The organism is Vibrio hepatarius, from assembly GCF_011806575.1.
Lineage (GTDB): Bacteria > Pseudomonadota > Gammaproteobacteria > Enterobacterales > Vibrionaceae > Vibrio > Vibrio hepatarius_A.
Map to the genome: position 1 here is coordinate 115,344 of NZ_JAATOO010000002.1, position 115,343 is coordinate 230,686.

The 115,343-nt window shown below is 46.1% G+C and carries 107 protein-coding genes, 1 tRNA gene and 2 pseudogenes (2 of these 110 cut by a window edge); 54 read left to right on the top strand and 56 right to left on the bottom strand.

The annotated features are described in order from the left end of the window. A protein-coding gene (locus tag HCZ42_RS01980) for a GntP family permease (RefSeq protein ID WP_167419109.1) crosses the window boundary here: on the top strand, window positions 1-1,039 show its 3' portion. Its footprint begins 317 nt before the window's first position; 1,039 of the gene's 1,356 nt are visible here — the last part of the coding sequence; its start codon lies beyond the left edge, outside the window; it ends in the stop codon at window positions 1,037-1,039. 10 nt (window positions 1,040-1,049) lie between these two features. Continuing rightward, window positions 1,050-2,180: a glycerate kinase gene (locus tag HCZ42_RS01985; protein WP_167419110.1), complete on the top strand. Its 1,131-nt coding sequence runs from the start codon at window positions 1,050-1,052 to the stop codon at window positions 2,178-2,180. Between the two features lie 195 nt (window positions 2,181-2,375). Here HCZ42_RS01985 and acnB read toward each other — a convergent pair whose 3' ends face one another. The 4 genes from acnB to hrpB form a co-directional block, all read right to left on the bottom strand. Next, window positions 2,376-4,973: a bifunctional aconitate hydratase 2/2-methylisocitrate dehydratase gene (gene acnB / locus HCZ42_RS01990; protein ID WP_167419111.1), complete on the bottom strand. Its 2,598-nt coding sequence runs from the start codon at window positions 4,971-4,973 to the stop codon at window positions 2,376-2,378. A gap of 298 nt (window positions 4,974-5,271) precedes the next feature. After that, window positions 5,272-7,566 (bottom strand): patatin-like phospholipase family protein, encoded by a 2,295-nt coding sequence (locus HCZ42_RS01995; protein ID WP_167419112.1) that lies wholly within the window; start codon window positions 7,564-7,566, stop codon window positions 5,272-5,274. A gap of 72 nt (window positions 7,567-7,638) precedes the next feature. Next, window positions 7,639-10,014, bottom strand: a complete 2,376-nt coding sequence (gene mrcB, locus HCZ42_RS02000) for a penicillin-binding protein 1B (RefSeq protein WP_167419113.1) — start codon at window positions 10,012-10,014, stop codon at window positions 7,639-7,641. Beyond that, entirely contained in the window at window positions 10,011-12,503 is a 2,493-nt protein-coding gene (gene hrpB / locus HCZ42_RS02005) for an ATP-dependent helicase HrpB (RefSeq protein ID WP_254868872.1), read from the bottom strand. Before hrpB ends, mrcB begins: the two co-directional genes overlap by 4 nt. Before the next feature lie 21 nt (window positions 12,504-12,524). Between hrpB and sfsA the strand changes: the two genes are divergently transcribed. The 7 genes from sfsA to panC all read left to right on the top strand — a co-directional run bounded on the left by sfsA (window position 12,525) and on the right by panC (window position 18,456). Continuing rightward, window positions 12,525-13,238 carry a DNA/RNA nuclease SfsA gene (gene sfsA / locus HCZ42_RS02010; RefSeq protein ID WP_167419114.1) on the top strand — a complete coding sequence of 238 codons (714 nt, stop codon included), beginning with the start codon at window positions 12,525-12,527 and terminating at the stop codon, window positions 13,236-13,238. 139 nt (window positions 13,239-13,377) lie between these two features. Continuing rightward, window positions 13,378-13,824: an RNA polymerase-binding protein DksA gene (gene dksA, locus HCZ42_RS02015; RefSeq protein WP_053408698.1), complete on the top strand. Its 447-nt coding sequence runs from the start codon at window positions 13,378-13,380 to the stop codon at window positions 13,822-13,824. A 72-nt stretch (window positions 13,825-13,896) separates the two neighbouring features. Beyond that, complete coding sequence (gene gluQRS, locus HCZ42_RS02020; protein ID WP_167419115.1) at window positions 13,897-14,787, top strand: tRNA glutamyl-Q(34) synthetase GluQRS; 891 nt, start codon at window positions 13,897-13,899, stop codon at window positions 14,785-14,787. An 85-nt stretch (window positions 14,788-14,872) separates the two neighbouring features. Continuing rightward, a complete protein-coding gene (gene pcnB, locus HCZ42_RS02025) occupies window positions 14,873-16,240 on the top strand; it encodes a polynucleotide adenylyltransferase PcnB (protein ID WP_167419116.1) in 1,368 nt (455 codons plus the stop codon). Further along, window positions 16,237-16,722 (top strand): 2-amino-4-hydroxy-6-hydroxymethyldihydropteridine diphosphokinase, encoded by a 486-nt coding sequence (gene folK, locus HCZ42_RS02030; RefSeq protein ID WP_167419117.1) that lies wholly within the window; start codon window positions 16,237-16,239, stop codon window positions 16,720-16,722. The genes pcnB and folK (HCZ42_RS02030) overlap by 4 nt, the downstream gene beginning before the upstream one ends. Before the next feature lie 23 nt (window positions 16,723-16,745). Further along, window positions 16,746-17,540: a 3-methyl-2-oxobutanoate hydroxymethyltransferase gene (gene panB, locus HCZ42_RS02035; RefSeq protein ID WP_167419118.1), complete on the top strand. Its 795-nt coding sequence runs from the start codon at window positions 16,746-16,748 to the stop codon at window positions 17,538-17,540. A gap of 13 nt (window positions 17,541-17,553) precedes the next feature. Beyond that, a complete protein-coding gene (panC, locus tag HCZ42_RS02040; RefSeq protein WP_167419119.1) occupies window positions 17,554-18,456 on the top strand; it encodes a pantoate--beta-alanine ligase in 903 nt (300 codons plus the stop codon). A gap of 55 nt (window positions 18,457-18,511) precedes the next feature. On the opposite strand, the gene HCZ42_RS02045 is transcribed toward panC, so the two are convergent. The 3 genes from HCZ42_RS02045 to HCZ42_RS02055 all read right to left on the bottom strand — a co-directional run bounded on the left by HCZ42_RS02045 (window position 18,512) and on the right by HCZ42_RS02055 (window position 22,061). After that, entirely contained in the window at window positions 18,512-19,282 is a 771-nt protein-coding gene (locus HCZ42_RS02045; RefSeq protein WP_053408704.1) for an ABC transporter permease, read from the bottom strand. Continuing rightward, window positions 19,283-20,197 (bottom strand): ABC transporter ATP-binding protein, encoded by a 915-nt coding sequence (locus HCZ42_RS02050; protein ID WP_167419120.1) that lies wholly within the window; start codon window positions 20,195-20,197, stop codon window positions 19,283-19,285. A 193-nt stretch (window positions 20,198-20,390) separates the two neighbouring features. Next, the gene (locus tag HCZ42_RS02055; protein ID WP_167419121.1) at window positions 20,391-22,061 is read right to left on the bottom strand and encodes a SulP family inorganic anion transporter; all 1,671 of its coding nucleotides are present in this window, start codon (window positions 22,059-22,061) and stop codon (window positions 20,391-20,393) included. 282 nt (window positions 22,062-22,343) lie between these two features. Here HCZ42_RS02055 and can point away from each other — a divergent pair, with 282 nt between their 5' ends. After that, window positions 22,344-23,012, top strand: coding sequence for a carbonate dehydratase (gene can / locus HCZ42_RS02060; protein WP_167419122.1), 669 nt, complete (start codon window positions 22,344-22,346; stop codon window positions 23,010-23,012). Window positions 23,013-23,061: 49 nt separating this feature from the next. Here can and hpt read toward each other — a convergent pair whose 3' ends face one another. Further along, window positions 23,062-23,592 (bottom strand): hypoxanthine phosphoribosyltransferase, encoded by a 531-nt coding sequence (gene hpt, locus HCZ42_RS02065; protein ID WP_167419123.1) that lies wholly within the window; start codon window positions 23,590-23,592, stop codon window positions 23,062-23,064. 297 nt (window positions 23,593-23,889) lie between these two features. Here hpt and HCZ42_RS02070 point away from each other — a divergent pair, with 297 nt between their 5' ends. Beyond that, entirely contained in the window at window positions 23,890-24,504 is a 615-nt protein-coding gene (locus HCZ42_RS02070; protein ID WP_167419124.1) for a LuxR/HapR/OpaR family quorum-sensing transcriptional regulator, read from the top strand. A gap of 143 nt (window positions 24,505-24,647) precedes the next feature. Here HCZ42_RS02070 and lpdA read toward each other — a convergent pair whose 3' ends face one another. The 7 genes from lpdA to xerD all read right to left on the bottom strand — a co-directional run bounded on the left by lpdA (window position 24,648) and on the right by xerD (window position 35,604). Next, a complete protein-coding gene (gene lpdA, locus HCZ42_RS02075; RefSeq protein ID WP_167419125.1) occupies window positions 24,648-26,078 on the bottom strand; it encodes a dihydrolipoyl dehydrogenase in 1,431 nt (476 codons plus the stop codon). A gap of 268 nt (window positions 26,079-26,346) precedes the next feature. Continuing rightward, the gene (aceF, locus tag HCZ42_RS02080; protein WP_167419126.1) at window positions 26,347-28,233 is read right to left on the bottom strand and encodes a pyruvate dehydrogenase complex dihydrolipoyllysine-residue acetyltransferase; all 1,887 of its coding nucleotides are present in this window, start codon (window positions 28,231-28,233) and stop codon (window positions 26,347-26,349) included. A gap of 19 nt (window positions 28,234-28,252) precedes the next feature. Beyond that, window positions 28,253-30,913, bottom strand: a complete 2,661-nt coding sequence (aceE, locus tag HCZ42_RS02085; protein ID WP_167419127.1) for a pyruvate dehydrogenase (acetyl-transferring), homodimeric type — start codon at window positions 30,911-30,913, stop codon at window positions 28,253-28,255. A 49-nt stretch (window positions 30,914-30,962) separates the two neighbouring features. Continuing rightward, window positions 30,963-31,730: a pyruvate dehydrogenase complex transcriptional repressor PdhR gene (gene pdhR / locus HCZ42_RS02090; RefSeq protein WP_167419128.1), complete on the bottom strand. Its 768-nt coding sequence runs from the start codon at window positions 31,728-31,730 to the stop codon at window positions 30,963-30,965. 426 nt (window positions 31,731-32,156) lie between these two features. Next, on the bottom strand, window positions 32,157-33,896 hold the full coding sequence (recJ, locus tag HCZ42_RS02095) for a single-stranded-DNA-specific exonuclease RecJ (protein WP_167419129.1): 1,740 nt from the start codon (window positions 33,894-33,896) through the stop codon (window positions 32,157-32,159). A gap of 39 nt (window positions 33,897-33,935) precedes the next feature. After that, on the bottom strand, window positions 33,936-34,679 hold the full coding sequence (locus HCZ42_RS02100) for a thioredoxin fold domain-containing protein (RefSeq protein ID WP_167419130.1): 744 nt from the start codon (window positions 34,677-34,679) through the stop codon (window positions 33,936-33,938). Window positions 34,680-34,707: 28 nt separating this feature from the next. Next, window positions 34,708-35,604: a site-specific tyrosine recombinase XerD gene (gene xerD / locus HCZ42_RS02105; RefSeq protein ID WP_167419226.1), complete on the bottom strand. Its 897-nt coding sequence runs from the start codon at window positions 35,602-35,604 to the stop codon at window positions 34,708-34,710. Window positions 35,605-35,766: 162 nt separating this feature from the next. Between xerD and fldB the strand changes: the two genes are divergently transcribed. Further along, window positions 35,767-36,288 carry a flavodoxin FldB gene (gene fldB, locus HCZ42_RS02110; RefSeq protein ID WP_167419131.1) on the top strand — a complete coding sequence of 174 codons (522 nt, stop codon included), beginning with the start codon at window positions 35,767-35,769 and terminating at the stop codon, window positions 36,286-36,288. Between the two features lie 80 nt (window positions 36,289-36,368). Here the strand turns inward: fldB and ampD are convergent, their stop codons facing one another. Further along, a complete protein-coding gene (gene ampD / locus HCZ42_RS02115) occupies window positions 36,369-36,914 on the bottom strand; it encodes a 1,6-anhydro-N-acetylmuramyl-L-alanine amidase AmpD (protein ID WP_167419132.1) in 546 nt (181 codons plus the stop codon). 133 nt (window positions 36,915-37,047) lie between these two features. Between ampD and nadC the strand changes: the two genes are divergently transcribed. The 8 genes from nadC to yacG all read left to right on the top strand — a co-directional run bounded on the left by nadC (window position 37,048) and on the right by yacG (window position 44,137). Beyond that, the gene (nadC, locus tag HCZ42_RS02120; protein ID WP_167419133.1) at window positions 37,048-37,950 is read left to right on the top strand and encodes a carboxylating nicotinate-nucleotide diphosphorylase; all 903 of its coding nucleotides are present in this window, start codon (window positions 37,048-37,050) and stop codon (window positions 37,948-37,950) included. 276 nt (window positions 37,951-38,226) lie between these two features. After that, window positions 38,227-38,631: a pilin gene (locus HCZ42_RS02125; protein ID WP_167419134.1), complete on the top strand. Its 405-nt coding sequence runs from the start codon at window positions 38,227-38,229 to the stop codon at window positions 38,629-38,631. Further along, a complete protein-coding gene (gene pilB, locus HCZ42_RS02130; RefSeq protein ID WP_167419135.1) occupies window positions 38,631-40,319 on the top strand; it encodes a type IV-A pilus assembly ATPase PilB in 1,689 nt (562 codons plus the stop codon). The genes HCZ42_RS02125 and pilB overlap by 1 nt, the downstream gene beginning before the upstream one ends. Window positions 40,320-40,333: 14 nt before the next feature. Beyond that, window positions 40,334-41,560 (top strand): type II secretion system F family protein, encoded by a 1,227-nt coding sequence (locus HCZ42_RS02135; protein WP_167419136.1) that lies wholly within the window; start codon window positions 40,334-40,336, stop codon window positions 41,558-41,560. A 67-nt stretch (window positions 41,561-41,627) separates the two neighbouring features. Continuing rightward, window positions 41,628-42,497 carry a prepilin peptidase gene (locus tag HCZ42_RS02140; protein WP_167419137.1) on the top strand — a complete coding sequence of 290 codons (870 nt, stop codon included), beginning with the start codon at window positions 41,628-41,630 and terminating at the stop codon, window positions 42,495-42,497. A 1-nt stretch (window position 42,498) separates the two neighbouring features. After that, entirely contained in the window at window positions 42,499-43,107 is a 609-nt protein-coding gene (coaE, locus tag HCZ42_RS02145; RefSeq protein WP_167419138.1) for a dephospho-CoA kinase, read from the top strand. A 34-nt stretch (window positions 43,108-43,141) separates the two neighbouring features. Further along, on the top strand, window positions 43,142-43,882 hold the full coding sequence (gene zapD, locus HCZ42_RS02150) for a cell division protein ZapD (protein WP_167419139.1): 741 nt from the start codon (window positions 43,142-43,144) through the stop codon (window positions 43,880-43,882). A 60-nt stretch (window positions 43,883-43,942) separates the two neighbouring features. After that, entirely contained in the window at window positions 43,943-44,137 is a 195-nt protein-coding gene (yacG, locus tag HCZ42_RS02155; protein WP_053408725.1) for a DNA gyrase inhibitor YacG, read from the top strand. Window positions 44,138-44,489: 352 nt separating this feature from the next. Here yacG and rplS read toward each other — a convergent pair whose 3' ends face one another. From rplS to ffh, 5 genes are all read right to left on the bottom strand, one after another. Next, entirely contained in the window at window positions 44,490-44,843 is a 354-nt protein-coding gene (rplS, locus tag HCZ42_RS02160; RefSeq protein WP_053408726.1) for a 50S ribosomal protein L19, read from the bottom strand. Window positions 44,844-44,884: 41 nt separating this feature from the next. Continuing rightward, entirely contained in the window at window positions 44,885-45,628 is a 744-nt protein-coding gene (gene trmD / locus HCZ42_RS02165) for a tRNA (guanosine(37)-N1)-methyltransferase TrmD (RefSeq protein ID WP_167419140.1), read from the bottom strand. A 25-nt stretch (window positions 45,629-45,653) separates the two neighbouring features. Next, complete coding sequence (gene rimM, locus HCZ42_RS02170) at window positions 45,654-46,202, bottom strand: ribosome maturation factor RimM (RefSeq protein WP_167419141.1); 549 nt, start codon at window positions 46,200-46,202, stop codon at window positions 45,654-45,656. Between the two features lie 29 nt (window positions 46,203-46,231). After that, a complete protein-coding gene (gene rpsP, locus HCZ42_RS02175) occupies window positions 46,232-46,480 on the bottom strand; it encodes a 30S ribosomal protein S16 (RefSeq protein WP_005379962.1) in 249 nt (82 codons plus the stop codon). A 208-nt stretch (window positions 46,481-46,688) separates the two neighbouring features. Beyond that, window positions 46,689-48,074, bottom strand: a complete 1,386-nt coding sequence (gene ffh, locus HCZ42_RS02180; protein WP_167419142.1) for a signal recognition particle protein — start codon at window positions 48,072-48,074, stop codon at window positions 46,689-46,691. 206 nt (window positions 48,075-48,280) lie between these two features. On the opposite strand from ffh, the gene HCZ42_RS02185 reads away from it, so the two are divergent. Together HCZ42_RS02185 and HCZ42_RS02190 are read left to right on the top strand one after the other, a co-directional pair. After that, window positions 48,281-49,075, top strand: coding sequence for a cytochrome C assembly family protein (locus HCZ42_RS02185; protein WP_053408730.1), 795 nt, complete (start codon window positions 48,281-48,283; stop codon window positions 49,073-49,075). A 120-nt stretch (window positions 49,076-49,195) separates the two neighbouring features. Further along, window positions 49,196-50,479 (top strand): HlyC/CorC family transporter, encoded by a 1,284-nt coding sequence (locus HCZ42_RS02190; RefSeq protein ID WP_053408731.1) that lies wholly within the window; start codon window positions 49,196-49,198, stop codon window positions 50,477-50,479. 58 nt (window positions 50,480-50,537) lie between these two features. On the opposite strand, the gene rpoS is transcribed toward HCZ42_RS02190, so the two are convergent. The 11 genes from rpoS to folB form a co-directional block, all read right to left on the bottom strand. Beyond that, the gene (gene rpoS / locus HCZ42_RS02195; protein ID WP_167419143.1) at window positions 50,538-51,518 is read right to left on the bottom strand and encodes an RNA polymerase sigma factor RpoS; all 981 of its coding nucleotides are present in this window, start codon (window positions 51,516-51,518) and stop codon (window positions 50,538-50,540) included. A gap of 78 nt (window positions 51,519-51,596) precedes the next feature. Further along, on the bottom strand, window positions 51,597-52,505 hold the full coding sequence (locus HCZ42_RS02200) for a peptidoglycan DD-metalloendopeptidase family protein (protein WP_167419144.1): 909 nt from the start codon (window positions 52,503-52,505) through the stop codon (window positions 51,597-51,599). Window positions 52,506-52,507: 2 nt separating this feature from the next. Then, a complete protein-coding gene (locus HCZ42_RS02205; RefSeq protein WP_167419145.1) occupies window positions 52,508-53,134 on the bottom strand; it encodes a protein-L-isoaspartate(D-aspartate) O-methyltransferase in 627 nt (208 codons plus the stop codon). A gap of 2 nt (window positions 53,135-53,136) precedes the next feature. Continuing rightward, entirely contained in the window at window positions 53,137-53,895 is a 759-nt protein-coding gene (gene surE, locus HCZ42_RS02210; protein WP_167419146.1) for a 5'/3'-nucleotidase SurE, read from the bottom strand. Beyond that, window positions 53,895-54,938, bottom strand: coding sequence for a tRNA pseudouridine(13) synthase TruD (gene truD, locus HCZ42_RS02215; protein ID WP_167419147.1), 1,044 nt, complete (start codon window positions 54,936-54,938; stop codon window positions 53,895-53,897). Before truD ends, surE begins: the two co-directional genes overlap by 1 nt. 54 nt (window positions 54,939-54,992) lie before the next feature. Next, the gene (gene ispF, locus HCZ42_RS02220) at window positions 54,993-55,469 is read right to left on the bottom strand and encodes a 2-C-methyl-D-erythritol 2,4-cyclodiphosphate synthase (protein WP_167419148.1); all 477 of its coding nucleotides are present in this window, start codon (window positions 55,467-55,469) and stop codon (window positions 54,993-54,995) included. Between the two features lie 3 nt (window positions 55,470-55,472). Then, on the bottom strand, window positions 55,473-56,177 hold the full coding sequence (ispD, locus tag HCZ42_RS02225) for a 2-C-methyl-D-erythritol 4-phosphate cytidylyltransferase (RefSeq protein WP_167419149.1): 705 nt from the start codon (window positions 56,175-56,177) through the stop codon (window positions 55,473-55,475). Beyond that, on the bottom strand, window positions 56,177-56,455 hold the full coding sequence (ftsB, locus tag HCZ42_RS02230; RefSeq protein ID WP_053408739.1) for a cell division protein FtsB: 279 nt from the start codon (window positions 56,453-56,455) through the stop codon (window positions 56,177-56,179). Before ftsB ends, ispD begins: the two co-directional genes overlap by 1 nt. Window positions 56,456-56,567: 112 nt before the next feature. Further along, window positions 56,568-57,371 (bottom strand): undecaprenyl-diphosphate phosphatase, encoded by an 804-nt coding sequence (locus HCZ42_RS02235; RefSeq protein WP_167419150.1) that lies wholly within the window; start codon window positions 57,369-57,371, stop codon window positions 56,568-56,570. A 13-nt stretch (window positions 57,372-57,384) separates the two neighbouring features. Continuing rightward, entirely contained in the window at window positions 57,385-57,879 is a 495-nt protein-coding gene (gene folK / locus HCZ42_RS02240; protein WP_167419151.1) for a 2-amino-4-hydroxy-6-hydroxymethyldihydropteridine diphosphokinase, read from the bottom strand. Continuing rightward, complete coding sequence (gene folB / locus HCZ42_RS02245) at window positions 57,876-58,229, bottom strand: bifunctional dihydroneopterin aldolase/7,8-dihydroneopterin epimerase (RefSeq protein WP_167419152.1); 354 nt, start codon at window positions 58,227-58,229, stop codon at window positions 57,876-57,878. Before folB ends, folK (HCZ42_RS02240) begins: the two co-directional genes overlap by 4 nt. A gap of 158 nt (window positions 58,230-58,387) precedes the next feature. On the opposite strand from folB, the gene plsY reads away from it, so the two are divergent. Beyond that, window positions 58,388-58,999, top strand: coding sequence for a glycerol-3-phosphate 1-O-acyltransferase PlsY (gene plsY, locus HCZ42_RS02250; RefSeq protein WP_167419153.1), 612 nt, complete (start codon window positions 58,388-58,390; stop codon window positions 58,997-58,999). Window positions 59,000-59,031: 32 nt separating this feature from the next. Here the strand turns inward: plsY and HCZ42_RS02255 are convergent, their stop codons facing one another. Continuing rightward, window positions 59,032-59,859 carry an alpha/beta fold hydrolase gene (locus HCZ42_RS02255; RefSeq protein WP_167419154.1) on the bottom strand — a complete coding sequence of 276 codons (828 nt, stop codon included), beginning with the start codon at window positions 59,857-59,859 and terminating at the stop codon, window positions 59,032-59,034. Between the two features lie 121 nt (window positions 59,860-59,980). Continuing rightward, on the bottom strand, window positions 59,981-60,997 hold the full coding sequence (gene tsaD, locus HCZ42_RS02260) for a tRNA (adenosine(37)-N6)-threonylcarbamoyltransferase complex transferase subunit TsaD (protein ID WP_167419155.1): 1,017 nt from the start codon (window positions 60,995-60,997) through the stop codon (window positions 59,981-59,983). 229 nt (window positions 60,998-61,226) lie between these two features. Between tsaD and rpsU the strand changes: the two genes are divergently transcribed. The 5 genes from rpsU to HCZ42_RS02285 all read left to right on the top strand — a co-directional run bounded on the left by rpsU (window position 61,227) and on the right by HCZ42_RS02285 (window position 65,951). Next, entirely contained in the window at window positions 61,227-61,442 is a 216-nt protein-coding gene (gene rpsU / locus HCZ42_RS02265) for a 30S ribosomal protein S21 (protein WP_001145625.1), read from the top strand. Window positions 61,443-61,468: 26 nt separating this feature from the next. Continuing rightward, complete coding sequence (locus HCZ42_RS02270; RefSeq protein ID WP_167419156.1) at window positions 61,469-61,912, top strand: GatB/YqeY domain-containing protein; 444 nt, start codon at window positions 61,469-61,471, stop codon at window positions 61,910-61,912. A 93-nt stretch (window positions 61,913-62,005) separates the two neighbouring features. After that, window positions 62,006-63,763, top strand: coding sequence for a DNA primase (gene dnaG / locus HCZ42_RS02275; RefSeq protein WP_167419157.1), 1,758 nt, complete (start codon window positions 62,006-62,008; stop codon window positions 63,761-63,763). 98 nt (window positions 63,764-63,861) lie between these two features. Beyond that, complete coding sequence (rpoD, locus tag HCZ42_RS02280; RefSeq protein ID WP_167419158.1) at window positions 63,862-65,718, top strand: RNA polymerase sigma factor RpoD; 1,857 nt, start codon at window positions 63,862-63,864, stop codon at window positions 65,716-65,718. A 157-nt stretch (window positions 65,719-65,875) separates the two neighbouring features. After that, window positions 65,876-65,951 (top strand) — tRNA-Ile (locus HCZ42_RS02285). Between the two features lie 468 nt (window positions 65,952-66,419). Here the strand turns inward: HCZ42_RS02285 and HCZ42_RS02290 are convergent. Together HCZ42_RS02290 and djlA are read right to left on the bottom strand one after the other, a co-directional pair. Further along, the gene (locus tag HCZ42_RS02290) at window positions 66,420-66,992 is read right to left on the bottom strand and encodes a YceI family protein (RefSeq protein WP_167419159.1); all 573 of its coding nucleotides are present in this window, start codon (window positions 66,990-66,992) and stop codon (window positions 66,420-66,422) included. 166 nt (window positions 66,993-67,158) lie between these two features. Further along, the gene (djlA, locus tag HCZ42_RS02295; protein WP_167419160.1) at window positions 67,159-68,010 is read right to left on the bottom strand and encodes a co-chaperone DjlA; all 852 of its coding nucleotides are present in this window, start codon (window positions 68,008-68,010) and stop codon (window positions 67,159-67,161) included. Between the two features lie 187 nt (window positions 68,011-68,197). Here djlA and lptD point away from each other — a divergent pair, with 187 nt between their 5' ends. From lptD to apaH, 6 genes are all read left to right on the top strand, one after another. After that, window positions 68,198-70,510, top strand: coding sequence for an LPS assembly protein LptD (gene lptD / locus HCZ42_RS02300; protein ID WP_167419161.1), 2,313 nt, complete (start codon window positions 68,198-68,200; stop codon window positions 70,508-70,510). Between the two features lie 49 nt (window positions 70,511-70,559). Then, window positions 70,560-71,855 carry a peptidylprolyl isomerase SurA gene (gene surA, locus HCZ42_RS02305; RefSeq protein WP_167419162.1) on the top strand — a complete coding sequence of 432 codons (1,296 nt, stop codon included), beginning with the start codon at window positions 70,560-70,562 and terminating at the stop codon, window positions 71,853-71,855. Next, a complete protein-coding gene (pdxA, locus tag HCZ42_RS02310; protein ID WP_167419163.1) occupies window positions 71,845-72,837 on the top strand; it encodes a 4-hydroxythreonine-4-phosphate dehydrogenase PdxA in 993 nt (330 codons plus the stop codon). The genes surA and pdxA overlap by 11 nt, the downstream gene beginning before the upstream one ends. A 12-nt stretch (window positions 72,838-72,849) precedes the next feature. Further along, window positions 72,850-73,656 (top strand): 16S rRNA (adenine(1518)-N(6)/adenine(1519)-N(6))-dimethyltransferase RsmA, encoded by an 807-nt coding sequence (gene rsmA, locus HCZ42_RS02315; protein ID WP_167419164.1) that lies wholly within the window; start codon window positions 72,850-72,852, stop codon window positions 73,654-73,656. 69 nt (window positions 73,657-73,725) lie between these two features. Continuing rightward, window positions 73,726-74,103, top strand: coding sequence for a Co2+/Mg2+ efflux protein ApaG (gene apaG / locus HCZ42_RS02320; protein ID WP_167419165.1), 378 nt, complete (start codon window positions 73,726-73,728; stop codon window positions 74,101-74,103). Between the two features lie 20 nt (window positions 74,104-74,123). Beyond that, window positions 74,124-74,927: a bis(5'-nucleosyl)-tetraphosphatase (symmetrical) ApaH gene (gene apaH / locus HCZ42_RS02325; RefSeq protein WP_167419166.1), complete on the top strand. Its 804-nt coding sequence runs from the start codon at window positions 74,124-74,126 to the stop codon at window positions 74,925-74,927. 72 nt (window positions 74,928-74,999) lie between these two features. On the opposite strand, the gene folA is transcribed toward apaH, so the two are convergent. The 6 genes from folA to rplU form a co-directional block, all read right to left on the bottom strand. Further along, window positions 75,000-75,479 carry a type 3 dihydrofolate reductase gene (gene folA / locus HCZ42_RS02330; protein WP_167419167.1) on the bottom strand — a complete coding sequence of 160 codons (480 nt, stop codon included), beginning with the start codon at window positions 75,477-75,479 and terminating at the stop codon, window positions 75,000-75,002. A gap of 24 nt (window positions 75,480-75,503) precedes the next feature. Continuing rightward, a complete protein-coding gene (locus HCZ42_RS02335; RefSeq protein ID WP_167419168.1) occupies window positions 75,504-75,977 on the bottom strand; it encodes a threonine/serine exporter family protein in 474 nt (157 codons plus the stop codon). Further along, complete coding sequence (locus HCZ42_RS02340) at window positions 75,974-76,741, bottom strand: threonine/serine exporter family protein (protein ID WP_167419169.1); 768 nt, start codon at window positions 76,739-76,741, stop codon at window positions 75,974-75,976. Before HCZ42_RS02340 ends, HCZ42_RS02335 begins: the two co-directional genes overlap by 4 nt. 155 nt (window positions 76,742-76,896) lie before the next feature. Then, window positions 76,897-78,075: an Obg family GTPase CgtA gene (cgtA, locus tag HCZ42_RS02345; RefSeq protein WP_053408762.1), complete on the bottom strand. Its 1,179-nt coding sequence runs from the start codon at window positions 78,073-78,075 to the stop codon at window positions 76,897-76,899. Between the two features lie 293 nt (window positions 78,076-78,368). Further along, complete coding sequence (gene rpmA, locus HCZ42_RS02350) at window positions 78,369-78,626, bottom strand: 50S ribosomal protein L27 (protein WP_053408763.1); 258 nt, start codon at window positions 78,624-78,626, stop codon at window positions 78,369-78,371. A 20-nt stretch (window positions 78,627-78,646) separates the two neighbouring features. Then, window positions 78,647-78,958 carry a 50S ribosomal protein L21 gene (gene rplU / locus HCZ42_RS02355; RefSeq protein WP_000271393.1) on the bottom strand — a complete coding sequence of 104 codons (312 nt, stop codon included), beginning with the start codon at window positions 78,956-78,958 and terminating at the stop codon, window positions 78,647-78,649. Window positions 78,959-79,230: 272 nt separating this feature from the next. On the opposite strand from rplU, the gene ispB reads away from it, so the two are divergent. The 6 genes from ispB to HCZ42_RS02385 all read left to right on the top strand — a co-directional run bounded on the left by ispB (window position 79,231) and on the right by HCZ42_RS02385 (window position 88,031). Beyond that, on the top strand, window positions 79,231-80,202 hold the full coding sequence (gene ispB / locus HCZ42_RS02360) for an octaprenyl diphosphate synthase (RefSeq protein WP_167419170.1): 972 nt from the start codon (window positions 79,231-79,233) through the stop codon (window positions 80,200-80,202). Between the two features lie 450 nt (window positions 80,203-80,652). Then, on the top strand, window positions 80,653-82,413 hold the full coding sequence (locus tag HCZ42_RS02365; protein ID WP_167419171.1) for a lysophospholipid acyltransferase family protein: 1,761 nt from the start codon (window positions 80,653-80,655) through the stop codon (window positions 82,411-82,413). Window positions 82,414-82,670: 257 nt separating this feature from the next. Next, the gene (locus HCZ42_RS02370) at window positions 82,671-83,750 is read left to right on the top strand and encodes a TRAP transporter substrate-binding protein (protein ID WP_167419172.1); all 1,080 of its coding nucleotides are present in this window, start codon (window positions 82,671-82,673) and stop codon (window positions 83,748-83,750) included. Between the two features lie 480 nt (window positions 83,751-84,230). Next, on the top strand, window positions 84,231-86,183 hold the full coding sequence (locus tag HCZ42_RS02375) for a PTS mannitol transporter subunit IICBA (RefSeq protein ID WP_167419173.1): 1,953 nt from the start codon (window positions 84,231-84,233) through the stop codon (window positions 86,181-86,183). 112 nt (window positions 86,184-86,295) lie between these two features. Continuing rightward, window positions 86,296-87,444 (top strand): mannitol-1-phosphate 5-dehydrogenase, encoded by a 1,149-nt coding sequence (locus HCZ42_RS02380; protein ID WP_167419174.1) that lies wholly within the window; start codon window positions 86,296-86,298, stop codon window positions 87,442-87,444. Window positions 87,445-87,500: 56 nt separating this feature from the next. Continuing rightward, a complete protein-coding gene (locus HCZ42_RS02385) occupies window positions 87,501-88,031 on the top strand; it encodes an MltR family transcriptional regulator (protein ID WP_167419175.1) in 531 nt (176 codons plus the stop codon). A gap of 36 nt (window positions 88,032-88,067) precedes the next feature. Here the strand turns inward: HCZ42_RS02385 and HCZ42_RS02390 are convergent, their stop codons facing one another. The 3 genes from HCZ42_RS02390 to HCZ42_RS02400 all read right to left on the bottom strand — a co-directional run bounded on the left by HCZ42_RS02390 (window position 88,068) and on the right by HCZ42_RS02400 (window position 90,604). After that, on the bottom strand, window positions 88,068-89,438 hold the full coding sequence (locus HCZ42_RS02390) for a heavy metal sensor histidine kinase (RefSeq protein WP_439848980.1): 1,371 nt from the start codon (window positions 89,436-89,438) through the stop codon (window positions 88,068-88,070). Next, on the bottom strand, window positions 89,431-90,123 hold the full coding sequence (locus HCZ42_RS02395; RefSeq protein WP_167419177.1) for a heavy metal response regulator transcription factor: 693 nt from the start codon (window positions 90,121-90,123) through the stop codon (window positions 89,431-89,433). Before HCZ42_RS02395 ends, HCZ42_RS02390 begins: the two co-directional genes overlap by 8 nt. A gap of 103 nt (window positions 90,124-90,226) precedes the next feature. Next, entirely contained in the window at window positions 90,227-90,604 is a 378-nt protein-coding gene (locus HCZ42_RS02400; protein ID WP_167419178.1) for a DUF3316 domain-containing protein, read from the bottom strand. Window positions 90,605-90,943: 339 nt separating this feature from the next. Between HCZ42_RS02400 and murQ the strand changes: the two genes are divergently transcribed. The 6 genes and pseudogenes from murQ (at window position 90,944) to HCZ42_RS02430 (ending at window position 95,665) form a co-directional block, all read left to right on the top strand. Beyond that, the gene (murQ, locus tag HCZ42_RS02405) at window positions 90,944-91,846 is read left to right on the top strand and encodes an N-acetylmuramic acid 6-phosphate etherase (protein WP_167419179.1); all 903 of its coding nucleotides are present in this window, start codon (window positions 90,944-90,946) and stop codon (window positions 91,844-91,846) included. Window position 91,847: 1 nt separating this feature from the next. After that, the gene (locus HCZ42_RS02410) at window positions 91,848-93,224 is read left to right on the top strand and encodes a PTS transporter subunit EIIC (protein ID WP_167419180.1); all 1,377 of its coding nucleotides are present in this window, start codon (window positions 91,848-91,850) and stop codon (window positions 93,222-93,224) included. Between the two features lie 55 nt (window positions 93,225-93,279). Next, on the top strand, window positions 93,280-94,125 hold the full coding sequence (locus HCZ42_RS02415) for a MurR/RpiR family transcriptional regulator (protein ID WP_167419181.1): 846 nt from the start codon (window positions 93,280-93,282) through the stop codon (window positions 94,123-94,125). A gap of 13 nt (window positions 94,126-94,138) precedes the next feature. Further along, complete coding sequence (locus HCZ42_RS02420; RefSeq protein WP_167419182.1) at window positions 94,139-94,474, top strand: YidH family protein; 336 nt, start codon at window positions 94,139-94,141, stop codon at window positions 94,472-94,474. Beyond that, entirely contained in the window at window positions 94,471-94,770 is a 300-nt protein-coding gene (locus HCZ42_RS02425) for a DUF202 domain-containing protein (protein WP_167419183.1), read from the top strand. The genes HCZ42_RS02420 and HCZ42_RS02425 overlap by 4 nt, the downstream gene beginning before the upstream one ends. Window positions 94,771-94,880: 110 nt before the next feature. Further along, window positions 94,881-95,665: pseudogene (locus HCZ42_RS02430) on the top strand (IS5 family transposase). A gap of 149 nt (window positions 95,666-95,814) precedes the next feature. On the opposite strand, the gene HCZ42_RS02435 reads toward HCZ42_RS02430, so the two are convergent. Together HCZ42_RS02435 and yhfZ are read right to left on the bottom strand one after the other, a co-directional pair. Further along, complete coding sequence (locus HCZ42_RS02435) at window positions 95,815-96,129, bottom strand: carbohydrate-binding protein (RefSeq protein WP_167419184.1); 315 nt, start codon at window positions 96,127-96,129, stop codon at window positions 95,815-95,817. Between the two features lie 983 nt (window positions 96,130-97,112). Continuing rightward, entirely contained in the window at window positions 97,113-98,009 is an 897-nt protein-coding gene (gene yhfZ, locus HCZ42_RS02440; protein WP_167419185.1) for a GntR family transcriptional regulator YhfZ, read from the bottom strand. Window positions 98,010-98,299: 290 nt separating this feature from the next. On the opposite strand from yhfZ, the gene HCZ42_RS02445 reads away from it, so the two are divergent. The 5 genes and pseudogenes from HCZ42_RS02445 to HCZ42_RS02465 form a co-directional block, all read left to right on the top strand. Next, window positions 98,300-98,611, top strand: coding sequence for a PTS sugar transporter subunit IIB (locus HCZ42_RS02445; protein WP_175579365.1), 312 nt, complete (start codon window positions 98,300-98,302; stop codon window positions 98,609-98,611). A gap of 14 nt (window positions 98,612-98,625) precedes the next feature. Continuing rightward, window positions 98,626-99,966: a PTS sugar transporter subunit IIC gene (locus HCZ42_RS02450; RefSeq protein WP_167419187.1), complete on the top strand. Its 1,341-nt coding sequence runs from the start codon at window positions 98,626-98,628 to the stop codon at window positions 99,964-99,966. 12 nt (window positions 99,967-99,978) lie between these two features. After that, entirely contained in the window at window positions 99,979-100,311 is a 333-nt protein-coding gene (locus HCZ42_RS02455) for a PTS lactose/cellobiose transporter subunit IIA (protein WP_254868873.1), read from the top strand. A 1-nt stretch (window position 100,312) separates the two neighbouring features. Then, a complete protein-coding gene (locus HCZ42_RS02460; RefSeq protein WP_167419188.1) occupies window positions 100,313-101,203 on the top strand; it encodes a DUF7916 family protein in 891 nt (296 codons plus the stop codon). Between the two features lie 196 nt (window positions 101,204-101,399). After that, window positions 101,400-101,531: pseudogene (locus HCZ42_RS02465) on the top strand (IS982 family transposase); the annotation flags it as partial. 373 nt (window positions 101,532-101,904) lie between these two features. On the opposite strand, the gene glmS reads toward HCZ42_RS02465, so the two are convergent. Beyond that, complete coding sequence (glmS, locus tag HCZ42_RS02470) at window positions 101,905-103,737, bottom strand: glutamine--fructose-6-phosphate transaminase (isomerizing) (RefSeq protein ID WP_167419189.1); 1,833 nt, start codon at window positions 103,735-103,737, stop codon at window positions 101,905-101,907. 69 nt (window positions 103,738-103,806) lie between these two features. Further along, complete coding sequence (locus HCZ42_RS02475; RefSeq protein WP_167419190.1) at window positions 103,807-104,568, bottom strand: DeoR/GlpR family DNA-binding transcription regulator; 762 nt, start codon at window positions 104,566-104,568, stop codon at window positions 103,807-103,809. Between the two features lie 432 nt (window positions 104,569-105,000). Here HCZ42_RS02475 and pykF point away from each other — a divergent pair, with 432 nt between their 5' ends. After that, window positions 105,001-106,413 (top strand): pyruvate kinase PykF, encoded by a 1,413-nt coding sequence (pykF, locus tag HCZ42_RS02480; RefSeq protein ID WP_167419191.1) that lies wholly within the window; start codon window positions 105,001-105,003, stop codon window positions 106,411-106,413. A gap of 62 nt (window positions 106,414-106,475) precedes the next feature. On the opposite strand, the gene HCZ42_RS02485 is transcribed toward pykF, so the two are convergent. Together HCZ42_RS02485 and HCZ42_RS02490 are read right to left on the bottom strand one after the other, a co-directional pair. Next, window positions 106,476-107,171, bottom strand: coding sequence for an oxidative stress defense protein (locus HCZ42_RS02485; RefSeq protein ID WP_167419192.1), 696 nt, complete (start codon window positions 107,169-107,171; stop codon window positions 106,476-106,478). Between the two features lie 103 nt (window positions 107,172-107,274). Continuing rightward, window positions 107,275-108,171, bottom strand: a complete 897-nt coding sequence (locus HCZ42_RS02490; RefSeq protein ID WP_167419193.1) for a LysR family transcriptional regulator ArgP — start codon at window positions 108,169-108,171, stop codon at window positions 107,275-107,277. A 144-nt stretch (window positions 108,172-108,315) separates the two neighbouring features. Here HCZ42_RS02490 and HCZ42_RS02495 point away from each other — a divergent pair, with 144 nt between their 5' ends. Further along, window positions 108,316-108,945, top strand: a complete 630-nt coding sequence (locus HCZ42_RS02495; protein ID WP_167419194.1) for a LysE/ArgO family amino acid transporter — start codon at window positions 108,316-108,318, stop codon at window positions 108,943-108,945. Between the two features lie 6 nt (window positions 108,946-108,951). Continuing rightward, window positions 108,952-109,434: a YbaK/EbsC family protein gene (locus tag HCZ42_RS02500; protein WP_167419195.1), complete on the top strand. Its 483-nt coding sequence runs from the start codon at window positions 108,952-108,954 to the stop codon at window positions 109,432-109,434. 42 nt (window positions 109,435-109,476) lie between these two features. On the opposite strand, the gene mscS is transcribed toward HCZ42_RS02500, so the two are convergent. The 5 genes from mscS to HCZ42_RS02525 form a co-directional block, all read right to left on the bottom strand. After that, window positions 109,477-110,343: a small-conductance mechanosensitive channel MscS gene (gene mscS, locus HCZ42_RS02505; protein ID WP_167419196.1), complete on the bottom strand. Its 867-nt coding sequence runs from the start codon at window positions 110,341-110,343 to the stop codon at window positions 109,477-109,479. Window positions 110,344-110,804: 461 nt separating this feature from the next. Next, window positions 110,805-111,881: a class II fructose-bisphosphate aldolase gene (gene fbaA, locus HCZ42_RS02510; RefSeq protein ID WP_167419197.1), complete on the bottom strand. Its 1,077-nt coding sequence runs from the start codon at window positions 111,879-111,881 to the stop codon at window positions 110,805-110,807. A 154-nt stretch (window positions 111,882-112,035) separates the two neighbouring features. Continuing rightward, a complete protein-coding gene (locus HCZ42_RS02515) occupies window positions 112,036-113,196 on the bottom strand; it encodes a phosphoglycerate kinase (RefSeq protein WP_167419198.1) in 1,161 nt (386 codons plus the stop codon). Between the two features lie 152 nt (window positions 113,197-113,348). Further along, window positions 113,349-114,374, bottom strand: a complete 1,026-nt coding sequence (gene epd, locus HCZ42_RS02520) for an erythrose-4-phosphate dehydrogenase (protein ID WP_167419199.1) — start codon at window positions 114,372-114,374, stop codon at window positions 113,349-113,351. A gap of 135 nt (window positions 114,375-114,509) precedes the next feature. After that, on the bottom strand, window positions 114,510-115,343 hold the 3' end of the coding sequence (locus HCZ42_RS02525) for a ligand-gated channel protein (RefSeq protein WP_167419200.1). It continues 1,125 nt past the right edge of the window; only the last 834 of its 1,959 coding nucleotides appear in the window; the start codon falls outside the window, past its right edge; the stop codon is at window positions 114,510-114,512.

Genomic DNA, 115,343 nt, shown 5'->3' on the forward strand with positions numbered 1-115,343 from the left:
CTACATCGTTTCTGTCCCTGTTTTCTGCGATTCTGGCTTTGTCATCTTAAACTCACTAAAAGAGTCACTAGCTAAGCGTCTACGCACGTCAAGCGTTGCAATGAGTGTTGCACTGGCGACAGGTTTGTATGCGACGCACACATTCGTACCACCAACACCAGGCCCAATTGCTGCAGCGGGTAACCTTGGTTTGGAATCAAACCTTGGCCTAGTGATTGGCGTTGGTATTTTCGTTGCGGCAACGGCGGCACTCGCGGGTATGCTGTGGGCAAACCGTTTTAAAAACGTGGAACCTGACAATATCGATGAAGAGCATCAAGAGTTGAGCCAAGACTGGCAAGCACTGAAAGAGTCATACGGCAAGCTACCAACAGCGGGTCAGGCGTTCTCTCCGATCTTTGTGCCAATTCTATTTATCTGTTTAGGTTCAATTGCGAAATTCCCTTCTTACCCTCTTGGTCAAGGTGTGGTTTTCGACGTATTGGCTTTCTTAGGTCAACCACTGGTCGCACTATTTATCGGCTTGCTGCTATCGATTCGTCTACTTAAATCAGACAACAAAGCAGAAGAGTTTGGTCAACGTATCAGCCAAGGCATCACGTCTGCGGCGCCTATCCTACTAATCACTGGTGCTGGTGGCGCGTTTGGTGCGGTGTTGAAAGCAACCGAACTCGGCACTTACTTAGGTGAGACATTGTCTGCCTTTGGCGTTGGTATCTTTATGCCATTCATCGTTGCTGCGGCACTGAAAACAGCGCAAGGTTCTTCAACCGTTGCTCTGGTTACTACGTCGGCACTAGTTGCACCTATGTTGGCTCAACTAGGCTTAGATACAGAAATGGGTCGCGTATTAACGGTAATGGCGATCGGTGCGGGTGCCATGACAGTATCGCACGCCAACGATAGTTTCTTCTGGGTGGTATCTCAGTTTAGCCGCATGAGCGTAGGTCTTGCATACCGTGCACAAACCGCCGCGACATTCGTTCAAGGTGTAACCGCAATGACGCTGGTTTACATCCTGAGCCTAGTTTTACTGTAAGAGAGATTTCATGAAGATAGTTATTGCACCTGATTCTTTTAAAGAAAGTCTGTCCGCAATGGAAGTGGCGACATGTATCGAAAAAGGATTTAAACAAGTCTTTCCTCACGCAGACTATGTCAAAGTTCCGATGGCAGACGGCGGTGAAGGTACGGTGCAATCCCTAGTGGATGCAACGGGTGGCCGAATTGTCACTTGCCAAGTAACAGGTCCACTAGGGCAGCCTGTTGAAGGGTTTTATGGTCTACTCGGTGACGGCGATACCGCCGTCATCGAAATGGCCGCAGCTTCGGGTCTGCATTTGGTACCACCAGCCAACAGAAACCCGTTAATCACTACCTCATTCGGTACAGGGGAATTGATTCAAGCTGCATTAGAGCAAAACGTAAAACGTATCATTGTAGGGTTAGGTGGCAGTGCCACTAACGATGCGGGTCTGGGCATGTTGCAAGCATTGGGGGCTCAATGCTCAGACGCACAAGGTTTTGCTTTACCTGCTGGCGGGGCTGCGCTCAACAGCCTTGCGGCAATCGACCTTTCAACGCTGGACGATCGTCTTCAACACGTCGAACTCTTGGTTGCGTGTGACGTGGATAACCCGCTTTGTGGCGCTCACGGCGCCTCAGCGATCTTTGGTCCGCAGAAAGGCGCTACACCAGAAATGGTTGAGACCCTCGATAACGCGCTGAGCCAGTTTGCTAACGTAGTAAAGAGTGATCTCAATAAAGATATTCTTCAGTTATCTGGCGGTGGCGCTGCAGGTGGTATGGGCGCGGCTTTAGTTGGCGTGCTAAACGCTGAACTTCAGCCGGGTGTGGATATCGTTATCGAGGCGCTCAAACTCGATAGCTTAGTGCAAGACGCCGATCTGGTGATCACTGGTGAAGGTCGCATCGACAGCCAGACGATTCACGGAAAAACACCGATCGGCGTCGCTCGTACCGCCAAACGTTACGATAAGAAAGTTATCGCGATTGCGGGCTGCTTTACCCCCGATTATAGCGTGGTCCATGAACACGGTTTGGATGCTGTCTTTGCTATCGTTAACCGCTCGGTTGATCTCGCGACGGCACTGCAAGAAGCCGAGCTCAATCTACAGCAAACGTCACGCAATATCGCCACCTTGCTTAAACTCGCATAACCAAGCGTACAGTCAACCAATACAACAAAAGCCACTGAGTTCAGTGGTTTTTTTCTTGCCTCAATTCACCTATATAAGCTTTGCTCAACCACCGTTTAAATGGCTACTAACTTCTACTCGACCTATCGATAAACAATAAAAAAACCGCCGATTTTCATCGGCGGCTTTAACGATTACGAGTTATCTATCCTGAGCTTAAGCTGGCTCTTGGAAGATCACCGTGTCCGCTTTCTTGGTGTACTGATCCATCTTGTGGAAGTTCAAGTAACGGTAAGTATCTGCTGCTGTCGCGTTGATCTTCGCCGCAAACTCTAGGTACTCTTCCTTAGTTGGAATACGACCTAGGATTGCACCTACTGCCGCTAGCTCTGCAGAAGATAGGTAAACATTCGCACCTGTACCCAGACGGTTCGGGAAGTTACGCGTTGAGGTCGACATTACTGTCGCTTTGTCTGCTACGCGAGCTTGGTTACCCATACATAGTGAACATCCTGGCGTTTCGATACGAACACCAGCACGGCCGTAGATACCGTAGTAACCTTCTTCCGTTAGCTGATCGCGGTCCATCTTAGTTGGCGGAGCCACCCATAGGCGCGTATCCAGTGAACCACCCCATTGCTCAAGCAGTTTACCTGCTGCGCGGAAGTGACCGATGTTGGTCATACATGAACCGATGAAGACTTCATCGATTTGTGTACCTTGAACTTCTGAAAGTAGACGTGCGTCATCTGGGTCATTTGGCGCACATAGGATTGGCTCGTTGATTTCCGCTAGGTCAATCTCGATCACGTGCGCGTATTCTGCGTCTGCGTCCGCTTCCATTAGCTCTGGATTATCCAACCACTCTTGCATCGCAGTGATACGACGCTCGATAGTACGACGGTCACCGTAACCTTCAGAGATCATCCACTTAAGCATAGTGATGTTCGAGTTTAGGTACTCTTCGATCGACTCTTGAGACAGCTTAACCGTACAACCTGCTGCTGAACGCTCTGCTGACGCATCTGAAAGCTCAAACGCTTGCTCAACGGTTAGGTGTTCAACACCTTCGATCTCTAGCACACGGCCTGAGAATTCGTTGATCTTACCCGCTTTCTCAACCGTTAGTAGACCTTGCTTGATACCGTAGTAAGGGATTGCATGTACGAGGTCACGTAGCGTGATACCCGGCTGCATTTCACCTTTAAAGCGAACCAAGATTGACTCTGGCATATCTAGCGGCATAACACCTGTCGCGGCAGCGAAGGCAACCAGACCAGAACCTGCTGGGAATGAGATACCTAGTGGGAAACGAGTATGCGAGTCACCACCTGTACCTACAGTATCAGGCAGAAGCATACGGTTTAGCCACGAGTGGATAACACCGTCACCCGGACGTAGAGATACACCGCCACGGTTCATGATGAAGTCAGGCAATGTGTGGTGAGTGTTCACGTCAACTGGTTTCGGGTAAGCCGATGTGTGACAGAAAGACTGCATCACTAGGTCTGCTGAGAAGCCAAGACACGCAAGGTCTTTAAGCTCATCACGCGTCATAGGACCCGTGGTATCCTGAGAACCAACCGTAGTCATCTTAGGCTCACAGTAAGTACCTGGACGAACACCTTCTACACCACACGCTTTACCCACCATCTTCTGAGCAAGCGAGTAACCTTTGCCTGTATCAGCAACGTCACCTGGTTTACGGAAGATATCAGTAGGCTCTAGACCTAGAGACTGGCGAGCTTTGTCTGTCAGACCACGACCAATGATCAGTGGGATGCGACCACCAGCACGTACTTCGTCGATCAGTACGTCTGTTTTGAGTTTGAACGTAGCCAGTACTTCACCTGTTTCGTGGTTACATACTTTGCCTTCAAATGGGTAAACGTCAATCACTTCGCCCATATTCAACTTAGATACGTCAACTTCGATTGGTAGTGCGCCCGCATCTTCCATGGTGTTAAAGAAGATAGGTGCAATCTTGCCACCCAGTACGTAACCGCCTGCGCGTTTGTTTGGTACGTTAGGGATATCATCACCCATGAACCAAAGCACTGAGTTAGTTGCAGATTTACGAGAAGAACCAGTACCAACTACGTCACCAACGTACACCAATTGATGGCCTTTCGCTTGTAGCTCTTCGATCTGTTTGATTGGACCGATGCTACCAGGCTGGTCTGGGTTGATACCGTCACGCTCGTTCTTAAGCATCGCAAGTGCGTGAACTGGGATATCAGGACGAGACCATGCGTCTGGTGCTGGAGACAAGTCATCGGTGTTAGTCTCACCCGTTACCTTGAACACGGTCAAAGTGATCTTTTCTTGTAGCTCAGGCTTAGATAGGAACCATTCCGCATCAGCCCAAGATTGTAGAACTTGTTGTGCAAACGCATTGCCTGCTTTCGCTTTCTCTTCAACATCGTAGAAAGCATCGAACATAAGCAGAGTATGAGATAGCGCTTTTGCAGCGATTGGAGCTAGTGCATCGTCATCCAATAGATCAACCAGTGGTGCGATGTTGTAGCCACCTTGCATTGTACCTAGAAGTTGTGCTGCTTTTTCACGGCTAACTAACGGAGAAGAGACTTCACCTTTTGCAACTGCGGTCAGGAAACCTGCTTTAACATACGCAGCTTCATCTACACCAGGTGGAATACGGTTCTCTAGAAGATCAAGAAGAAACTCTTCTTCACCTTGAGGGGGATTTTTAAGAAGTTCCACAAGGCCTGCAACTTGCTCGGCATCTAGTGGTTTAGGAACAACTCCTTCAGCAGCACGCTCTTCGACGTGTTTACGGTAGGCTTCAAGCACGACTTTTTCCTCTCATTGCGGCTCCTCCCCTTTATTGCTATTTATTCAAAGAATAAGGGAGTGAGCATCCTTGGAAACTTGGCTCTCCTTGCCATATTTTTCATTCAATTTGAGTGAGAAACAGCGCCAGAGAGGCCAAACTGTGGGCAGTAGAATAGCAAATTTAACCTATAATTAAAATCTCATCATTTTGACCAACATAGCAACTTAAGACTAAAGTTTTATGATTTTCACTCACTTATCATGGCGATTCCCGCTAGGTAAGAATAACAACCCAGTAACGAGAATCGCGTCTTAATTACTTAAATGTGGTACCGATGATCAAGTAAATCGAATCGTAGCGTTGTTCGGTACGACCATAACCAAACATGATTGGCCCAATTGGTGAGTCAATCCCCGTAAAGACCGAACCCGCAGCGTATAGCGGCGCTTCATTCAACGCAATATCCGTATCGGACCAGACACCACCATACTCAATCGAACCGCCTAAATAGAATGGCGAAGTAAACAAACCAAAGTCGTTATCGAACCATTTATAGCGATAAATTAAGCTGCCAAAGACTTTGTTACTTCCGATTAGACTGTTTCTTGGAATACCGGACAGGTGAAGAAAGCCACCAATCGAGTGCGGATCAATAGGCACCGACGACTCTTCGTTCTCCACCATACCCACGTCCATATTTGCGACCAAAGTATGGCGAGAAAAGCTGCGCGCCGCTTTCAACTTTGCGTGTAACTCGTGGGAGATGTCATCGCTACTCTCGTCTTCGATATCTCCCGAACTGCTGCTTCGGTCGCGCGACATAAGATAACCGAGATTAAAATAGACGCCCTTAGTAGGCAGCATATAGTTATCCAAGGTATCGATACGATAGTTGATAAAGGCGCCGAGTCTGTCGTAATTAACATCACCCAAAGTCGGCAACGTCGAAAACGCACCTCGACCATCGGTGTATCGCATCCCGACTTTTAGCTCTTCCCATAAGGTTCGCTGATAACCAAACGCTAACTCAGTTTCCCACTCGGTATAGGAGACGGGTAAGAAATCTTTTGAGGCGCTAAGACTGGTGTCATCAAATCCTGACACAGGAGCATTACGGCTATTATCGCTATAAGAAAGTCCCAGTGTCATGAAGGTTTTCTGCCCTGAGAAAAACGGGCTGTACAACTCGCCTTCAATCAACTTATCGGTACCCATTTCTAGGTTGGTACGGAATTCAGCACCGTGGCGATTCAGGTCGGTAAAGTTGGTCGAGATGCCTATCGAATATTGGCTATCGGTATTGAAGTCATCCTCTAAGAAGAATCGAAAATTAACGTAATTCGGTCCCCAAGACTTCTCATTGACATCCACAATCAGTGTGTCTTGCCCGTCAACTTCCGCATAGCGGTAGGTGATCAACTCAAAACGGTCCAACGCGTACAAGTCTAGTACGCTCTTTTCCGCTTCTGCTGCGGTGTAGATATTGCCAGCTTCTAGGTTAAGGCGGTTTTCTAACAAGGTGTCGGTATAGTGGGTATTGTTGTTGATGATGACTTTGTCGACTTCGATCTCATCACCGTAGCGCAGCTTACGGCGAGCGTCTTCTTTATCGTCGATGTACTGCTGATATTCAGCGCTCGACAAACTGTAGCGTTGCAAAAGTGCTCGGTTCTGCATCGCGATCTGATAACCTTTTTTAAAGGCTTCCGGCATGCGGTCAAACTCAGTTGTCTCCATATCCGCCACATTCGGGCGCAAGAATACATCGGCGTCTGTCAGCGTTTCGGCCTGACGCGACGTACTACTACGGACAAGATAATTAGAGAGCTGGTCCGCGACGGTAAACAAGGTGGTAAAGTCTTCTTCACCTTTGTATGCGGTACTAATATCTACGGCGACAACAACGTCGGCTCCCAATTCACGAGCGACATCCACTGGCATGTTATTGGTCACACCGCCATCCACCAGCATACGTCCGTCAAGGCGGTAGGGTGGCAAAGCGCCCGGCACCGACATGCTGGCCATCATCGCATCCACGAGATAGCCGTCGCCGATAACCACAGGCTCTAACTCGACAATGTCGGTTGCGACAGAGCGATAAGGGATAGCGAGTTCGTCAAATGAAGCAAAAGGTGGCAAGTTACCCGTCGTTTCACGCAGGATACGCAGCATACCTTGACCTTGTACGATACCTTTGGAGCCACGGACTTCACCCCAACGTAAACCCAAATCTGTCGTTAATTGGTAACGGTCTTCGTATTCTTTGTCGCGAACACGGCGGTCACTGCGGTTCACTCTATCGCGGTAACCGCTGTTCCAATCCACGGTATCGACAAAACTTTCGATTTCATCCGCGCTCAGGCCTGTCGCGTACATCCCACCGACATACGCGCCCATACTGGTACCAGTGATGTAGTCGACCGGGACTCGCAATTCTTCCAGCGCCTTTAGCACGCCGATGTGCGCTGCACCTTTTGCGCCACCGCCAGCCAATACCACGGCGACTTTTTTACGTGGAGGCTGCTCTGGTGATTCTTGTTGTTCGCTGGCTGACACTTTGTGGGTGACCAATGTGGTACACGCTAACATCAGCCCAAGCAATTTATACATCCCAGAATTCCTTTCTTATTATATTGGTGTCGATACACACCAGTTTCACGCGCTGATTCTTTTTGACTCGCTTTACCAAGTAAACAGTTTCTTTATCCACTCAACGGGTTGATTCTCGCAGTGCTGCTTAAACTCCCCATTGATATCCCAAACTGGCAACTTAAATGAGCTATGACAACTCAAGGCTAATTCCCCTTGGCTTGATTGCTTAAAGCCCACCGTACTGATCCCTTTTGGCCAAGGTAGCGTTAGTTTTTCTGGGATTCGATGCTTAAGGTAGTCGGCATAGACTCTCAGCGCACCGCTCGCACCGGTCAACTTGGTCGACTTATTGTCATCACGCCCCAACCAAATCGTCGTCACCTCACGACCATCCACACCAACGAACCAGCTATCACGGGTATCGTTACTGGTGCCGTTTTTCCCCGCCAGTGCTGCCCAACCAAATTGTTGATTGAGGTAACGTCCAGTGCCCTCAAGTACGCCGCGTTTCATCGCATACGTCGTGAGCCACGCCGCTTGTTGATCGACGCTTTGATGAACTTTAGGTAACGATTGATACAGGACGTTGCCTTCTAGGTCAACGACTGAACGTAGCGCCGACAACTCGGCTTTGCGTCCTGAGTTGGTGATGGTTTGATACATCTGCGCGACTTGGAACGGTGTTAGGGTAAAAGATCCCAGCAACATTGATGGTACTGGTTTGATCTCACTGCGATCCACGCCTAGTTTTTCCAAGGTATTCATCACGTTTGGGATGCCGAGCTGCACACCTAATTGAACCGTCGGTACGTTGTAGGATTTCGCTAACGCCAGATACAGCGGCACATCACCTCGGTATTTACGGTCGTAGTTGCGCGGAGACCAGACCGACCCTTGACTGCCTTTCAAACTGATCGGCTTGTCTTGTAATGTCGTCGCTAGATTGTATTTCTCTGGCTGCTCCAACGCCGTCAGATAGACAGCAGGCTTGACGAGCGATCCAATTTGACGGCTGGCATTTAACGCACGGTTGAAACCATCGTAGCCCGTGCGCTTACCACCGACCATCGCACGAATTTCACCCGAGTGTCGATCGACAGCAATCGCCGCACCTTCCAACGATTTACCCGCGACTTTGCTCAGTTCAGGGATTTTCTTCGCGATGGCATTTTCCAGCTCTTGTTGCGATACCGGGTCGAGCGAGGTGAAGACTCTCAGTCCTTTTTCAGCCTGAAATGCTTCGCCCACTTTCTCTTTCAGTTCGATCTGCAACTGTTGGAAATAGGCTGGCTGCCTGCTGGCTATTTGTGGATTGTCTTGAATATCCAGAGGACGGCTCGCGGCCATGTCATACTCACTTGCGGTCAGCAAGTTTTGCTGCATCATCAGGCGCAGCACTAAATCACGACGCTCCCTCGCACGCTCTGGGTAACGCACTGGGTTGTAATAAGAGGGTCCCTTCACCATCCCGACCAGCAACGCAAGTTGGTCGATGCGCAGCTCTTGCACTGGCTGACCAAAGTACAAACGCGATGCCAAACCAAAGCCATGAATCGCTTCGCCGCGACTTTGGCCTAAGTACACTTCGTTTAGGTAAGCTTCGAGAATGCGGTCTTTGCTGTATCGATAATCCAAAATAAGCGCAATGTATGCTTCGCGGATCTTACGCCACAAGGTCCGGTCGCTGGATAAGAACAGGTTTTTAGCCAACTGCTGGGTTAAAGTACTGCCGCCTTGTACGGTACGTCCAGCCTTGACGTTTGCCACCATCGCGCGAGCAATCGCAAACGGCGACACGCCATCGTGCTGATAAAAATCGCGGTCTTCGGTCACCAGCAAAGCATCAACCATCACTTCTGGGAATTGGTCACGGCGCAGGAACAGACGCTGCTCGTCCTGATTCTTTTCCAACATGCCCAGCATCTTAGGCTCAATTCGCAAATAGCCTAAGTCACCTTTCTTATCCAAAGACTGGATACGTTGCAGACCACTTTGGTCAAAGTGCAGCATGATACGACGGTCAGGTTCAGGTCCATCGGTAAACTCAAACGGACGACGGATAAGCTCGATCTTGCTTGACGATGAAGAGTATTCACCAGCGTAGCGAGGCTGACGCACCTTGCGGTAGTTCAGTACATCAAGCTCATTGCGCACTTCCTGAATAGAAATCGAGTCGCCCGGCGCAAGGTTTAGAATCCTCGCGTACACCACGGTTGGCAATGAGAACAGTTGCCCATCGAAGCGCTGGCGTACAACGCTGTCTAGGTAGATACCGACAAACAACAAAATCGCGAAGCCAGCCAATCCGACTTTCCAGCCGATACTCCAAAGCTTCTTCAACCACACGCGTTGGTTAGATTTGTTTGGTGAACGTTTTGGCGATTTGGTCTTACGTTTACGAGCGGGCTTCTTAGCGGTGGTCGCCTTCTTAGTCTTATTGCCCGTTGTGGTCGTTTTTTTGGTCATGAATTCAACTGTCGCTTAGTCTTGTTAGTAGCCACATGGCTAGAAGGATCGTCTGGCCAAACATGCTTGGGATAGCGGCCTTTCATCTCTTTTTGCACTTCCTTGTAAGCGCCGCTCCAGAAACTGGCAAGGTCACGAGTCACCTGCAACGGTCTTTGCGCCGGAGACAACAGCTCCAACACCAATGTTTTTCTTCCTTGTGCAATCGTCGGAGAGCTCTGCTCACCAAAGACCTCTTGCATCCGGACAGATAAAATGGGTTCCTGTCCTTGTTGGTAACGGATCTTTTTGTTCGATCCGGTTGGCACCTGATAATGCGTCGGCAGCCATTGGTCAATGTCTTGGTTGAGCGGCCAACCAATGTACGCCATTAAAGCTTGGCTAAGGTCGACCTTGCTCAGGCCTTTCACGGAGTTGATACCGTTTAAATAAGGCTCAAGCCATAGGGTTAAATTGTCTAACAGCGCGTCGTCATCCAGCCTCGGCCAGTCATGCTCAGGTAACCAGTCTTTCGCGCAACGCAGGCGTTCGAGCGTTTCAAGGCTATTCGTTGTCCAATTTAATACCGAAAGCCCTTTGCGGCGAACGAAATTGAGTAAAGCTTCGGTCATTTTTTCGCTAGACGGTTCAGGCAGCGACTGCTTTGAGACCACTAGGCGACCAACACTCAACTGGCGCTCGGCAACTAATCTGCCTTTCGCCTCATCCCAGTCCACCACCTCTTGCTCGATAAATAAATGTGAACAATGGTTCTGTAAAACAGCGATATCAAGTTCAGCCGCCTGATAAATCATTGATGAATCTGACTTACTGCGCACTAGGTCGATCGCAACCAGATAATCACTCGCGGCGAGTTTTTCTTCTGCAGCGATTTCCGCACCATGGCCGTTAGCCAGTAGGAAACGGCCTTGCTGATGACCGCGTCGCTGCGCGATACGATCAGGAAAGCCCGTCGCCAGCAGCACAGGAACTAACGCTTCATCAACTCCACTAAGGGAAAACGATGAAGCGAGCTTTCTACTCAGTACCTGCGCGCGTTGTTGTACCACTTTCTGTTTGCTGTGCTTTGAGTGGATTGCGCGGTGGACACTATGGGTAAAATCGACGACCTGTCGCTCAGGCTCTTCGAGCAGTGCGACGACCAATGCCGCCGTACTAATACAAACGCCACTTTTCGCCCCTGTCAGTATCGCCGCACTGCGCGGGTCGACACCCAATTCGGCGGCAAGCTTACCCGCTGAGGTCAATTGAAGTTGGTTATCCATCAGATTAAGCGCAATCAGCAATGAACGAGCTTGATTGAGTGCGCTGCTTGGTGGGGTATCTAACCACTTCAGCTCACTAACATCTTGCGCGCCCCACTGAGCGAGTTCCAACGCCAAACTTGCCAAATCCGAATGAAGAATTTCTGCCTCGGGCACTTCCACTTGTTGTTTGAGTTGGCTTTCACTGAAAAGACGCAAACAAATGCCCGGCTCGATACGTCCCGCTCGACCAGCTCTTTGCTCGGCAGAAGATTGTGCGATACGCACCTGTTCTAAACGCGTTACACCACTTTTTAGGTCAAACTTCGCCACTCGCTCTAAACCAGAATCGACTACCAAGCGAATCCCTTCGATGGTCAAGGAAGTCTCGGCAATGTTGGTCGCGAGCACCACTTTTCTTTTGCCCGCTGGCGCAGGTTGGATAGCCGCTTGTTGCTCAGAAAAGCTCAACTGTCCGTATAAAGGGCACACCTGAATATTCTCGGGCAGATGAGTAAGTCGCTCTTGAACGCGCTTAATCGCTGCAACACCAGGCAGAAATGCCAATAAAGAGCCGCTTTCTTTCGCCATCAAACTCTCGATCTGACGGCTCATACTCTCTTCAAACCGTTCGTTGGTTTTCAACGGCTGGTAACGAAACTCAACGGGGAAACTACGCCCGTGCGATTCAATATATTGCGCCTGAGGTAGTAACTGACACAGTGCATGCTGGTCTAAAGTGGCAGACATCACCACCAACTTTAAATCGTCACGTAAGGCGTCTTGGATCTCGAGACAAAACGCTAACGCGGTGTCAGCGTGGATGCTACGCTCATGGAATTCATCAAAAATAACCAGCTCTACACCCTGTAATTCAGGGTCAGATTGCAGCATTCGAGTGAGAATTCCTTCAGTCACAATTTCCAGCCTAGTCTTAGCACTGACTTTCGTTTCCCCACGAACTCGGTAACCGACTCGCTCACCGACAGACTCGCCCAACTGCTGCGCTAGATAACGGGCAATATTGCGCGCGGCCAAACGCCTTGGCTCAAGCATGATGATTTTGCCGCTGACGATGCTTTGTTCGACGAGCTTTAGCGGGAAGTGGGTAGATTTACCGGCGCCGGGCGCGGCTTTGAGCACAACCTGGCTAGCGGAGCGGACAGCAGAAAGCAGCTCTGGCATCACGCCTTCAATCGGCAATTGTGACAATGTAAAAACCTTGTGGTGTAATGATGCAAACATTGTACATAAATCCAGTATTAAATGAAGTTTGAACCTAGATTAGAAACCGCTACGCTTGTTAAACGCTATAAACGCTTTTTGGCTGACATTATTTTGCCAGACGGTAGTGAACGCACCATTCACTGCGCTAATACCGGGGCGATGACTGGGTGTGCCGACGCGGGGAATACCGTGTGGTACTCCACCTCAGACAATCCAAAGCGAAAGTATCCAAACAGCTGGGAACTGAGTGAAACCGCTGCTGGTCATAAAATCTGCGTAAATACCGCACGAGCGAACCAACTTGCGGTTGAAGCGATAGAGTCAGGCGTGATTACAGAGTTGCAAGGATATGATCAACTTCAAACAGAAGTTAAATATGGCAGTGAAAATAGTCGGATTGATATCTTGCTCAACTCAAAAAGCCGACCAAACTGTTATATAGAAGTTAAAAGCGTCACCCTTTTGGATGATCACGTCGAGGGACAGGGATATTTCCCCGACGCTGTGACGACTCGTGGACAAAAGCACCTACGGGAACTCTCAGAAGTGAGACAAAATGGTGACAGAGCCGTACTTTTATTCACTGTTTTACACTCGGGCATTGAAAAAGTATCTGCCGCGCACCATATAGACGCGAAATATTCACAATTATTGAAAACGGCACAGGAACAAGGGGTGGAAGTGCTCTGCTACAAAGCAGAACTTTCCAACACTGAAATGAGGCTGGTGAACGCGATAGAATTTATCGGTTAACGATAAAAGTGATGTCGTCTTCACATTGACAACAAGTTTACAATTCAGAGTTTGCCTCGATTAGTTCTTTTTGCTATAGATACCCGCCTTAAAATTAACTGCTGAGTGCAGTTGACTAGGTGTTAGTAGGAGATGCTGCATGCCAGAATCAAAGAAAAAAGCGCTAGGCATCCTAGCCATTGCAGGGGTTGAGCCATATCAGGAAAAACCAGGTGAAGAGTACATGTCACCTGAGCAAATGGCTCATTTTACAAAAATTTTGACAGCTTGGCGTAACCAGCTCAGGGAAGAAGTCGAACGTACTGTTCACCACATGCAGGACGAAGCAGCAAATTTCCCAGATCCAGTTGACCGTGCTTCGCAGGAAGAAGAATTTAGCCTTGAACTTCGTAACCGTGACCGTGAACGTCGCCTAATCAAGAAGATCGAGAAAACCCTAGATAAAATCGAAGACGACGATTTCGGCTTCTGTGAATCTTGTGGTATCGAAATTGGTATTCGCCGTCTAGAGGCGCGTCCTACTGCTGACCTTTGTATCGACTGTAAAACGCTTGCAGAGATCAAAGAGAAACAGATGCAAGGTTAATCACCAGGTTGACTGTATTGAGAAAGGGAGCTTTGGCTCCCTTTTTGGTTTAAAGAAAAACACGAAATTGTTATGAGTTACATTGGTCGCTTTGCCCCATCTCCTTCAGGTCCGCTTCATTTTGGCTCTTTAGTCGCCGCGCTAGGCAGCTACTTTCAAGCCAAAGCGAACAACGGCAAGTGGTTGGTACGCATTGAAGACTTAGACCCGCCACGCGAGATGCCAGGCGCGTCATCCTTGATCCTTGACACTTTGGAAGCGTATCAACTGCATTGGGATGGCGAAGTGGTCTACCAAAGCCAGCGTCACGACTTGTACCAAGGGCAGATTGACGCGTGGTTGGCATCCGGTCAGGCGTATTACTGTCAATGTACTCGTAAGCAGATTAAAGCCAGCGGTGGCTTCTATACCGGCACCTGTCGTGATTTAGGTCTGAACGACAGTGAACATTGTGCGATTCGATTGAAGATGACTCACCCGGTGTATCACTTTGATGACTGCAAACATGGCCAACTCAGCATTCCCAAAGCGCTGGCAGATGAAGATTTCATTATAAAACGCAGAGATGGGTTATATGCGTACAACCTTGCGGTAGTATTGGACGATATCGACCAAGGCATCACCGAAGTAGTGCGTGGCGCAGACCTTATTGAGCCAACAGGCCGTCAGATAAGCTTATATAACATGCTCGGGCAAACGCCTGTCAGCTATCTGCACTTGCCACTGGCACTCGATAACAACGGACACAAGTTGTCCAAACAGAATCACGCCCCGGCGATCGATAACTCGAATCCAAAACCTGCATTACTGGACGCGATGCGCTTCCTTGGTTTTGAAATTAGTACCGATATCGAGCAATCAGATATTTCAGAAATCATCGCTTGGGGAGTAAAAACATGGCAGATAAAGCAACTATCAGACTCGATCGAAATCACACCGCGATTCTCAAACAGCTCTCTGTAAGCTATTATTAGCCGCAAATTCGCCCTAATAGGCACAAATTAGCCTGAAGCAAGGTTGGTTTTCACCATATTATTGCCAGAAGCACATGAATAAAAACGACTATACACCAAGCGAAACAAACAGTTATCCAGAGCTCGCTCTGAATGTCATAACTCGCCAAGAGCATAATATCTCTCGCAAGCAAATCAGCGATAATGCATTGAAGGTGCTATACAGACTTCATGGTGCAGGCTTTGACGCATACCTCGTCGGCGGCGGGGTACGTGACCTGCTCCTTGGTCAGCAGCCGAAAGACTTCGATATTGCGACCAATGCCACCCCAGAGCAAATTCGTCAGCTGTTTAAAAACTGCCGCCTGATCGGCCGCCGTTTCCGTCTCGCTCACATCATGTTTGGCCGCGACATTATCGAAGTGGCGACCTTCCGTGGTCACCACCAAGAGCCGAGCAAAAACGTCGCTCAGCAATCCAAAGAAGGCATGCTGCTACGCGACAATGTTTACGGCAGTATCGATGAAGATGCCGAGCGTCGTGACTTCACTGTCAACTCGATGTACTACAGCATTGCTGACTACTCCATCCACGACTACGCGCGCGGCATGGAAGACCTAGACGACAAATTGGTACGTTTAATTGGTGACCCAGAAACACGTTACCGCGAAGACCCAGTGCGTATGTTGCGTGCGATTCGTTTTGCGGTGAAACTCGACTTCGATATCGAAGAAGACACCGCCGCGCCAATCGAAGAGATGGCGACGTTGCTGCGAGATATTCCACCAGCGCGTCTCTACGAAGAGTCTTTGAAAATGCTGCAATCAGGTCACGGCCTAGAAACCTACCACCTGATGCGCGAATACAACTTGTTCCAGCAGTTGTTCCCGACTATCTCTGAGTTCTTTACCGAAGATTACTCGTCGCCCACCGAACAGATGTTAGATCTGGTGCTGGATGCGACCGACCAGCGTATTGAAGAAGGCAAGCGCATCAACCCCGCGTTTATGTTTGCGGCGATGCTTTGGTACCCACTGCAAGCGAAAGCCGAGTGGTTGATGGAAAAACGCGACCTGTCGTACTACGACGCGATTATGGAAGCGAGTAACCACGTACTAGATGAACAAGTCCGTACTATCGCGATTCCGCGTCGTCACACCGCGACAATTCGTGAAATCTGGCAGCTGCAGCTGCGTATGCCTCGTCGTAATGGCAAACGTGCGTTCCGCTTAATGGAGCTCAACAAGTTCCGTGCGGGCTATGATTTCCTCGAAATGCGCGGCGAAATCGAAGGTGGCGAGACAGCCGCACTTGCGAAATGGTGGAACACATTCCAATCAGCAGGGCGCAACATGCGTCAAGCGATGGTAGCGGATGTTGATGGCGGCTCTCCGAGCTCCGGTGCACCGAAAAAACGTCGTCGTAAGAACTTCCGTAAAAATAAACCTAAGGCGACATCATGATCACGGTATTTATTGCGGTAGGGAGTAACCTTGCCGATCCCGTTGGTCAGGCGCAAAATGCGATCCAAGCACTGAGCAAACTGCCGAAATCGGAATTAGTAAAGAGCTCGAGCCTTTACAGCAGCACGCCAATGGGACCGCAAGACCAACCGGATTACATTAACGCCGTGGTCGAAATCAAAACAGAATTAACGCCACTTGAACTGCTCGACTGCACCCAAGCGATCGAGTTAGAGCAAGGGCGCGTCCGTAAAGAAGAACGCTGGGGCCCAAGAACCTTAGATCTCGATATCATTCTTTACGGCAATGAGGTGATCGATTCCGAGCGTCTTATCGTTCCCCACTATGGAATGAAAGAGCGTGAATTTGTGCTCTACCCGCTCGCGGAAATCGCACCAAATTTAACCCTCCCATGCGGGAGCAGGCTAGAAGACTTGTTAACCGTCGTAGATAAGAATGGCCTGAATATTTGGCAATCATAGCCAACTCCTTAAAAGGAAAAATCATGAAAAAAATTACCATAAACGACCTAATGAAATGGAAGCAGGAAGGTCGTAAATTTGCTACTTCTACCGCTTATGATGCGAGTTTTGCCCAGCTGTTTGAGAGCCAGGAAATGCCGGTTCTTTTAGTCGGAGACTCTTTAGGCATGGTTCTACAAGGAACCCGTGACACATTACCTGTCACTGTAGAAGACATTGCTTACCATACACGCTGTGTTCGAGCAGGTAGCCCAAACTGTTTGCTAATGGCTGACATGCCATTTATGAGCTATGCGACTCCAGAGCAAGCTTGTGAAAACGCCGCTCAGCTTATGCGTGCTGGCGCAAACATGGTAAAAATTGAAGGTGGCGACTGGTTAGTCGACACAGTAAAAATGCTGACAGAGCGCGCAGTCCCTGTTTGTGCTCACCTAGGCCTAACACCGCAATCGGTAAACATTTTCGGCGGCTTCAAAGTTCAAGGCCGCGAGCAAGATAAAGCAGACCGTATGGTTCGTGACGCTCTGGCACTACAAGAAGCTGGCGCGCAAATCGTTTTGCTGGAGTGTGTTCCGCAAGAACTCGCGGCGCGCATTACCGAAGTGTGTGACGTACCGGTCATCGGAATCGGCGCAGGCAACGTCACCGACGGTCAAATTCTCGTGATGCACGATATGTTCGGCATCTCAGCTAACTATATGCCTAAGTTCTCAAAAGATTTCCTAGCGGAAACTGGTGATATGCGCAAAGCTGTTGCTAAGTATAAAGCGGATGTCGAAAGCGGCGCTTTCCCAGACGAATCCCATACTATTGCCTGAGGAGCTAGTTATCATGCAGACTTTTGCTGACATTGCCGCGCTTCGCGAGCAAATAAAACAGTACAAGCGTGATGGTCGTAAGATCGCTTTTGTACCGACGATGGGGAACCTACACGAAGGTCACCTGACGCTGGTACGTAAAGCACGCGAGCACGCCGATATCGTTGTGGTAAGCATCTTTGTGAACCCAATGCAGTTTGACCGCGCTGACGATCTCAATAACTACCCACGCACGTTGGAAGATGATCTGGCGAAGTTAAGCGGCGAAGCGGTTGAGCTCGTGTTTACCCCGACACCAGAAATCATGTATCCGGAAGGTTTGGACAAACAGACTTACGTTGAAGTGCCAGTGCTATCAAGTATCTTGGAAGGCGCGTCTCGTCCAGGTCACTTCCGTGGTGTCTCTACGATTGTCACTAAGCTGTTTAACATCGTTCAACCAGACGTGGCTTGCTTCGGTGAGAAAGACTTCCAACAGCTGGCGATTATTCGCAAGATGACAGCGGACCTAGCGATGGATATCGACATCATTGGTGTTCCGACCGTGCGTGAAATGGACGGTTTGGCAATGAGCTCTCGCAATGGTCTACTGACTCTGGACCAGCGCCAACGCGCACCTGTATTAGCTCGCACTATGCGATGGATCAGCAGCGCAATGCGCGGCGGTCGTGATGATTATGATTCAATCATTGAAGATGCAAGCGACCAGCTAAGAGCGGCAGGCTTACATCCAGATGAGATCTTTATCCGTGATGCACGTACCCTGCAAGCGATTACCACAGAGACAACTCAAGCGGTGATCCTAATGTCTGCTTTCTTGGGTAAAGCTCGTCTGATCGACAATCAAGTGGTTGAAATGACCGTTGAATCGAAAGATGAAGACAGCAGCTCAGCCGGCACTGAAGACAGCGAATAAGTCTGAGAGACAAAAAAGGGTTGGCCGATGCCAACCCTTTTTCATTCTGTCGCGCTTATGAACGAAGACCAATCCCGCGAGTAACCAAGTAGTGCGCTATCGCGTAAAGAGCGATAACAAACACACCTAGCACGCCAAATGAGGTTACGATACCCACATCGGAAACCCCCAAAAAGCCGTAACGGAACGCGTTCACCATGTACACGATCGGGTTTATTTTCGACACCCCCTGCCAGAATTCAGGCAACAAGCTAATCGAGTAAAACACCCCACCGAGATAGGTCAACGGCGTCAAAACGAACGTCGGAATAATCGAGATATCATCAAACGTTTTAGCGTAAACCGCGTTAATAAGACCGCCGAGAGCGAACACTACCGATGTCATAAAGACCGTCGCCACTATGATTCCCCAGTGCTCCACCTGCAAGTCGACAAACAGCAATGACACACAAGTAACGATCGCACCAACTAGCAGACCACGTGTCACACCACCCATCACGTAACCGGCAATGATCACGTAATTTGGCACCGGCGCCACCAGCAATTCTTCAATATTTTTCTGCAGCTTAGCGCTGAAAAACGACGAAGCCACATTCGAGTACGAGTTGGTGATCACCGACATCATGATAAGTCCAGGAACAATATATTCCATGTAGCTGAAACCGTTCATTTCACCAATTCGCGAACCAATCAGATTACCGAAAATGATGAAATAGAGCGTCATAGTGATCGCTGGCGGAACTAAGGTCTGCACCCAGATACGGGTAAAGCGAGTGACCTCTTTATTTAATAGGCTACAAAATGCAGTCCAATACAAACGGTACATCTACTTGCTCCCCTCTCTGACAATACTGACGAACAACTCTTCTAAACGGTTGGCTTTGTTGCGCATCGACAGGACTCTAATGCCCTGCTCGCTAAGTTGAGCAAAAATGTCGTTTAAACCTTTGGTCTTCTCGATTTCGATCTCCAGCGATCCTGAATTCATTTTCTGCGCAACCACACCTTCTAAAGTTGGTTCCGGCGAACCATCCTCTAGGTCGAGGATAAAGGTTTCGACTTGCAGCTTACTGAGCAGATTCTTCATCGTGGTGTTTTCAATCAACTCACCCTTGTTGATGATGCCGATGTTGCGACACAGCATTTCGGCTTCTTCTAGGTAGTGAGTCGTGAGGATAATAGTTATCCCCTGCTGGTTGATCTCTTTGAGGAATTGCCACATTGAGCGACGCAGTTCGATATCGACCCCCGCGGTTGGCTCATCGAGGATCAGCAACTGTGGCTCATGCATCAAAGCGCGTGCGATCATCAATCGACGTTTCATACCGCCAGATAGATTTCTTGAACGTTCGCTACGTTTTTCCCAAAGATCGAGCTTTTTAAGATACTTTTCTGCTCTTTGCTTCGCTAAAGACTTAGGTACACCGTAGTAACCCGCTTGCTGCAACACGATCTGTTCGACCGTTTCAAACTGGTTAAAGTTAAATTCTTGTGGCACGAGACCCAGATTTTGCTTAGCCAATTCCAGCTCTTTATCGATATCATGACCGAAGACGGTCACCTTACCTGAGGTTTTGTTAACCAACGAGGAAATCACGCCGATCGTTGTCGATTTACCCGCGCCGTTCGGGCCTAACAAAGCGTAGAAATCGCCTTTTTCAACGTTTAGGCTCACCCCTTTTAGCGCTTCAAAACCGCCGGCATAAGTTTTGCGGAGCTGTTCAATTTCCAGTGCGTACATACTCTTTCTTATTGTGCTGAGTCGTGAATGGCGATTAGTCTATCGTTAGGCAAAGTTGATTACAATTAAACCTTTCTATTTTTTTAGAAATATTGATATTTAGATTGTTGAACGGTTCAATATCAATATAAATCGCGGATAGTAAAACGCCTCAGCAAAGCCGAGGCGCAATAGTAAAGCAAGCAGGAAAAGATTAAACCGCTTGGTACTGGTGTTCGTCACTATCCACGTGTTTAATCGCGGCTTTTAGCGCTTCGTACCTGAACTTATATACGTTGTCGCTCGGAACAAGGTCGACAACGTGGAATTTTTCTAGTTGCTGACGAGTGTTTTCGTTTGGACACAGTAAGTAGACCTGACAGTTTGCGTCCAGCGCGTCTTTGATCGCGTTCTCTAGCGCCAGACCAACCGTAACGTCAATCATAGGCACGTCGGTCAAATCGAGAATCATCACTTCGTAATCCGAGATACTGGTGTGTTGGCGAGAGATCGCTTTCGACACACTAAAAATCATCGGCCCTGAGAGGTAGAAGAACAGTACCTTACTTCTTGCTCTGTCGAGTAACGCCCTTTCGCTGTCGGTCAGTGGTACATCGTCGTCATCGGCATCACTGATAGCTTTGACTTGACGCGCCTGTTCACGGCTAAGACGCTCAATCACGATAACGTTGGAGATAAATACCCCAAGGCCGACCGCAACGATCAAGTCAACAAACACCGTCAGCAGCATTACGCCATACATAATCACCATGCCTTGTACGCTGACTTTGTGGGCTCTCTGAATAAAGCTCCAATCCAGAATGTTGAAACCAACATACACAGCAATACCCGCCAGCACCGCCATTGGGATAGGTTCAGTCAAACCGCCTGCTACCAGTACCACCAACGCTAGCACCAGTGCGCGAATTACCCCAGACAACGGCGAACGCGCGCCAACCTGAATATTGGTCACCGTTCCCATGGTTGCCCCAGCACCAGGTAAAGCACCAAACAGACCAGAAATCATGTTCGCTAAACCTTGACCTCGTAATTCTTTGTCGGAGTCATGTTCTTTACGCGTCAGAGAGTCACCAATAACCGCAGTCAAAAGCGTATCGATACATCCCAACGTACCGAGTACCAAGGCATCAATCACCATCTCAGTAAACATTTCCGCGTTAATATGCGGTACAACCAAGCTTGGCAAGCCCGCCGGGATCTCACCAATACGGCGAATAGACTCCGAATCAAACAGGATTACCGACAGCAGCGTCACCGCGACCAACGCGACCAACTGAGCTGGAACATACTTGCGATACTGTTGAGGGAAGAAGAACAGGATGCCCAGTGTCAGCGCACCAAGAAATAGCTCGCTGAACTTCATGTTGGCCACGGTATCCGGCAACGCAGTCAGAGTACCAACCACGCCTCCCGCAGGTGCGGCATGGCCCAGTAGTGGCGATAGCTGCAAGATAATCAAGATAACGCCAATCCCCGACATAAAGCCGGAGATCACGCTATATGGCATCAACGTGATGTATTTTCCGAGCTTAAGCGTACCAATCAATATCTGGAATGCCCCCGCCATCATCACTACGGTAAACGTCATCGCCATGCCACTTTCCGGGTACTTCGCTACCATACTGGTTAGTACCGCGGTCATGATCACCGTCATAGGACCTGTTGGCTCAGAAATAAGGGTATTAGAACCGCCAAACAGTGAGGCAAATAAACCCACCATTATCGCGCCCCATAAACCCGCTTCAGCTCCTGCCCCTGAAGCAACACCAAATGCTAGTGCAAGCGGCAAAGAGATAATTGCGGTAGTAACACCACCAAACATATCCCCTTTGAGATTGATATCATCAAAACGACTTCCGAACACAACTCAACTCCACAATAGAACTCACCAAATTGACGCGATATACGCCGAAATGCATTGAATTACAGGTATAAACCGAATTTTAACAAACATTACCTAACTGAGATAACTATTAACGGTTAACGATCGGTTATCCGTTATAACAGTTAGTTAGGATGTCTACTAAGTTTATGTTTTTTAGCCCTTGAACTAGTCAGATGAGTACTAGTTAGCCCATTTATTGCGAGAACGAAATTGTAACATTGTGTATAGTGAGACAAGTATTTTTTAAGGATTACTAACAAGATGCCGGAAATTAAACAGCTATTTGAAAATAACTCTAAGTGGTCTGAGTCGATCAAAGCTGAACGACCTGAATATTTTGCTAAGTTGGAACAAGGTCAAAACCCAGGTTTTCTATGGATCGGGTGTTCAGATAGTCGCGTACCGGCGGAGCGTCTGACGGGTCTTTACTCTGGTGAATTGTTCGTCCACCGCAATGTCGCGAACCAAGTAATTCATACCGACTTAAACTGTTTGTCTGTAGTGCAATACGCGGTTGACGTACTCAAAGTGAAACACATTATTGTGTGTGGCCATTACGGCTGTGGAGGCGTTAACGCTGCGATCGACAATCCACAGCTAGGCTTGATCAACAACTGGTTGTTGCACATTCGTGACCTGTACTTTAAGCACCGCAGCTACTTAGATCAAATGCCTTTGGCGGATCGCGCAGATAAGCTAGGTGAGCTAAACGTTGCAGAACAGATCTATAACCTAGGCAACTCAACAATTATGCAAAATGCGTGGGAGCGTGGCCAAGATGTAGATCTGCACGGTGTGGTCTATGGTATCGGCGATGGCAAACTGGAATATTTGGGCGTACGTTCTAACTCTCGCGAAAGCCTAGATACCTCTTACCAAAAAGCGATGGAAGAGATCTTAAACCCAGAGCACAAACTCCTCTGTCGTTAAGTACCGCACATTAGCAAAAACGCCCACATGATGTGGGCGTTTTTGTATCTTATTCCTGAGGAACAACTTTACCGATAAACGGTAGGTGGCGGTATTTTTGTGCGTAGTCGATACCCACACCAACCACAAACTCATCAGGGATTGAGAAACCAATCCAATCAACTGGAACTTCTACTTCACGACGTGAAGGCTTATCAAGCAAAGTACAAATCGCGATAGACTTTGGCTCACGTAGCGACAAGATTTCACGAATCTTGTTCAACGTATTACCGGTGTCGATGATGTCCTCAACGATCACTACATCCATTCCTTTGATATCATCATCAAGGTCTTTCAGGATACGAACGTCGCGCGAGCTTTCCATAGTATTGCCGTAGCTAGAAGCAGTCATGAAATCGATTTTATGAGTCAGTTCGATATTACGTGCTAAGTCTGCTAAAAATACAAATGAACCGCGCAACAGGCCTACCAGAACTAAATCTTCACTGCCTTCGTATCGAGCAGTAATTTGCTTACCAAGTTCACGTACACGTTCCTGAACCTCTTGCTCAGAAATCATTACTTCTACTGTATGTTTCATACTAATCTCGTTTATCGCGTTTAACCCAGTACCTACAGTGTAGATACTGGTTGATGGTTTTGAGCGCGTAGTTTAACACTGCATAAGAACAAGGAAAAAGTCTCAACCCTCAGAAATTCGGCAACGACAACTTAAACCATATGACATACCACACGTATATTAACAATTATGGTTATAAAGTAACCTGAAAACATTGACCTTCCGCATATGCACCATTACACTCATTATGCTTTTAAGCAAATAATAAAATACTAAATAGGGCAAAGCCCAACCAACTCACTTGGCAAGGAAATTGAAATGGACTCTATAGCTAAAAGGCCTCGTACGCGCCTGTCTCCTCAAAAGAGAAAACAACAACTGATGGAAATCTCATTAGAAGTGTTTGCTCGCCGAGGTATCGGTCGTGGTGGTCATGCGGATATCGCTGAAATTGCTCAAGTTTCAGTCGCAACAGTATTTAACTACTTCCCAACTCGCGAAGATTTGGTTGATGACGTACTTAACTACGTAGTTCGCCAATTTTCTAACTTTCTTTCAGACAACATCGATCTCGATCTACACGCAAAAGAGAACCTCGCTAACCTAACATCGGCGATGGTTGAGCTTGTGGTGAATGACTGTCATTGGTTGAAAGTATGGTTTGAGTGGAGTGCGTCAACTCGTGATGAAGTTTGGCCGCTGTTTGTTACAACCAACCGTACGAATCAGTTGTTAGTACAGAACATGTTCATCAAAGCGATTGAGCGTGGCGAAGTGTGCGACCAACATAATCCTGCGGATTTGGCAACGTTGTTCCACGGCATCTGCTACTCACTGTTCGTACAAGCTAACCGTATCAAGAACCCTGATGCTCTAGCGACTCTGACTCAGAGCTACCTAGATATGCTATGCATCTACAAACGTGATCACTAAGATCAAGCTATAACGCACACAAGGCTGATGGTAAACATCGGCCTTTTTTATTGCCTGAATATATCTAAACCTATCAAACTGACCGTGCCGATATAAAAAAACCGCTGAACTTGTCAGCGGTTTTCTTCAAGCTTTAAGAAAAATTACTTTTTCTTCTTAACTGCTTTTTTGTTTGGAAGATCAGTGATAGAGCCTTCAAATACTTCAGCAGCTAGACCAACAGACTCGTGAAGAGTTGGGTGAGCGTGGATAGTCAGAGCGATATCTTCTGCATCACAACCCATCTCGATCGCAAGACCGATTTCGCCAAGAAGTTCACCACCGTTAGTACCAACGATAGCACCACCGATTACACGATGAGTTTCTTTGTCGAAGATTAGCTTAGTCATACCATCTGCACAGTCAGATGCGATTGCACGACCTGATGCTGCCCATGGGAATGTTGCCACTTCGTACTTGATGCCTTCTTCTTTCGCTTCTTTTTCAGTCTTACCAACCCAAGCCACTTCTGGCTCAGTGTACGCAATTGAAGGGATAACTTTAGGGTCGAAGTAGTGCTTCTTACCAGAGATAACTTCAGCCGCTACGTGACCTTCATGCACACCTTTGTGAGCAAGCATTGGTTGACCAACGATATCACCGATCGCGAAGATGTGAGGAACGTTAGTACGCATTTGCTTATCAACGTTGATGAAGCCACGCTCGTCAATTTCTAGACCCGCTTTTTCACCGTCGATCAGTTTGCCGTTTGGTACACGACCGATAGCAACTAGAACAGCATCGTAGCGCTCTGCTTCAGCAGGTGCTTTCTTGCCTTCCATTGAAACGTAGATACCGTCTTCTTTCGCTTCAACTGCTGTTACTTTCGTTTCTAGCATTAGCTTGAACTTGTCTTTGATACGCTTGGTGTAAACCTTAACGATATCTTTGTCTGCTGCAGGAATTACCTGGTCAAACATCTCAACAACTTCAACTTTAGAACCTAGAGAGTGGTAAACCGTACCCATTTCTAGACCGATGATACCACCACCCATGATAAGCAGTTTTTCTGGCACTTCTTTCAGTTCAAGAGCGTCAGTAGAGTCCCAAATACGTGGGTCTTCATGCGGGATAAATGGCAGTTTGATTGGACGAGAACCAGCGGCAACGATCGCGTTGTCGAAGTTAACCACCGTTGACTCGCCTTCACCTTCCACAAGGATAGAGTTAGGGCCAGTAAACTTACCGTAACCGTTAACCACTGTTACGTTACGCATCTTAGCCATGCCGCCAAGACCGCCAGTCAGTTGGTTAACCACTTTCTCTTTCCAGATACGGATCTTGTTGATGTCTGTTTGCGGTTCGCCGAATACAACGCCGTGCTCAGCCATCGCTTTCGCTTCTTCAATAACTTTAGAAACGTGTAGAAGTGCTTTTGATGGGATACAACCCACGTTCAGACATACACCACCTAGAGTGCTGTAACGTTCAACAAGTACAGTTTCAAGACCTAAGTCTGCACAACGGAAGGCAGCGGAGTAACCAGCAGGACCAGAACCAAGTACAACAACTTGGGCTTTAATTTCTTTGCTCATTTTGACCTCTTGTAGTCATTATCCCTAACAGGCTGAGTGGGTATCGATTTTATATGTTTAAGAGTTATTCGTTTTAAACAGTTATTTTCAGACCGCCAACAGTTTACAGAGATGTTAATGGTGTGAAAAGTAAATCAATTTAGCCTGTGAGCTAGACAACAATTCGATTGTGAAAACCCTGAACTAAGCAAGGCTGATAACCAAATTGTCCGGTAATTATTATTAGCAGAGGCGGCTAAATTGCCGCCTCTCATTCATCTAACTTCTATTAAAGAACCAGACGACGAATGTCAGATAGGCATGCGTTTAGGTAAGTGATGAAGCGCGCACCTTCAGCACCATCGATCACACGGTGGTCGTATGATAGAGACAGTGGAAGTTGTAGACGCGGTTCGAACTCTTTACCGTTCCATACAGGTTTCATCTCTGACTTAGACACACCTAGGATACCAACTTCTGGCGCATTTACGATTGGAGTAAACGCCGTACCGCCGATGCCGCCAAGGCTAGAGATAGTGAAACAGCCACCTTGCATGTCAGCCGCAGTTAGCTTGCCTGCACGTGCTTTCTTAGAAACAGCCATTAGCTCTTCAGATAGCTCGTAGATGCCTTTCTTGTTCACGTCTTTAAATACAGGAACAACCAGACCGTTTGGCGTATCTACCGCGATACCGATGTTCACGTATTTCTTCAGAATTAGGCTCTCACCGTCTTCTGATAGAGAAGAGTTGAACGCTGGGAACGCTTCAAGTGCTTTAGCTGCCGCTTTCATGATGAACACGAGTGGAGTGATCTTCATGCCAGTGTCTTTCTTCGCTTCAATCGCGTTTTGCTCTTTACGGAATGCTTCAAGAGCCGTGATGTCTGCGTTATCCCACTGTGTAACGTGCGGGATCATTACCCAGTTACGGTGTAGGTTAGCACCAGAGATCTTCTTAATGCGAGATAGCGGTTGAACTTCTGTTTCACCGAACTTGCTGAAGTCCACTTTTGGCCATGGTAGTAGACCAAGCGCTGCACCGTCGCCTTTGCCAGATGCTGCTGCACCAGACTCAAGACGCTTAAGCGCTTCTTTCACGTAGTTCTGAACGTCTTCTTTCAGGATACGGCTCTTACGACCGCTGCCTTTAACCTTAGAAAGGTTTACGCCGAACTCACGAGCTAGACGACGAACAACTGGAGACGCGTGAGCGTACTCATCGTTCTCTTTGAAATCGCCAGTCGCTGCTGGAGCTGCTGCCGCTGGAGCTTCTGCTTTAGGAGCCGGAGCTGCTGGTGCTGCTGCTTGAGCTGGAGCCGCTGCAGGAGCTGGAGCTGCGCCCGCTACTTCGAATACCATGATTAGTGAGCCAGTAGACACTTTGTCGCCAGCTGCAATCTTGATTTCTTTAACTGTACCAGCAAATGGTGCAGGAACTTCCATAGAAGCTTTGTCGCCTTCTACAGTGATTAGAGATTGCTCTTCTTCCACTGTGTCGCCAACAGCAACCATGATTTCAGTAACTTCTACTTCGTCGCCACCGATATCTGGAACGTTAACTTCTTTTGCCGCAGACGCTGCTGGAGCTGCCGCCGCTGGTGCTTCTACTGCCGCAGGAGCTGCTGGAGCGCCTGAGCCTGCCGTTTCGAATACCATGATTAGAGAGCCAGTCGATACTTTATCGCCTGCTGCTACTTTGATCTCTTTTAGAGTACCCGCAAATGGTGCAGGAACTTCCATAGAAGCTTTGTCACCTTCTACAGTGATCAGAGATTGCTCTTCTTCGATGCTGTCGCCGATTGCCACCATGATTTCAGTAACTTCAACTTCGTCACCACCGATGTCTGGTACGTGAACTTCTTTCAGTTCTGCCGCTGCTGCTGGAGCTGGAGCCGCTGCTGGAGCCGCTTCTGCCGCAGGAGCAGGTGCAGCGTCAGCTGCACCCTCGGCTTCGAAAATCATGATTAGAGAACCAGTAGAAACCTTGTCGCCTTCTGCAACTTTGATTTCTTTAACGATACCCGCTTGAGAAGCTGGAACTTCCATAGAAGCTTTATCGCCTTCAACAGTGATCAGAGACTGTTCTTCTTCAACCTTGTCGCCAACGCTTACAAGAATCTCAGTAACTTCAACCTCATCCGCACCGATGTCTGGTACATTAATTTCGATTGCCATTTCTTATCTACCTTCTTAATTAAGCGTATAGCGGGTTTGTTTTTTCAGTGTCGATGTCGAATTTCTTGATTGCTTCCGCAACTACAGATTTCTCAACTTCGCCACGTTTCGCTAGTTCAGTTAGCGCTGCTACTACTACGTAACCTGCGTTCACTTCGAAGTGACGACGTAGGTTTTCACGGCTGTCTGAGCGACCGAAGCCGTCAGTACCAAGAACTTTGAAAGACTCAGCAGGAATGAATGCACGAACCTGCTCTGCGTAGTTCTTCATGTAGTCAGTTGCTGCGATAGCTGGTTCAGTACCCATTACTGTTTGGATGTAAGGTACTTTCGCTTCCGCTTCTGGGTGAAGCATGTTGAAACGCTCTGCATCTTGGCCGTCGCGAGTTAGTTCGTTGAATGACGTTACAGAGTAAACATCAGAAGCAACACCGTACTCATCGCTTAGGATTTGAGCTGCTTTACGTACTTCGTTCATGATAGTACCTGAGCTCATTAGCTGAACTTTACCTTTAGAACCAGTGTAAGTTTCTAGCTTGTAGATACCTTTACGGATGCCTTCTTCAGCGCCTTCTGGCATTGCTGGCATTGCATAGTTCTCGTTCATGAGCGTTAGGTAGTAGAACACGTTCTCTTGATCACCGTACATGCGACGGATACCGTCTTGCATGATTACCGCTACTTCGTAAGCGAATGTTGGATCGTAAGAGATACAGTTAGGAACTGTACCCGCCATGATGTGCGAGTGGCCATCTTCGTGCTGTAGACCTTCACCGTTCAGCGTTGTACGACCAGCGGTTGCACCTAGTAGGAAACCACGTGCTTGTTGGTCGCCCGCCATCCACGCCATGTCGCCAACACGTTGGAAGCCGAACATTGAGTAGTAGATGTAGAACGGGATCATTGGTAGGTCGTTTGTCGAGTATGAAGTCGCAGCTGCAACCCATGAAGACATAGCACCTAACTCGTTGATACCTTCTTGTAGAACCTGACCTGATGTTGCTTCTTTGTAGTAAGAAACGATGTCGCGGTCTTGAGGTGTGTAGTTCTGGCCGTGCGGGTTGTAAATACCGATTTGACGGAACAGACCTTCCATACCGAATGTACGTGCTTCGTCCGCAATGATAGGAACAATGTTCTTACCAATGTTCTTGTTCTTAAGTAGAACGTTCAATGCACGTACGAATGCCATAGTAGAAGAAATATCACGTTTCTGTTCTTCTAGTAGTGGCTTGAATTCTTCTAGCTCAGGAACCACTAGTTCTTGAGTGAAGTTTGGTAGACGCTGTGGCGTGTAACCGTGTAGCGCTTTACGACGAGCGTGTAGGTATTCGTACTCTTTTGAACCTTCTTCAAGTTTCAGGTACGGAAGTTCTTTCACAGCTTCGTCAGTTAGGATGTCTTGTAGACCTAGACGATCACGTAGGTGTAGTACGTGAGTCATATCCATCTTCTTAACTTGGTGCGCGATGTTCTTACCTTCAGCCGCTTCACCCATGCCGTAACCTTTAACAGTCTTAGCTAGGATAACCGTTGGACGGCCTTTCGTTTCTGCCGCGTTTTTGTAAGCAGCGTAAAGCTTAGAAGACTCGTGACCACCACGCTTAAGTGCGAAGATTTCGTCGTCAGTCATGTCAGCAACGAGTGCAGCAGTTTCTGGGTACTTACCGAAGAAGTGCTCACGCACGTATGCGCCATCTTTCGCTTTGAACGTTTGGTAATCGCCATCGATTGTTTCGTTCATAAGCTGTAGAAGCTTACCAGTGGTGTCTTTAGCTAGTAGAGAATCCCAGTTGTTACCCCAGATTACTTTCACTACGTTCCAGCCAGCACCTTTGAATAGACCTTCAAGTTCTTGAATGATCTTACCGTTACCCATTACAGGGCCATCTAGACGCTGAAGGTTACAGTTAATTAGGAAACATAGGTTGTCTAGCTTCTCACGCGCAGCGAAAGAGATAGCACCACGTGATTCTGGCTCATCCATCTCACCGTCACCTAGGAACGCGTATACGCGCTGCTCAGAAGTATCTTTCATGCCGCGGCCTTCAAGGTACTTAAGGAAACGAGCTTGGTAGATCGCAGAGATCGGACCTAGACCCATAGATACGGTTGGGAACTGCCAGAATTCAGGCATTAGTTTAGGGTGCGGGTATGATGGGATACCTTTACCATCTACTTCTTGACGGAAGTTGTCTAGCTGCTCTTCAGTTAGACGACCTTCAACGAATGCGCGAGCGTAGATACCTGGTGAAATGTGACCTTGGTAGTAAACTAGGTCGCCACCATCCTTCTCGTTTGGAGCACGGAAGAAATGGTTGAAACATGTTTCGTAGAATGCAGCAGAAGACTGGAAAGACGCCATGTGGCCGCCTAGTTCTAGGTCTTTCTTCGATGCACGTAGAACGATCATGATTGCGTTCCAGCGAATGATGGAACGAATACGACGCTCAAGTGTTGTGTCACCTGGGTAAGCTGGTTCTTGATCTGCTGGAATCGTGTTGATGTAGTTCGTGGTGATACCAGTTGGCATGTCAACACCGTCTAGACGTGCTTTATCTAGAACTTGCTCAAGTAGGAACTGAGCACGCTCTACGCCTTCTTCACGTACAACTGACTCAAGTGCTTGTAGCCATTCTTGAGTTTCCAGTGCATCTACGTCATGCTTCATATCAGACATGGCGATCTATCCTTCTGTTGGTTGGATCTATAAAACTAGCAAATCGTCGTTATGAGTCATTGCCCTGTTGCATTCGACGTAAAGAGCGTTCACGACGAGACTCTTCTCTGGTCAAATCCAACAATGTTTCTTCAATATAAGCTAAATGTGAGTGAGACATCTCGCGCGCCTTTTCTGGCTGACCTGAGACGATCGCATCCACGATATTAGCTCGGTGTTTACTTACTTTTTCGACCGCTTCAGGGCGGCGACGTAACAATTTAAAATTCTGCAGAATATTTTGCTCAAGCAAAGGCGCTAAACTACGAACAATGTGCAGCAGTACTACGTTGTGAGCCGCTTCGGTCAAGGCAATTAAAAACTGCATGACTTCCGCAGATTCTGCTTCCACGTCGTTGTTTGATTGTTCTTTGCCGATTCGTTCAAGGCTAGCTTGAATACGTGCAAAATCTTCTTCGGTACCACGAACGGCTGCAAAGTAAGCGGCAATACCTTCCATCGCATGACGCGTTTCCAGTAAATCCAGCTGAGTTTCAGAGTGGCTAGACAATAAATTTAGCAGAGGATCTGAAAAACTTTTCCAGATGTTCTCGCTAACAAAAGTGCCACCACCCTGACGACGAGTAAGAAGACGCTTGGCTTCAAGGCGTTGAATCGCCTCACGGATAGATGGACGAGACACGTCAAACTGTTTTGCCAGCTCGCGCTCTGGTGGCAATTGCTGCCCCGGAGCCAGTGTTCCTTCCACAATCAGCCTTTCTAACTCTTGTTCAATCACATCAGAAAGTTTTGGCTGACGAATCCTTTGATAAGCCATATTTATTGTTCTTCTACTCTTTGCAGTCAATTGGTAATACCAATTTTATGTTGGCGAGGAAATTAACATAATTAAAACGCAAGTTCCAGCCAAAAGTTGACCTAAATCATAGAACAGGTCACGGTTAAACACTTTGATAACAATAGTCGATTAAAACACCAATAAAATTGGTCTGACCAATTACAAAATATAAACAGATGGGAAGAAAATGTGCCAGTCCTCACATTGTAACGGGTTAGTTTTAAAGAAAGATGAAGAAAAACGAACGGAAGTGATGAATTAAAAAAATAGATAAAGGCTCAATCATCACGGAAAATGGCGATAAAAAAGCCACTCTTAACAAAAAGTAAATATTAGTTTGCAAAATACACTTCTGCCAGTTTCTCTCACTGGCAGAGGTGTAGATCGATAGGATGTCGTGAAGTGCTAGTTCGCTTCGATGTGGTCAATCATCAGCTGTAACGATTGGTTGCCACGAAACTCGTTGATATCAAGCTTGTAAGCCAAACGAACGGTTTTGACTGAAGCATCCGGCCAGCGGCGCAAATCAACGTTAAATGCGATGCCATCAATCATGATATTGGTCGGATGCCCTTTGTGCAGCGGTTCCAGCATCAGCTTCAGGTGCTTCTCGCCCACCAGTTTTTGATGCAACACTTTAAACTCACCGTCAAACAATGGTTCGGGAAACGCTTGTCCCCATGGGCCACCAGAACGTAGCAGCTCTGCGGTATGCATACTGAACTCTTCCGGCTTAAGTTCGCCATCCGATACGATCACGCCTTTGAGCACCGCTTCATCGAGTTCATTCTTAACCGCTTCATCAAACAGTGTGGCAAAGCGTTCAAAATCTTTTTCTAAAATCGTCAAACCTGCCGCCATCGCGTGGCCACCAAATTTCACAATCAAACCAGGATTCTGTGTATCAATACGATCTAAGGTATCGCGCATATGTAAACCGGGAATTGAGCGACAAGAGCCTTTAATACTCCCTTCTCCGCCATCAGCAAACGCGATCACAGGGCGGTGGAATTTATCTTTAACTCTTGATGCAAGAATACCGATAACCCCTTGATGCCAATCTCGTTGGAACAGGACTAACCCGTGCGGTAGTTTGCTGTTTTCACCAAACTGAAGCCGCTCACAAAAAGCCATCGCTTCTTGCTTCATTCCTTCTTCGATTTCTTTACGTGTTTGGTTTAAACCATCCAGCTCACTCGCCATACGGCGCGCAGCGTGGATGTTGTTACTCATCAGCAGTTCAACGCCAAACGACATATCATCCAGTCGGCCCGCCGCATTGATGCGAGGTCCTAACGCAAAACCAAAATCTGAGGCAACGATACGCCTTGCGTCGCGCTTAGCGACTTCGATCAATGCTTGAATCCCCGGACGAGCTTTACCAGCACGAATACGCTGAAGTCCTTGATGAACTAAGATTCGGTTGTTTTCATCCAGAGGCACAACATCTGCGACAGTACCAAGAGCGACTAGATCCACCAGCTCCATCAGTTTTGGCTCCGCCATACCTTGTTGCTCAAACCAGCCGTTCTTTCGCATATGAACACACAGCGCCATCATCAGATAAAACGCCACCCCAACACCAGCCAGCGCTTTAGACGGGAATGCGCACTCTTGCAAGTTTGGGTTTACCATAGCGTCAACATCTGGCAACTCATGGCCCGGTAAATGGTGGTCGGTGACCAGTACCTTCAACCCTTGTTGCTTGGCATAACGAACGCCTTCAATCGAAGAAACGCCGTTATCTACCGTCATGATCACTTCCGCGCCAATTTCAATCGCTTGATCGACCACTTCCGGGCTCAACCCATAGCCGTCTTCAAAACGGTTCGGTACTAAGTAATCGACGTTATGAGAACCTAGCATCCTCAGAGCAAGGACCGACAAAGCGGAACTGGTCGCGCCATCGGCATCAAAGTCGCCGACAACAATAATGCGTTTGTTGTGCTGAATCGCCTCAAACAACAATTGCACGGCATCGTTAATGCCATGCATTTTTTGGTACGAATGCAGCGAGCGCACCGCCGTTTGCAGCTGCTCAAGGGATGTGACGCCACGATTGATGTAAATGCGCTTAAGAATCGGCGCAATCGAATCTGGCAGAAGGGATAAATCGGGTTCTGGTCGACGCTGAATTTCTATCATAGATATAAGCAGAGCCTCAGTGACGAGGCTCTTTATTAATTACTGAGTTTGTTGAAGACGTTGGTAAAGGTCTGCTGGCGGCAAGTAACCACCAACCATTTCGCCATTCGGTAGGAAAATCGCTGGTGTACCGCTAACACCCAGTTCACGTCCTAATGCAAATTGCTGTTTTACAATCTCTTGGTATTTAGCAAAATCTTCACTCTTTTCAGGGAAAGTACGATTAATTTTGCCGTTGTGCATCGCAGCTTGCTGATCTTCCGCTCCCCAGATCGCGGCCATTTGGTCAGCGACCATGCCTGTTGGACCTTGGCGAGGATACGCCATGTAACGTACTGTGATGCCTAAATCGTTGTAACCTTGCATTTGGCTATGAAGTCGAACGCAGTAACCACATGTAATATCGGTAAATACCGAGACAACGTACTTCTCGTCTTCGGCTTTAAACACAATCATGTTGTCTTGTTGTTCTTCAATCTTAGCCGCATTCATTGGCGCTTGGCGCTTCGCCAATACGTCTTCGTACTGACCATTTTCGTCTAATTTGTAAAGCGTACCCGCTAGAAAGTAGTCACCGTTAGGCGAAGCGAATAGCACTCCACCGCTGGTCTGCACTTCAACCAAACCTTCAATATCGGCTGGTACGGCATCGGTTACTTGCAGTCCAAGCTTGGCAAAGCGTTGCTGCAACTGCTCTTTGTCTATCTTAACTTCGGCTGCAGAAACTTGAGTTGCAACCAAAAGTGGTAACGTCAGAAGACCTATTCGGCGTAATACGCTCATTAAATTCACCTTTTGTTTTCAGCAAGCTTTATGCTCTTGGATGATGCTCGCTGTGTAGCTGTTTCAATCTCTCTGTTGCTACATGAGTATAGATTTGCGTGGTCGACAAGTCACTATGGCCTAGCAACATCTGAACCACACGTAGATCCGCTCCGTAGTTGAGTAAGTGTGTCGCAAATGCATGGCGTAATACGTGCGGAGACAGTTGTTCACTGTCAATCCCTGCCAGTACCGCATAATGCTTAATACGATGCCAGAAAGTTTGCCGCGTCATCTGCCTTGCGCGTTTGCTCGGAAACACAACGTCAGAGGTATTTTCTCCCAATAGTTCAGACCTGCCTTGTTGGAGAAAAGTTTCAATCCAATCAACGGCATTCTCACCCATAGGTACGAGGCGCTCTTTTCCGCCTTTACCAGTTACACGCACCACACCTTGGCGTAAGCTGATGTTTTCCATCGTCAAACTGACCAGTTCGGTAACGCGCAACCCGGTTGCATATAATAACTCCAACATGGCCTTATCGCGCAACTCCATCGCATCATTTGGGTCAGGTGCGTTGAGTAGCGCATCAACTTGCTCTTCGCTGAGGTCTTTTGGTAGGCGCTTTGGCAACTTTGGACTCACCAACAGAGCACTCGGGTCATCGGCACGAATTTTTTCGCGGTGAAGGTATTGGAACAAACGCCGAATCGCAGACAGCATGCGTGCGCGAGAGGTTTGTTTGTAATTCTGGTCCACCAGCCAAGATTGATACTCTTGTAAGCCAGAGAGACTAATAAAGTTAAGACGGTAGTTGTTCGCTTCCATCCATTGGATTAACTTGTTGAGATCATTGCGATAAGAGGCCAACGTGTTCTCTGACAGGCCTCTTTCCATCCACATGGCATCTAAAAACTGCTCTACGATTCCTTGATCAGGGGACATGACTTCAGACACAACATTCCTCGAATTATGATTCTGCTGTCAATGTAAGTGTCTAGAAGAGATAAAGCCATAAAAAATGCCTTTCAAAGTGGATATTCGCTGCAAAGCACGCCATTTTGTGGTTAGAATTCGCTATCTAGTCCAGCGAAAGAAAAGAAAGTTATGAAAATCGGTCTATTTTACGGCTCAACAACTTGTTATACCGAAATGGCAGCAGAAAAAATTCGTGCCATTATTGGCGAAGATATGGTCGACATTCACAATGTGAAAGAATCTCCATTATCTTTAATGACAGAGTACGACTTTCTTATTCTGGGCATTTCGACCTGGGATTTTGGTGAAATTCAGGAAGACTGGAATGAAATATGGGATCAAATCGGTGGCGTCACACTAAATGGCAAAACCGTCGCGTTATTCGGCTTAGGCGATCAAGAAGGCTATGGCGAATGGTATTTGGATGCGATGGGGATGTTGCACGACGAACTGAAAAAGAGCGGAGCTAATATCATCGGCTACTGGCCAAAAGATGACAGTTACGAGTTTGAAGCGTCGAAGGCACTCACCGAAGACGGCAGCCAGTTTGTAGGTTTGGCTCTGGATGAAGATTCTCAATACGAGCTGAGCGATGAGCGCATCGCCACTTGGGTCGAGCAGATCCTAATCGAATACCAAGATACGCTATAAATAACATCTTGCCTGATAAGGCTTCCTCACCAATCACTTCCCTAGTGAAAATAGGAAGCCTTGTTGCAAACTACTCTGTCCTACTTTTCCAGCATCGTGCGGTATCTTACCCAATCAAACACTAAACCCGGGTCGGTTTTTCTTAGAGGCGCAATGTATTGATGCCCTGTGATACGCGGCAAGGTTATTTGCGGATAACACTGCTGCAACTGCTGAGTTAATACTGTCAATGCGTGATATTGCTCGTCGGTATAAGCCACGAAATCACTGCCTTCCAACTCAATACCAATCGAGTAGTCATTGCACTTCTCTCTCCCGGAAAAACTAGAAGCGCCCGCGTGCCATGCCCTCGCATTGAATGGCACAAATTGAACCACTTCTCCATCACGGCGAATCAAGCAGTGGGCGGAAACCCCCATCTTATAAATGACGTTAAAAAATGGATGTTCTTCAGGGTTCAGTTTCCCAGTAAAAAACTGCTCGATATAAGGGCCACCAAACTCTCCCGGCGGTAAGCTGATATTGTGAATAACCAACAGAGAAATATCCTTTTCGTCGCTTCTTTGGTCAAAAAATGGCGAAGGGACGTGACGCGCTTGTTTGTACCAGCCGTGGTTATCAATCATATTTGCTTATTCACTCGTTGTTGGTTCTTGGCAATTTTATCTTTTTGCCGTTGAAATGCGAGAATAATGGCTGAATTTCACTCGCAGTCAGCGTATCATTCCCAGCTCCAATTAACTGCGTATTAGATTTGCGATGAAAAACACACACAATAGCCAAGAACGTCTTGAATACTTAAAACAACAACTACCTCTTGAGATCTCTCGTGCTGTGGCGGACACCCTAAAAGAAGATTTAGGCGGCACTCTGGATCCAGCAGCCGATATCACTGCAAGTCTAATCCCTGCCGATGCACAAAATGAAGCGACCATTATTACTCGTGAACACGGCGTTTTTTGCGGTCAAGCGTGGGCAGATGAAGTGTTCAAACAGCTGGCTGAACAAGAGAATGGCAGTGCGGTGAAAATTGAATGGCACGTCAAAGACGGCGATAAAGTCGAGCCAAACCAAGTTTTATGTACCTTATCTGGCTCTTCGCGCATGCTACTGACTGGTGAGCGCAACGCGATGAACTTTATCCAAACCCTATCAGGTTGTTCAACAACGGTTGCTCAATACGCAGAGAAGTTAGTTGGAACGGATTGCCGTCTACTCGATACCCGTAAAACAGTTCCAGGTTTGCGTAGTGCGCTGAAATACGCAGTCGCGTGTGGTGGAGGCTTTAACCATCGTATTGGGGTTTTTGACGCTTACTTAATTAAAGAGAACCACATCATCGCGAATGGCGGTATTGCACAAACTATCAAAACCGCCAAAGAGCTTAACCCGGGTAAGCCCGTTGAAGTCGAAACAGAGAGTTTAGATGAGCTCAAAGAAGCGATCGAGGCTGGTGCTGACATCATTATGCTGGATAACTTTACCAAAGAGATGATGCGTGAAGCCGTTGCGATCAACGCAGGTCGAGCAGCACTAGAAAACTCGGGTAACGTCACATTGGAAACGATTCGTGAATATGCTGAAACTGGTGTTGATTACATTTCAGTTGGCGCACTAACAAAACACATTCGCGCAATGGATTTATCGATGCGCTTTAAGTAAGAAATGTAAGTTTCCTTACCTAGTGCTCACTATTTATGGAATAAAGCTCTTACTTTTCAAACATTAAACAGAGGTCATTAGATCTCTGTTTTTGTTTTAAATATGAGAAAAATACTACAAACTTTTGCAGTCAGTCGAATTAATTTGCGCACTAAATGAAAGTATCGCGCAACTTTTACCAATCGACTCGGAAACCCCACCGAGCACAATACCCAGTGCAAATTATCCCATCTATTCTCTCTTTCACATTTCGCATTCCATCCACGGAGAGAAACAATGCAAAACCAACAACGTCGTAAACAGAAAGGCTTTACGCTTATTGAATTGATGATCGTAGTAGCGATCATTGGTGTGTTATCTGCAGTCGCGATTCCAGCATATAAAGATTACGTGAAGAAAAGTGAAGTCGCTTCAGCCGTAGCGACAATGAAATCACTGATTACTCCTGCTGAACTTTACTATCAAGAAAATGGGGATATAACAACATCCACTAACCTTGCTGACTTAGGTATTTCGTCAGGCTCAACTACATTAGGTACTCTATCTCCAAAAGCAGGGCAGATTGAACTTGCTCTAACTAATATTAGTGGAGCAAAAATCACTATCACTCGAGACGCAAATTCAGGTTGGATTTGCGACGCAACTGGTGACGCCGATAGTCTAGTTTCTGGATGTAAGTAGTGCTAACCACCCTACCATCTATCTTGCGCCAAGCTAATCTAATAGATACAGCGCAAGAGATCCGAGTGATAGAACATATTGATGCTTCAGGTGGTTCTGTGCCTGAAGCATTAATCTCTCTCGGTCTGATGGACAACAGAGAGCTCACCAGTGAGCTCTCTAAGATTTTTGGCTTACCGGAAACCAACCTCTCTCAATTTGATTACGCCGAGCTATGCAATCGCCTCGGCCTACGTGAACTGATCACTCGTTTACATGCCTTGCCATTAGAACAAAACGGCCAACTATTAACAGTAGCGATCGCTGATCCTACCGATATGGAAGTGGAAGACGAGTTCCGCTTTGCCACTGGGCTGCAAGTTGACCTTGTTCTCGCCGACTTTAAAGCACTGCAAAGCGCCATTCGTCGGCTTTACGGGAAAGCAATTTCTGGTACACAGAACAGCAAGAAAGACATTAACGAGCAAGAGCTCGCTAACCTTGTTGATATCTCCGCCGACGAAGTTAATACCGTAGAAGACCTCAGCAAGGACGAAGCGCCTGTCAGCCGCTACATCAACCAAATCCTTTTGGACGCGGTTCGTAAAGGTGCATCGGACATCCATTTTGAACCGTATGAAGAATCCTACCGCGTTCGACTACGCTGCGATGGGATATTGATAGAGACTCAGCAACCCGCACACCACCTAAGCCGTCGCCTCTCTGCTCGTATAAAAATTCTCTCTAAGCTTGATATCGCCGAGCGTCGCCTGCCACAAGATGGACGAATCAAACTTAAGCTCAATGAGACCACCGCTATTGATATGCGTGTCTCTACCTTGCCCACTCTGTGGGGCGAAAAAATCGTTCTACGCTTGCTGGATAGTAGTGAGGCCAACCTTAACATCGATTCTCTTGGCTATAACGAAGAGCAAAAAGCGCTGTACTTGAAAGCCCTGAAAAAGCCGCAAGGAATGATCCTGATGACCGGCCCAACAGGTAGCGGTAAAACCGTCTCCCTCTACACCGGTTTGAAAATTCTCAACACCCAAGAAGTTAATATTGCCACCGCTGAAGACCCTGTGGAAATAAACCTTCCGGGTATCAATCAAGTCCAAGTACAACCACAAATAGGTTTCGGCTTTGCACAAGCGCTACGCGCCTTTCTACGTCAAGACCCTGATATCGTGATGGTTGGTGAGATTCGTGACTTTGAAACCGCAGAAATTGCCGTAAAAGCCGCTCAAACGGGGCACTTAGTGCTTTCAACGTTACATACCAACTCAGCCGCAGAAAGCGTGGTACGACTTAGTAACATGGGTATAGAGCCATACAATGTGGCTTCATCCCTCAGCCTGATCATCGCACAGCGATTAGCAAGAAGGTTGTGCAATCACTGTAAAGAACCTTACCAACCGACCGCTGAATTACTGGAACATATGGATATTCCAGCGGACGTAACTCTATATCAAGCTTCTAGTAATGGGTGCGCGGACTGCAACCAAGGGTACTCAGGACGAGTAGGTATTTATGAAGTGATGGGGTTCAGTCGTGCTCTAGCCCAAGCCGTCGCCGAAGGTGCCTCCATCATAGAAATAGAACAACTTGCCAAACAGGAAGGCATGAAAACTCTCAAAGAGTCTGGAATAGAAAAAATGATTCAAGGCATTACCAGCTTGAGTGAGCTGCAGCGCGTCTTGTTCTTGTAAGAAGGGTATCAACAGTGAAAACGACACAAACAAATCAACTTAAAAGCTACCGTTGGAAAGGGGTAAACAGTGTTGGTAGGAAGGTATCTGGACAACTGCTGGCTCTGAGTGAAACTGAAGTAAAAGATCGACTCAAAGAGCAGCACATACAAATTAAGAAGTTACGCAAAGGCAGCGTCTCTGTTATTACCAAAGCCACTCAGCGAGTCAAGGCGCGAGATATCACGATACTCACGCGCCAACTTTCCACCATGCTGACTACGGGCGTACCTCTAGTACAGGCACTTAAACTGGTTACCGATAACCACCGTAAAGCGGAAATGAAATCTATCCTATTGCAGATTATTAAAGGCGTAGAGTCTGGTACTCCAATTTCTAAATCCTTAAGAACGGCAAGTCAGCACTTCGATACGCTCTATGTTGATCTTGTCGCTACAGGCGAGCAATCGGGTAACTTAGCGGAAGTATTTGAACGAATCGCGACCTATAGAGAGAAATCAGAACAACTTAGAGCAAAAGTCATCAAAGCCCTAATCTATCCGTCCATGGTTGTGCTAACCGCGTTAGGGGTATCGTACCTAATGCTGACACAAGTTATCCCGCAGTTTGAAAGCATGTTTCAAGGCTTCGGTGCTGAATTACCTTATTTTACTCAGCAAGTTCTCAAGCTTTCTCATCTAGCCCAAGCATACGGAGGAGTGACGGCTTTAACTCTTGTCGCTACGGTACTTATTCTGAAATTTATTCGAAAGAAGTCTTTTCGTGCCCGCCTGATTTCTAGCCGATTTGGGCTTAAAATTCCAGTTATTGGCAGCATTCTAACTAAGGCATCGATAGCCAAATTTGCTCGGACGCTGGCCACCAGTTTTAGCGCTGGTATTCCTATTCTTTCTTGTTTAAAGGCTTCAGCTAAAACCGCCAACAATGTTCATTTCCAAACCGCGATTGATGGAGTTTATACCGATACATCTGCGGGTATGCCAATGTATATCGCGATGCGTAACTCGGAATCATTCCCTGAAATGGTGTTGCAGATGATTATGATCGGTGAAGAGTCTGGCCGATTGGACGACATGCTCAACAAAGTCGCAACGATTTACGAGTTCGAAATCGACAATACCGTGGACAACTTAGGTAAAATTTTAGAGCCTCTCATTATTATCTTCTTAGGCGTCGTGGTTGGCGGGCTTGTGGTTGCAATGTACTTACCAATATTTAATTTAATGAGTGTGTTAGGCTAGGAATCGATTTGCCACGGAGCACTTCGTTGATAATCTTAGTAGATACTTTGCAAATAACGGCACTTTAATGGAACTGTTTGATTTTTACCCTTGGCTATTCCCAACTCTCGCAACACTCTTTGGCTTAATCGTTGGTAGCTTTCTCAACGTCGTAATTCATCGGCTACCAAAGATGATGGAGCGCGAATGGCGCCAAGAATGCGCAGACAGTTTTCCAGAATATCAAATTACGCCGCCGTCTGGGGTCTATAATCTAAGTGTACCTAGATCGACTTGTCCGAAGTGTGACACTCAGCTTCGAGTAATAGACAACATTCCAGTACTCAGTTGGTTACTGCTTAAAGGTAAGTGCCATCACTGCCGCCATCCAATCAGTATTCGCTATCCGCTGGTCGAGTTGCTCACTGGAGCACTCTGTTTTCTGGTCGCTTACCAGTTCAGCTTTAGTTACTTTGCGATTGCGCTGCTGTTTTTCACTTTTGTTTTGATCGCCGCAACGTTTATCGATCTTGATACAATGCTCTTGCCAGACTCTTTGACACTGCCTCTGACTTGGTTTGGCATTGCGTTAGCGCTGCTACAAATCAGCCCAGTTTCTCTCCAAGACTCTGTTATCGGTGCAATGGCGGGATACCTATCACTATGGTCGGTATATTGGTTATTTAAGTTGGTGACGGGCAAAGATGGCATGGGTTACGGTGATTTTAAGCTGTTGTCCGCCCTTGGTGCTTGGCTTGGCTGGCAATACCTACCGATGATAATCCTACTTTCATCTTTTGTAGGCGTCATATTTGGCATTATACAACTCCGTTTAAAACAGCAAGGTATTGAAAAAGCTTTCCCTTTTGGTCCTTATTTGGCAATCGCTGGCTGGGTTAGTATGATGTGGGGCAATGTAATTTTAGATTGGTATTTAACACGTTTTGTTGGAATCTAATATGCCTTTTGTCGTGGGGTTAACAGGTGGAATCGCCAGTGGCAAAACTACCGTCGCGAATATGTTCCATAAGCAATTTGGTATCGAGATCGTCGATGCGGATATCGTTGCACGAGAGGTTGTCGAGCCAGGTAGCCAAGGTCTAGCCGCAATTGAGCAAAAATTTGGCGCATCAATACTACTCAACGACGGTTCACTCAATCGAGCGAAGTTAAGAGAAATCATTTTTTCCCAACCAGAAGAAAAAACGTGGTTAAACGCTCTACTTCATCCCCTTATTCGACAAAAAATGTTGGCTGATTTAGCCAAAGTCACTTCGCCTTACGCATTATTGGTCATTCCCCTTATGGTGGAAAACAACTTACAGTCTCTCGCCGATACTGTCGTCGTGGTTGATGTCGATGAAGAAACTCAGCTTCGACGCACCTTAGAAAGAGATAATGTTAGCCGCGAGCAAGCGGAATCTATTCTGGCATCCCAAGCAACTCGAGAGCAACGATTAGCTATCGCTGACCATGTGATTAAAAATCACGCAGAAAACCAGAAACTTTTGCCTCAAATCACAGTATTGCATAAAAAGTTCCTAGAAATGTGTAGGGGAAATCTGTGAGAATAAAGGCAGAATCACTCACAGCTGCACTTTAATGACCACGCATTACTTCGAACATCCATTAAACGAAAAGACCCGAATCTACCTTAGGGTCGAATCATTGCTGAATCAGCTCAACATCGCGGCTGATTTTAATGATGACATGCAGCATTTGGTTTTTTACCGTTCACTGTTTGATTTACTTGAAATCTTTGAGCAAATCCAGCTCAAAAGTGAATTGGCTAAAGATATTGAGAAGCAAAGGCTAACGTACCGTTCATGGCTCAACATCGATGGTGTCGATCAAGAAATGCTACTTGGTATTCTCAATGATGTAGATGCCGTACACAGTAAACTGATGAGCGCTGAACGTTTCGGCCAAAGCCTCAAAGAAGATCGCTTCTTGAGTGCCATTCGCCAAAGGTTTAACTTACCTGGCGGCTCATGTTGTTTTGACTTGCCGGCTCTACATCACTGGTTGCACCTTCCATGTGACAACAAAAAAGCCGATGCCACACGTTGGATGAGCTCACTGCGTCCTCTTGCAGAAGCATTAAAGCTCTGGCTTAAGCTCACCAGAGAAACGGGGCAATTTAGGTCACAAGTCGCGCGTACAGGCTTTTATCAGAGTGATGCGGAGGAAGCCAACATTCTACGACTTGAAATCCCGATGCACTTTGGGGTTTATCCAATGATTTCAGGACACAAGAACCGCTTTGCGATTAAGTTTATTGATTTCTCGTCTGGGCAAGCATCATCAAACGACGTCGAGTTTAACTTAGCCGTATGCAGCTAATACTCACCAAACACGTTATAATCTAGTCCATCGACACGTCACAACGTTCAGAGAAGTACCATGTCTAAAATTACTATTGTTCCGTGCCCACAATGCGGCACGGATGTAGAGTGGGGAGAACAAAGCCCTCACCGCCCTTTTTGCAGCAAAAAATGCCAGATGATCGATTTTGGCGAATGGGCTGACGAAGAGAATGCCATTGCTGGCGCACCCGATATGTCGGACAGTGATGGTTGGTCGGAAGATCAATATTAAGAAGCTCTAGGTTTTAAAGATAAAGAAAGTTGGCGTGAGAGCGTCAACTTTTTTATTACCTGTTGAAAGTGAGTCCGCTGTCGCTTTTCTGCCACTCTCGAGTTAAGGGCCTCTCCATTTAATATTCGTTTTAATTTCAGATGGTTAAATTCGCTGTATGCTTTATACACGTCAGCAATATGTTTAGCTCAGAACGCAGATATTTTTCTTTCTATCTAGGAAGAGGCGCGGAGTTTACGCCAGTAAATGAGCACCGATGACAACGGTAGAAAGGAAAATAGCCAGTTATGAGCAAACATAAAAAAACGGAGCCCAAAGGACTCCGTTTAACATGAGAACGCTAGTTATAGCATTACTTCTTAGCAAGTTTCTCTTTGATACGAGCAGACTTACCTGAACGCTCACGTAGGTAGTACAGCTTGGCACGACGTACTGCACCACGGCGTTTAACTTCGATGCTATTAACGATTGGAGAGTGTGTTTGGAACGTACGCTCAACACCTTCACCGTTAGAGATCTTACGTACAGTGAAAGCAGAGTGTAGACCACGGTTACGGATAGCGATTACAACGCCTTCGAAAGCCTGTAGACGCTCACGGTCACCTTCTTTTACCTTAACTTGAACAACAACAGTGTCACCTGGTGCAAATTTAGGTAGGTCTGATTTCATTTGCTCTTGCTCAAGAGCTTTGATGATGTTACTCATTTTTTAAATTCCTAGAATAAACTGATACTAAATAAATTAGGTTACTTGTTCTGATGTTCTTTAACGAACTCAGCAAGTAATTGTTCCTGTTCGTCAGTCAGAGCTAGGTTTTCCAGGAGCTCTGGTCTTCTTAGCCAAGTACGGCCTAGCGACTGCTTTAATCGCCAGCGACGAATTTCCTTGTGATTACCAGACTTGAGTACCGCAGGTACTTCTTTGTCATCCAGTATCTCAGGACGCGTATAATGGGGGCAATCCAACAAACCATTAGCAAAAGAATCTTCTTCTGCTGACGCAAAATCACCTAAAACACCCGGAACAAACCGAGATACTGAGTCAATTAGCGTCATGGCTGGTATCTCACCACCCGTCATCACGAAATCTCCAATTGACCATTCTTCGTCAACTTCAGATTGAATGATGCGCTCATCTACCCCTTCGTAGCGACCACAAATAAGAAGTAAATTCTCGTTTGTTGCCAGCTCTTCAACCCCTTGTTGGTCAAGCTTACGACCTTGAGGTGATAGATAGATAACTTTCGTCTTTCCCGGTGATGTCTTTTTGGCCGTATGAATAGCATCGCGCAAAGGCTGTACCATCATCAACATGCCAGGACCACCACCATAAGGTCTATCATCTACAGTGCGATGTTTGTCATGAGTGAAATCTCTAGGATTCCATGTCTCAATCGACAAGAGACCTTTTTTAACCGCTTGGCCTGTTACTCCGAAATCAGTAACGCTGCGGAACATTTCAGGAAAAAGGCTAATTACGCCAATCCACATTGTTCTATCGCTCCGTTACTTGGAGTTAAAATCCAGGATCCCAGTCAACTTCGATCCGTTGAGCTTCGCGATCAATATGCTTGATCACTTGCTCTTCAAGGAACGGGATTAAACGTTCCTTTTGCCCGAAAGCATCTTTTAGATTTGCTTTAACGACCAAAACATCGTTGGAACCTGTTTCTAATAAATCAGAAACAGTACCAAGGTCATAACCGTTACCAGTTACTACTTGCATACCAATCAAATCACGCCAGTAGAACTCATCTTCTGGCAATTCTGGAAGTACTGCAGGGTCAATCAAGATTTCAAAGTTAGTCATTAACTGCGCGTCTTCGCGCACATCAAGACCTTCCAGCTTTACCACCAAACCTTTGTTATGGCGCTTCCAGCTTTCTACTTTGTACTCAACCCACTTGCCACCTTGTTCTACGAACCAAGGGCTGTAATCAAATATGCTTTCAGTGTTGTCTGTGTAGGAAAAAACTTTGAGCCAGCCACGAATGCCATAAGTAGCACCAAACTTACCTACAACAATCTTATCGCTACTCATTGCTTCTTTACCTTTCATCGACATAAGCTAATTTCAACTTCTTAATTTAAGAATTAAGCCGCTTTTTGAGCGTCTTTAACTAGCTTAGCTACGCGGTCAGATACAGATGCGCCTTGACCAACCCAGTGGTTAACGCGATCTAGGTCTAGGCGTAGACCTTCTTCTTGACCTTTAGCAGTTGGGTTGAAGAAACCAACTTTCTCGATGAAACGGCCAGTTGCAGCATTGCGGCTGTCCGCTACTACGATTTGATAAAATGGACGCTTTTTAGCGCCGTGACGTGCCAAACGAATGGTTACCATGTCGTCCTCTTTGCTTTCTCAAAAATAAAATTAACCCCAGAAACCATTTATCGCTAAATAGTTTGGGGTCTCGTGCCAAAATAAAGCTCCGGAATTTTACTCTTATTCCGGAGCAATGCAAGGTCTTTAGCTATTTTTTCACCAACATAAATCAGGATTTAAGTTTGTGACTCAGCTAACACCTTGAAATTTTTGTAGCTGGGTGTAATTAACGACCAAATGGGTTAAAACCGCCGCCTCCGCCCATGCCGCCACCCATCATGCCTTGCATGTTACGCATCATGCCTTTCATGCCACCTTTCTGCATTTTCTTCATCATTTTCTGCATCTGGGTGAACTGCTTAAGCAAGCGGTTAACGTCTTGCACCTGAGTACCCGAGCCCGCTGCGATACGCTTCTTGCGTGAACCTTTTATAAGTTCCGGACGCAAACGTTCTTTCATCGTCATCGAGTTGATGATCGCTTCCATTTGCTTAAACATCTTGTCGTCGACTTTGTCTTTGACGTTGTCAGGTAGCTGGGACATGCCTGGTAGCTTGTCCATCATTCCCATCATGCCGCCCATGTTTTGCATTTGGCCTAGCTGCTCACGGAAGTCTTCAAGGTCAAAACCTTTCTTTTCTTTAAACTTCTTAGCCAGCTTCTCTGCTTTTTCTTGGTCTACGTTCCGCTGCAGATCTTCGATAAGCGACAAAACGTCACCCATGCCAAGAATGCGAGACGCTACGCGATCAGGGTGGAAAGGTTCCAGTGCGTCGGTTTTCTCACCCACACCCAAGAACTTGATTGGCTTACCAGTTATATGACGAACCGAAAGCGCCGCACCACCACGCGCGTCACCGTCAACTTTGGTCAAGATAACACCGGTCAATGGCAGCGCATCACCGAATGCTTTTGCCGTATTCGCAGCATCTTGACCTGTCATTGCATCGACAACGAACAATGTTTCAACAGGGTTAATCGCAGTATGAAGGTCTTGAATTTCAGACATCATCTGCTCATCAATCGCCAAACGACCCGCTGTATCGACAATCAATACGTCATAGAATTTCTTCTTCGCGTGGTCAATCGCCCCATTAGCGATATCAATTGGCTTTTGGTCTGGCGATGACGGGAAGAAGTCAACACCGAGGTCAGACGCAAGCGTTTCTAACTGTTTAATCGCCGCTGGACGGTAAACGTCGGCAGACACAACCAGTACTTTTTTCTTTTCGCGCTCTTTTAGGAGCTTGGATAGCTTACCTACCGATGTGGTTTTACCCGCACCTTGTAGACCCGCCATCAAGATCACAGCCGGTGGCTGCGCCGCTAAGTTAAGGGCTTCGTTTGATTCACCCATGACCGCTTCAAGTTCACCTTGAACGATCTTAATAAATTCTTGACCTGGAGTGAGAGATTTAGATACCTCAACACCTACAGCTGCTTCCTTTACGCGCTTAATGAAATCGCGGACAACAGGCAGCGCTACGTCAGCTTCCAGCAGTGCCATACGCACTTCACGTAGCGTCTCTTTAATGTTGTCTTCGGTCAGGCGACCTTTACCGCTGATATTTTTCAGCGTTTTGGACAATCGATCCGTTAAATTCTCAAACATCTTAAGTCTCTTTACCCGGGCGTTTGTATACAAACTCACCCTAAATTTCGCGACAAACTACTGCGAGTATACCTGAGCCAAAGGTACTGTGCACAGCTCTAATCAGTTTTGACATCTCAAGTCACGCAAATGAAGCTGATAAGTCATAGCTCAAGTCGTTGAGTCAGGGTATAATTTGTTAAAAATCCACCAGCTTTTAGAGAACCATGGACAACTTAATCGCCGTTGTTGCTGTTATACTCTACGCCTTAGCAATAGCGACAATCATACCGGGCTTAGTACACCAAACCGGTATTCGAGTAAAAACTGTTTTTGTCAGTGCTTCGTTAGCGCTTATTTTTCATGCCTGGCTTCTAAGCGGTCTTATTATTGAGGCATCCGGTCAGAACCTCAGTATTCTTAATGTTGCGTCTTTAATCAGCTTTATTATTTCTCTGGTCATGAGCATTGCGATGCTTAAGACGCGTTTGTGGTTTTTGCTGCCCGTTGTATACAGTTTTGCTGCGATTAACTTGGGTGCAGCGGCATTTCTACCGAGCACTTTCATTACCCACCTCGAGCAAGACCCAAAGCTACTGATTCATATCTCGCTAGCGTTGTTCTCCTATTCCACCCTGACAATTGGTGCGCTATACGCACTGCAATTGGCTTGGCTGGATCATAAACTCAAAACCAAGAAAGCCCAGGCGATTAACCCTAACCTGCCACCTCTATTAATGGTTGAGAGACAGCTGTTTAATATTATCTTAGTTGGTACGCTATTACTGACAGGGACGTTGTTAACCGGATTCGTCTTTGTGCAGGATATGTTTGCGCAAGGAAAAGCGCACAAAGGCATTCTCTCATTCATCGCTTGGATTATTTACGCGGTGTTGCTTTGGGGTCATTACCAGAAAGGCTGGCGCGGACGTAAAGTCACTTGGTTTGCCGTTGCAGGCGCAACGCTGCTCACTCTCGCATACTTTGGTAGCCGCTTTGTGCGAGAGATCATTCTTAACTAAACTATGTCGAAAAGGTGTATACTCTACACCTTCTTAACATTACCGCATCCCTTACTGAGTTTGACTTAAAGACGTAAATAGGTCATAAATCAGCCAAACACCACAAGGAAAAGATTAGCTTTGGACGACATATCAACGGGTATCTTATTTGCGCTACTCGCGTGTCTGATCGTAATTTCAGGATATTTTTCAGGTTCAGAGACAGGGATGATGGCTTTGAACCGCTACCGCCTAAAGCACTTGGCAAACACGGGGCACAAAGGTGCTAAACGTGTGGAGAAACTGCTCGATCGCCCAGATCGTCTTATCGGCCTGATCCTCATCGGTAACAACTTAGTCAACATTCTTGCATCTGCTATCGCCACTATATTAGGCATGAGACTCTATGGCGACTTAGGCGTTGCGATTGCAACAGGTGCTCTGACCCTCGTCGTGCTCGTCTTTGCCGAAGTTACCCCAAAAACCCTTGCCGCGCTTTACCCTGAAAAAGTCTCTTATGCGAGCAGTATTTTGCTCGGCATCTTGATGAAGCTTTTATCGCCGCTGGTTATCTTCGTTAACTTTATTACTAACGGTTTTATACGTTTGCTCGGGATTAAAGCAGTACACGGTGGGGACGATCATTTAAGCTCAGAAGAACTCCGAACCGTAGTAAACGAAGCGGGTAGCCTTATCCCGACTCGCCACCAGGATATGTTGATTTCGATCCTCGACCTTGAGCACGTTACCGTTAATGACATTATGGTCCCACGTAACGAAATCACGGGTATCGATATTAACGACGATTGGAAGTCGATCGTTCGTCAGCTCACGCACTCACCACATGGTCGAGTAGTTCTTTATCGCGACCAAATCGATGAAGTGGTTGGCATGTTGCGTCTACGAGAATCTTACCGTTTGATGCTGGAAAAGAACGAATTTACTAAAGAGACGTTATTGAGAGCCGCTGATGAAGTGTACTTTATTCCAGAAAGCACCCCGCTCAACGTCCAATTGCTCAAGTTCCAGCGCAACAAACAGCGCATTGGTTTGATTGTTGATGAGTACGGCGACATCATTGGTTTGGTTACTCTAGAAGATATCTTGGAAGAAATTGTTGGTGAATTTACTACCTCAATTGCACCAAGCTTGTCTGAAGAGATCACTCCGCAGATCGATGGTAGTTTCCTAATAGAAGGTAGCGCCAACATCCGTGATATCAACAAAGGTCTCAAATGGAAACTCCCGACTGACGGCCCGAGAACATTGAACGGACTCATTTTGGAGCACCTAGAAGATATTCCCGAAAGTCACCTTAGCGTTCAAGTGTCAGGTCACCCGATGGAAATCGTCGAACTGGAAGAAAATCGCATTAAGCTGGTCAAGGTTTTTCCAAAACCTGCCAAGAAGAACAAAGCGAAGTAACAACAGACAAATAAAAAAGCCTTGGAATTCCAAGGCTTTTTTATTATTTAAATCCGGCTTATTCTTCGGTCACACTAAACAAGCTTTCCATATTCAAACCCTGTTTCACCAAGATTTCTCTTAGGCGGCGCAGACCTTCCACTTGGATTTGACGAACACGTTCACGGGTAAGATTGATCTCGTGGCCAACTTCTTCCAAAGTTGAAGGTTCATAGCCCAGTAAACCAAATCGACGGGCGAGAACTTCTTTCTGTTTTGGATTCAGTTCATCTAACCAATGGATCAGCGAACTCTTGATATCATCATCCTGCGTTGAAACTTCAGGATCTGAGTTGTTTTGGTCAGGAATGATATCCAGTAGCGCTTTTTCGCCGTCACCACCAATGGGTGTATCGACTGAACTGATTCGTTCATTCAAGCGCAGCATTTTACTGACATCGTCAACTGGCTTATCTAACTGAGTCGCGATTTCTTCAGCTGTTGGTTCATGGTCGAGCTTTTGAGATAGCTCACGCGCGGTGCGCAAGTAGATATTCAGCTCTTTCACAACATGAATAGGTAGACGAATAGTACGTGTTTGGTTCATCAAAGCACGTTCGATAGTCTGGCGAATCCACCATGTCGCATAGGTAGAGAAGCGGAAGCCTCGTTCTGGGTCAAATTTCTCAACCGCACGAATCAAACCAAGGTTACCCTCTTCAATCAAATCAAGCAGTGCCAAGCCGCGATTGCTATATCGACGCGAAATTTTCACCACTAGACGCAGGTTACTTTCGATCATACGTTTACGTGCTGCTTCGTCTCCGCGCAGTGCGCGACGAGCATACAGTACTTCTTCTTCTGCGGTAAGTAGTGGAGAAAAACCGATTTCGCCCAAGTAAAGCTGAGTGGCATCTAAGCTTTTTGCTGACGCATCAAACTCTTCGCGCTCTTTGGTTTCTTGGGTGGATTTGGACTTGGAAGGTGTGCCGACTTGAAACGATTCCTTTGTTCCAACTTCGAACTCTTCGACTTTCGTTGCTGCATTGCTGATACTCATAGCGCCTCCCCTGGCGAGCTAGCAAGACATTACTACGTCTAATGTCGCTATATTACCTAGTCATTACTCAGTAAGTAGTTACGGTAAGTAGCGTTTTGGATTCACCGACTTACCTTGATAGCGAATTTCAAAGTGTAAACGTACACTGTTGGCACCGGAGCTGCCCATTGTTGCGATTTTCTGGCCAGCTTTGACACTTTGTCCTTCACGAACTAGCAACCGATCATTGTGAGCATAAGCACTCAGGTAGTTATCGTTGTGTTTAACTATCACAAGGTTTCCGTACCCGCGTAGTGCGTTGCCCGAATATACAACTGTACCCTCTGCTGTTGAAACGATAGATTGACCACGCTGCCCAGCGATATCAATCCCCTTGTTACCTTGGTCTCCAGCAGAAAAGTTCTTAATTACTCTCCCTTTTGTTGGCCATAACCATTTGGAAATTTTATTGTTCTTTGGCTTTGGCGTATTAACAGTTTTGTTAACATTTTGTTTACCGTTAGAACCAACATACTCCTTTGGTTTAGATTGTTCAACCTTCTTTGGAGGATCTTTTTTAGCCATATTGGGTGATGTTTTTGTGCTACTTTTTATAACTCCTTGATTCGAGTTTTTGCTCGGAATCGAAGGTTTTGACACCACTGGCGAAGGCGTTGTAACTGCAACTGGTCCCGCACCAGTACCACCATATGCTGGAGCGGTATAGGCAGGTTGCCAAAGCTTTAATTTTTGACCTGGGTAGATAGTATATGGAGGGGTAAGATCGTTGTAACTGATGATCTCTTTTACATCTTTATCTGTGAGGTATGCGATAAAATAAAGCGTGTCACCTCGCTCAACCTGATAGTAACTGCCTCGATAACTGCCGCGAGCGATCGAGTTGTAATCTTTCTTCAATCCTGACACTGGTGCAGGGGAATGCACAGCGCACCCAACCAGCACACTGCATATACCCAGCATCAACAACGAATTAGATTTCAACGACATTTTTAAGCAAGATCACCAGCCACTAACGGAACAAAACGAACAAGTTCAATAACTTCTGAAAGGAATGTATCACCTTGACGAGTAATTTTCAGCAGCTTCTGCTCGTCTGTACCGACAGGAATCACCATAATTCCGCGTTCACTTAGCTGATCGAGCAACGCAGGGGGCACTTGCTCTGCCGCTGCAGTGACGATGATGGCGTCAAAAGGAGCCTTGGCAGCCCAACCTAACCATCCATCGCTGTGTTTGGTTGAAACGTTATAGATATCAAGCTGTTTCAATCGGCGTTTCGCTTCCCATTGCAGTGATTTGATACGTTCAACAGAAAACACATGCTCAACCAACTGAGCTAGGACCGCCGTCTGGTAGCCTGAGCCTGTTCCTACCTCTAGGACTTTGCTGGAATGGTTAAGTTCCAGCACCTCTGTCATTTTGGCAACAATATAAGGCTGAGAGATCGTCTGTCCCTGACCAATCGGCAGAGCGTTGTTGTCGTATGCCTGATGCATCATCGCCTGAGAAACAAATCGCTCTCGTGGGATTGTACGAATGGCTTCCAACACCTGTGTGCTTTGAATGCCATTCAATACAAGGAATTCAACCAGTCTGTCTGCTTGTGGGTTTGCCATCCTTACTTACCCTTTAACCAATCACCCATACTCGCTAACGACTCATGCGCGGTTAAATCGACTTGCAAAGGCGTTACTGAAACATACCCTTGGTCAACCGCGTAAAAGTCAGTCCCTTCACCGGCGTCTTGTTCTTTACCAGGAGGACCTAACCAATAAATATCATGACCACGAGGATCTTGCTGCTTGATCATCTCTTCAGCGTGATGACGAGCACCTAAACGCGTGACATGAATGCCTTTGAGTTGTTCAACGGGCAGATCCGGAACATTGACGTTCAGCAGACGGTTTGTCGGTATCGGCGCATTAAGGTGTTGATCAACAATTTGTCGTGCAATTGACGCCGCGGTCGCAAAGTGATGCTTGCCAACCAGTGAAAATGCGACCGATTGAACACCGAGAAAGTGCCCTTCCATCGCCGCCGCGACCGTACCAGAATAGAGCACATCGTCGCCTAAGTTCGCACCATGGTTGATCCCTGTTAACACAAGATCCGGCAGATCATTTTTCATCAGTTCATTTAGCGCAAAATGCACACAGTCTGTTGGCGTACCTTGCACAGAGTAGACCTGATGTGCGATTGCAGTAACGCGCAGCGGTTGCTCTAAGGTCAAAGAATTCGACGCGCCTGAACGGTTTCTATCCGGCGCAACTATTGTGACATCCGCGATATCTTTCAGGGATTCAGCAAGCGCATGGATGCCTTCAGCATGAACGCCATCATCATTGCTTAATAAAATCTTCAGCGCTTTGGTTTCCATTAGTAGCTACGCTCCACTTCGATCTCTTCAATCAGCTCACGCACGATAGCCGTTGCGAAACAACCGGCATCCAACGAGAACTTAAGCGTGATGGAGTCTTCGTCTGCACTCCAAGTTAAATCTTGTGCTTTAAGTGAAATCGCACGTCGGTCATGACGCATACGGTTACCGCGGATCAACGCCATCAAATCTGGTTCGTTGTCTAAATGTGGTTGCTCTAGCTCCAACGCTCGCGCTTGGGTTGGAAGTTGATTGTCGCCCGCCATTGCTGCAGTCAACACCGCATTTCCCTTGGCTACTTGCTCTGTTGCGGATTGAATGTGTTCGGCATCCACCAGCGACTGTCCTGACGCCGTTTCAATAATGTCGCCTTCCACAACCTGATCAAACAATCCCAGCTCGATACGCGCAGATAGAATGTTATTAAAAATCCATGAACGAGCAGCCGATAGCAGCAAGCTGCGTTTGTTTTGATTGCGAGTGCGAACGTTTTCTCGTCCCCAGCGGCGCGCTTCGTCGAGGTTGTTTCCGTTATTGCCAAAGCGCTGACTACCGAAGTAGTTCGGTACACCCGTCTGAGAAATCGATTCTAAACGCTTGAGTACATCTTCAACGTCGCTCACTTCCGATAGCGTCACCATAAATTGGTTACCGGCTAACTCACCCGGACGCAGCTTTTTGTTGTGTCGGGTGGTCTGTAAGATCTCAATGCTAGGATACTGAGCGAGGAACTCGCTAAAGTCTGGCATTTCACCTTTGGGTAAGTGAACACTCAGCCACTGCTCAGTCACCGCGTGACGATCTTTCAGACCAGCCCAGCTTACATCTTTCGACTTGACGCCACACGCTTTCGCCAGTTCATTGGCAACAAAGCTGGTGTTTTCACCGGATTTACGGATGCGAACCATCAAATGTTCACCGCTACCCGCAAACTCGTAACCCAAGATTTCATTCACTTGGAAGTGTTCTGCTTTCGCTTTAATTTTGCCAGTGGCGGTCGGTTTACCATTGAGGTAAGCCAGAGAAGATAGAATATCAGACATATATTGTTCCATTACGAGCGGAGCTCAATGAGTCAAACGCTGCACATAACTGTGTTATTGCTTAACCAGTAAAACCACCGCTTCTGTCGCGATGCCTTCTTTTCGTCCTGTAAAACCCAAACGCTCGGTGGTTGTTGCTTTGACATTGACGTTACCAATATTGGTTTCGAGGTCTTGAGCGATGGTTTGGCACATAGCTTCAATGTGCGGAGCCATTTTCGGCGCTTGAGCCATAATCGTTACATCGGCGTTACCCAATCGGTAACCGTGTTCTTTGACGCGGCGATATACATCGCGCAGTAGATCCCGACTATTGGCGCCTTTCCACTTATCATCCGTATCAGGGAAATGTCGGCCGATATCGCCCGCTGCAATTGCGCCTAGCAAAGCATCACACAGTGCGTGCAGAGCAACGTCTCCGTCTGAGTGCGCGATCAGCCCTTGTTCATAAGGCACTTCAACACCGCCAATAATGACCGGACCTTCACCGCCAAATTTATGCACATCAAAACCGTGGCCAATTCGAATCATAAGTTATCCTTTATTTCGCTGTAGATAAAACTCAGCAAGCGCCAGATCTTCTGGCTGCGTTATTTTTATATTATCGGCGCTACCTTGAACCAACGCAGGATTTTCTCCCTGCCATTCAAGCGCCGAAGCTTCATCGGTAATCGCTACACCTTGTTCAAGTGCAGCAGACAAAGCCTGAGTTAGCTGGTGAGTTCTAAACATTTGTGGAGTTAGGGCATGCCACATTGCTTCGCGATCGACCGTATGGTCGATATCATAGTTCTTGTTCGCCCGTTTCATCGTGTCACGGACTGGCGCTGCTAAAATCGCGCCGCATTTATGCTGGGTCGCCACGTCAATCAAACGGTCAATATCTCGAAGATGAACACACGGCCTCGCGGCATCATGGACGAGCGCCCATTGATAGTTTTCGCTGGCCGCATACTGCAATGCCGACAGCACCGAATCAGCGCGCTCTTTACCACCCGCCACTCGAATGACGTTGTCTTGCTGACTAATGGCTAGCTCAGAGTAGTAAGGATCGCCTTCAGTGATCGCCACCACCACTTTGTCGATCAAAGGGTGATCAAGCAGCTTATTGATGGTGTGTTCTAATACCGTTGATTGAGCAATTTGGAGGTATTGCTTAGGACGATCGGCTTTCATTCTACTGCCGACACCCGCAGCAGGTACGATTGCGATCACAGAAAGAGTGGTTGGAGATGACATTAACTGTCCTCGCCAATAATGCGGTAGAAAGTCTCCCCTTCTTTGATCATACCTAATTCATGACGGGCACGTTCTTCGATCGCATCCAGCCCCTGGCGTAGATCGTCGATCTCAGCAAACATCTCGCTGTTGCGCTCTTGCAGGTTTTTATTGACTTGATGCTGAACTTCAATATCCGCATTCACCAATTGAAAATCAGCAATGCCATTCTTACCAAACCACAATTCAAACTGCAGCCAGCCTAAAACCAAAAATAGAGTCAGTGCAAAAATTCGCATAAATTAGATTCAGAGAAGAGAAAAATAAAGACCACATATATACCACAATGTCGCCCTACAGGCGACATTGCTTTAGTTGGTATCAGGTCAGAATGTCTTGTAAATACTAGGGTTAGTTCATCAACAGGTAAGCAAACAAACCGGCGCCCAGTAATAGACGATAAATTACAAATGGGGTCATACCCATTCGAGAGATCAATTTGAGGAAGAAGTGAATACAGATGTAAGCGCTGATAAATGAGGTGACGATACCAGTTAGTAGGAAACCGACATGAATAGGCTCACCGCTGGTAACGAGTTTAAGCCCAAGGTAGCTTCCCGCCAGCATGATGATGGGAATCGACATCAGGAATGAGAATCTCGCTGCGGCTTCACGGGTAAAGCCAAGATAAAGCGCCGCAGTGATCGTCGCTCCGGAGCGCGACGTACCAGGAATCATCGCCAGTGCTTGCGAGATACCAATGAAAAGCGACTTTTTCCAATCGGCTGTGTATTCGTCATCCGTCAGTGTCGAATTCTTGTCAACATACCAAAGCAGCAAACCAAACACGATGGTGGTCGTTGCAATTACCCAAGCGCTACGCAGATACAGCTCAATGAAATCTTTCATCAGCAAGCCGAAAACACACGCAGGTATAGTCGCAATGACGATCATCCAAGCCAGTTTGGCTTCTTTGCTGCGTTCACCTTTAAAGATCGAAGCAAAAAATGATCTCAGTAGAGAGACCACTTCGCGTCGGAAATAGATCACTACGGCAGCTAAAGTACCGACGTGCACCGCTACATCAAACGCCAACCCTTGGTCTTCCCAGCCTAAAATAGCCGACGGCAAAATCAGGTGGGCGGAGCTAGAAATAGGCAAAAACTCAGTCAGGCCTTGAATCAAAGCCAAAATAAACGCTTCAAAATAACTCATTGTATTCTCATTATTATTTGGGGATATCGAACCACGGTTCTACCGAGGTGAGTACTTCCTTATAAGAAGATTCCTGCCAGATTTGGCGTATCATTCGACCATCCTTAGGAACGATAAGTTCAGGGCACAACTCAACCAGCGGTTTAATGACGAAACCGTATTTATAGATGTCACTGCGTGGTAGCTGTGGATCTTGATCCGACACACAATCACCGAACAAGATAATGTCGAGGTCGATTGTACGGGGCTGAAACTTGGCCGCGTGCTCTGAGCGCCCCCATTTGAGCTCAATTTGACGTAGCTGTCGCGAAAAATCCGCCAAACTTAACGCCGTTTTCATTTCTACGACAAGATTGAAAAAGGCGTCACCAGCAAAGCCAACCGCTTCGCACTCGTAGATGGTCGATAAACGCAAGTTATCGCCAAGCGTGCTGAGCTCTGCTACGGCAGCCTCAATATGTTTATGCCTTTCCACATTGGAACCCACCCCAATGTAGCAGGTGATCATGCGTGGCCTCGCTCGATGATCACACCAACGCTTTTCGCTTGAGGAACCGCACCCGGCTTAGCCAGACGGATCTTTATCCACGGCACATTAAAACGCGCCATGATTAACTCCGCGATCTCTTCTGCAACGCGTTCTACAAGTAGAAAACGGCCACCTTCAATATGTTCAAGTACCGCAGCACTCACCGTCGCATAATCCAACGCGTCTTTCACATCATCACTTTTACCAGCGGGACGATTGTCGTGTGCCATTTCGATATCGAGTACGAGCTTTTGTTTGATTTCCTGTTCCCAGTCATAAACACCAATAGTCGTAATTACTTCTAATTGCTCGATAAATACTTTATCCATGCGCGTTGCTTCCTTTAGAGGTCGGATACCCAAGTTTATTAAAAAGTCGTACTATTCCCCCCTCAAATTACCATTCTGTAGGTAGTTTGGGAGTCTCAAGCGCGATATGATATCAATTACTTGCTTGGCAAACACCTCTTAAAGACGAGTAAATCACTATGACCCCACTAGCCCTAGTACTGATCATCGGCGCCTATTTATTAGGCTCGATCTCTAGTGCGGTGCTGATTTGTCGTATTCTTCGCCTACCTGATCCAAGAAAAGTAGGCTCAAACAACCCTGGTGCGACCAACGTTTTGCGTATCGGCGGGAAAAAAGCCGCAGCTGCAGTATTACTGTGTGACATGCTTAAAGGTACCATTCCGGTATGGGGCGCATTCTTCCTTGATATTGAACCGATCATCTTAGGTGTAATCGCGATTGCTGCTTGTCTTGGTCACATGTACCCAATCTTCTTCCACTTTAAAGGCGGAAAAGGCGTTGCCACCGCTCTAGGCGCAATTGCGCCAATCGGTCTGGACTTTACCGCGATGGTGCTGGCCACGTGGTTAGCAGTCGCGCTTACGTTTCGTTATTCATCTCTCGCGGCATTGGTCACTGTGTTATTGGCACCGTTTTACACTTGGATGTTTAAGCCGCAATATACCCTGCCCGTTGCGATGCTATGTTGTTTGATTGTATTTAGACACCACCAGAACATTAAACGCCTGCTGGATGGCACTGAGCCGAAAGTGGGAGAGAAAAAGAAAGGACTTGATAAGGCCTCTTAAATAGAGGCCTTATTGTTATTGAATCACTGCTGCTAGGCGTGTTTCGCCAAAAACTGCTCCAACATTTGAGAAACAAACTCTGGTTGTTCTAAATTGGAAATATGTCCTGCCTGAGGAATTTGAACCAGTTCAGAGCCCGCAATGCAATCTTGCATCAGGTAAGACTCAAGTACAGGGCGCGGTGTATCTTCTTGACCGACAGCGATCAACACAGGCAAGGCAAACTTTTCAATGTCTTCAAACTGGTCACGACGACCAAACACCATCTTACCCATTCGCGCGACTTCAACCGCTTGCTCTCCAGCCAACGAAGCTAAGTGCTGACGGAAACCATTCACCAACTCTGGAGAATCTTGCTGTGCGTTGCGAGCAAAAAAGAGTGGCGTTACCGCCTCAACAATCGCTTCCGGAACAACTTGCGCCTGAGCAATGGTATCCAACATGGCGAAGTATTTGTTGTGCATCACTTCAGGTTCTAAACCAACAAAGGTGTCCATTAGCACTAATGACTTAACACGCTGCGGAACCAAGTTCACGACTTCAGTCCCCCACATGCCGCCAACCGACAAACCAACAATAGAAAATTCATCGATGTTTAAGTGATCCATCAAAGCGACGATTTGTTTCGCGTAATCAGTGAGCGAGCGTGTGGTTTCTGGCGCAAATTGAGAATCGCCGTGCGCCCAAAATTCAGGAACGATACAGCGGTACTTATCGCTCAGTGCCGCAATTTGTGGTGCCCACATGTTGCTATCCCACAGATAGCTGTGCCCGAACACCACGACAGGCCCTTGCCCTTGGTCCAAATAAGCCATTTCGCGGCCATCAATAGAAAACTTGTGCTTTGGTAACTTTTGCATTGTTTGTTCCGTTATCTTGATCAGTAGAAAGTCGATAAAACGACCTTTACCAACTGGTTGTTGCAATCGTTATAAATGAAAAAGGCCGCGCTGAATGGCGACCTTTGTAAATATTGGCTGGTTATGAAAGCGGTTCTAGCTGGTCAATTGGCCAACGAGGTGTCGCTTGAACCGACAGATCCGCTACTTCACCATTTTTCAGACGCTGCATACCTGCGTAGGCAATCATCGCACCATTATCAGTACAGAACTCGGTTCTTGGGTAGTACACTTCACCGCCCACTTTTTTCGCAAGCTGTTCCAGATCCGCACGTAAACGGCGATTTGCACTGACACCACCAGCAATCACGATGCGTTTGAAACCCGTTTGTTCAAGGGCTCGTTTACACTTGATGGTCAAGGTTGCACAAACCGCTTCTTCAAAGGCCAACGCGATATCTGCGCGAGTTTGCTCGTCATCACCGTTTGCAGCAATAGTATTAGCCGTAAAGGTTTTCAGTCCAGAAAAGCTCATATCTAAACCCGGACGGTCTGTCATCGGACGAGGGAACTTAAAACGACCTAGTGTGCCTTTTTCTGCCAATTTCGACAGTAGCGGACCACCTGGGTAATCTAAGCCCATCAGTTTCGCGGTTTTATCAAACGCTTCGCCAGCCGCATCATCAATTGACTCACCCAAGATTTTGTATTCACCAATCCCTTTGACTTCCACCATCATAGAATGTCCGCCCGATACCAGTACCGCAACGAATGGGAACGGTGGTGGGTTATCTTCCAGCATTGGCGCTAACAGGTGACCTTCCATATGATGGACAGGCACAGCAGGTACGCCCCAAGCGTAAGCAAGGCTGCGGCCAATCGTCGCACCAACCAACAGTGCGCCGACTAAACCAGGTCCCGCGGTATACGCCACCCCATCAATATCTTTTGGTGTCAGCTCCGCTTCTGCCATTGCTGCTTTAATCAGAGGAATGGTTTTCTTTACGTGATCGCGGGAAGCAAGCTCAGGCACTACACCACCGTAGTCTGCATGCAGCTTTACCTGACTGTATAGTTGATGAGAAAGCAGCCCTTTCTCATCGTCGTAAATCGCAATTCCTGTTTCATCACAAGAGGTTTCGATACCGATAATGCGCATGGTTTACCTTGGATGTTTCTGTCTATGATTCAAAATTGGCGCAATATTACATTGCTAGCGCCGTTCAAACAAATTTTGTACATACTATAATCGACAAAGTGCTTTACAAAGCCGTAGTGATCGGATTAAAATTCCGCACCATTTTTGATCAAGCTGATTGTAGACCTAGCAACTAAGCTAAGTACTGTGAAGTCAGCATTAACGAATTAACCCCTGAGGTGAAAGGCATATGCCAGTAGTTAAAGTACGTGAAAACGAACCGTTCGACGTAGCTCTACGTCGTTTCAAGCGCTCTTGCGAAAAAGCAGGTATCCTTTCTGAAGTGCGTCGTCGTGAGCACTACGAAAAACCAACTACAGTTCGCAAACGCGCTAAAGCAGCAGCTCAAAAGCGTCACGCTAAGAAGCTAGCTCGCGAAAACGCTCGTCGCGTTCGCCTGTACTAATAGCTAAGTCCTAAAGGATTATAGTTATGGCTCTTATTGAACAACTCAAAGAAGAGCAAAAATTAGCGATGAAAGCCAAGGACAAATTGCGCCTTGGTACTATTCGTTTAGCTCTTGCAGCAGTAAAGCAACGTGAAGTTGATGAACAGATCACTCTGGGCGACGACGACATTCTTGCTGTACTGACCAAAATGGTTAAACAACGTCGCGACTCTGTCGCTCAATTCGAATCAGCGGGTCGTCAAGACTTAGCCGATGCTGAGCAGGCCGAAATTGCTGTACTTGAGGAATTTATGCCTCAACCGCTAACAGATGAAGAAGTAGCTGTACTGATTGAAAGTGCGATTACAGAATCTGGTGCTGCGGGCATGCAAGACATGGGTAAAGTAATGGGCGTGCTTAAGCCTCAGATTCAAGGGCGCGCAGATATGGGTAAAGTAAGTGGTCTAGTTCGTTCTAAACTGGCTTAATTATCCAACAATATTTGCAGCAAGCCGTGCTATCCTTTGGAACGCACGGCTTGTTTGTATCTACTACTGTATTTTCTTTCTTTGTTAGGTTTTATGGCAGGACACATCCCTCGCAGTTTCATTGATGACCTACTCGCCCGACTTGATATCGTCGATATCATTGACGCACGCGTAAAACTTAAGAAAAAAGGCAAAAACTACAGCGCTTGTTGCCCTTTCCATAACGAAAAGACCCCTTCATTCAGTGTTAGCCAAGAAAAGCAGTTTTATCACTGTTTCGGCTGTGGTGTGCATGGCAATGCCATCGACTTTATGATGGAGTACGAGCGTTTAGAGTTCCCTGAAGCAATTGAAGAACTGGCGTCTTTTTTAGGCTTAGACGTTCCTAGAGAGCAAAGCAGCAATGGTCATTTTCAATCCAATCGACCGCAGGCCAGCACCGAACAAAAGCGCAACCTTTACGATTTAATGGGCAGCATTGCTCAGTTCTATCGCGATCAACTCAAGCTTTCGAGCAGTAAAATCGCGATTGATTACCTGAAAGACCGTGGTCTATCTGGAGAAGTCGTCCACAAGTTTGGTATCGGTTATGTCGCGGACGAGTGGGACTTAGTTCGTAAGAACTTTGGTCAAAACCAGCAAACGCAAGATATGTTGGTATCTGGCGGTATGTTGATCGAAAACGACAAGGGCAACCGCTACGACCGCTTCCGTGGTCGTGTGATGTTCCCGATTCGTGACCGTCGTGGCCGAGTGATCGGTTTTGGTGGACGCGTCATTGGCGAAGGTACGCCAAAGTATCTCAACTCGCCAGAGACACCGATATTCCACAAAGGCAAAGAACTGTACGGCCTTTACGAAGTGATGCAAGCCTATCGCGAACCGTCGCAGATTTTAGTGGTCGAAGGCTATATGGATGTGGTCGCGCTGGCGCAGTACGGTGTCGATTACTCTGTCGCCTCTCTAGGTACTTCGACTACAGGCGATCACATTCAATTGTTGTTCCGTCAAACCAACACAGTGGTGTGTTGCTATGATGGTGACCGCGCTGGTAAAGAAGCCGCTTGGCGCGCACTAGAAAATGCGTTGCAGTACCTGAAGACAGGTAACACACTGAAGTTCTTGTTTCTACCAGACGGAGAAGACCCGGATAGCTACATCCGAAAATATGGCAAAGAGGCGTTTGAGCAACAGATCAAACAAGCCACGCCGTTATCCAACTATTTGTTTGATAACTTGATCGAAATGCACCAACTTAACCTTGGCAGCAACGAAGGTAAATCGGCCTTGCGCGCGCACGCTAGCGCTTTGATCAACCAGATCCCTGATCCCTATTTTCAAGAGCTGCTAGAAAAATTGCTCGATGAGCGTACCGGCTTCGATAACAGGTTGCGTCAGGCGCGACAAAAAACTGGCGAAACTCGACCTCAGCCACATAAAAAAATAAAACGTACGCCGATGCGAGAGGTTATCGCATTACTGGTACAAAATCCGAGCTATGCTCAATTGGTGCCAGATCTGTCAAGTGTGAGAGACTTAACAGTACCAGGACTAAGATTATTTGTTGAAGTGCTTGAATATTGTCATCAGCATCCCAATATAAGCACAGGCCAGTTGATGGAAAATTGGCGAAATACAAGCCACGAGGCTTTACTCTCTCGTCTTGCCGGGTGGGAAATCCCCCTCGATGAAGACAACGAACAAGATATATTTTTAGATTCATTGGACAACATTCTTGCCCAGTGCGTCGAAAAACAAATTGAAAACCTGCAGGCTAAAGAAAGAAGTGTCGGTTTATCAACCGAAGAAAGAAGGGAGCTGCTAGCTTTGATGCTAGACTTAAAAGCGTAACCCTGTTCGAATAGTCAGCAAACAATTAATTTGTTATTATGTGTGGTTTGCAACTCGCATACTAATTCCTTCACCAGATACTAAGTTGGATACCGTCTATGGATCAAAATCCGCAGTCACAGCTAAAACAACTTGTCATTAAAGGCAAGGAACAAGGCTATCTGACCTACGCAGAAGTAAATGACCACCTACCTGCAGAAATCGTAGATTCAGAGCAGGTAGAAGATATCATTCAGATGATCAACGACATGGGTATCCGTGTTGTAGAAACAGCACCTGATGCTGATGATCTAGCCCTGAATGACGATGAAACCATCACCGATGAAGATGCAGCGGAAGCTGCGGCGGCTGCGCTTTCCAGCGTAGAAAACGAAATCGGCCGCACGACTGACCCAGTACGTATGTATATGCGTGAAATGGGTACTGTTGAACTGCTTACTCGTGAAGGCGAGATCGACATCGCGAAGCGTATTGAAGATGGTATTAACCAAGTTCAAAACGCAGTGGCTGAGTATCCAGGCACTATCCCTTATATTCTTGAGCAGTTTGATAAAATTCAAGCTGAAGAGCTTCGTCTAACAGACCTGATTACAGGTTTCGTAGACCCAGACGCTGATGAGACTGCAGCTCCTACTGCAACTCACATCGGTTCTGAGCTTGCTGAGTCTGATCTAGAAGATGAAGATGAAGAAGACGAAGAAGATGACGAGGATGGTGACGATGATGAGTCAGAGGACGATACAGGTATCGACCCAGAGCTCGCTCTGGAGAAATTTACTGCTCTACGTAATACCTTCCAGAACTACCAACTTGCGTGTAACGAGTTTGGTCAGGAAAGCCCGAAAGCGCAAATCGCGCACGAGCTAGTACTGGACGTATTCAAAGAGTTCCGTCTGACGCCGAAACAATTCGACTACCTTGTTGACGAACTACGTACCTCTATGGAACGTGTTCGTACTCAAGAGCGCCTCATTATGAAAGCGACAGTTGAATACGGCAAGATGCCGAAGAAATCATTCATCGCTCTATTTACGGGTAACGAATCAAGCGAAGCTTGGTTAGATGAGATTCTTGCTTCAGACAAGCCATATGCAGACAAGATTCGTCGCAGCGAAGATGACATTCGCCGCTCGATCATGAAGCTGAAAGCGATTGAAGAAGAAACCTCTCTAACGGTCCAGAACATTAAAGACATCAGCCGTCGTATGTCTATCGGTGAAGCAAAAGCTCGCCGTGCGAAGAAAGAGATGGTTGAAGCGAACTTACGTCTTGTAATTTCTATCGCGAAGAAATACACCAACCGTGGTCTACAGTTCTTGGATCTTATCCAGGAAGGTAACATCGGTCTGATGAAAGCCGTAGATAAGTTCGAATACCGTCGTGGTTACAAGTTCTCGACTTACGCGACATGGTGGATTCGTCAGGCGATCACTCGTTCGATCGCAGACCAAGCTCGTACTATCCGTATTCCGGTTCACATGATCGAAACGATCAACAAACTGAACCGCATCTCGCGTCAAATGCTGCAAGAGATGGGTCGTGAACCGCTACCGGAAGAACTGGCTGAACGCATGCAAATGCCGGAAGACAAGATCCGTAAAGTACTGAAGATCGCTAAAGAGCCAATCTCAATGGAGACACCAATCGGTGACGACGAAGATTCGCATCTAGGTGATTTCATCGAGGATACTACGCTAGAGCTACCTGTAGACTCAGCGACCATGACCAGCCTACGCGTTGCAACAAAAGATGTATTGGCAGGCCTAACGCCTCGTGAAGCAAAAGTACTGCGTATGCGCTTTGGTATTGATATGAACACTGACCACACTCTTGAAGAAGTGGGCAAGCAGTTCGACGTTACTCGTGAACGTATCCGTCAGATTGAAGCGAAAGCACTGCGTAAACTGCGCCATCCAAGCCGCTCAGAGACCCTGCGCAGCTTCCTAGACGAGTAAGTCTAAAAAAGGCACAACACGCTAATTGATGAAAAGGTGAGCTATTGCTCACCTTTTTTGTATTTAACGGATTTAAGTGGATAAAATCTAAGCGCATTTACCCTTACCTCTGGCTAGACAGCTTGATCTTCATCCCCTATAATCATTGCCCTATCAAGGCCCCTTAGCTCAGTGGTTAGAGCAGTCGACTCATAATCGATTGGTCCGCAGTTCAAGTCTGCGAGGGGCCACCAAATTCGAAAAGGCGTAGCAGGTTAATCCCTACTACGCCTTTTTTGCATTTGGCGATTATTTATTTGCATAAGGCTCAATTTGGATAAGAAACCAGATGTAGATACGCTTTTCATTCTTTCCTACGTTGCAGGTATGAGATCGCCTACTAAACTCATTTCACAGTGTTAATTCTTATAGAGTTGGCAAACAAGGATATTTGGCTTTGTCCCCCACTAAGAAAAAATCATCAGAGCAAATTCAGACCGTGATTGAGAAAACCACGCTTGGAGAAAGTCACACAGTAAAAACCGCAGGCACCATTGATGATGATTATTGAAGACGCGAAACGGTTATCCAGCACGGTAGAAAACTTATCTATCTAGTCTGTTACGACTTCAATAACGCCAGCGATTCCTTACAAAGAAAAAGCCTGATGATCACTCATCAGGCTTTTTATTATTGTTTACCACATTGATAGCAAACGTATATCACTTTATAAAAGTGAGCGAAAGCGTCAACGGAACCTGAGTAGAGATCTCAATCCCCCCCACCGTTTCTGCTAACTTAGCTAAATTTTCCGTTGGGATACCAAAATCTGCCGCATTCACGACGACTACCGCAGATGAACTGACGGTAAGGTAGTTATCTGTAGGCACAATAATGACTGGGAAATCCATCTTCTTAGTACTGCCATACATAGAAACATCCGCTGATATGTTGGTTTTTACTGGGCCATCTGCCAACGCTTGCCAGTCAACAACACCCGATACCGTCACGTTTGGGTATTTAGCAGAGTCAAAATACAGTTCATTGAGACGAGTATCGCGAATTGGTACACCTGTACTTAAACTTTTAAGTTCGGCGATGACTTGGAATTCACCCTTTTCGCTCAAAGCACCAGAGAGTAGATTTAACGTTGCAGGTTCTACAACGTATTGCTTTTTGGTCGTCGCAAAGCTCACCGAAGAGAGGTTGGGATCTAGTTGGTAGTTACCATTGGATAGCGCGGCAGTACTACCTAACGCCAACAACAAACCAAGAAAAGGAGGAAGGATTTTCATTGTATTCCCTTAGTTGAAAAAGCCCTCCATTGATAGTAGTCGCACCAAGTAACATCAGCGAAAAAATTAACAGTAATTTAACCTAATACTCCGATATGAGATTCTCGGTTTAGACAAAAGCGAGAATCTCATAAGGTTAGATTTCAACCCGGTATTTCTGCGCGTATCAAAACCCTTTGTTTTTCTTAATCAGGTCGTAAGCATTCTGAATTTCTTGCGCTTTTTCTTTCGCAACGTTCATCATTTCCGGTGGTAGACCTTTCGCCATCAGTTTGTCTGGATGATGTTCATTCATCAGTTTCCGATAAGCGCGCTTGATAGTTTTAGCATCCGCATTACTATCGATCCCCAACAGTTTGTATGCATCACTTAACTGGTCTGCCGTTGTGGTTTGTTGCCAACTGCCAGATTGATGAGAATGTCCACCTCCCGCATGACCACCGAAGCCACCTTGCTGGAAGCGAAAAGCCGCTTCTTGCATTCTTAAACGCTGTTCAAGCTGTTCAGATGAGAAACCGAGCCCTTGCGCCACTTTATGTAATACGCTGCGCTCACTTGGATGCAGATCACCATCGGCAAACGCCGCCGAGATTTGCAGTTCTAAGAAAAACTGCATCAGGTCGAAGCGACCACCCGCTGAAATTCTTACTCGCTCAAGAACTGATTCCAACGGAAAATCGGCATCTTTACCTTCACGAAACGCGTCCTGAGCGGCTTTACGCTGTTCCCCGTGCAGGTTCATTCGATCCATCATGGTGCTCGCCAGTTGGATTTCTTGGCGTGTAACCTGACCTTTTGCTTTCGCAACGTGCCCCATCACAGCAAACGCCGCTTTGAAAAACTCTTCTTGTCGCTGCGCTTGTGACGGTCCACTACCAAAATTGGTATGAAAACCTGCACTTCTTAATCGGCGAGCTTTATCGAATTGGTGCCCGATAAATGCCCCAAACAGTGCGCCAAATATGCCTCCGAATAAAAAGCCAAAAAAGCCACCCAGAATTTTGCCAAAAATATGCATTATGTGCTCTCATCTATGAATTTTTTCGTCGTATAGCGGTCTGATAGTGCTGTAAGCTACAAATTCCTTTATTATAAGAACCGTTTTATTTTAATTTCGGTCACCCACTGCCCAGAGACTTTAGTCCCTGCATATGGCTTGGAAGCTATAACCGGATATACCCAGATCAACAGGATAGTAAAACTCGATGTCACCTTTCTCCCGCACCGTGTTAGCCGCTTCAATCAGTGCTGCTCTTTTCGTGCCTCAGACTCAAGCAGAAGCTATGTTAGACGATAGTGTGCAGGAACTGCCCGCTATAGATCAATGTTTGATCGATGAGCCTGAACCAGAAAACCCGAATCAGCAACCAGTAAAAGTCGAAGCCGACACGCTAGAAGCCATTAATGGTCAACGAGCCACTTACAAAGGCAATGTGGTTGTCGTACAAGGTAATAAACGCGTACAAGCTGATCAAGTTACGCTGCACCAGAAAGAGAACATCATTGTCGCGGAAGGCAATGTAACCTTCAGTGATGGTGCAATAAAAACCACCTCAGATAAAGCGACAAATAACCTCAACAGCGATGAAATGACGCTGGAAAACACAAAGTATGAATTCCTTTGTGAACAAGGTCGTGGAGACGCGGTTTACATCGCCAGAACAGGCAAAGCGGTTTATGAAATCGACGATGGCAGCATCACTTCGTGTCCTGAAGGGGACAAATCATGGCGTATCCGAGCTTCAGACATTGATGTTGACCAAGACGAAGAAGAAGCAACGTTCTACAACACGCGCTTTGAAATCTTAGATGTGCCCGTATTCTACTTACCTTACGTTACGGTGCCAATCGGTGATACACGTAAGACGGGTTTCCTCTACCCAACCGTCTCGTATGGTTCAAGTGACGGTTACGAAATGGCCGTTCCGTTTTACTGGAACATTGCGCCAAACTACGACTTGGAAACCACCGTCAAGTACATGCAGCAGCGTGGCACACAGTTAAACAACAAATTCCGCTACTTGACCAGCTTTGGGGAAGGCTCTCTGGATTCTGAGTTTTTACCCGATGACCGAAAATACACAGAAAAAGGTGACCGTTGGGGCTTCCAATACCAACACGATGGCATCTACCAAAAATCGTGGAAGTTCCATGTCGACTACTCAAAAGTCAGTGATATTGACTACTTCACCGATGTGGACTCTAGTATCGGTAAACGCGAAGACGGTCAGTTAGTGCAAGAAGGTAGTGTGCAGTACCGTGCATCTAATTGGGATGCAACGTTACTGACGCGAGATTTTCAAGTTCTTACCGACCGAGACAACCTGCCGTACATGATGTTGCCTCAGCTGACATTTAACTATTACGCACCTGAGTTACTGCGTTATCTCGATTTCGATGTCAAAAGTCAGGTAACCCGTTTCGATACAGATGCCGACGGCAAACCTTCCGCGACTCGTGTTCACGTCGAGCCTGGCCTGACCATTCCTTTAGGTACGACTTGGGGTTCGTGGGTAACGGAAGCACGCTTCTTAGGGACTTATTACCAACAAGACCTTGATGGCGTGATTGATTCTGAATTGGAAGAAGAAGTCACCCGATTTATTCCTGAGTTTCGCTCTCACGCTGGTATCGTGCTTGAGCGAGATACCGTGATTCTTGATAGCTACACACAAACATTGGAACCACAAATCCAATACCTGTATGTACCAGAAGAAGATCAAGACAATATTGCGAACTATGATACAACCTTGCTACAAGCCGACTATTACGGCCTGTTTAGAAGCAGAAAATACAGTAGTATTGATAAGATTAAGGCCGCAAACCAATTTAGTTACGGTGCAAGTTCGCGCTTCTTTGATGAAAACTATAAAGAGCGCCTAAATATCTCGTTTGGACAAGTTATCTACCTTGATAAAGACGACCGTCTAGATATAACGTCAGACAAACCGTCTCATTACTCAGCCTGGGCAATCGAGATGGATTTCAACTACGACGATATCGTCTTTTATCATGGTGGCATCCAATACGACGTGGATACCACAGAAGTCCAAATGGCCAACAGTACGCTCGAGTATCAGTTCGACCGAGGCTATGTGCAAGCTAACTACCGCTATGTCACGCTCGATTACATCGAGAACACCCTCGGTGATAGCCTGGGTGAATTAGACACGATTACGGAAGAAGGTATTTCTCAAGCCGGTTTACTAGCAAGCTACAAGATCAACCATAACTGGAACAGCAGTGTGCAGTACTTCTACGATTTAACCACCGACGAATCGTTAGAGTGGATGGCGAAGCTGCAATATACCGACGACTGTTGGTACATTGGTTTTACCTATAGTGAACAGCTACGCGACTGGGATCCTAACTTCACCAGTTATCCGAATGCGGATCCAGATTATGAAAATAACTTTGGCGTGAACTTTGGCATTATCGGTTTCGGTACCAACTTGGGTAGTGATACAGGCAGTGACAACTCTTTAGGTTATGGCCGCCCATTCTTCTTGAATAACTAATTTTTCAGTTTGCGGCCACGTGCCGCAAACAAGATGTATAGGACTACGAATGAAATTTTGGAAACAGTCGCTGTTAGCATTGGTCGCAATTGGTCAAATGAACTTGGCCAACGCGCAACCTGTCGAACTCGATCAGATTAAAGTCATTGTAAATAGTGGCGTTATCTTGGAAAGCGATATCGACACCTCGATCAAATCGTTAAAAGCAAACGCAAATAAGAGCGGTCAAGCTCTACCGTCACAAGACGTATTGCGCCAGCAAGTGACTGAAAAGCTAATCATTGACACCTTACAACAGCAAGAAGCTGAACGTATTGGCGTTCGTATTGACGACAACCGCCTCAATCAAGCAATTGAAGAAATCGCACGTAACAACAACCAGTCAGTTGAACAGCTGACGGCGTCTTTAGCAGCGGAAGGACTGAACTACGCAGAGTTTCGTGAGCAAATTCGCAAAGAAATCTCAGCCAGTGAAGCACGTAATGCGTTAGTGCGCCGCCGCATCAACATTCTTCCAGCAGAAGTCGATAACTTGGCGAGCATTCTTGCTCAGGAAAGTAACGCCACGGTGCAATACAAAATTGGTCACATCCAGCTGCGACTCAACGACGGGGATGACGCAGAAACAATTAAAGCTCAAGCGCAAGAAATTGTCGATAAGCTCAACTCTGGCGCTGATTTCAGTACGATGGCATACACCTACTCTAAAGGCCCAAAGGCGCTTCAAGGTGGTGATTGGGGCTGGATGCGTAAAGAAGAAATGCCAACCATCTTTGCTGACCAAATCACGATGCAAAACAAGGGCAGTGTGATTGGTCCGTTCCGCAGCGGCGTGGGTTTCCACATTCTGAAAATCGAGGATGTGAAAGGCTTAGAAACCGTTGCAGTAACTGAAATTAATGCTCGACACATTCTGATTCGTCCAACAGTGATCCTCAGTGATGAAGGTGTTCAGCGTGAACTGAACGACATCATTGCGCGTATCAATGCTGGCGAAGCCACCTTTGGTGAAATGGCCAAACAGCACAGTGAAGACCCAGGCTCAGCAGCCCAAGACGGTGAATTGGGCTACCAGACTTCGGACATTTATGTACCAGAATTCAAACTTCAGGTGGATACACTACCAATTGGACAAATCAGCGAACCATTTAAAACGGTACATGGTTGGCACATTGTCGAAGTACTCGACCGTCGTCAGGTAGACCGCACAGACTCAGCGTTGAAGAACAAAGCTTACCGCATTCTCTTTAACCGTAAATTCAATGAAGAAGTCAGCGCATGGTTGCAAGAATTACGCGCAAGCGCTTATATCGAAATCATCAAGGACGATGAAGATGACAGTTAAACGCATCATCGTAACAGCTGGAGAGCCGGCAGGGATTGGGCCAGACTTAGTACTTGCGCTGTCAAAAGACAGTTGGGCACACCAAATTGTCGTGTGCGCAGATAAAACCATGCTACAAGAACGCGCTAAGCAGTTGAATATTGACGTCAATCTGATTGACTACGACGCGCAATCACAGCCTATCGCACAACAAGCAGGGTCGTTGATCGTTGACCATGTGCCGCTTGCACAAGCGACGGTGACAGGCCAGTTAAACGAAGCGAACGGTCACTATGTATTAAAAACACTAGAAAGAGCTGCATTAGGCTGTATGAATGGTGAATTTGATGCTATTGTCACCGGCCCTGTACACAAAGGGGTTATTAATCGTGCAGGTGTGGCGTTTAGTGGTCATACCGAGTTTTTTGCCGAAAAATCTAACACCCCATTGGTTGTGATGATGCTCGCGACAGAAGGACTGCGCGTCGCATTAGTGACAACACATATTCCTTTGGCTTATGTATCTAAAGCCGTCACAGAGGAAAGGCTGGAAAAAATCATTCATATTCTCCACAAAGATTTAGTGGAGAAGTTTGCAATTCCGTCGCCAAAAATTTACGTGTGTGGACTGAATCCACACGCCGGTGAAGATGGTTGTCTCGGTAGAGAAGAAATTGAAACCATCACACCAACACTAGAAAAACTGCGCCAACGTGATGGCATTGACCTGATAGGACCGCTTCCGGCGGACACTATCTTCAATGAAAAATACCTTCAAGAAGCTGACGCAGTACTTGGGATGTATCACGATCAGGTACTTCCTGTACTAAAATACAAAGGCTTTGGCCGCTCAGTGAATATCACTTTGGGCTTACCTTTTATCAGGACCTCCGTTGATCACGGCACCGCGTTAGACCTTGCAGGGACGGGTAACGCGGACACAGGAAGCTTTAGAACTGCGCTGGCTCACGCGATTGAGCTAGTCGAGAAGAAAACCAGTTAACTTGAGAAACTTATGAGAAATGATGTCCACTTAGGGCACAAAGCGCGTAAACGCTTTGGTCAAAACTTCTTAAATGATCCATACATTATCGACGGTATTGTCTCTGCAATTAACCCGCGACCAGGTCAGAACCTTGTTGAAATCGGCCCGGGTCTTGGTGCGATCACTGAACCTGTTGGCCGCGAAGTCGATAAATTTACCGTTATCGAGCTTGACCGGGATCTTGCCGAGCGACTACGCAACCACCCAGAGCTGGCTGACAAACTGACTATCCATGAAGGCGACGCAATGCGCTTCGACTTCGCGCAGCTGGTGAAGCCAAACAACAAGCTGCGTATTTTTGGCAACTTGCCATACAACATCTCGACGCCGCTGATGTTCCACCTTTTTGAGTTCCATAAAGACATTCAAGACATGCACTTTATGCTGCAAAAAGAAGTGGTGAACCGTCTAGCTGCTGGCCCAGGTTCGAAAGCGTATGGCCGTCTGACAGTGATGGCGCAGTACTACTGTAAAGTTGTGCCAGTACTCGAAGTACCACCTACAGCGTTCGTACCGCCACCAAAAGTCGATTCAGCGGTTGTACGTTTGATGCCTTATGAAGTGCTGCCTTATCCTGCGACTAACCTAAACTGGCTAGAACGCGTATGCCGTGAAGGTTTCAACCAGCGCCGTAAAACGGTTCGTAACTGCTACAAAGCGCTAGTCAGTGCAGAGAAACTGGAAGAGCTTGGTATCAACCCAGGCATGCGTCCAGAGAATCTCACTTTGGAGCAATTTGTCGATCTCGCGAACTGGCTAGACGCAAACCACAAATAATCTTCTTATAATTAGAGTTGTACGCCTTGGCCTACAACTCTAATTTTTTGGCTTTAAGCAGGAGTCTAAATGGAAGCAACCCCTTGTATAAAAGTCCAAGTCCACACCAAATATATCCCCGAGCAATCTCAACCAACGGCGAATCGCTATGTGTTTGCTTACATCATTACGATCAAAAACCTCAGCACTCAGACCGTTCAACTGATCAGTAGACGTTGGTTGATTACAGACGCGAATGGTAAACAGATGACTGTTGAAGGCGATGGCGTGGTCGGTCAACAGCCGTTTATTCTTGGCAACGACGAATACACCTACAATAGCGGTACAGCACTTGAAACACCGGTTGGCGTGATGCAAGGTCAGTACATTATGCAGGATGAAAAAGGCCAGGAGTTCATCGCTGAAATCGAACCTTTCCGTCTCGCATTACCTAACATTCTCAATTAACCCTGACTTAGGATAATCTCGTGTCCACATACATCGTTGGTGACATCCAGGGCTGCTTTGACGAACTGCAGTTATTACTTGAGCAAGCCAGCTTCAACCCTAAACAAGATACCCTCTGGGTGGCTGGTGATTTAGTCGCGCGTGGACCTAAATCTTTGGAGACGCTGCGCTTTGTACGCTCACTCGGCGATAGCGCCAAAGTGGTCTTAGGCAATCATGATTTGCACCTTCTTGCCGTTTCACTTGGCATTCACAAGGTCAAGAACAAAGACAAAACCGCATCGATTTTCCACGCACACGATAAGAAAGAGTTGTTGAACTGGCTCAGACATCAACCGCTGCTTGCCGAACACGATGAGTTTGTAGTGTGTCACGCAGGTATTTCGCCACAATGGACACTTAAACAAGCCAGAGCAAATGCGCGAGAAGTAGAAGCCATCTTACAAAGTGATGATTGGACTTGGTTGATAGAGAACATGTACCGCAACCAACCAGACGCTTGGCGCGAAGACTTAATCGGCTTAGACCGCTACCGCTATATCATTAACGCCTATACACGCATGCGTTTCTGCTTTGCTGACGGTAGACTGGATATGGAATGCAAACTCCCCCCTGACCCAATTAAGCAAGCAGGCTTAGTGCCTTGGTTTGAGCTGGAGAACCGCATTAAGCTCAACAAAACCATACTATTTGGACACTGGGCAGCATTAGAAGGTTATCTTGGTAACGATGCGATTGGCTTAGACACTGGCTGCGTTTGGGGAGGTAGCTTGACCATGTTGAGGTGGGAAGATAAGAAGTTCTTTACCCAACAAGCGCTGTAACGGTATCGGGTTAAAAAGCAAAAGGCTAAGTGATCACTTAGCCTTTTTAGTTTTCGTCGTTGAAGGTAAGTGCTACTTTTCTAGCACAACAAAACGCATGTTATACGCGTTCTTCTCGTCCGCTGAATAAGTCTCAGAGTAAGTCTCTTTGTATTCACTGCCCCATTGTGGAAACTGAGTGTCGCCCTCGATTTGCGCATCAATGTGGGTAACATACAGCTTATCGGCTTGGGCGAGGCACGCTTCATAGATAGTGCCACCACCAATGATCATCAACTCTTCTGCACCATTGGCGGCTTGGATTGCTTCTTCAATTGAGGTCACGGTTGTCACCCCTTCGATAGTCAAGCTCGCGTCTCGGCTGATCACAATATTTGCACGCCCAGGTAAAGGTCGACCGATAGACTCATAGGTTTTACGCCCCATCACAACAGGTTTACCCATAGTGCAGCGCTTGAACCACGCAAAGTCTGCCGGTAAATGCCAAGGCATCTGATTGTCTTTACCAATAATTCGATCCTGCGCCATTGCCGCGATCATGCTGATGATCATTCTTTTGCTCCTGTGGCTACTGCCTTAAACGATGGGTTTGCGGCGATAGAATAGCAATCCTGGCATAGCTAAGCCAACCGCTAATCCAGCAATAATAAACATCGCCTTAAGGAAATTTTCCATCAACATCGCCACAAGCTCAGGGCTATAGCCACGATGGTTCAACTCCACTAGCGCGATCATCGCTTTAAACGCAAATACGCCCGGCACCATAGGGATCAACGCGGCAACGGTGAACACTTTCGGGTGAGCAAGAAAACGGTGAGACCAATGGATCCCGACAATACTGACGATCATAGCGGCGAAAAAGGTCGCCCACTCAATTGGGATACCAAACTGGAGCATTAGATAGCGAGAGCCATGACCAATCGCTCCGCCCAGAGCACAGTACATTAATGCTTTTTGTGGCACGTTAAAGACCAAGGCAAAACCTACCGCTGGAATAGCAGCGAAAAACATATCATTAAGCAGGCCCAGAAGGAGTTCGAAATTGATCATAACACCCACCCTCTAACGCTAACTAAGCTCATCGCAGCAACAATACCAAGACAGGTTGCCAAGGTAAGCAGACTCGCCATCACAAAACGTGCGATGCCCATGTTGATGTAGCCCTTAAGCATATCCGCAACAGCGTTAATCAGTGGAAAACCCGGCACTAACATCAATACCGAAGACGCCATCACCACAAACGGGGCGTTACCCAAGTCATAAATCATCGCTTGAGCTGAGACTACCGTAGTCACGAACGCCGTTGCGGCGAAGTTCATCAACGGGTTAAATTGACGGTGACCAATTTCCTGTCTAACGACCATTCCCGTCGACGAGGCCAAAAATGTCATCGCAAACACCACCCAGTCTCCGCCAGCTAAACGACTAAACGCAGCACATGAAAGACCTATCATCACAACCACTAACCAACGGTTGTAACGCTCAGGACTGATGTCATTGAGCTTCTGCTTAGCCATAGAATAATCAATGATGCCACGTTCGAGCATGATACAAATACGCTGGACCTGAGTGATGACACGCATGTTGATACCGCGATCGGGGCATCGACGTGCGGTGGTAATGCAGTGTTCCTGATACACCGTAGTGACGACAATCGAGCTGGCAGACAACGATACTTCCACTTCGTCCATACCTGCAGCCATACCAAAGCGACGCATAAGGTCGCCTACTAATGTGCTTTCCGCTCCATGCGCTAAAAGCATTTGCCCTGCTTGGGCGATCAAACGAGAAACGGCTCGTTGTTTAGATGCCATGATTCAGTTCTACTCCCTTAGAATCTTTTTTGCTTAATTCACACCTCAAGATACACGAGGTGGCTTCGCCATTGTTGCGGATTCTGAATTCAAGTAATTTGATTTAGATACAAAAAAGCCGCAATTGAGAATTGCGGCTTAAAAATAGTTTAGACTTAGTCGCGAACGTAAACAACGTGGCCGTCGTCTTCTTCGTCGTCCCAATCATCCCAGTCGTCATCATCGTCTTCTTCAGTGATGACATCGCTACCTGACATCGCGTCTTTATGGTAATCATCCCACATGAAGTTAACTTTTTCTTCTTCAGTCACTTCTTCGCTTTCGCGAGGTAAGGTTTCCATAAAGTCAGCCAGTTTGTAGCACAGCTCTTTAGTGCCTTGCTTGTTCACTGCTGAGATCTTGAAGTACTCGCCTTCCCAACCTAGCGCATCAAGAATGTTCTGAATAATTTCATCGGCTTCTTCAGCTGGCATTAGATCAACCTTGTTGAATACTAACCAACGTGGTTTATCAGCCAACTTCTCGCTGTACTGCTCAAGCTCATCAATGATCGTCAGTGCATTTTCAACCGGATCAGATTGATCAATCGGCATGATATCGATCATGTGCAGAAGAACACGACAACGCTCTAAGTGTTTAAGGAATCGGATCCCCAAACCAGCTCCATCTGCAGCACCTTCAATCAGGCCAGGAATATCTGCGACAACAAAGCTCTTTTCCGGAACGACACTGACCACACCCAAACTTGGGATTAAGGTCGTAAACGGATAGTCTGCCACTTTTGGTTTCGCTGCCGAAACCGCACGAATAAAGGTTGATTTACCCGCGTTTGGCAGGCCAAGCATACCTACGTCAGCCAATAGCAATAGCTCAAGGCGCAGTTCACGAACTTCACCTTTAGTACCCATGGTCTTTTGGCGAGGCGCTCGGTTTACCGATGATTTAAAGCGCGTGTTACCAAGACCGTGCCAACCGCCTTTCGCGACCATCACTTTCTTGCCATGCTCTGCTACTTCGGCAACAATTTCATTAGTGTGGATATCTACTGCACGAGTACCAACTGGCACACGTAGCACTTTGTCTTTACCACGTTTACCCGTACAGTTACCACCGCGGCCATTTTCGCCACGTTCTGCTTCATAGAAGCGTTGGAAACGGTAATCGATCAGGGTGTTAAGGTTTTCGTCTGCAATGATATAAACATCACCACCATCACCACCGTCACCACCATCTGGTCCGCCTTTCGCAACGAATTTCTCACGCCAGAAACTCACTACACCGTTACCGCCGTCGCCGGCTTGAACTTTAACTACCGCTTCATCAACGAATTTCATCTCTTACTCCGCTCAAATGCTACTTAACGTAGCTGCGTTGCAAATATCATCTCACCATCCAGCTAGGTGGTATAAGGTAAACGATATAAATTCTAGCAGATCCCACTTTCAGATCGATCACCTAAAACCTAAGATCGTCTGCTACCCAGGAACAAATATTGAGGGACTTTTTTCAAAGTGCCTTAGTATTGGTTCCACTCTTCTTTGGCATACTTGCCATAAATAAAAAACCCCGCCGAGTTGGCAGGGCTTTTGAATTCAGCTAGAAGCCTAAATTCTTATCGATACTGAAATTACTCAGACTCGATGCTTACGAATTTACGGTTCTTAGGACCTTTTGTCTCGAACTTAACTTTACCGTCAGTTAGAGCAAATAGAGTATGGTCTTTACCTAGGCCAACGTTGTTACCAGCGTGGAACTTAGTACCGCGCTGACGCACGATAATGTTACCAGCTAGAACAGATTCACCGCCGAAACGCTTAACACCAAGACGTTTACTTTCTGAATCGCGGCCGTTACGAGTAGAACCACCAGCTTTTTTGTGTGCCATTGTTAAACTCTCCTACTAGATTAAGCGTTGATACCAGTGATCTTCACTTCAGTGAACCACTGACGATGACCCTGTTGCTTACGAGAGTGCTTACGACGACGGAACTTAACGATTTTAACTTTATCGCCACGACCGTGTTGCACAACTTCAGCAACCACTTTACCGCCCTCTACTAGAGGAGCACCAACTTTAATGTCTTCACCGTTAGCAACAAGAAGAACTTTATCAAATTCAACAGTTGCACCAGTTTCAACGTCTAATTTCTCTAAACGAAGAGTTTGACCTTCGCTTACACGGTGTTGTTTACCACCAGATTGGAAAACAGCGTACATATCTTACTCCGCTTTTTCCGCACAGCCGTATGCATTATTTATAAGCATCAAGGGTGTGCGCTAAACTAATCATCAATAGGGCGCAGATTCTACAGAAGAGACGCTCCTATGACAAGCCATATTTTTAAAAAATTGGCGAAAAGCTAATCGCCAAATAAAAGTGCGGCAATCATGCCCTTTAACCATGTATTAATCAACGTTTTTTAGTGTATTATTCAACGATTAAAGCAGATAAGAAGACCTTATAAGTTCTAACTTCAGCCGGATTTACCATGGATTTTAAAGCTATCCAAGCGCTTACTGCCGATGACATGGCAAAAGTGAATGAAACGATTCACGCTCAACTCAACTCAGACGTATCTTTAATCAACCAATTAGGTTTTTACATCATCAGTGGTGGTGGCAAGCGCATACGTCCTTTGTTAGCAGTGTTAGCTGCTCGCGCTTTGGGTTATCAAGGAAATGCTCATACGACGACTGCGGCCTTTATTGAGTTTATCCACACAGCTACTTTGTTGCACGACGATGTTGTTGACGAATCTGACATGCGTCGTGGTAAAGCCACCGCGAATGCCGCGTTCGGTAATGCAGCCAGTGTTTTGGTTGGCGACTTCATTTACACCCGCTCTTTCCAAATGATGACTGAGCTAGGATCAATGAAGATCCTTAAGTTGATGAGTGACGCAGTGAACGTTATCGCCGAAGGAGAAGTTCAGCAGCTCATGAACTGTAATGACCCAAATACGACTGAAGAAAGTTACATGCAGGTGATCTACTCTAAGACGGCGCGTTTGTTCGAAGCGGCGACTCAGATTGGTGCGATCCTGAATGACTCTCCAGCAGACGTTGAACTGGCGATGCAAAACTACGGTAAGTATCTCGGTACTGCATTCCAGTTAATTGATGACGTGATGGACTACACCTCTGACGGTAAAGAAATGGGTAAGAACGTGGGTGATGACCTTGCAGAAGGTAAACCGACTCTTCCTCTTTTATATGCAATGAAAAATGGCACACCTGAACAATCAGCAATGATTCGTGAAGCGATTGAAAAAGCCAACGGCATGGAAAAACTGAACGAAATTCTGGCAACCATGGAAGAAACAGGCTCTTTGGAGTACACACGCCAAAAAGCTTACCAAGAAGCCGATAAAGCCATTGCAGAACTGCACGTCTTAGCAGACTCTCCTTATAAAGAAGCACTGGTGACTCTGGCACACATGTCGGTACACCGTAGTAAGTAGACGTTAAGTAAGTAGACGTTAGAAATGACAACGGGAACCAGCAAGGTTCCCGTTTTACCATCTAGTTAGGCGTAACAATCAGGTCACTCCCCTAACAGCACAACCAAGTCAGACGGCGTATTCCAGTTCAGCAAGTCGAAGGCAAATTGGCTTGTGCGTCGTTGCAGTTGAGTCTAAAGCTCTTTTTACTAAGCAACAATACGCTTACCCTCAGGCTCAAATTAGCAACAAAACTTTATCTTAGATGCAAAATTAGTATGTTTTGTGAGCGACTTATTCTTTGGCGAGATAAATTTGCGGATCTTTCATTCTTTATCGAATTTTGATTCCTATTTCTCACCGCGGTCACTGAAACGTCATCGCTCTGTCACCAATTCCTAACGCCATTGTCGCGCGACTGACATATCCACTTCCTACCCTCGAACTGAGATTGGTTCTATCGAGGTTTATATGGAAGTTACTAGCCCTTTTCGCTTACCGAGGAAGACTCCCTTTGGTATAGGAGAGAACGTCACTGAGTGGGCAACCGGACTCAGTAAGCTGGATAAATTTTACGCGCAGCGTCCAGCAGGTTGCGACAGTAAAGCTTTCCTTCGCTTCACACTCGAGATCCTTAGGATCGAGTATCAAATTGTGAAAGGCTCGCTCTGCCACGTTCCGGCTTCTGGCGCGACGGTGATTGTGGCGAATCACCCACTCGGCTGTGTCGAAGGCGTGATCCTCGCTGAATTACTGCTACAAGTACGCGACGATGTGCAAATTCTGGCCAACCAATACCTGAAAACTGTGCCCGAATTAGACGAGTTGTTTATCGGTGTTGATGTGTTCGAAGGAAAAAATGCTCACAGAGCGAATCTCAAAGCGCTCCGTCAAGCGCACCAACATTTGGACAACGGCGGTCTACTGCTGCTGTTTCCAGCTGGCGAAGTCTCACAACTGGTCGATAGCAAAGCACAGCAAATTGAAGATAAAGAATGGAGTCGCTCGGTCAGTAGCTTAATCAACAAATCCAAAGCCACCACCATCCCCGTATTCATCGACGGGCAAAACTCAAAACGTTTTTACTTAGCGGGTAAAGTGCATCCTTTATTACGCACATTGATGCTAGGGCGCGAACTGCTTAATAAATCCAAACAGCAAATTGATTTGTCGATAGGCTCGGCAATTAAGTATAAAGAGGTTAACGGGCTGACTGATGCGCAACTGGTTAACTACTTGCGCCTCAATACCTATTTATTGCAAAACAAGACGCTGACTCAAGCCCAAAGTAACCACCATAGCAATGAACCACTACCGATAGCCCCAGCCCTACCACTCAGTGATTTACTTACGGACTTGCGTACCCTACCAAAAGAGCACCATCTACTAACCAGTGGTGAGTTTGAGGTCTATTGCACCACCAGCGACCATATCCCTTCTTTATTACAGGAAATTGGTCGTCTGCGTGAGCGTAACTTCCGTAGCGTGGGTGAAGGCACCGGGCTGTCGATCGATATCGACGAGTTTGATAAACACTACCTACACCTCTTTATTTGGGACCGCGACAATCAGTGCCTAGTCGGCGCCTACCGACTCGGTTTAGTCGATGAGTTGCTTGCGAAAGAAGGTCTCAACGGACTGTATTCACGAACACTCTTTCATTACGAACAGCCCTTTTTACACACCATAGGCAAAGCGATTGAAATGGGACGTTCGGTGATCGATGAACCCTACCAAAAGAGCATGGGGGCATTGTTGTTATTGTGGAAAGGGATCGCTGCTTATATTCAACGTAACCCAGAATACACCCACTTGTTTGGACCAGTCAGTATCAGCAGTCACTACAGCGACCAAGCCAGACAACTCCTGGCTGAAACTATGACACTGCACCACTATGACGCGGAAAAAGCCAGCTACGTTACCCCGACGAATCCACTGCCAAGCCAAAAGAACGGCTGGAACACTGGCATGTTAACCGCGCTAGCCGACCTGCAATTGTTATCGCGGGTCATCGCGAGGATTGACGAAGGAAAAGGCGTGCCCGTGCTGCTGCGCCAATATCTCGGGCTCAACGGGAAACTGGTGTCTTTCAACGTTGATCCTGACTTCAACAATGCACTGGATGGATTGATCATGGTGGATCTCAAGCAGGTTCCCGTAAAGACACTGGCACGTTACATGGGATCAGAGCACGCCCAGCGCTACTTGGAATATCATCAAGTTACGCTTTAATCAGTAACGGTAAAAGTGCCACGTGACTCACACGGCACTTTTGCTATTAAGATGATCGACTTATTTTCATACTAATAGCCAATGTAGTGAACAAGATGCATAAGATATGCAAAACATTACTCCAACATGTTCATAAGTATTAGATAGATCGTTCAAATCTATCAACTTACCGACTAAACAAATACATTGACGAAAAAAACAACTAACTGAAAGCTAAGCAAGACGATAACCAAAATAACAAGGAAGTAAACGAAGTCATGCTGCGATCGAACAAACCTCTTCGCTCTGCACTCACCGGGGCGATCACACTCTCTTTGGCTTTATTCTCTGCGACAACTCTAGCCGCTGAGAAAGTCTACCGACTCAAGCTCGCGGAAACGTGGGGACCCAACACACCGATTCTCGGTGATGCCACCAAAAACATGGCAAAGCTGGCAGAAGAAATGTCCAACGGACGTCTGCAAATTCGTGTCGACTCGGCTAACAAGCACAAAGCACCGCTTGGCATTTTCGACATGGTTAAATCTGGTCAATACGATCTTGGCCACTCCAGTTCGTATTACTGGAAAGGCAAAGTCCCTAATACATTGTACTTCTCGTCAATGCCGTTTGGCATGATGTCTACTGAGCAATACGCTTGGTTCTATCGTGGCGGTGGTATGGAATTGATGGAAAAAGTGTACGGTCCGCACAACTTGCTTTCATTCCCGGGCGGTAACTCAGATATTCAGATGGGCGGCTGGTTTAAGAAAGAAATCAATTCTCTACAAGACCTGCAAGGGTTGAAAATCCGTATTCCCGGTTTTGCTGGTGAAGTAATGGCGCGTGTGGGAGCAGCTCCAACCAACATTGCCCCAGGCGAGTTATACACCTCGCTTGAAAGAGGCACGATAGACGCTTTGGAATGGGTAGGTCCCGCTTTTGACTTGCGCATGGGTTTTCAGAAAATCGCACCTTACTACTACACCGCGTGGCACGAACCAGGCTCGGAAACTCAGTTCCTAGTCAATAAGAAGAAGTGGGATGAATTGCCCAAAGACCTGCAGAGTATTCTAGAAACGGCTTTCCGTGTGACGGCATTTGATATGTACACCCAATCAATCGACGCTAACGCCAATAGCTGGGAAACGATGAGCACCGAGTATCCAGAGATCAAAGTGCGTGACTTCCCACCAGAAGTCCTCCTAGCAATGAAAGCTGCAACAGAAAGTTTACTTGAAGAAGAAGCGGCAAAAGACCCGCTGGCAAAAGAGATCATCGAATCACAAAAACACTATCTAGCCAAAGTCCGAGCTTGGACAGACATTTCTTCAAAAGCCTACCTAGACGCCAACTAATCCTATCGATAAGGGCAGCTGTGCTGCCCTTTTTTGTTCTCTGTGAATCGATGAAAATGTGTCATTTTATTTCACCAAAACACCAAATGAGATCGATATCACTTTATTTATTCTGGTGATTGGATTTAACAACAAGATCAAGATCACGCTTATAGATTCATAGAGTCAATATAAAAACAAAATAGTGACACAGATCACTTAGTGGACGTTTTTTAATCTTTGGAAATTGATAAGTTGATCATATAAAACTTATTGACATTTATGTAAGTTTAAATTTGTCATTAAATTACATGTCAATTTATTGACGAGATTCACGCAAAAAGTGCTTGGAGGGATATATTTATAAGGTGCAGATCACGAAAAACCCGTTGTCAGTTCCATCATAAAAATGTGTGGTAAATTGATTGGGTACTAAGCAATCAGACGGTTTTGGCGAACCGTACTACAACATATTAACAGAACATCGAACGGGGAACTCGTATGATATCACCAGATGCTAAGATCAAGATACAAAATTTTGGTCGCTTCCTGTCAAACATGGTAATGCCTAATATCGGTGCATTCATTGCATGGGGTTTTATCACAGCTCTATTTATTCCAACCGGTTGGTTGCCAAATGAAACACTGGCAGCAATGGTTGGTCCAATGATTACCTACCTATTACCACTGCTGATCGGCTATACCGGCGGTAAGTTAGTCGGCGGAGATCGCGGCGCAGTAGTAGGTGCCATTACAACAATGGGTGTGATTGTCGGTACCGACATCCCAATGTTCATGGGCGCAATGATGGTCGGCCCAATGGGTGGCTGGGCAATCAAGAAATTCGATAACTACATCGACGGCAAAGTGAAAAGTGGTTTCGAGATGTTGGTGAACAACTTCTCAGCGGGCATCATCGGTATGGTGTGTGCAATCGTCGCTTTCTTCTTAATTGGTCCATTTGTCAAAGTACTATCAGGCGGCTTGGCAGCAGGCGTAAACTTCCTGGTTGCAGCTCACCTTTTACCTTTAACTTCTATCTTTGTTGAACCAGCAAAAATCCTGTTCCTGAACAACGCGATTAACCACGGTATTTTCTCACCATTGGGTATTCAACAAGCGGCGGAAACCGGTAAATCGATCTTCTTCCTAATCGAGGCAAACCCAGGTCCTGGTCTAGGTATCCTGCTAGCATACATAGTGTTTGGTAAAGGTACTGCTCGTCAGACTGCAGGTGGCGCATCGATCATCCACTTCTTTGGTGGTATCCACGAGATCTACTTCCCGTACGTACTGATGAACCCTCGTCTAATTTTGGCGGCAATCGCTGGCGGTATGACAGGTGTCTTTGTCCTAACTGTATTCAACGCAGGTATCGTTTCTCCAGCATCACCAGGTTCTATCTTCGCGGTATTGCTGATGACACCTAAGAGCGCGTTGGTTGGCGTACTGGCGTCCATTGCTTCAGCGGCTGCAGTGTCTTTCACAGTTGCGTCACTGCTACTTAAGACCCAAACCTCAACGGAAGAAGACGGCGACGGTGCTGCGCTTGAGAAAGCAACATCTCAGATGAAAGACATGAAGTCTGCGTCTAAAAGCAGCGCAGCAACCAGCGCTCAAGCAAAAGGTGACGTAAACCTAGCGACAGTTCAAACCATTATTGTTGCGTGTGATGCCGGCATGGGTTCAAGTGCAATGGGTGCGAGCTTACTGCGTAAGAAAGTACAAGAAGCTGGCTTGAACATCAGCGTGACTAACTTAGCAATCAACAGCCTGCCAGAAGATGTGGATATCGTTATCACCCACAAAGACCTGACAGACCGTGCGCGCAAACACGCTCCGAATGCACACCACATGTCTTTAACTAATTTCCTAGACGGTGAAATGTACAACAACCTAGTGACTCAATTGCTTGCCGCGCAAAAGCACGATGCAGCAAACGATGATCGCATGGTGAAAGTTTCTATCGTCGCCGCAAACGACGACAGCTTTGAGGTTCAAGCTTCGCCCGTATTCCAAATTCAACGTGAGAACATCCACCTAAACTTGTCAATGACGACGAAAGAAGAAGCCATTCGCTTTGCAGGTAATAAATTGGTCGAGATGGGCTACGTCGAACCAGAATACGTAGACGCAATGTTCGAACGAGAAAAGTTGGTTTCAACTTACTTAGGTGAATCTATCGCAGTACCACACGGTACGGTCGAAGCCAAAGATAAAGTGAAGAAAACGGGTATCGTGATCTGCCAATACCCGCAAGGTATCCAATTTACTGACGACAAAGATGATGTTGCCAAGCTGGTGATTGGTATCGCCGCGAAGAACGACGAGCACATCCAAGTCATTACAACCATTACCAATGCTCTAGACGATCCAGAGGCGATTGACACGCTGACCACGACCAAAGATGTAGAAGAAGTTCTCAACATCCTTGGCGGAGAGCAAGCTGCTTAATCCGTATCGGAACACCCTTTTGCTCCTGAGCAAAAACGAGGTCAGCTGTCGCCCCCCTTTAACAGTTGGCCTCACCCTAACGTCGTTAGCACATTTAATTGGTAGGTAAGTTATGAAAAACGCAGTTCATTTTGGCGCAGGTAATATCGGTCGAGGCTTTATTGGTAAATTGTTGGCAGACGCAGACGTAGAAGTAACGTTCGCCGATGTAGACGCTCCACTCGTCGATCAGTTGAGCCATAAACAAGAGTACAAAGTTAAAGTCGTTGGCACAGAATGCAAAATCGATACAGTCAACCACGTAACGGCGGTCAATTCAGCCAGTGATGACGTCATCGAGCGCATGGTACACACGGATCTAGTCACGACGGCTGTCGGTCCAAACGTACTGGATATTATCGCGAAGACCATCGCAACTGGTATCGCGAAACGCTTTGAAGCAGGTAACGAAGCGCCGCTGAATATCATCGCGTGTGAAAATATGGTTCGTGGTACGACCCATCTAAAAGGCGAAGTTTACAAACACTTAGACCAGTCGCTGCACGCAAAAGCAGATGAGCTGATCGGTTTTGTCGATTCCGCCGTTGACCGTATCGTTCCACCAGCAGAAGCGGCGAACGATGACCCACTGGAAGTCACGGTGGAAAGCTTTAGTGAGTGGATTGTGGATGAGCAACAGTTCAAAGGTGAAATTCCACGCATTGATGGCATGGAAACCACCAATAATCTGATGGCATTTGTTGAACGCAAATTGTTCACGCTCAATACGGGCCACTGCATCACCGCGTATCTTGGCTGCTTGAAAGGCCACCGAACTATTCGTGAAGCGATTGAAGACCCTGAGATCCACGCAGATGTAAAACAAGCGATGTCAGAGAGCGGAGAAGTACTGATTCGCCGTTATGATTTTGACCGCGATATGCATAATGCGTACATCGAGAAAATTCTGGGCCGTTTCGCCAACCCATATCTAGTTGATGAAGTTGACCGTGTTGGTCGTCAACCGATCAGAAAATTGGGTCCAAACGATAGATTGGTCAAACCTTTACTCGGTACTATCGAATATAACACTGAAAACCAAGCACTTTTAAAAGGCATCGCCGCCGCTTTGAAGTATACTAGCAGCGAAGATCCACAGGCGATTGAACTGCAAACGTCGCTAAAAGAACACGGCGTGCGCCAAACTGTTGCCCACTACACTGGTCTTGCAATAGACAGTGAAGAAGTCGCAAAGATTGAAGCAATCTATGCGTCTTTATAACAATAACTTGAGGGGAGCGATGTCTCCCCTTTTAAACGAAAACGACTAATTGGTATATGGCAGACAAACTTAACGAAACTGAGATTATAGAGCGATTAAACAATACCCCATCAGTACGCGGTTTCTTTATCGCTGCGGTGGACATTTTTAACGACTCTATCGATGCGCTGATACAAAGAATCTTTCGAAAAGATAACTTTGCGGTGCAGTCAGTCGTCGGGCCGCTACTTCAAGACTCCGGCCCTCTGGGTGATTTGTCTGTGCGTTTAAAGTTGTTGTATGGCTTGGGTGTTCTCCCAGACAACGTCTATCACGACATCGAAGATATCATCAAAATCAAGAATACACTGAACAGTGACGCTTCCGATTACGAGTTCACTGACCCTAATATTCTTGAACCCATCACCAAACTCAATTTGGTCCAAAGCCTTGGCATGGTACAACTTCAAGTCTCTGAACCCGATGATGATATCGACCTTGAGTTTTACCAACTGCAACTGCAACGCCAACAACAAATCATTAAATCCGGACTTTCTTTAGCCATTGTTGAGATCTGCAATGAGCTAGATAAGGAAAGTCCGTTTTGATGCTTGAGTTACACTAAAACCCTATGTTCATCGCGCTTACTGTTTTGAACCATCACTAGCTCTAGCCAGAGTTATCTCAAATCGCGTAAGACTCCTTTCCGAACTCACACTCACTGTCCCAGCATAGGCATAGATGATCGATTGGGTGATAGACAATCCTAATCCTGCCCCAACACTCCCTCGGTGCACACGCGATTTGTCCACGCGGTAAAAGCGGTCAAATAAATAAGGCAGGTTTTCTTTTGCAATCGTATCGCCTTGGTTGGCGACGGTAATGAGCACTACATCCTCTAACTCCTGAACGTTCAGTTCGATACAAGTTCCTGCATAAGCGTGCCTGATCGCATTAGAGAGTAGATTCCCCACCGCGCGCTCAAACATATTTTTATCCATGTACAGCTTGGCATCGCCCTGGTAAGTCATCGTGAGTGAGGCTTCTTCGGCAAGGATGTCATAGTAATCCACTAACCGTTCGATTTGCGCCTTCACAGAGAAACACTCGTCATTGCGATGAATCAGTTTGTTTTCCGCTTTGGCTATGTAGAGCAAGTCATTGATGGTCTTAGTGATGCGATTCAGCTCTTCCAAGGTGGATGCTAGCGCGTCTTGATACTCGTCTACCGAGCGTGCGCCGCCGAGCATCACTTGGTTCTGGGTCATAACATTGGTCAAGGGCGTCTTGAGTTCATGGGCAATATCGGATGAAAAGTCACTCAAACGCTGAAAGCCTAATTGCAATCGGTCCAGCATTGCATTGTGTTTTCTCGCCAAATCTTGCAACTCCGTCGGTAGCGACTCAGCGGGAAGGCGAAGATCCAGCTGTTCTGGAGTCACCTGTTGAATATGTTGGTTGAGCGACTCTATCGGCTTGAGACCTTTACTGACTACCAGCCAACTGTAGACAGAAGAAGCGACGAAGGCGGAACCCAGCGTCCAGAACAATATCCAAGCCAACTCTTCTAAAAACACAATGTGGTGATTGATACTCATCCCCAACACAACCACATAGCGATCCGACTTAAACGCAAACGCTCGAATGACTAATGAATCTTCGCGCCACTCTATTTCATTTTTACGGTTCAATATGTTGGGCGCCTTGGGAGTAAAACGCTGCGCTTGGGGAAAGGTCAAATTGGAATTTTTATAAATGACTTTATCTTTGTCGAACACCCACATGTACAGTGGCATATTCTTAGATTGTTCAAACACTTCTTGGGGAGAGGTCAGTAAGGTGTTTTCTATCGCGTTGAACTTACTGACAATGTAGTTGTAATCTTGGTTGAGAAAGTGCCGTTCGATGGCAAATTTGAGGATAAAGGCTAAGAGAAAATAGGAGACAAATGCCATTCCCACCAACATCAATAGCAGTTTTTTCTTCATCGAAAAAGTGCATCTCCCACTACGCATCATCTTGCGATTCCAGCTTGTATCCCATGCCTCGAATAGTATGAATCAATGCACTCTCAAACGGTTTATCCACTTTGTTTCGCAGCCGTTTGACCGCGACATCAATCACGTTGGTATCGCTATCAAAATTCATATCCCACACCAGTGACGCGATAGTGGTGCGAGAAAGAACCTGACCCGATTTACGCATCAAAAGTTCCAGCAGTGCATATTCTTTGGCGGTTAAGCTAATACTCTGCCCTGCGCGACTCGCAGTTCTTTTGATGATATCCAGTTCCAAGTCGGCTACGACGAGTACTTGTGATGAAATGTTGGTTTGCGATGGTGAGTGGTGGCGAAAAACATTTTGAATCCGCGCCAGCAGTTCCGCAAACGCGTATGGTTTAACCAAATAATCGTTAGCTCCTAATTCAAAGCCACGCACTCTGTCTTCGACCTGTTCTTTGGCGGTTAACATGATCACAGGCGTAACAATATCGCTGCTTCGAAGCGTATTTAACACCTGCCAACCATCCAGTTTGGGCAACATGATGTCGAGCAGAATCAAATCATATTCTTCACTGGTCGCATGGTAGAGTCCGTCAACTCCATCACTAACTAAATCGACCACATAGCCGGATTCAACCAAGCCTTTTTGCAGATATTCTCCGGCTTTTACTTCGTCTTCGACAATCAGTATTTTCAAAACTCGCGTACCTACTTCTCAGCAAATGTTCGTCACGCTCAGGTTAAAAGTAGGCAGAGAGTATGGCGTGAGCGACACCATCCTCTCTCAGATTTGACAACCATTATCGGTTATCGTCGCGCTCGGCGTAGTGCACCGTGACGTTGACGTTACCCAGAAACTCAATTTGGCCATCTTCGTTCATACGTTCTTGCACCGTCACGTAACCACCATCTTTTATGTGAGTGGTGCGGCTATCCACATCGTACTTCTGAATTCTCAATTCTTTGTATAGGTCACTTGCTGGCATCGCTTTTAACGAGGAAAGCTCAGACAGTGCATTTTGGTAAGCGGCTTCCGAACTAGACGCTGGAGCAACAGAAATTACTTTTACCTGCTCACGAGAAACATAATTACCACCAACGAAGTAAGGTTGTGCTAACGCCGATGCGCTGATTAGTGTCATAGAGGTTGCAAAAAGTGCTGCTTTTAATACGTTCATATTATTTTCCTTTCAGGGCTTGCTTTGTATGTGACCATTATTCAACACCGCACCTGACAAGACACTTTCAGCAAAATGACATTTTTGTCATGTTCGCTCTCCCACTTGAAAATGATTCTAGCTGCTTGTTTTATCTAGAAAATGTCGATACTCGACATTACTACTAAATCATACGACCCGCTCGACTTCTTTAAGTTCCTTATTTATCAGTAAATTAAGATTACGCCAAATAAATGAAACACCGTTCTATGTGACGACAATCTCGAATTCGTACATTTTAAATTGTCGATATTCGACATTTGTATATTCTTAAAATGTCGAATATCAACGGAGAGAGTTATGAGTGAGTTGTCGTCCACCATTAATAAAGAGCAAAACCCCGAGACAGAGCAGCTGTCCGAGTTGCCTTTAATGGAAGTACTGGAATTACTCAATGCGCACGACGCTAGTGTTGCAGTATCGATCAACAAAGTGCTGCCAGACGTCGCCAAAGCGGTTGAACTGATCGCCGCACAAATCAGACAAGGTGGCCGTCTATTCTATGTTGGAGCCGGAACCAGCGGCCGACTTGGTGTATTGGATTCAGCGGAATGTCCCCCTACATTCGGTACCGATCCTGCTTTAGTTCAGTCCATTATCGCGGGTGGCGTTGACGCTATGCTTGCTGCGGTGGAAGACATTGAAGACTGTACCGAGTCGGCCCCTGCCGAACTTCAACAGCGCCAGCTTACAGCGCAAGACGTAGTGCTAGGTATTGCAGCCAGCGGAAGAACTCCCTTTGTTATTTCAGCGCTAGATTACGCCAGACAAATCGGCGCTAAAACCATTGCTCTCAGTACCCGAGGTCCGGGACTCATTTCTCAACACGCGGATGTGTCTATTGCACCGGATGTCGGTGCAGAAGTGCTCGCAGGATCAACTCGAATGAAAAGCGGCTCAGCACAAAAGATGTTGCTGGGAATGCTAAGTACCTCGGTCATGCTCCAACTGGGCAAAGTCCACGGCAACCTGATGGTGGACGTAAAAGCGAATAACCAGAAGCTACGCATTAGAGCTCAACACATGGTGCAACAAATTTGTGAAGTGGGTGAGCTAACCGCCGCCAATCTGTTGGATGCGGTGGATTACAATGTGCGTGCAGCGGTTTTGCTGCACACGTTGGACACTTCACCTTCGAAAGCGCTTGCGCTTGCGGCGCAACCCTTCCAACCTCTGAAACAGCAGTTACTGCAAGGAAAATAACATGGCAAATAAGATAGAACATCTAGAACTGATTGCCGATCAAATTGAGCAGCATATTGGCGGCTTTGACAATGTCGCGACTCTGACCAACTGCATGACACGCGTGCGTATCGTGCTAAAAGACCGCTCTTTGTTCAACATGGATGCACTGCGTGATGTCGAAGGCATTAAAGGAGTCGTCGATGCCGGAGAGCAGTATCAAATCATCGTCGGAATGGGCACTGCGGCCAAAGTCGCAGGTGTGCTGAACAAACGCATGAGAGGCGCTGGTGTTGAAGAAGAATCCACGGATACTCCTGTTGCCCAACCCTTCTCTATTCGTCGTGCTCTCAACACATTAGCCGCAATCTTTGTACCGACGATTCCGGCTCTGATCGGTTGTGGTCTCATTTTGGGGATGGTGAACATATTCAAACTCGTCGCCCCAGACTTTGTTGCCGCCAACCCAGATATCTTTACGTTATTCACCGTGGTTGGCAAAGCGGTATTCGCGGTGCTTTCTGTCATGATCGGTATGAATACCGCCAAAGAACTTCAAGCATCCCCTGCAATTGGCGCGGTAATGGCTGCGGTTTTAGCCGCACCGGGTCTTGCCAACGTTGAGTTGTTTGGGAACGCATTAGTACCGGGCGGCGGCGGCATGTTTGCTGTGCTGTTGGTCTGCGTATTTTCTTCTAAGTTTGAACTTTGGTTCCGTAGCCACTGTAAAGAGAGTCTCGATCTTATCTTTACTCCGACGGTGACGATTTTGGTGTCGTCAGCGGTAGCCTTATTTATCTTGCAACCCATCGCGCACGCGGTAAACGTGTGGCTAGGTAACTTAGTCTCGGTTGCACTGCTTAACGAATCGGCAGGTTCGGTAGCGGTTGGCGGTATCTTGGGTGGCGGCTTCTTGTTCTTACTATTAACAGGCTTACACCAAGGTCTTATCCCTATTCACGCACAAATTCTTGAGACATTTGGCCTCAACTACCTGTTCCCAATTTTGGCGATGGGTGGCATGGGACAAGTCGGCGCAGCAGCGTACGTTTACCTTAAGTCGAAAAATGAACGTCTGAAGAAGACCATCACGGGTGCACTACCAGTCGGTATTCTGGGTGTAGGAGAACCTTTGCTGTTTGGTGTATCGCTACCGTTGGGTAAAACCTTTATTGCTGGTTGTATTGGCGGCTTTGCGGGTGGTGCCATGATGGCTGCCTTCAAGATTGGCATCATCATTCCGTTTGGTACTGCTGGGCTTTCTCTGATTCCTCTCGTAGGTGAAGGTCAGATCCCATCGTTCCTTCTTGCGGTAGTATGTGCATGGATTGTCGGCTTTATCGCGTCGATGCTATTAGGATTTACCGATCCAGTCGAAAAGCCAGCGAAAAATCGCTAATATCACCCCGTCGTACAATTCGCTGCGACGGGACGATTTAACTGCAGAGGCATCAATGGAAAGCATCATTAATAAAGTCAAAACACTCGCTCATTCAACCAACCTGAACGAGCAAAAAATTTCGCACTTTATTATTGAGCAGCAATTTGACCTCGCTAAGTTTAGCGCCACCAAAGTCGGCGCTAAGCTGGGCATCAGCGATTCATCGGTGATTCGTTATGCCAAGAGCATCGGTTGCAGTGGCTTTCCCGATTTAAAACTAAAGCTGGCGGCACTCGCGCCGCAGGCAAAAAAGTTACCCACTCAGTCTGTCTATGCAGAAATCGAAAGCAGTGACTCGACCCAAGCCATTATCGAGAAATCCAAAAACTTATTTACCAGTAAGATCGAGCAATCCTTAAGCCTGATTGATACCGACACCATTGAACGCAGTGCTGAGTTACTGCTGAAGGCAAATAAGATTCTGCTTTCCGGTATCGGCGCTTCTGCATTGGTCGCCGCCGACATCAACCACAAGCTGATTCGCTCTGGTTTCAACGTGCAATTCAATCTCGATTACCACATTCAAATCGTTCAGGCTTCGCTACTGAAAAAAGGCGATGTGTTACTGGTGGTATCGGCGCGAGGTAACACTCAAGAAGTGTTGGCCGCAATTGAAAAAGCGCGCGCCAACGGTGCAAAAGTCATCGCATTGACTCGTTACGGCAAAGGCAAAGTGGCCCAGCTGTCGGATTTCGTTATTCCTTATAGCTACACCGAAGAGCACAATCAATTGGGAATGGTGACGCCACAACTGCTGCAGATGATTGCTTTCGACATCCTGTTTTTCAAACTCAATACGCTGACCGATTCTGTCAGCATGAACACTGCGTTGGATTCACTTCGTCAAATTCAACGCTAACGAGGTTCCCGATATGAAAATGGGCAAAGATCCCGACTATCGTTTTTCTCTTGCCAACGAACGGACGTTTCTCGCTTGGATACGCACAGCACTCGCTTTCCTAGCAACATCAATAGGCATTGATTTGCTCAGTGCTACCCACGACAGCCCAATTCTTCGCCACAGCGAATGGGTAACGCCCGGTTTAGCGAGTGTCGCTCTGGTGACCGCCGTTTGGGCATTTTTGCGTTGGTATCAGAATGAGAAAGCGATGCGACTTGAAGACCCATTCAAATACAGCAATAGCCTGATTGCGATAACCTTAGTCGTTGTCAGCTTCGCCTCTTTGGTCGGGTACTTGGCGATATGAAATCCTCACCGCTTGAACGCGATCCAGGGCTACAACGAGAGCGCACCCAACTGGCGTGGACACGCAGCGCGTTGGTGATGACCACGGGGACTATGCTGCTGATCAAAGTTGGCTCACTCTCCATCTTGCAATACTTGCTGCTATTGGTTGCACTGTGGTTGTTCCTCAACCAGATTGTCAGGCGCAAAACCGAAATCGCGACTCAAGCCAATGTGGTGCATCGAAAAATGTTAATTCGCAACCTTTGGATTACCTGTGCAGTAGCACTCGCCGCATTATGGGTCTGTCTGCACTAGTTTTGTGTGAGTATAAATGCAAAAGCCACCGGCTTTGTTGCAGAAATCGAATGAACTAAATCAGAATCTTACGATCAGATCAGGGACATTCACTTACTTACTTTAATTTCATGCCGAAACCTCGTTACAAAACCACTAACTGGCGCAAGTACAATAACTCCCTAGTCAACCGAGGCTCACTCACGTTTTGGATTGACGCAGAAGCGATAACTGAGTGGAGACAAACTAAGCAGGATAGACGTGGTAGACCACGATTGTTTAGTGACCTAGCTATCACAACTGCTCTCATTTTTTTCCTTGCCTTTAAGGGCGTTGCAAGGCTTTATCGACTCCGTTTTTAGATTGGCATGTTCCATTGGTTTGTCCCCACTATACCTGCATAAGTCGCCGAGCTAAGGATGTCTAGGTTTGCTTTAAAACTTATTCACGAGGCACTATTCAGCATCTAGCCATTGATGCAGCTGAACTGACACTATCAAGCGTGACAGATGCGGAAGTACTCCCCAATCTACTCAAACAAACACGCAGAACCAGCAAGGAGATCTCGGGAGATGGCGCATACGATACAAGGGAGTGCCACAGGGCGATTAGGGTTAAGAAAGCGATACCTCTAATCCCTTCGCGTGAGGGAGCAGCCTTCTGGGAAAAGGGGCATCCACGCAATCTGGCGGTTGGCTGCCAGAAGCTCTATGGGTCGAACAAAAAGTGGAAACAGAAGTATGGTTATCACAGACGTTCACTGTCTGAAACCGCTATGTATCGCGTGAAACAGTTACTTGGAGCATCACTCACTCTTCGTAATTACAATGCACAAGTTGGGGAGACTTACGCCATGATCAAAGCACTCAACAAGTTAACAGGGATAGGTATGCCCGAAACTCAGCATATCGTTTAAAAGGTGTACGATTTAGCTAGCGTCCGATCGTAAGCTGAATTCAGCAACAAAGCCCATTTTGGATGGTTATCGAGATACTGATTGCTTCTTCTTAAAGGTAAAAGCGGCTTTCCGGGAAAAGCCGCGATATAGTAAATCTATCTTATTTTTTACTTACACTCACCCACTAGAGTCCAAGGGCCACCTAAATCTGGTTGATTTGCATCTGAATACCATTTTGCTTCATAGATTGCTCCTTCATATGTAACTCGTTCTCCCCCTTGATATACAGTACCTAATGTCCATACATCAGGACATGATATACCTTCTTCAAAGGTCACACTTAATGACATATCGGAAGAAACATTATTGATGGTGATATTATTACTTACTGGGTAATCAACACCATCTAATTTAATAGAAGCAACTTGGTAGCCATCATCAGGAATAAAATTAATCGTGAAGTCTTGACCTCCTGTTGCCATGAGAATACCGAATGAATCAGGTGTCGGAGATACAGAACCTCCAGTAGTGGCAACATTTACGGAAATTGAGTATAACACTGGGATATAGATTGTTACTTCATTAAAGTCGCCAGAAAATCCACTAAAGTTCGATGCACTTAAGTCATTTACTTGTACATTTTGTAAGACAACTTTTTTGTCTGTATCTGAAAAGATGAGTTAACTGCTACCAATTTCGCCTATTAATGAAGCTTTTTTATTTGTTCCATCCATTCGGTAAATGATTTCGTCAATCTTTTTTTGGCAATTTCTTTATCAGACAAAGAGTATAAAAAATCCGGAAAGAAGCCCTCAATATAATAAACAGTAGATATTAAAATATTAACTTCGGTATTTTCCGAATTTTTTCAATAAACTCGACATTACGACCCATGTATTTGTTTGTTACTTAAATGATATTTTAACACCTTTTTCTTGAGTAGGTTCATTTCGTCTGACAGCAATTCAAATTGATTTAACAAACAATCATCAGTATTTTTTTGATTTGAAAGAACAATATGGATATGTTCATGACAATAGGTGTACAAGTCTGGATCTAATTTAGACATGCATCACCTACATTAATCTAATGACAAAGCATACAAATTACTTAATAAGAAGGAATTTTCTGTTTCAGGAACGCTATTAAGATCGAATACTTCACATACTGACTTATTCAATGATTCAATGACTCAATAGAATGAAAGTGCTCATAGGATGCGATTTCAGAAAATATCTCATTATCAAGTGCGTGTTCTATGGGTGTATTGTTGTTAATTCTGGTTACTGCATTAGCTAAATGCATGATTATCATGCTGAATTATTCGAATTCAATATCGACATTTAAACTTTTTGATATTAATTTCACAGCAGTTAAAGACCCGACTTTCACATTTTCTGAAATCAGGCCAGATTCAAAAAGAATATTCAGCTTATTTTCCATATTTAAATTCCATCTATTAACTTTAATAGGAAGGTAAAATTAACTTGTCACAGACTGCCTTTTGATGAGAAAAAATTTTATCAAGACTTAAAGAATTAGATAGATAATTTACAAGGAATTCGTTTTCCTTGTTTACAAGTAGAACTGCACTAGATGATTCTTCTTTATGATCGTGTTCAATAGGCTCATTTTCCAATCCTAAAATACCCAAAACACCTAAGTCGGAAACTTCCCATACCATTGCGTCGATCAGACCATCGCTAATAGCATTTAGACCACTGGTGTAACTGATATTGACATATTTTACATTTTCCTTAGCAAAAATTTTATTTGTTAAGATAATTTGGTCTGGTGAATCTGGGTCTATTCCGACTGTTCTTATGTTTTCTTTCTCTTTTTTTCGATGAATAAGGTGATGACCAACTGTGTAAGTGCCAGAGCCAAGATTTAATGCTAGTTTATAATTACCTGATTTTAGGAGTGATTGAGAAGCCAGAGAAGACATAACAGCTATATCACAAGTACCGTTTAGTAAGCATTCTCCGCGAAATGATGCACCATTCATGTATGCAAAATAAATATTTGGCAATTGATCTTTTATAGCACTAGCAAGACCCTCATACTTTTTATTATAAGGTAAAGGCATAGAGCATATTAGTTTTGAAATACCACAAGCATCAAACAACCTTTTATAGTCTTTTTTGACAAGAAATGTCCCATTACGCCCGCCTTTATTTAATAACAACAACTTTTCTTGCTCTAATGTTTTCAATGCCCTAGAAACATAACCAACTGAAATATCTAAATTTTCAGCCAAGGATTCAACAGTTTCTAATTTTTCCCCATCTTCAATAGTCAAAAGGTACCGAGCCAATGAAACAAGGGCCATCCCTTCTTTGTTTAAGTACTTTTCAATCATATTATAAAATTCAAAATTTTGTTTATTTAATAATAAACATACATAACCCTTACTGTAACCACAACCCAGACATGGACTAAATGCGATTAACTTCAATATTTTGAAGATAAGGAATAACTCGCCACACGAAATAAATCACATTAAAATCAACAATTTAAAAGGAAATTCTATTTTAATCAAAAAACAAACAGACCAAAAAACAAGCAAAGGTGTGACACGGATACTATTTATTCAAAATTTTGTAGATTAAAATTATTGAGAATTCACATAGTTCAAGTTTGGAGGGAATGATGAAAATATTCTTATGCTGCTCAGCAGGGATGTCTACAAGTATGTTAGTTAACAAAATGCAACAAGCCGCGAAGCAAATGGGAATTGAGTGTGAAATTAACGCCTATTCAATTTCTGAATTTGAAGACCGTTTAAAAGAAAACGATGTATGCCTTGTTGCTCCTCAAGTGAAATTTCAATTCGAAAACTTTAAACACAGAGCCGAAGAACAAGGCAAAGCTTGCGGCTTAATTGAAATGATTGATTACGGAATGATGAAAGGTGATGAAATCCTAAATCAAGCAATCGCTCTATACAGCTCTCTTAAATAAAAGGATATAGAAATATGAGTGCTATGAATAAAATCACAAACATGGTTGAAAAGGTGATCACTCCAATCGCCTATAAGGTTTCAACCCAACCCCATATAAACGCGATTAAAGATGGGTTTGTAGCAACGATGCCTTTCTTAATCGTTGGTTCTCTACTTTTGGTTTTGGCTTTCCCTCCTGGTACAAGTAATGCGTTTTTACAAGGATGGCAATCAATTGTCGAATCCATTGGTCAAGGAAATATCCTCTCTTCATTTCAAGTTAGTATGGGGATTTTTTCCTTATATGCCGCATTCAGTATTGGTTTTAGTCTTGCTGAGCATTACAAATTAAGGGCACTCAACACGGGTTTATTGTCTATGTTCACGTTTCTTTTAGCGGCTGCGCCAATAAAATTTATTCCCGACCATGGCGGTATAATGCCAATCGCACATATGGGTGGCGCGGGCGCATTTACAGCAATCCTTTGCGGATTGTTTGTACCTGAATTACAACGTCTACTGATTAAGTACAATATTCGACTAAAACTTCCTGAAGCAGTACCACCAAAAATTTCAGCTTCATTCGATCTACTCATTCCGATCGTATTTCTTACTGTCATCGTCGTTTCCCTTAATGTAGTTCTTGGTTATAACGAGATGACTATACCAAGTGCTGTCATGGAAATTTTCAAACCGATTGTGGCCGCTTCTGACTCATTTTTTGCATGTTTATTGGCTGTAATTGTGATTCAACTATTATGGTTTGCTGGTATCCATGGTTCTCAAGTTGTCGTCGTTGGAATTTTATACCCTATTTTGATGGTTAACTTAGGTCTGAACCAAGATGCCCTTGCCGCTGGACAAGAAATCCCTAAAATATTCGTAAATCCAGTTCTTGATTTCTTTATTTTCGTTGGTGGTGCTGGCGGTACGCTAGGATTTGTCGTTTTAATGATGCGTTCTAAAGCCACCCATTTAAAAACCATTGGTCGAATGTCAATTATTCCTGGAGCATTTAATATTAACGAACCCGTGATTTTCGGTACACCTATTGTAATGAATGTTAACTATTTCATTCCTTGGATGTTATCCCCAATTGTTAATACTTGTATCGTTTGGATTGCATTTAAAACTGACTTCATATCAAAAGTTGTTGCTTTACCACCGTGGACAATGCCAGCGCCTATTGGTGCAGTAATGGCAACGAATTCCAGTATGGCAGCAATCGTAGTTTTGGTTTGTGTTCTGGTAAGTATGGCAATTTTTTATCCATTTTTTAAAGCACATGAAAAACAATTATTAGTTGAAGAAAACCGTAATAATAAATCAGAACTAGATTCTAACTTAACATCGAATAAGCCAATTACAGAATAACGGGTAAAATTTATGGAAATTAATCAAGCTAGTGATATTAATGAAGAGTTTTTAATGACTTTACTTTGTACTGTAGGTGAAGCTAAATCATCTTTCATGCAGGCTATGTTAGAAGCACGTCTTAAAAATTTCGACCAATCTTATGAAATGATAGCTATAGGTGATGAAGCGTTAGCAAATGTCCATAAACGCCAAACCAGTCTTATTGGATTCGACGAAGGGACAGGGAAAGTGCCAATGACATTAATTCTCACGCATATACAAGATCATATTATGACAACAATGTTATGTAGGGATTTAGCATTAGAAATTATTGAACTTAGAAAAGAGTTTAGCGGTGAATAAGATGAAGAAGCGTATTTTTGACTTAACAAAAGAAGACATTACCAAAATATCACGCCGTGATCTTGTTGACTGCATTAGGCACTCAGAAGGTCGTTCGATGATGGTTGAAAATGTAGTGTCAGCCGAACCACCATTTGATCTCGTCTCAGGAGCTGAGATTGCTGCAAGCCTGGGGGCTGATTTCATTACGCTAAACTGCCTTGATGTCTTTGATCCTAAAGCCAATGTCAATGGAGCCGCGAATCATCAAGTAAAAGAGTATTTCACGATTGAAGAGCTAAAAGAACTGAGCGGACGTATTATTGGTTGTAACCTAGAACCCGTCCCTCATGACTTTTCCAATATTGCAATCGGACGCTCTGTAACAAGAGAAACTGTAGAAGAAGTGGTTAGGCTTGGTTTGAAATATGTCATGCTGACTGGAAATCCTGGAATGCAAGTATCCCAAGAAACCATTTTAGATGCCATTCGCCTTGTTCGTGAAATATCCGACGACTTATTAATCATTGCAGGGAAAATGCACGGTGGTGGTATTGGTAATGACTACAACCTTGATATCGTGAAAGACTTTTCTTCCGCCGGTGCAGATATTGTTATGTTCCCTGCACCATATACGACTCCTGGCGTTACGCCTGAAATTGCTTATCAAATGATGTCTGCTGTTCATGAAAATAATATGTTGGGGCTATTAGCTATTGGCACGTCTCAAGAAGGCGCTGGTGAACAATATATAGAAAAAGTCACCATGGCTTCAAAAGCTGCCGGGGCTGATATTGTTCATATCGGGGATGGTGGTTATGGAGGGCTCGCTGTACCAGAAAATATTATTCGTATGGGAATGACTATTCGAGGTCGTCGTCATCAATTTAAAAGGATGGCAAACCGTCGATAATTATATTCAAATTAATCCACACCAAAAAATTTAATAGTTAAGTAGTTAAGTAAGCAATTAACCTATAACTCTATATAACTATCGTGATATGGTTATATATATCTATTGTTCTAACAAATTAATTTAATTCAATAAATATAGTCCAAGAGGTATTTATTATGAAAAGGAACTTTAAACTAACTGCTCTAGGTTTAGTTCTAGACACGGGAGTCTGCATGGATTCATGTTGAACTTACTCGGTGGGTTAATCGCGTACTGCCTAAAACCAGAAAAGCCATCGCTAAACATAACAACCACTGAAAAATCAGGATTGATAGCGATGGCTTAAACCGATCTCAGGTTAATTAAGCACATAACAATTGTTAGACAAACAATGTATGCCAGAACTTGTCCGTCTAAAGTACTCTGCTTAACTATTGCAATCTGTCATAAATCACCGACGACTAAGTCTGATATACCCTGACATTGCGCAAGCCGATCCATGGCCATTGAATCCACAAAATACAGACATCTTCTATTTACCACGCCTTAGTAAGCTAGGTACATATTTAACCATTACCCAAAGTAGGTCAACGAATGACAACAGTATCGAGTCAAGAATCTTGAACTAAACAGTTTTGGGGCATTTTAGTATGACACTTTAATACTCAGTATGAATCTTTATTACTCTCTCACAAATTCAACTTGGTGATGATTCAGTATTATTCCACCGTTACCGCTTTCGCTAGGTTACGAGGTTGGTCAACGTCGGTACCTTTGATTAGGGCTACGTAGTAAGACAACAGCTGCATCGGAATAGTGTAGTAAATCGGCGCGGTGATTTCGCTAACGTGAGGCATTGCAATGATCTTCATCGTTTCATCGGCTTCAAAGCCCGCATTCACGTCAGCAAAGACATACAACAAGCCGCCACGCGCGCGCACTTCTTCAATATTTGATTTCAGCTTTTCAAGCAGATCGTTGCTAGGCGCCACCACCACGACTGGCATATCAGCGTCAATCAGCGCCAAAGGACCGTGCTTTAGCTCGCCCGCCGCGTAAGCTTCCGCGTGGATGTAAGAGATCTCTTTTAACTTGAGTGACGCTTCCATCGCGATTGGGTAGAACTCACCACGACCTAGGAACAACGTATGGTGCTTGTCAGCAAAGTCTTCCGCCAGAGCTTCGATCTGTTTTTCAAATGCCAATGCGGAATTGATCTGCGCAGGTAACGCGTGTAACGCTTCCACGATCTCTTTTTCTTTCTCTTTGCTGATGCGGTTTTGCTGCTTACCAAGCGCCGTCACCAACATCAGTAGCGCAGAGAGTTGCGTGGTAAACGCTTTGGTCGACGCCACACCAATTTCAACCCCCGCGCGGGTCATAAAGGCAAAGTCAGACTCACGAACCAAAGAAGAACCCGCCACGTTACAGATGGTCATCGCCGCCATGTAACCTTTTTCTTTCGCTAGGCGCAGTGCTGCTAGCGTATCTGCGGTTTCACCCGATTGAGACAAAGTGATCAACAGGCTGTTTGGACGCGTGACAAACTTGCGGTAACGGAACTCAGAGGCAATTTCTACATCGCAGCTTACGCCAGCAATGTCTTCAAACCAGTAACGCGCGGTCATACCCGCGTTGTACGAGGTACCACATGCGACGATCTGTACGTGCTCAACACGGCTCAAAATATCCGCAGCGTTAACACCAATAGACTCAGTCACCACTGAATCCGCGCTGATGCGCCCTTCCATAGTGTTGATCAATGCGGTTGGCTGCTCGTAGATCTCTTTTTGCATAAAGTGGCGGTATTTACCTTTATCACCCGCATCATGCTCAGCGTTTGATTCGGTAATTTCGCGCTCAACACGCTCACCTGATTGGTCAAATACGGTCACTTCGCGGCGAGTAATTTCTGCCACGTCACCTTCTTCTAGATACATAAAACGGCGAGTCACGCTCAGTAACGCCAATTGGTCTGAAGCTAGGAAGTTCTCGCCAACACCAAAACCAATGACGATTGGGCTACCTGAACGAGCCACAACAATACGTGACGGATCTTTACGATCCATCGCAACAGTGCCGTACGCACCTTCCAGCTGTTTTGCGGTTTTCTGTACCGCTTCAATTAGGCAATCTGTACTGCGAAGCTCCCACTCCACCAAGTGAGCAATTACTTCCGTATCAGTTTGAGATTCAAACACGTAGCCGCGCTCACGTAGCGTTTCACGCAGCTCTTCGTAGTTTTCGATAATGCCATTGTGCACGACGGCGATGTCACCAGACATGTGTGGGTGTGCGTTCGTTTCTGATGGTTCACCGTGTGTTGCCCAACGGGTATGCGCGATCCCAGTACCGCCTGTAACGCCAATTTCATCAACCGCGTCAGCCAACTCTTGTACTTTGCCCAAACGACGAACGCGTGTCAGATTAGACTCCGAGTCTACAACGGCAACACCAGCTGAGTCGTATCCGCGATATTCCAATCGCTTAAGACCTTCAACTAAAATTTCTGCTACATCACGCTGTGCTACCGCACCTACGATTCCACACATATTAACTCCAATACTTTTCCTTCCGAACGGCAGCAAGCAAAGGCCTGATCGGGTTGTAATTTAAAAACGCTATACGCAGATCACTTTGATCCCATGGGATTCGATGATCTGTTTGAATTCGGTCGAGAGATCTTTGTTTGTCACTAATACGTCTATCGCATCCCAAGCGAGCTCAAGGTTTGGGATCTTGCGGCCGATCTTTTCTGACTCGACCATGACGATCACTTCGCGAGACACTTCTGCCATGACTTTACTTAAGCCAACGAGTTCATTAAACGTGGTCGTGCCGCGCTCTAAGTCAACGCCGTCTGCCCCAATAAAAAGCTGGTCAAAGTCATAAGATCGTAGAACGGATTCAGCGACTTGGCCTTGGAAAGACTCGGAGTGGGCATCCCAAGTCCCGCCTGTCATCAGCAACGTTGGCTCGCTCTCTAGTTCATTTAGCGCATTAGCAACATTAAGAGAATTGGTCATCACTACGAGTCCGCGCATACCATCCAACTGTTTGATCAATGCGCCAGTCGTGCTGCCACTGTCGATAACGATACGGTTGTGTTCGCGGATCAGCTTTGCCGCTGCTTGCGCGAGTTCATCCTTACGAACCGAAACATTATGGTTCATTTCATCACTGACAACTTCTTTCGGCAGTGCAATCGCTCCGCCGTAGCGTCTCAATAGCTGACCGTTTTTTTCTAGTGACGCGAGATCCTTTCTAATTGTGACCTCTGATGTTTCAAATCGCTGAGATAGCTCTTCTACACTCACTTCCCCTTTTTCGTTTACTAAGTTGGAAATAGTGTGTCTTCTGAGCTGAGTGTTTCGTTTCGACATTTATTCTTAATTTTTACATTTCGAAGTGAAACTTATTATAGTCAAAACGAAACTTTCAAGTCCATTTATTTTGATCCAAAAAATTAATAATTAGCGATAAAACCTTGTCCTAAGACAATTCTTAAGCAGTGATATTGGATGAATTAGGTGATAGAATGCGCCACCTAAAAGAAAAAAAATTACAGAATTGAACGTTATTTTTTTGCAACTAAACCCATATATACTGGTTTAGTCACATAAATACTGAATGTTAGTGTGCCGACTTGGTCATAAAATGACTAAACTTGGTGAAAGACTTTCAGTTTTGAAGTCCCGATGAATGAGCGCCGTCACCGACGAAAAGCAGGCACTAAATGCTCGGTCGACAGCATAGACTTCAACCTAAGTAACAACTTTCAAATTGTAACTATTATTGACCGGAGAGTATCTTCCATGAAAAAGACCAAAATCGTATGTACGATTGGCCCTAAAACTGAATCTGTAGAGAAGTTAACTGAACTAGTAAACGCAGGCATGAACGTAATGCGCCTAAACTTCTCTCACGGTGACTACGAAGAGCATGGCACTCGTATCGCGAACTTCCGTAAAGTAATGGAAGCAACTGGTAAGCAACTTGCGATTCTTCTAGACACTAAAGGTCCTGAAATCCGTACTATCAAACTAGAAAACGGCGACGACGTTGATCTAGTAGCTGGTCAAGAATTCACTTTCACAACTGACACTTCAGTTGTAGGTAACAAAGACATCGTTGCGGTAACTTACCCAGGTTTCGCCGCTGACCTAAACGTTGGTAACACTATCCTAGTAGACGACGGTCTAATCGAGATGGAAGTGATCGCAACCACTGACACTGAAGTTAAATGTAAAGTTCTTAACAACGGTGCACTAGGCGAAAACAAAGGTGTTAACCTTCCTGGCGTTTCTGTAAACCTACCAGCACTATCTGAAAAAGATAAGAACGACCTTAAGTTTGGTTGCGAGCAAGGCGTTGACTTCGTTGCGGCTTCTTTCATCCGTAAAGCATCTGACGTTAAAGAAATCCGTGAAGTACTTGCAGCAAACGGCGGCGAGAACATCCACATCATTTCTAAGATCGAAAACCAAGAAGGTGTTGATAACTTCGATGAGATCCTAGAGCTTTCTGACGGCATCATGGTTGCACGTGGTGACCTAGGTGTTGAAATCCCAGCTGAAGAAGTAATCTTCGCTCAGAAAATGATGATTGAGAAGTGTAACCGTGCTCGTAAGATGGTTATCACTGCAACGCAAATGCTTGATTCAATGATCAACAACCCACGTCCTACTCGTGCGGAAGCAGGCGACGTTGCTAACGCAGTCATGGACGGTACTGACGCGGTAATGCTTTCTGGTGAAACAGCGAAAGGTAAATACCCTGTTGAAGCAGTAACTATCATGGCTCAAATCGCGAACCGTACTGATTCAGCGCTTAAAGCTGAGCTAGGTTCTCGTCTAGACAGCCCACGTCTACGTATCACTGAAGCGGTATGTAAAGGTGCAGTAGATACAGCTGAGAAACTAGCAGCTCCGCTGATCGTTGTTGCAACTGAAGGCGGTAAGTCTGCACGTTCAGTACGTAAGTACTTCCCAACTGCAAACATCCTAGCACTAACAACCAACAAGAAGACGGCGGCTCAGCTAGTTCTTACTAAAGGTGTAACACCAGTTGTTGTTGATTCTATCGAGAACACGGACGCATTCTACGTTGCTGGTAAAGAGCTTGCTCTAGAAACTGGTCTAGGTAACAAAGGTGACATCGTTGTTATGGTTTCAGGCGCTCTAGTTGCTTCAGGTACGACAAACACTGCATCTGTACACGTTCTTTAATTCATAACGTTTACGAGATAAATAAAAAGAGGGCTTCGGCCCTCTTTTTTTGTTTTTGCTCGCTAGTCCAATTTATAAATCACATCGACACGATCGCGGATCACGATCGTCGAGTCTTGATAAGTGTTGGACTCCATTTTGGCGTCCATCGCCATTGAACGCATCAACACTGGCTGAGAACTTGGCATGTTGTAGTCGATTTGCCACACGCTACCTAGTTTGTGACCAAAACCTTTCGCGAGTGAATTCGCTTTGCTATTGGCGTCTTTGATTGCTTCCATTCTCGCTTGCTCACGGTATTTTTCTGAATCTTTGACTTTGAGACTGATGTTGTCGACTTGGTTAATACCCGCGTTCAGCGCGATGTCCAGATACTGATTCAGCTTAGCCAAATCATCTACCGTCACATTCACTGTTCGGCTAGCACGGTAGCCCACTAACTCAGGTTTGCCTTCTTTTGGATAACGGTACTGCGGAGACAGGTACAGGTTTGAGCTGGTGATGTTGTCTTTGCTCACGTCCTGCTCGGTGAGCTCATCAAGAAAATCAGACACAACTTTATCAACGGATTGCTTTGCCTGCTCAGCGGTCATAGTTGTCTCAACCACTCGAACGGTAAACTCTGCCATGTCTGGTGTCGCGACCACTTCGCCATAGCCAGAAGTCGACAGGTGTGGGAAATCGACATTGTTGGCCATCGCGCCGAAGCTAAGTGCGCTGGTCAGCAGCGCTGCAATTACTGTAGGAACTCGTTTCATTCCGCGTCTCCGTATGTGATGGAATCCATACATAATAGGAAATGAACCATATTAGACCAAGTTTATTCCTTTGATCTGACAGAGAATTTACTCAGTCAAATGGCTATTTGGACAGCAAAGAATGGGCATGAGAAACAATCGCCTCGCTGATCTCTTGCAGTAATCCGGTCTCAAGCTGCCAGTGATGCCAGTAAATTCGAAAGGTCATAAAAAAGCCGGGAATCAAATCGATCAAACGCCCATCATTGAGCTCTTTTTCGATCTGTACTCTTGGGATCAAACAATACGCACAGCCCATTAGAGCCATGTTGACAAAAGCTTCTGAACTCGCGACGTGATGGTTGATGACGCTGTCAGGGTCAATATTGTAATGCTGTTGGAGAAAGCTACGGTGTAAATTATCGTGCTGATCGTAAGAAACCGCTGGTGCATGTTGCAATGCCTCTCGGGTAACACCATCGGAAAAGTATCGCGCGACAAACTCTGGATTCGCGACGCAGACGTAATCCATTCGGCCTAAGTATTGCGCCTGGCAGCCAGTGATTGCTTTGGGCTCCATACTGATCGCGCCCGTCACTTCACCATTTTTCAGTTTATCCAGTGTGCGCGCTTCAGCATGAACGACAAAATTGAGTTCCACTCTACGCGATTGCATCAATGGAGCAAGCGCAGGGAGTAACCATGTTGCGAGGCTATCGGCGTTAGTCGCGATAGAGATATTGAGCGGGCGCTTGCTACTGTCATTGCCAAGCTCCGGGATCAACTCGTTTTCCAGCAACTGCACACGCTGGTAAAAACCTAACAGTTTTTTACCGATTGGCGTTGGTCGTGGTGGTTGTTCGCGGATCACAACAGGCTGAGCGATGAACTTTTCCAACTGCTTAATCCGCTGTGATATCGCCGACTGAGAGACAAACAGCTCTTCGGCTGCACGTTCAAAGCTGCCGCTACTCACCACCGCTTCTAACGCTTCTATCCACTTGTAGTCTAAACCACGCATACTTCCCTCAGCCTGTTTGCATTTAGTCCTTCCCACAACATTAGCAGTACTTATATGACATTAAAATCATTAATTATACTTATAAACCTACTCGTTCTATCTTGTTAATTCAGTAATTAATACATAGTTAACAGGAGAGAAAACGTGAACTTTTGGCTGTTATTTCAGGGCTTTGGATTGGGAGCCAGCATGATCATTCCCATTGGTGCGCAAAATGCTTATGTGCTCAATCAAGGCATTAAGCGGAATCATCACCTGACGACCGCAACGATCTGCAGCTTTTTGGACGTTTTCTTTATTTCACTGGGTATTTTTGGCGGTGGTGCGATTTTGTCGCAAAACGAAACACTACTCATTGCGGTGACGCTTGGCGGTATCGCGTTTCTGAGCTTCTACGGATACTTGTCTTTCAAAAGTGCCTTTAGCCATTCCACGCAAAGCGAGACGACCACCAGCCAAAATTTACGCGGCAAGCGCGCTGTGGCTTTGGGTGCTATCGCCGTAACGGTATTTAACCCTCATTTGTACTTGGATACGGTAGTGATACTTGGTTCGATTGGCGGACAATTTGAGGGACAAGATCGAATTGCGTTCGCTCTCGGCACTATGATGGCGTCCTTTGTTTGGTTTTACACCCTATCTGTCGGTGCGGCAAAACTGGCTCCGACCTTATCAAAACCGAGAGTAAAACAAAGTATTGATATTGTAATTGCCATTATGATGTACGTGATCGCGTTTCTATTGGCCAAAGAACTGGCTACAAATCATTGGTAGAGGATTGTGGATAAACTGGAAAAAATTTATCGCTTTAACACTGAGTTACTCAATCAATTAGACATCCCATTTAACGAATGGACGCACGAGCCGATTTTAGACTTCGAAACCGACGTCAAAGTCGCAAGTGAACTTGGTTGGACTGGCACACACAGTAAAAGCTTGTTTCTCAAGATGAAGCCTTCTGGCTACGCGCTGTATATCACCGATAAAGACAGTCGACTGGATAGCAAAGCCATTAAACAGATTACCGGTAAGCGCGTATCAATTGTCGGCAATGACGAAATGACTGAACAAACTGGTTGTGTACCGGGCGCAGTATGCCCTTTCGGATTGCCTGATGACATCACAATTTTTGTCGATAGCCGACTCTATCAACACGACGAGATCCTCTACACACCAGGACACCCAGAGCGAACGATTGGATTTACCGGTTCTGAGTTGTCTAAGATTCTCAGCTCACTGCCTAATCCGTATTACGAGATATAAAAAAAGCGAGGCATCTGCCTCGCTTATTAACAATGGTTCGAATTAGCCTTCGACTTTGTTCAGATGAACATCCATTTGTGGGAATGGGATTTCGATGCCGTTCTCGTCCAACGCTTCTTTAATCGCTTGCATTGAATCGAAGTAAACGTTCCAGTAATCCGCAGTGTTAACCCAAGGACGAACCACGAAGTTCACTGAAGAATCTGCCAGTGCGTGAACGCCAATCGTCATGTCTGGATCTTTAAGAATACGAGGGTCTTTTTCTAGCGTGTCACGGATAACTTGTTTAGTTTGTTTCAGATCCGCGTTATAAGAGACACCAATCACTAGGTCGATACGACGCGTAGAATGACGAGAGTAGTTAGTGATAGGACCACCGATAACGCCAGAGTTTGGTACAACCACCATTTTGTTGTCTGGAGTTTTTAGTACCGTTTGGAAGATTTGAATCGCTTCAACGCTACCTGCCACGCCGCCAACTTCTACGTAATCGCCAGATTTGAACGGACGGAACGCAACAATAAGCACACCTGCCGCAAAGTTAGATAGTGAGCCTTGAAGAGCAAGACCAACAGCCAAACCCGCTGCACCAATGACTGCAACGACAGAGGCCGTTTGAACACCTACGCGACCAAGCGCTGCGATAAGTACGATGATGAACAGTAGGTAACGAACTAGACCGTGAACAAATTCAACAACCGCTTTGTCCATATTTTTCTTTTCTAGCACTTTAGAAATGCTACCAGCCACCGCTTTAACGATAATGTTACCGATAAATAGGATAAGCAGCGCAGAAATGATGTTCACACCGTATTGAATCAGTAAGTCAGAGTTACTGTTCAACCACTTTTCAGCCTGAGAGAGCCCTTCCGCTAAAGGCGCCTCAACGCCCATAGATTCACCTGCCATAATTTGTATCCTCTAAATACAGATTTTTATTTAACCGAGAAAAAGGTATTTGCGAGCTGCAACCGAGCCCTAAATGTTAACCACATCCAGATCGTTGTACTGAAACAATCGTCAGAATTTTGGCACAATATCTTAAAGCCAACTTTTTTCAAGTCAGACTTTTGCAAATATATTCAAAACAACGAGTTATCTGCATTGCTTGATACTGGCTTGTTACAGGTTACGCAATGGCTTTACATTTCGCCATACTTTTTGCGCAAAATTGCATCGTCTGGTCGATAATCAAACACAATTTCATTAATTGAGACGATCAACTGATTGCGTATTTAAGGCATACTTAGATTTATCAAATGCGCCCAATCGATGCTTCAAGTCATCAATCATTCAGCCTGTACGCTTTCAAGAAGCGTAAAAAAGCCCGCTCTAAGAGCGGGCTTTTTAAACAACTCGATCGCTACCGATTATAGTACGTCAACTGCGTTAAGGTCAGCAAATGCTTGCTCTAGACGCTCAACCATTGCAACTTGGCCAGCACGTAGCCATACACGTGGATCGTAGTACTTCTTGTTTGGCGCATCTTCACCAGTTGGGTTACCGATTTGGCCTTGTAGGTAATCGTGGTTTTCCGCTTCGTACTTACGGATACCATCCCAAGTTGCCCACTGCGTATCAGTATCGATGTTCATTTTGATAACACCGTAGCCGATTGATTCACGGATTTCTTCTAGAGAAGAACCAGAACCACCGTGGAATACGAAGTTTAGAGAGTTCGCTGGCAGACCGAATTTCTCAGAAACGTGCGCTTGAGAATCACGTAGGATAGTTGGAGTTAGAACAACGTTACCTGGCTTGTAAACACCGTGAACGTTACCGAAAGATGCAGCGATAGTGAAACGTGGGCTGATAGCGTTTAGTTTCTCGTAAGCGTATGCAACGTCTTCTGGAGAAGTGTATAGCTCAGACGCGTCCATATCAGAGTTGTCTACGCCGTCTTCTTCACCACCAGTACAACCTAGTTCGATTTCTAGAGTCATGTTCATTTTAGCCATGCGCTCTAGGTACTTAGCAGAGATTTCGATGTTCTCCTCTAGAGACTCTTCAGAAAGGTCGATCATGTGAGAAGAGAATAGTGGCTTACCAGTTTGTGCGAAGTACTCTTCACCAGCGTCTAGAAGACCGTCGATCCATGGTAGAAGTTTCTTAGCTGCATGGTCAGTGTGTAGAATAACTGGCACACCGTAAGCTTCAGCTACAGCGTGAACGTATTTAGCACCAGCGATAGCACCAAGGATTTGAGCACCTTGACCTTCAAGTTTAACGCCTTTACCTGCGAAGAAAGCTGCACCACCGTTAGAGAACTGAACGATTACTGGAGCTTTAACTTTTGCAGCTGCTTCTAGTACTGCGTTTACAGAGTCAGTACCTACACAGTTTACCGCTGGAAGCGCGAAGTTGTTTTCTTTAGCAACTTCAAAAACTTTCTGAACGTCATCGCCAGAGATAACACCTGGTTTTACGAAATCGAAGATCTTAGACATGGATTTAATCCTATTTATCTGTCGTTTTAAAAATAAAACTTGTTAAGTTTAAATTCTTGCAAACGTTTGCTCACAACTCGGGATATTCTAGCAAAGAACAATGTGACTTGCAGCAAACAAGAAAGGCGGAGAATCACTCCCCGCCTTTGTTTAATTACTTAGCACGCGCTTCTAGCATTTCTACTGCTGGAAGCTTTTTGCCTTCTACGAACTCAAGGAACGCACCGCCACCTGTAGAGATGTAAGATACGTCAGCCTTGATGCCGAACTTGTCGATAGCCGCTAGCGTATCGCCGCCACCCGCTACAGAGAAACCTTCTGAAGAAGCGATCGCTTCAGAGATCCCTTTAGTACCCGCTTCGAAGTTCTTGAATTCGAATACGCCTACTGGACCATTCCATAGGATAGTTTTCGCATTTTTAAGAATCTCAGCAAGTTCTGCTGTTGAGTCAGGACCAAGGTCGAAAATCATGTCGTCGTCTTGTACTTCAGACACGTGTTTGATTTCAGCTTCTGCATTTTCATCAAATGCTTTTGCACATGCAACGTCAGTCGCTACTGGAATCGCACATTCGTCCATTAGCTTCTTAGCTGTGTCTACTAGGTCTGCTTCGTATAGTGACTTACCAACGTTGTGGCCAGCCGCTGCGATGAAAGTGTTTGCAATACCACCACCAACAACAAGTTGGTCAGCGATCTTAGATAGAGACTCAAGAACTGTCAGCTTAGTTGAAACTTTAGAACCACCTACGATAGCAACCATTGGACGAGCTGGGTTGTCCATTGCTTTACCTAGCGCGTCTAGTTCATTTGCTAGTAGAGGACCAGCACAAGCAACAGGTGCGTGCATACCAACGCCGTGAGTAGACGCTTGAGCACGGTGAGCAGTACCGAATGCATCCATCACGAATACGTCACATAGTGCTGCGTATTTCTTAGATAGCTCTTCTTCGTTTTTCTTCTCGCCTTTGTTAAAGCGAACGTTTTCTAGAACAACAAGTTCACCAACGTTCAGCTCAAGGCCGTCTAGGTAGTCTTTTGCTAGCTTAACTTCGCAATCTAGTGCGTCGTTTAGGTAGTTAACAACAGGTTGTAGAGAGAACTCTTCAGCGTACTCACCTTCCGTTGGGCGACCTAGATGAGAAGTAACCATAACTTTAGCGCCGGCTTCTAGACAGTGCTTGATAGTTGGTAGAGAAGCTAGGATACGTGCATCAGAAGTCACTTTGCCTTCTTTTACTGGTACGTTTAGGTCCGCACGGATAAATACACGTTTACCTGCTAGATCCAGGTCAGTCATCTTGATTACAGACATGATGTGTCCTCTCAAATATTCAAAAAGTAAAGTTTTCAGTAGCCCGGCAACCCTGCCAAGCTCATTAATTCTTCAAACTGGTTTTGATATGGAGATACAGCATATTTATTTCAAGGGTTAAAATAAATATTTCTCCAGCGCTGCTCTACGACTTATTTCGCAGCTTGCATTACGAGCGCAGTATCCAGCATGCGGTTCGCAAAGCCCCATTCGTTATCGCACCAAACGAGCATTTTCACCAACTGCCCGTTACTCACTCGAGTCTGTGTACCATCGACAATCGCGCTATGGGGATCATGATTAAAGTCGATAGAAACGAGCGGAGCTTCAGTATAGTCAACAATGCCCTGTAATGTACACTGAGAGGCATTAACAATGGTTTGATTTACGTCATTAACTTTCACATTTGTATTAATTGTGACACTTAAATCCATCGCAGTGACGTTTACAGTCGGTACTCTGACCGAAATCGCTTCAAATTTGTTGGAAAATTTCGGGAATATTCTTTCAATCCCCTTATGCAACTTCGTGTCTACCGGAATGATAGATTGACTGGCAGCGCGAGTTCGTCTCAGGTCAGAATGGTATGCGTCGATCACCTGTTGATCATTCATCGATGAATGAATGGTAGTGATCGTTCCGGAGTCGATGCCAAATGCGTCATCAAGCGCCTTGATGATCGGCACAATACAGTTAGTGGTACAAGAGCCGTTCGACACCACGTTATGGTCAGCGGTTAGGGATTCGTGGTTGACACCATAGATAATGGTGTTGTCGACGTCGTTTGCTCCGGGATGAGAAAAGAGCACTTTCTTCGCGCCGGCCTGAATGTGTTCTTGTCCGTCGGCTTGAGAACCGAAGACACCGGTACAGTCGAGTACGATGTCGACGTCGAGGTCACGCCAAGGCAATAAGTTAATTTCAGAGAGATGAAGGATACGGATCGAGTCAAACTCACCGCTTTCGTGGTGAACATAGATGTGTTCTTGATCGTTAGTGATCTTCTTACCAAAGCGTCCGTGGCTGGTATCGTATTGCAGCAAGTGCGCCATCGCATCAGGTTGAGCCAGTTCATTAACCGCCACGACCTTAATTTGCTGGTTTTTGCCGCTTTCATATACCGCTCTTAAGACATTACGACCGATACGCCCAAATCCATTGATCGCAACTTTTAGCATGATTCCTTCGCCCTACTCACTTTTCGTGTCACAGATAGTAACTGATAAGGCAGCAAAGCGCACCTGTTGAATCAAGGCGAGGCGAGATTAAAAAAGGCCGCAGCAAAGCCCGGCCTTGTTAGTTTCAATCAAGAGTTAGAACGCGACGTCTAAACCTAACCAGTAACGGCGACCGTCTTCAACATAGCCGTACTCTTCATAGCTGATTTCTTCGTCCAGCAAGTTATAAATCGCACCTTTGAGCTTGGTGTTGTCGGTCAGCTGATACGTCACACCGGCATCAACAAACGTGTACGCAGGCTCAATGATACTAGTTCTCGACGGCCCTGTTACCGGATCCATCTCTTCACCGCGATAGGTCACTTTGGTCCAGCTCTCGAGTTTATCGGTGGTTTGCCAGCTCACATCCACATTGAACAAGTGCTTAGGCAGTTGCTGCAATGGCATACCTTTGTACTCACCGGTCTTTTGCTCAGAATCTGTAAAGGTGTAGCTTGAGCTCATGTAAACCGTTTCACTGACTGGCATCGCGAAAGTCGCTTCAACGCCTTGGGTCACCGCTTCATCAACGTTAATACGGTAGGTTGGGTCTGCACCCCATTGGTTTGGTCCGTCTGTACACAGTGTATCCGGACACACCACTCGTGTGATCTTATCTTTGAATTCGTTATGGAATACCGTCAGGGACGCATCCAAACCTGAGTCACTTTGGTACATCAGGCTCATTTCTTTGTTGAGTGAGGTTTCCGGATCTAGGTCTGGGTTACCGTAAATGTTACCGCCACCGCTGACTTGCGCCCAACCCTCGGTAATTTCACGTAGCTGAGGAGAACGGAAGCCTGTAGCCACACCACCTTTCAAGGTCCAAGCCGGGTCAATTCGCCAAACACCGTAAGCTCGAGGGCTAAAGTGCGAACCGTAGTTTTCATCGTGGTCCAAACGTCCACCCAGAGTTAAGCTAAATGGTTC

Excerpts from the sequence above, each read along its gene's own strand:
- panB (WP_167419118.1), top strand. The coding sequence starts at position 16,746 with ATGAAAAAAATTACCATAAACGACCTAATGAAATGGAAGCAGGAAGGT.
- HCZ42_RS02290 (WP_167419159.1), bottom strand. The coding sequence starts at position 66,992 with ATGAAAATCCTTCCTCCTTTTCTTGGTTTGTTGTTGGCGTTAGGTAGT.
- coaE (WP_167419138.1), top strand. The coding sequence starts at position 42,499 with ATGCCTTTTGTCGTGGGGTTAACAGGTGGAATCGCCAGTGGCAAAACT.
- mscS (WP_167419196.1), bottom strand. The coding sequence starts at position 110,343 with ATGGCAGGTGAATCTATGGGCGTTGAGGCGCCTTTAGCGGAAGGGCTC.
- ispD (WP_167419149.1), bottom strand. The coding sequence starts at position 56,177 with ATGTCATCTCCAACCACTCTTTCTGTGATCGCAATCGTACCTGCTGCG.
- surE (WP_167419146.1), bottom strand. The coding sequence starts at position 53,895 with ATGGAAACCAAAGCGCTGAAGATTTTATTAAGCAATGATGATGGCGTT.
- ispF (WP_167419148.1), bottom strand. The coding sequence starts at position 55,469 with ATGATTCGAATTGGCCACGGTTTTGATGTGCATAAATTTGGCGGTGAA.
- glmS (WP_167419189.1), bottom strand. The coding sequence starts at position 103,737 with ATGTGTGGAATCGTAGGTGCGGTAGCACAGCGTGATGTAGCAGAAATT.
- rpsP (WP_005379962.1), bottom strand. The coding sequence starts at position 46,480 with ATGGTAACCATTCGTTTGGCACGTCACGGCGCTAAAAAGCGTCCATTT.
- ampD (WP_167419132.1), bottom strand. The coding sequence starts at position 36,914 with ATGATTGATAACCACGGCTGGTACAAACAAGCGCGTCACGTCCCTTCG.
- HCZ42_RS01995 (WP_167419112.1), bottom strand. The coding sequence starts at position 7,566 with ATGTATAAATTGCTTGGGCTGATGTTAGCGTGTACCACATTGGTCACC.
- pdxA (WP_167419163.1), top strand. The coding sequence starts at position 71,845 with ATGACAGTTAAACGCATCATCGTAACAGCTGGAGAGCCGGCAGGGATT.
- apaG (WP_167419165.1), top strand. The coding sequence starts at position 73,726 with ATGGAAGCAACCCCTTGTATAAAAGTCCAAGTCCACACCAAATATATC.
- surA (WP_167419162.1), top strand. The coding sequence starts at position 70,560 with ATGAAATTTTGGAAACAGTCGCTGTTAGCATTGGTCGCAATTGGTCAA.
- djlA (WP_167419160.1), bottom strand. The coding sequence starts at position 68,010 with ATGCATATTTTTGGCAAAATTCTGGGTGGCTTTTTTGGCTTTTTATTC.
- HCZ42_RS02420 (WP_167419182.1), top strand. The coding sequence starts at position 94,139 with ATGAAAATGGGCAAAGATCCCGACTATCGTTTTTCTCTTGCCAACGAA.
- ispB (WP_167419170.1), top strand. The coding sequence starts at position 79,231 with ATGGATTTTAAAGCTATCCAAGCGCTTACTGCCGATGACATGGCAAAA.
- pdhR (WP_167419128.1), bottom strand. The coding sequence starts at position 31,730 with ATGGCTTATCAAAGGATTCGTCAGCCAAAACTTTCTGATGTGATTGAA.
- HCZ42_RS02385 (WP_167419175.1), top strand. The coding sequence starts at position 87,501 with ATGGCAGACAAACTTAACGAAACTGAGATTATAGAGCGATTAAACAAT.
- zapD (WP_167419139.1), top strand. The coding sequence starts at position 43,142 with ATGACCACGCATTACTTCGAACATCCATTAAACGAAAAGACCCGAATC.
- HCZ42_RS02450 (WP_167419187.1), top strand. The coding sequence starts at position 98,626 with ATGAGTGCTATGAATAAAATCACAAACATGGTTGAAAAGGTGATCACT.
- murQ (WP_167419179.1), top strand. The coding sequence starts at position 90,944 with ATGAGTGAGTTGTCGTCCACCATTAATAAAGAGCAAAACCCCGAGACA.
- HCZ42_RS02255 (WP_167419154.1), bottom strand. The coding sequence starts at position 59,859 with ATGCAAAAGTTACCAAAGCACAAGTTTTCTATTGATGGCCGCGAAATG.
- xerD (WP_167419226.1), bottom strand. The coding sequence starts at position 35,604 with ATGTCCCCTGATCAAGGAATCGTAGAGCAGTTTTTAGATGCCATGTGG.
- folB (WP_167419152.1), bottom strand. The coding sequence starts at position 58,229 with ATGGATAAAGTATTTATCGAGCAATTAGAAGTAATTACGACTATTGGT.
- ffh (WP_167419142.1), bottom strand. The coding sequence starts at position 48,074 with ATGTTTGAGAATTTAACGGATCGATTGTCCAAAACGCTGAAAAATATC.
- folA (WP_167419167.1), bottom strand. The coding sequence starts at position 75,479 with ATGATCATCAGCATGATCGCGGCAATGGCGCAGGATCGAATTATTGGT.
- rimM (WP_167419141.1), bottom strand. The coding sequence starts at position 46,202 with ATGTCGATGAAAGGTAAAGAAGCAATGAGTAGCGATAAGATTGTTGTA.
- gluQRS (WP_167419115.1), top strand. The coding sequence starts at position 13,897 with ATGAGTTACATTGGTCGCTTTGCCCCATCTCCTTCAGGTCCGCTTCAT.
- panC (WP_167419119.1), top strand. The coding sequence starts at position 17,554 with ATGCAGACTTTTGCTGACATTGCCGCGCTTCGCGAGCAAATAAAACAG.
- rpsU (WP_001145625.1), top strand. The coding sequence starts at position 61,227 with ATGCCAGTAGTTAAAGTACGTGAAAACGAACCGTTCGACGTAGCTCTA.
- HCZ42_RS02185 (WP_053408730.1), top strand. The coding sequence starts at position 48,281 with ATGGACAACTTAATCGCCGTTGTTGCTGTTATACTCTACGCCTTAGCA.
- pykF (WP_167419191.1), top strand. The coding sequence starts at position 105,001 with ATGAAAAAGACCAAAATCGTATGTACGATTGGCCCTAAAACTGAATCT.
- cgtA (WP_053408762.1), bottom strand. The coding sequence starts at position 78,075 with ATGAAATTCGTTGATGAAGCGGTAGTTAAAGTTCAAGCCGGCGACGGC.
- HCZ42_RS02365 (WP_167419171.1), top strand. The coding sequence starts at position 80,653 with ATGGAAGTTACTAGCCCTTTTCGCTTACCGAGGAAGACTCCCTTTGGT.
- yhfZ (WP_167419185.1), bottom strand. The coding sequence starts at position 98,009 with ATGATTGAAAAGTACTTAAACAAAGAAGGGATGGCCCTTGTTTCATTG.
- mrcB (WP_167419113.1), bottom strand. The coding sequence starts at position 10,014 with ATGACCAAAAAAACGACCACAACGGGCAATAAGACTAAGAAGGCGACC.
- HCZ42_RS02410 (WP_167419180.1), top strand. The coding sequence starts at position 91,848 with ATGGCAAATAAGATAGAACATCTAGAACTGATTGCCGATCAAATTGAG.
- yacG (WP_053408725.1), top strand. The coding sequence starts at position 43,943 with ATGTCTAAAATTACTATTGTTCCGTGCCCACAATGCGGCACGGATGTA.
- HCZ42_RS02335 (WP_167419168.1), bottom strand. The coding sequence starts at position 75,977 with ATGATCAATTTCGAACTCCTTCTGGGCCTGCTTAATGATATGTTTTTC.
- rsmA (WP_167419164.1), top strand. The coding sequence starts at position 72,850 with ATGAGAAATGATGTCCACTTAGGGCACAAAGCGCGTAAACGCTTTGGT.
- HCZ42_RS02370 (WP_167419172.1), top strand. The coding sequence starts at position 82,671 with ATGCTGCGATCGAACAAACCTCTTCGCTCTGCACTCACCGGGGCGATC.
- HCZ42_RS02340 (WP_167419169.1), bottom strand. The coding sequence starts at position 76,741 with ATGGCATCTAAACAACGAGCCGTTTCTCGTTTGATCGCCCAAGCAGGG.
- rplS (WP_053408726.1), bottom strand. The coding sequence starts at position 44,843 with ATGAGTAACATCATCAAAGCTCTTGAGCAAGAGCAAATGAAATCAGAC.
- folK (WP_167419151.1), bottom strand. The coding sequence starts at position 57,879 with ATGATCACCTGCTACATTGGGGTGGGTTCCAATGTGGAAAGGCATAAA.
- nadC (WP_167419133.1), top strand. The coding sequence starts at position 37,048 with ATGAAAAACACACACAATAGCCAAGAACGTCTTGAATACTTAAAACAA.
- HCZ42_RS02380 (WP_167419174.1), top strand. The coding sequence starts at position 86,296 with ATGAAAAACGCAGTTCATTTTGGCGCAGGTAATATCGGTCGAGGCTTT.
- fbaA (WP_167419197.1), bottom strand. The coding sequence starts at position 111,881 with ATGTCTAAGATCTTCGATTTCGTAAAACCAGGTGTTATCTCTGGCGAT.
- HCZ42_RS01985 (WP_167419110.1), top strand. The coding sequence starts at position 1,050 with ATGAAGATAGTTATTGCACCTGATTCTTTTAAAGAAAGTCTGTCCGCA.
- rpoS (WP_167419143.1), bottom strand. The coding sequence starts at position 51,518 with ATGAGTATCAGCAATGCAGCAACGAAAGTCGAAGAGTTCGAAGTTGGA.
- HCZ42_RS02515 (WP_167419198.1), bottom strand. The coding sequence starts at position 113,196 with ATGTCTGTAATCAAGATGACTGACCTGGATCTAGCAGGTAAACGTGTA.
- HCZ42_RS02485 (WP_167419192.1), bottom strand. The coding sequence starts at position 107,171 with ATGAAACGAGTTCCTACAGTAATTGCAGCGCTGCTGACCAGCGCACTT.
- HCZ42_RS02375 (WP_167419173.1), top strand. The coding sequence starts at position 84,231 with ATGATATCACCAGATGCTAAGATCAAGATACAAAATTTTGGTCGCTTC.
- HCZ42_RS02070 (WP_167419124.1), top strand. The coding sequence starts at position 23,890 with ATGGACTCTATAGCTAAAAGGCCTCGTACGCGCCTGTCTCCTCAAAAG.
- lpdA (WP_167419125.1), bottom strand. The coding sequence starts at position 26,078 with ATGAGCAAAGAAATTAAAGCCCAAGTTGTTGTACTTGGTTCTGGTCCT.
- dnaG (WP_167419157.1), top strand. The coding sequence starts at position 62,006 with ATGGCAGGACACATCCCTCGCAGTTTCATTGATGACCTACTCGCCCGA.
- truD (WP_167419147.1), bottom strand. The coding sequence starts at position 54,938 with ATGTCTGATATTCTATCTTCTCTGGCTTACCTCAATGGTAAACCGACC.
- dksA (WP_053408698.1), top strand. The coding sequence starts at position 13,378 with ATGCCAGAATCAAAGAAAAAAGCGCTAGGCATCCTAGCCATTGCAGGG.
- HCZ42_RS02490 (WP_167419193.1), bottom strand. The coding sequence starts at position 108,171 with ATGCGTGGTTTAGACTACAAGTGGATAGAAGCGTTAGAAGCGGTGGTG.
- trmD (WP_167419140.1), bottom strand. The coding sequence starts at position 45,628 with ATGTGGATTGGCGTAATTAGCCTTTTTCCTGAAATGTTCCGCAGCGTT.
- HCZ42_RS02455 (WP_254868873.1), top strand. The coding sequence starts at position 99,979 with ATGGAAATTAATCAAGCTAGTGATATTAATGAAGAGTTTTTAATGACT.
- HCZ42_RS02425 (WP_167419183.1), top strand. The coding sequence starts at position 94,471 with ATGAAATCCTCACCGCTTGAACGCGATCCAGGGCTACAACGAGAGCGC.
- folK (WP_167419117.1), top strand. The coding sequence starts at position 16,237 with ATGATCACGGTATTTATTGCGGTAGGGAGTAACCTTGCCGATCCCGTT.
- ftsB (WP_053408739.1), bottom strand. The coding sequence starts at position 56,455 with ATGCGAATTTTTGCACTGACTCTATTTTTGGTTTTAGGCTGGCTGCAG.
- HCZ42_RS02415 (WP_167419181.1), top strand. The coding sequence starts at position 93,280 with ATGGAAAGCATCATTAATAAAGTCAAAACACTCGCTCATTCAACCAAC.
- epd (WP_167419199.1), bottom strand. The coding sequence starts at position 114,374 with ATGCTAAAAGTTGCGATCAATGGATTTGGGCGTATCGGTCGTAATGTC.
- tsaD (WP_167419155.1), bottom strand. The coding sequence starts at position 60,997 with ATGCGCATTATCGGTATCGAAACCTCTTGTGATGAAACAGGAATTGCG.
- rpoD (WP_167419158.1), top strand. The coding sequence starts at position 63,862 with ATGGATCAAAATCCGCAGTCACAGCTAAAACAACTTGTCATTAAAGGC.
- fldB (WP_167419131.1), top strand. The coding sequence starts at position 35,767 with ATGAAAATCGGTCTATTTTACGGCTCAACAACTTGTTATACCGAAATG.
- HCZ42_RS02140 (WP_167419137.1), top strand. The coding sequence starts at position 41,628 with ATGGAACTGTTTGATTTTTACCCTTGGCTATTCCCAACTCTCGCAACA.
- plsY (WP_167419153.1), top strand. The coding sequence starts at position 58,388 with ATGACCCCACTAGCCCTAGTACTGATCATCGGCGCCTATTTATTAGGC.
- hpt (WP_167419123.1), bottom strand. The coding sequence starts at position 23,592 with ATGAAACATACAGTAGAAGTAATGATTTCTGAGCAAGAGGTTCAGGAA.
- aceE (WP_167419127.1), bottom strand. The coding sequence starts at position 30,913 with ATGTCTGATATGAAGCATGACGTAGATGCACTGGAAACTCAAGAATGG.
- aceF (WP_167419126.1), bottom strand. The coding sequence starts at position 28,233 with ATGGCAATCGAAATTAATGTACCAGACATCGGTGCGGATGAGGTTGAA.
- HCZ42_RS02270 (WP_167419156.1), top strand. The coding sequence starts at position 61,469 with ATGGCTCTTATTGAACAACTCAAAGAAGAGCAAAAATTAGCGATGAAA.
- HCZ42_RS02475 (WP_167419190.1), bottom strand. The coding sequence starts at position 104,568 with ATGTCGAAACGAAACACTCAGCTCAGAAGACACACTATTTCCAACTTA.
- HCZ42_RS02125 (WP_167419134.1), top strand. The coding sequence starts at position 38,227 with ATGCAAAACCAACAACGTCGTAAACAGAAAGGCTTTACGCTTATTGAA.
- HCZ42_RS02200 (WP_167419144.1), bottom strand. The coding sequence starts at position 52,505 with ATGTCGTTGAAATCTAATTCGTTGTTGATGCTGGGTATATGCAGTGTG.
- recJ (WP_167419129.1), bottom strand. The coding sequence starts at position 33,896 with ATGATAGAAATTCAGCGTCGACCAGAACCCGATTTATCCCTTCTGCCA.
- rplU (WP_000271393.1), bottom strand. The coding sequence starts at position 78,958 with ATGTACGCTGTTTTCCAATCTGGTGGTAAACAACACCGTGTAAGCGAA.
- rpmA (WP_053408763.1), bottom strand. The coding sequence starts at position 78,626 with ATGGCACACAAAAAAGCTGGTGGTTCTACTCGTAACGGCCGCGATTCA.
- sfsA (WP_167419114.1), top strand. The coding sequence starts at position 12,525 with ATGAAGTTTGAACCTAGATTAGAAACCGCTACGCTTGTTAAACGCTAT.
- HCZ42_RS02045 (WP_053408704.1), bottom strand. The coding sequence starts at position 19,282 with ATGTACCGTTTGTATTGGACTGCATTTTGTAGCCTATTAAATAAAGAG.
- HCZ42_RS02460 (WP_167419188.1), top strand. The coding sequence starts at position 100,313 with ATGAAGAAGCGTATTTTTGACTTAACAAAAGAAGACATTACCAAAATA.
- HCZ42_RS02435 (WP_167419184.1), bottom strand. The coding sequence starts at position 96,129 with ATGGCAACAGGAGGTCAAGACTTCACGATTAATTTTATTCCTGATGAT.
- can (WP_167419122.1), top strand. The coding sequence starts at position 22,344 with ATGCCGGAAATTAAACAGCTATTTGAAAATAACTCTAAGTGGTCTGAG.
- HCZ42_RS02205 (WP_167419145.1), bottom strand. The coding sequence starts at position 53,134 with ATGGCAAACCCACAAGCAGACAGACTGGTTGAATTCCTTGTATTGAAT.
- lptD (WP_167419161.1), top strand. The coding sequence starts at position 68,198 with ATGTCACCTTTCTCCCGCACCGTGTTAGCCGCTTCAATCAGTGCTGCT.
- hrpB (WP_254868872.1), bottom strand. The coding sequence starts at position 12,503 with ATGTTTGCATCATTACACCACAAGGTTTTTACATTGTCACAATTGCCG.
- HCZ42_RS02050 (WP_167419120.1), bottom strand. The coding sequence starts at position 20,197 with ATGTACGCACTGGAAATTGAACAGCTCCGCAAAACTTATGCCGGCGGT.
- HCZ42_RS02445 (WP_175579365.1), top strand. The coding sequence starts at position 98,300 with ATGAAAATATTCTTATGCTGCTCAGCAGGGATGTCTACAAGTATGTTA.
- pcnB (WP_167419116.1), top strand. The coding sequence starts at position 14,873 with ATGAATAAAAACGACTATACACCAAGCGAAACAAACAGTTATCCAGAG.
- HCZ42_RS02100 (WP_167419130.1), bottom strand. The coding sequence starts at position 34,679 with ATGAGCGTATTACGCCGAATAGGTCTTCTGACGTTACCACTTTTGGTT.
- HCZ42_RS02390 (WP_439848980.1), bottom strand. The coding sequence starts at position 89,438 with ATGCGTAGTGGGAGATGCACTTTTTCGATGAAGAAAAAACTGCTATTG.
- HCZ42_RS02400 (WP_167419178.1), bottom strand. The coding sequence starts at position 90,604 with ATGAACGTATTAAAAGCAGCACTTTTTGCAACCTCTATGACACTAATC.
- HCZ42_RS02235 (WP_167419150.1), bottom strand. The coding sequence starts at position 57,371 with ATGAGTTATTTTGAAGCGTTTATTTTGGCTTTGATTCAAGGCCTGACT.